General features: G+C 58.8%; 115 protein-coding genes (2 of these 115 cut by a window edge). 63 read left to right on the top strand and 52 right to left on the bottom strand.

The genetic code is table 11. The features are described 5' to 3' along the window. From infC to pheT, 6 genes are all read left to right on the top strand, one after another. Positions 1-525: the 3' portion of a translation initiation factor IF-3 gene (infC, locus tag WA845_RS04055; RefSeq protein ID WP_004439353.1), read on the top strand. Its footprint begins 12 nt before the window's first position; the window shows 525 of its 537 coding nt (coding positions 13-537); the start codon falls outside the window, past its left edge; it ends in the stop codon at positions 523-525. Between the two features lie 184 nt (positions 526-709). Next, entirely contained in the window at positions 710-913 is a 204-nt protein-coding gene (gene rpmI, locus WA845_RS04050; protein WP_003493355.1) for a 50S ribosomal protein L35, read from the top strand. Positions 914-953: 40 nt separating this feature from the next. Then, complete coding sequence (gene rplT, locus WA845_RS04045) at positions 954-1,358, top strand: 50S ribosomal protein L20 (protein ID WP_003493358.1); 405 nt, start codon at positions 954-956, stop codon at positions 1,356-1,358. 162 nt (positions 1,359-1,520) lie between these two features. Next, entirely contained in the window at positions 1,521-2,399 is an 879-nt protein-coding gene (locus WA845_RS04040) for a lipopolysaccharide kinase InaA family protein (RefSeq protein WP_037089609.1), read from the top strand. Next, the gene (gene pheS, locus WA845_RS04035; protein WP_004439367.1) at positions 2,392-3,474 is read left to right on the top strand and encodes a phenylalanine--tRNA ligase subunit alpha; all 1,083 of its coding nucleotides are present in this window, start codon (positions 2,392-2,394) and stop codon (positions 3,472-3,474) included. The genes WA845_RS04040 and pheS overlap by 8 nt, the downstream gene beginning before the upstream one ends. Before the next feature lie 24 nt (positions 3,475-3,498). Beyond that, entirely contained in the window at positions 3,499-5,922 is a 2,424-nt protein-coding gene (gene pheT, locus WA845_RS04030; protein WP_112556015.1) for a phenylalanine--tRNA ligase subunit beta, read from the top strand. A gap of 53 nt (positions 5,923-5,975) precedes the next feature. Here the strand turns inward: pheT and WA845_RS04025 are convergent, their stop codons facing one another. Then, complete coding sequence (locus tag WA845_RS04025) at positions 5,976-6,977, bottom strand: aldo/keto reductase (protein ID WP_044459966.1); 1,002 nt, start codon at positions 6,975-6,977, stop codon at positions 5,976-5,978. 116 nt (positions 6,978-7,093) lie between these two features. Between WA845_RS04025 and WA845_RS04020 the strand changes: the two genes are divergently transcribed. Continuing rightward, complete coding sequence (locus WA845_RS04020) at positions 7,094-7,984, top strand: LysR family transcriptional regulator (RefSeq protein ID WP_004439376.1); 891 nt, start codon at positions 7,094-7,096, stop codon at positions 7,982-7,984. Here WA845_RS04020 and WA845_RS04015 read toward each other — a convergent pair whose 3' ends face one another. The 4 genes from WA845_RS04015 to WA845_RS04000 form a co-directional block, all read right to left on the bottom strand. Then, on the bottom strand, positions 7,985-8,428 hold the full coding sequence (locus WA845_RS04015; RefSeq protein WP_006699727.1) for a GNAT family N-acetyltransferase: 444 nt from the start codon (positions 8,426-8,428) through the stop codon (positions 7,985-7,987). Then, a complete protein-coding gene (locus WA845_RS04010) occupies positions 8,429-9,379 on the bottom strand; it encodes an aldo/keto reductase (RefSeq protein WP_112556013.1) in 951 nt (316 codons plus the stop codon). A 107-nt stretch (positions 9,380-9,486) separates the two neighbouring features. Beyond that, a complete protein-coding gene (locus WA845_RS04005; protein WP_112556011.1) occupies positions 9,487-10,470 on the bottom strand; it encodes a GlxA family transcriptional regulator in 984 nt (327 codons plus the stop codon). After that, positions 10,470-11,030, bottom strand: coding sequence for an isochorismatase family protein (locus WA845_RS04000; protein WP_048902644.1), 561 nt, complete (start codon positions 11,028-11,030; stop codon positions 10,470-10,472). The genes WA845_RS04005 and WA845_RS04000 overlap by 1 nt, the downstream gene beginning before the upstream one ends. A gap of 178 nt (positions 11,031-11,208) precedes the next feature. Here WA845_RS04000 and WA845_RS03995 point away from each other — a divergent pair, with 178 nt between their 5' ends. Beyond that, positions 11,209-12,192 carry a Gfo/Idh/MocA family oxidoreductase gene (locus WA845_RS03995; protein ID WP_112556009.1) on the top strand — a complete coding sequence of 328 codons (984 nt, stop codon included), beginning with the start codon at positions 11,209-11,211 and terminating at the stop codon, positions 12,190-12,192. Here the strand turns inward: WA845_RS03995 and WA845_RS03990 are convergent. Next, positions 12,189-12,560, bottom strand: a complete 372-nt coding sequence (locus WA845_RS03990; RefSeq protein ID WP_112556008.1) for a hypothetical protein — start codon at positions 12,558-12,560, stop codon at positions 12,189-12,191. The genes WA845_RS03995 and WA845_RS03990 overlap by 4 nt on opposite strands. Before the next feature lie 12 nt (positions 12,561-12,572). After that, positions 12,573-12,815 (bottom strand): hypothetical protein, encoded by a 243-nt coding sequence (locus WA845_RS03985; RefSeq protein ID WP_037089439.1) that lies wholly within the window; start codon positions 12,813-12,815, stop codon positions 12,573-12,575. A gap of 188 nt (positions 12,816-13,003) precedes the next feature. Here WA845_RS03985 and xseA point away from each other — a divergent pair, with 188 nt between their 5' ends. Then, entirely contained in the window at positions 13,004-14,602 is a 1,599-nt protein-coding gene (xseA, locus tag WA845_RS03980) for an exodeoxyribonuclease VII large subunit (protein ID WP_112556005.1), read from the top strand. On the opposite strand, the gene WA845_RS03975 is transcribed toward xseA, so the two are convergent. The 3 genes from WA845_RS03975 to WA845_RS03965 all read right to left on the bottom strand — a co-directional run bounded on the left by WA845_RS03975 (position 14,603) and on the right by WA845_RS03965 (position 17,171). Next, positions 14,603-15,805 carry an enolase C-terminal domain-like protein gene (locus tag WA845_RS03975; protein WP_112556003.1) on the bottom strand — a complete coding sequence of 401 codons (1,203 nt, stop codon included), beginning with the start codon at positions 15,803-15,805 and terminating at the stop codon, positions 14,603-14,605. A 53-nt stretch (positions 15,806-15,858) separates the two neighbouring features. Beyond that, positions 15,859-16,566 carry a FadR/GntR family transcriptional regulator gene (locus WA845_RS03970; RefSeq protein ID WP_004439405.1) on the bottom strand — a complete coding sequence of 236 codons (708 nt, stop codon included), beginning with the start codon at positions 16,564-16,566 and terminating at the stop codon, positions 15,859-15,861. Positions 16,567-16,670: 104 nt separating this feature from the next. After that, complete coding sequence (locus WA845_RS03965) at positions 16,671-17,171, bottom strand: MarR family winged helix-turn-helix transcriptional regulator (protein WP_006699719.1); 501 nt, start codon at positions 17,169-17,171, stop codon at positions 16,671-16,673. An 81-nt stretch (positions 17,172-17,252) separates the two neighbouring features. Between WA845_RS03965 and pecM the strand changes: the two genes are divergently transcribed. Then, positions 17,253-18,116, top strand: a complete 864-nt coding sequence (pecM, locus tag WA845_RS03960) for a 4-hydroxybenzaldehyde efflux transporter PecM (protein WP_112556001.1) — start codon at positions 17,253-17,255, stop codon at positions 18,114-18,116. 6 nt (positions 18,117-18,122) lie between these two features. On the opposite strand, the gene WA845_RS03955 is transcribed toward pecM, so the two are convergent. The 3 genes from WA845_RS03955 to WA845_RS03945 form a co-directional block, all read right to left on the bottom strand. Then, the gene (locus tag WA845_RS03955; RefSeq protein ID WP_035206643.1) at positions 18,123-19,361 is read right to left on the bottom strand and encodes an aminopeptidase; all 1,239 of its coding nucleotides are present in this window, start codon (positions 19,359-19,361) and stop codon (positions 18,123-18,125) included. An 87-nt stretch (positions 19,362-19,448) separates the two neighbouring features. Next, positions 19,449-19,925, bottom strand: coding sequence for a Cys-tRNA(Pro) deacylase (ybaK, locus tag WA845_RS03950; RefSeq protein WP_004439416.1), 477 nt, complete (start codon positions 19,923-19,925; stop codon positions 19,449-19,451). A 12-nt stretch (positions 19,926-19,937) separates the two neighbouring features. Continuing rightward, entirely contained in the window at positions 19,938-20,285 is a 348-nt protein-coding gene (locus WA845_RS03945) for an ArsC family reductase (RefSeq protein ID WP_004439419.1), read from the bottom strand. Between the two features lie 234 nt (positions 20,286-20,519). Between WA845_RS03945 and WA845_RS03940 the strand changes: the two genes are divergently transcribed. Beyond that, positions 20,520-20,687, top strand: a complete 168-nt coding sequence (locus WA845_RS03940) for a hypothetical protein (RefSeq protein ID WP_003503889.1) — start codon at positions 20,520-20,522, stop codon at positions 20,685-20,687. 167 nt (positions 20,688-20,854) lie between these two features. Here WA845_RS03940 and WA845_RS03935 read toward each other — a convergent pair whose 3' ends face one another. Next, entirely contained in the window at positions 20,855-21,571 is a 717-nt protein-coding gene (locus WA845_RS03935; protein ID WP_112555999.1) for a 2'-5' RNA ligase family protein, read from the bottom strand. A gap of 400 nt (positions 21,572-21,971) precedes the next feature. Here WA845_RS03935 and WA845_RS03930 point away from each other — a divergent pair, with 400 nt between their 5' ends. Both WA845_RS03930 and WA845_RS03925 read left to right on the top strand, forming a co-directional pair. After that, positions 21,972-22,550 carry a TetR/AcrR family transcriptional regulator gene (locus tag WA845_RS03930; protein WP_022555470.1) on the top strand — a complete coding sequence of 193 codons (579 nt, stop codon included), beginning with the start codon at positions 21,972-21,974 and terminating at the stop codon, positions 22,548-22,550. A gap of 139 nt (positions 22,551-22,689) precedes the next feature. Then, the gene (locus WA845_RS03925) at positions 22,690-23,178 is read left to right on the top strand and encodes a hypothetical protein (RefSeq protein WP_006699713.1); all 489 of its coding nucleotides are present in this window, start codon (positions 22,690-22,692) and stop codon (positions 23,176-23,178) included. 70 nt (positions 23,179-23,248) lie between these two features. On the opposite strand, the gene guaA is transcribed toward WA845_RS03925, so the two are convergent. The 13 genes from guaA to WA845_RS03860 form a co-directional block, all read right to left on the bottom strand. Then, positions 23,249-24,826, bottom strand: coding sequence for a glutamine-hydrolyzing GMP synthase (guaA, locus tag WA845_RS03920; RefSeq protein WP_022555471.1), 1,578 nt, complete (start codon positions 24,824-24,826; stop codon positions 23,249-23,251). An 82-nt stretch (positions 24,827-24,908) separates the two neighbouring features. Further along, the gene (locus tag WA845_RS03915) at positions 24,909-25,547 is read right to left on the bottom strand and encodes a 5'-methylthioadenosine/S-adenosylhomocysteine nucleosidase (RefSeq protein ID WP_004439434.1); all 639 of its coding nucleotides are present in this window, start codon (positions 25,545-25,547) and stop codon (positions 24,909-24,911) included. Continuing rightward, positions 25,544-25,993, bottom strand: coding sequence for a PaaI family thioesterase (locus WA845_RS03910; protein ID WP_003520131.1), 450 nt, complete (start codon positions 25,991-25,993; stop codon positions 25,544-25,546). The genes WA845_RS03915 and WA845_RS03910 overlap by 4 nt, the downstream gene beginning before the upstream one ends. A gap of 133 nt (positions 25,994-26,126) precedes the next feature. After that, positions 26,127-26,579 carry a TspO/MBR family protein gene (locus tag WA845_RS03905; protein ID WP_035206657.1) on the bottom strand — a complete coding sequence of 151 codons (453 nt, stop codon included), beginning with the start codon at positions 26,577-26,579 and terminating at the stop codon, positions 26,127-26,129. A gap of 51 nt (positions 26,580-26,630) precedes the next feature. Beyond that, entirely contained in the window at positions 26,631-27,725 is a 1,095-nt protein-coding gene (locus WA845_RS03900) for a DUF1513 domain-containing protein (protein ID WP_112556166.1), read from the bottom strand. Between the two features lie 4 nt (positions 27,726-27,729). After that, positions 27,730-28,851, bottom strand: a complete 1,122-nt coding sequence (locus WA845_RS03895) for an imelysin family protein (protein WP_112555997.1) — start codon at positions 28,849-28,851, stop codon at positions 27,730-27,732. After that, on the bottom strand, positions 28,851-30,374 hold the full coding sequence (locus WA845_RS03890) for a di-heme oxidoredictase family protein (protein ID WP_112556164.1): 1,524 nt from the start codon (positions 30,372-30,374) through the stop codon (positions 28,851-28,853). Before WA845_RS03890 ends, WA845_RS03895 begins: the two co-directional genes overlap by 1 nt. Before the next feature lie 61 nt (positions 30,375-30,435). Then, positions 30,436-31,713 (bottom strand): imelysin family protein, encoded by a 1,278-nt coding sequence (locus WA845_RS03885; RefSeq protein ID WP_112555995.1) that lies wholly within the window; start codon positions 31,711-31,713, stop codon positions 30,436-30,438. 154 nt (positions 31,714-31,867) lie between these two features. Continuing rightward, the gene (locus WA845_RS03880; RefSeq protein WP_112555993.1) at positions 31,868-33,157 is read right to left on the bottom strand and encodes an RsmB/NOP family class I SAM-dependent RNA methyltransferase; all 1,290 of its coding nucleotides are present in this window, start codon (positions 33,155-33,157) and stop codon (positions 31,868-31,870) included. 61 nt (positions 33,158-33,218) lie between these two features. Beyond that, on the bottom strand, positions 33,219-33,584 hold the full coding sequence (locus WA845_RS03875) for a septal ring lytic transglycosylase RlpA family protein (RefSeq protein ID WP_004439454.1): 366 nt from the start codon (positions 33,582-33,584) through the stop codon (positions 33,219-33,221). A 428-nt stretch (positions 33,585-34,012) separates the two neighbouring features. Beyond that, entirely contained in the window at positions 34,013-34,885 is an 873-nt protein-coding gene (locus WA845_RS03870; protein WP_112555991.1) for an NAD-dependent epimerase/dehydratase family protein, read from the bottom strand. A 3-nt stretch (positions 34,886-34,888) separates the two neighbouring features. Continuing rightward, complete coding sequence (queG, locus tag WA845_RS03865; protein WP_112556162.1) at positions 34,889-36,040, bottom strand: tRNA epoxyqueuosine(34) reductase QueG; 1,152 nt, start codon at positions 36,038-36,040, stop codon at positions 34,889-34,891. A gap of 78 nt (positions 36,041-36,118) precedes the next feature. After that, positions 36,119-36,811, bottom strand: a complete 693-nt coding sequence (locus WA845_RS03860) for a glutathione S-transferase family protein (protein WP_006699702.1) — start codon at positions 36,809-36,811, stop codon at positions 36,119-36,121. 158 nt (positions 36,812-36,969) lie between these two features. Here WA845_RS03860 and WA845_RS03855 point away from each other — a divergent pair, with 158 nt between their 5' ends. Continuing rightward, positions 36,970-37,776 (top strand): undecaprenyl-diphosphate phosphatase, encoded by an 807-nt coding sequence (locus tag WA845_RS03855; protein WP_037089424.1) that lies wholly within the window; start codon positions 36,970-36,972, stop codon positions 37,774-37,776. Between the two features lie 576 nt (positions 37,777-38,352). On the opposite strand, the gene WA845_RS03850 is transcribed toward WA845_RS03855, so the two are convergent. The 6 genes from WA845_RS03850 to dnaN all read right to left on the bottom strand — a co-directional run bounded on the left by WA845_RS03850 (position 38,353) and on the right by dnaN (position 43,071). After that, positions 38,353-39,333, bottom strand: coding sequence for a complex I NDUFA9 subunit family protein (locus tag WA845_RS03850; protein WP_037089422.1), 981 nt, complete (start codon positions 39,331-39,333; stop codon positions 38,353-38,355). A gap of 120 nt (positions 39,334-39,453) precedes the next feature. Then, positions 39,454-39,741 (bottom strand): DUF1330 domain-containing protein, encoded by a 288-nt coding sequence (locus WA845_RS03845; RefSeq protein ID WP_004439466.1) that lies wholly within the window; start codon positions 39,739-39,741, stop codon positions 39,454-39,456. A 20-nt stretch (positions 39,742-39,761) separates the two neighbouring features. After that, complete coding sequence (gene pyrF, locus WA845_RS03840) at positions 39,762-40,469, bottom strand: orotidine-5'-phosphate decarboxylase (RefSeq protein WP_004439469.1); 708 nt, start codon at positions 40,467-40,469, stop codon at positions 39,762-39,764. 4 nt (positions 40,470-40,473) lie between these two features. Continuing rightward, on the bottom strand, positions 40,474-41,070 hold the full coding sequence (locus WA845_RS03835) for a histidine phosphatase family protein (protein ID WP_112556160.1): 597 nt from the start codon (positions 41,068-41,070) through the stop codon (positions 40,474-40,476). A gap of 94 nt (positions 41,071-41,164) precedes the next feature. Further along, positions 41,165-41,758: a phospholipid N-methyltransferase PmtA gene (gene pmtA / locus WA845_RS03830; RefSeq protein WP_112555989.1), complete on the bottom strand. Its 594-nt coding sequence runs from the start codon at positions 41,756-41,758 to the stop codon at positions 41,165-41,167. A 194-nt stretch (positions 41,759-41,952) separates the two neighbouring features. After that, positions 41,953-43,071 carry a DNA polymerase III subunit beta gene (gene dnaN / locus WA845_RS03825; RefSeq protein WP_045532995.1) on the bottom strand — a complete coding sequence of 373 codons (1,119 nt, stop codon included), beginning with the start codon at positions 43,069-43,071 and terminating at the stop codon, positions 41,953-41,955. A gap of 265 nt (positions 43,072-43,336) precedes the next feature. Between dnaN and rsmI the strand changes: the two genes are divergently transcribed. From rsmI to WA845_RS03775, 10 genes are all read left to right on the top strand, one after another. Continuing rightward, positions 43,337-44,278, top strand: coding sequence for a 16S rRNA (cytidine(1402)-2'-O)-methyltransferase (rsmI, locus tag WA845_RS03820; protein WP_035206672.1), 942 nt, complete (start codon positions 43,337-43,339; stop codon positions 44,276-44,278). Continuing rightward, entirely contained in the window at positions 44,268-44,636 is a 369-nt protein-coding gene (locus WA845_RS03815) for a YraN family protein (protein ID WP_004439484.1), read from the top strand. The genes rsmI and WA845_RS03815 overlap by 11 nt, the downstream gene beginning before the upstream one ends. A 10-nt stretch (positions 44,637-44,646) precedes the next feature. After that, positions 44,647-45,207 (top strand): maltose acetyltransferase domain-containing protein, encoded by a 561-nt coding sequence (locus WA845_RS03810; protein ID WP_112555987.1) that lies wholly within the window; start codon positions 44,647-44,649, stop codon positions 45,205-45,207. Positions 45,208-45,314: 107 nt separating this feature from the next. Continuing rightward, positions 45,315-46,613 (top strand): extracellular solute-binding protein, encoded by a 1,299-nt coding sequence (locus WA845_RS03805; RefSeq protein WP_022555483.1) that lies wholly within the window; start codon positions 45,315-45,317, stop codon positions 46,611-46,613. An 82-nt stretch (positions 46,614-46,695) separates the two neighbouring features. Next, complete coding sequence (locus WA845_RS03800; RefSeq protein ID WP_022555484.1) at positions 46,696-47,664, top strand: ABC transporter permease subunit; 969 nt, start codon at positions 46,696-46,698, stop codon at positions 47,662-47,664. Positions 47,665-47,675: 11 nt separating this feature from the next. Beyond that, a complete protein-coding gene (gene ugpE / locus WA845_RS03795) occupies positions 47,676-48,518 on the top strand; it encodes a sn-glycerol-3-phosphate ABC transporter permease UgpE (RefSeq protein ID WP_112555985.1) in 843 nt (280 codons plus the stop codon). A 10-nt stretch (positions 48,519-48,528) separates the two neighbouring features. Next, entirely contained in the window at positions 48,529-49,629 is a 1,101-nt protein-coding gene (locus WA845_RS03790; protein ID WP_060942488.1) for a sn-glycerol-3-phosphate import ATP-binding protein UgpC, read from the top strand. Positions 49,630-49,739: 110 nt separating this feature from the next. Next, positions 49,740-50,252, top strand: coding sequence for a cupin domain-containing protein (locus WA845_RS03785; protein ID WP_037089417.1), 513 nt, complete (start codon positions 49,740-49,742; stop codon positions 50,250-50,252). A gap of 237 nt (positions 50,253-50,489) precedes the next feature. Beyond that, on the top strand, positions 50,490-51,449 hold the full coding sequence (gene gshB / locus WA845_RS03780; protein ID WP_022555488.1) for a glutathione synthase: 960 nt from the start codon (positions 50,490-50,492) through the stop codon (positions 51,447-51,449). A 183-nt stretch (positions 51,450-51,632) separates the two neighbouring features. Next, positions 51,633-53,165 (top strand): YifB family Mg chelatase-like AAA ATPase, encoded by a 1,533-nt coding sequence (locus WA845_RS03775; RefSeq protein WP_112555983.1) that lies wholly within the window; start codon positions 51,633-51,635, stop codon positions 53,163-53,165. A 202-nt stretch (positions 53,166-53,367) separates the two neighbouring features. Here the strand turns inward: WA845_RS03775 and cysK are convergent, their stop codons facing one another. The 3 genes from cysK to dut form a co-directional block, all read right to left on the bottom strand. After that, entirely contained in the window at positions 53,368-54,336 is a 969-nt protein-coding gene (cysK, locus tag WA845_RS03770) for a cysteine synthase A (protein WP_112555981.1), read from the bottom strand. Positions 54,337-54,477: 141 nt separating this feature from the next. After that, positions 54,478-55,095 carry a LysE family translocator gene (locus WA845_RS03765; protein WP_112555979.1) on the bottom strand — a complete coding sequence of 206 codons (618 nt, stop codon included), beginning with the start codon at positions 55,093-55,095 and terminating at the stop codon, positions 54,478-54,480. Between the two features lie 86 nt (positions 55,096-55,181). After that, positions 55,182-55,652, bottom strand: a complete 471-nt coding sequence (dut, locus tag WA845_RS03760; RefSeq protein ID WP_004439510.1) for a dUTP diphosphatase — start codon at positions 55,650-55,652, stop codon at positions 55,182-55,184. A 90-nt stretch (positions 55,653-55,742) separates the two neighbouring features. Between dut and WA845_RS03755 the strand changes: the two genes are divergently transcribed. From WA845_RS03755 to WA845_RS03745, 3 genes are all read left to right on the top strand, one after another. Then, positions 55,743-57,326: a peptide chain release factor 3 gene (locus WA845_RS03755; RefSeq protein ID WP_022555492.1), complete on the top strand. Its 1,584-nt coding sequence runs from the start codon at positions 55,743-55,745 to the stop codon at positions 57,324-57,326. A gap of 170 nt (positions 57,327-57,496) precedes the next feature. Beyond that, positions 57,497-58,702: a bifunctional phosphopantothenoylcysteine decarboxylase/phosphopantothenate--cysteine ligase CoaBC gene (gene coaBC / locus WA845_RS03750; protein WP_107339943.1), complete on the top strand. Its 1,206-nt coding sequence runs from the start codon at positions 57,497-57,499 to the stop codon at positions 58,700-58,702. Next, complete coding sequence (locus WA845_RS03745) at positions 58,699-59,073, top strand: MmcQ/YjbR family DNA-binding protein (RefSeq protein WP_004439515.1); 375 nt, start codon at positions 58,699-58,701, stop codon at positions 59,071-59,073. The genes coaBC and WA845_RS03745 overlap by 4 nt, the downstream gene beginning before the upstream one ends. Positions 59,074-59,081: 8 nt before the next feature. Here the strand turns inward: WA845_RS03745 and WA845_RS03740 are convergent, their stop codons facing one another. From WA845_RS03740 to ubiE, 3 genes are all read right to left on the bottom strand, one after another. After that, positions 59,082-59,996, bottom strand: a complete 915-nt coding sequence (locus WA845_RS03740) for a sterol desaturase family protein (protein WP_112555977.1) — start codon at positions 59,994-59,996, stop codon at positions 59,082-59,084. 161 nt (positions 59,997-60,157) lie between these two features. Continuing rightward, positions 60,158-61,732 carry a 2-polyprenylphenol 6-hydroxylase gene (ubiB, locus tag WA845_RS03735; protein ID WP_004439518.1) on the bottom strand — a complete coding sequence of 525 codons (1,575 nt, stop codon included), beginning with the start codon at positions 61,730-61,732 and terminating at the stop codon, positions 60,158-60,160. A 36-nt stretch (positions 61,733-61,768) separates the two neighbouring features. Beyond that, a complete protein-coding gene (gene ubiE, locus WA845_RS03730; RefSeq protein ID WP_006699685.1) occupies positions 61,769-62,545 on the bottom strand; it encodes a bifunctional demethylmenaquinone methyltransferase/2-methoxy-6-polyprenyl-1,4-benzoquinol methylase UbiE in 777 nt (258 codons plus the stop codon). 143 nt (positions 62,546-62,688) lie between these two features. On the opposite strand from ubiE, the gene mutM reads away from it, so the two are divergent. The 4 genes from mutM to dnaA all read left to right on the top strand — a co-directional run bounded on the left by mutM (position 62,689) and on the right by dnaA (position 67,176). Continuing rightward, positions 62,689-63,585 carry a bifunctional DNA-formamidopyrimidine glycosylase/DNA-(apurinic or apyrimidinic site) lyase gene (gene mutM, locus WA845_RS03725; RefSeq protein ID WP_112555975.1) on the top strand — a complete coding sequence of 299 codons (897 nt, stop codon included), beginning with the start codon at positions 62,689-62,691 and terminating at the stop codon, positions 63,583-63,585. A 27-nt stretch (positions 63,586-63,612) separates the two neighbouring features. Beyond that, the gene (locus tag WA845_RS03720; protein WP_004439522.1) at positions 63,613-64,386 is read left to right on the top strand and encodes an enoyl-CoA hydratase; all 774 of its coding nucleotides are present in this window, start codon (positions 63,613-63,615) and stop codon (positions 64,384-64,386) included. A 195-nt stretch (positions 64,387-64,581) separates the two neighbouring features. After that, on the top strand, positions 64,582-64,848 hold the full coding sequence (rpsT, locus tag WA845_RS03715; RefSeq protein WP_004439523.1) for a 30S ribosomal protein S20: 267 nt from the start codon (positions 64,582-64,584) through the stop codon (positions 64,846-64,848). Positions 64,849-65,712: 864 nt separating this feature from the next. After that, on the top strand, positions 65,713-67,176 hold the full coding sequence (dnaA, locus tag WA845_RS03710) for a chromosomal replication initiator protein DnaA (RefSeq protein WP_006699682.1): 1,464 nt from the start codon (positions 65,713-65,715) through the stop codon (positions 67,174-67,176). Between the two features lie 68 nt (positions 67,177-67,244). On the opposite strand, the gene hemW is transcribed toward dnaA, so the two are convergent. The 3 genes from hemW to rph are packed head-to-tail and all read right to left on the bottom strand — an operon-like array spanning position 67,245 to position 69,828. After that, positions 67,245-68,444, bottom strand: a complete 1,200-nt coding sequence (gene hemW, locus WA845_RS03705) for a radical SAM family heme chaperone HemW (RefSeq protein WP_035206815.1) — start codon at positions 68,442-68,444, stop codon at positions 67,245-67,247. Positions 68,445-68,449: 5 nt separating this feature from the next. Further along, on the bottom strand, positions 68,450-69,094 hold the full coding sequence (gene rdgB, locus WA845_RS03700) for an RdgB/HAM1 family non-canonical purine NTP pyrophosphatase (protein WP_112555973.1): 645 nt from the start codon (positions 69,092-69,094) through the stop codon (positions 68,450-68,452). 17 nt (positions 69,095-69,111) lie between these two features. Next, complete coding sequence (gene rph, locus WA845_RS03695; protein ID WP_003503798.1) at positions 69,112-69,828, bottom strand: ribonuclease PH; 717 nt, start codon at positions 69,826-69,828, stop codon at positions 69,112-69,114. A gap of 136 nt (positions 69,829-69,964) precedes the next feature. Here rph and hrcA point away from each other — a divergent pair, with 136 nt between their 5' ends. Next, the gene (gene hrcA, locus WA845_RS03690) at positions 69,965-71,056 is read left to right on the top strand and encodes a heat-inducible transcriptional repressor HrcA (protein ID WP_022555500.1); all 1,092 of its coding nucleotides are present in this window, start codon (positions 69,965-69,967) and stop codon (positions 71,054-71,056) included. A 112-nt stretch (positions 71,057-71,168) separates the two neighbouring features. After that, positions 71,169-71,804, top strand: coding sequence for a nucleotide exchange factor GrpE (grpE, locus tag WA845_RS03685; RefSeq protein WP_004439535.1), 636 nt, complete (start codon positions 71,169-71,171; stop codon positions 71,802-71,804). Positions 71,805-71,886: 82 nt separating this feature from the next. On the opposite strand, the gene ptsN is transcribed toward grpE, so the two are convergent. The 6 genes from ptsN to lptC form a co-directional block, all read right to left on the bottom strand. Further along, entirely contained in the window at positions 71,887-72,348 is a 462-nt protein-coding gene (gene ptsN, locus WA845_RS03680) for a PTS IIA-like nitrogen regulatory protein PtsN (RefSeq protein ID WP_004439537.1), read from the bottom strand. A gap of 82 nt (positions 72,349-72,430) precedes the next feature. Further along, entirely contained in the window at positions 72,431-73,003 is a 573-nt protein-coding gene (hpf, locus tag WA845_RS03675) for a ribosome hibernation-promoting factor, HPF/YfiA family (protein WP_003520085.1), read from the bottom strand. A gap of 234 nt (positions 73,004-73,237) precedes the next feature. Continuing rightward, entirely contained in the window at positions 73,238-74,788 is a 1,551-nt protein-coding gene (gene rpoN, locus WA845_RS03670) for an RNA polymerase factor sigma-54 (protein ID WP_337322195.1), read from the bottom strand. A 153-nt stretch (positions 74,789-74,941) separates the two neighbouring features. Beyond that, a complete protein-coding gene (gene lptB, locus WA845_RS03665) occupies positions 74,942-75,751 on the bottom strand; it encodes an LPS export ABC transporter ATP-binding protein (RefSeq protein ID WP_004439542.1) in 810 nt (269 codons plus the stop codon). Between the two features lie 9 nt (positions 75,752-75,760). Beyond that, positions 75,761-76,324, bottom strand: coding sequence for an LptA/OstA family protein (locus tag WA845_RS03660; protein WP_004439544.1), 564 nt, complete (start codon positions 76,322-76,324; stop codon positions 75,761-75,763). Positions 76,325-76,337: 13 nt separating this feature from the next. Then, positions 76,338-77,003, bottom strand: coding sequence for an LPS export ABC transporter periplasmic protein LptC (gene lptC / locus WA845_RS03655; RefSeq protein WP_006698894.1), 666 nt, complete (start codon positions 77,001-77,003; stop codon positions 76,338-76,340). Between the two features lie 234 nt (positions 77,004-77,237). Here lptC and sppA point away from each other — a divergent pair, with 234 nt between their 5' ends. The 27 genes from sppA to trmB all read left to right on the top strand — a co-directional run bounded on the left by sppA (position 77,238) and on the right by trmB (position 106,504). Next, positions 77,238-78,191: a signal peptide peptidase SppA gene (sppA, locus tag WA845_RS03650; RefSeq protein WP_112556158.1), complete on the top strand. Its 954-nt coding sequence runs from the start codon at positions 77,238-77,240 to the stop codon at positions 78,189-78,191. A 2-nt stretch (positions 78,192-78,193) separates the two neighbouring features. Next, entirely contained in the window at positions 78,194-78,520 is a 327-nt protein-coding gene (locus tag WA845_RS03645) for an integration host factor subunit beta (RefSeq protein WP_219256707.1), read from the top strand. A gap of 63 nt (positions 78,521-78,583) precedes the next feature. Continuing rightward, on the top strand, positions 78,584-78,925 hold the full coding sequence (locus WA845_RS03640; RefSeq protein ID WP_004439562.1) for a LapA family protein: 342 nt from the start codon (positions 78,584-78,586) through the stop codon (positions 78,923-78,925). Between the two features lie 93 nt (positions 78,926-79,018). Beyond that, the gene (locus WA845_RS03635) at positions 79,019-80,152 is read left to right on the top strand and encodes a class I SAM-dependent methyltransferase (protein ID WP_112555967.1); all 1,134 of its coding nucleotides are present in this window, start codon (positions 79,019-79,021) and stop codon (positions 80,150-80,152) included. After that, positions 80,149-81,006: a TrmH family RNA methyltransferase gene (locus WA845_RS03630; RefSeq protein WP_004439569.1), complete on the top strand. Its 858-nt coding sequence runs from the start codon at positions 80,149-80,151 to the stop codon at positions 81,004-81,006. Before WA845_RS03635 ends, WA845_RS03630 begins: the two co-directional genes overlap by 4 nt. Beyond that, complete coding sequence (gene lspA, locus WA845_RS03625) at positions 81,006-81,494, top strand: signal peptidase II (protein WP_004439571.1); 489 nt, start codon at positions 81,006-81,008, stop codon at positions 81,492-81,494. The genes WA845_RS03630 and lspA overlap by 1 nt, the downstream gene beginning before the upstream one ends. Positions 81,495-81,549: 55 nt before the next feature. Further along, a complete protein-coding gene (locus tag WA845_RS03620; protein WP_112555965.1) occupies positions 81,550-83,796 on the top strand; it encodes an ATP-binding protein in 2,247 nt (748 codons plus the stop codon). A 94-nt stretch (positions 83,797-83,890) separates the two neighbouring features. Then, positions 83,891-84,772: a GNAT family N-acyltransferase gene (locus WA845_RS03615; RefSeq protein ID WP_112555963.1), complete on the top strand. Its 882-nt coding sequence runs from the start codon at positions 83,891-83,893 to the stop codon at positions 84,770-84,772. A 189-nt stretch (positions 84,773-84,961) separates the two neighbouring features. After that, positions 84,962-87,613, top strand: a complete 2,652-nt coding sequence (gene mutS, locus WA845_RS03610; RefSeq protein WP_112555961.1) for a DNA mismatch repair protein MutS — start codon at positions 84,962-84,964, stop codon at positions 87,611-87,613. Between the two features lie 96 nt (positions 87,614-87,709). Further along, positions 87,710-90,538, top strand: a complete 2,829-nt coding sequence (locus WA845_RS03605; protein ID WP_035206692.1) for a [protein-PII] uridylyltransferase — start codon at positions 87,710-87,712, stop codon at positions 90,536-90,538. Positions 90,539-90,545: 7 nt separating this feature from the next. Continuing rightward, on the top strand, positions 90,546-92,135 hold the full coding sequence (gene murJ, locus WA845_RS03600) for a murein biosynthesis integral membrane protein MurJ (protein ID WP_004439581.1): 1,590 nt from the start codon (positions 90,546-90,548) through the stop codon (positions 92,133-92,135). Next, on the top strand, positions 92,135-92,539 hold the full coding sequence (locus WA845_RS03595) for a VOC family protein (RefSeq protein ID WP_112555959.1): 405 nt from the start codon (positions 92,135-92,137) through the stop codon (positions 92,537-92,539). Before murJ ends, WA845_RS03595 begins: the two co-directional genes overlap by 1 nt. Positions 92,540-92,642: 103 nt before the next feature. After that, positions 92,643-93,707, top strand: coding sequence for a tryptophan--tRNA ligase (trpS, locus tag WA845_RS03590; protein ID WP_112555957.1), 1,065 nt, complete (start codon positions 92,643-92,645; stop codon positions 93,705-93,707). A gap of 113 nt (positions 93,708-93,820) precedes the next feature. Then, positions 93,821-94,312, top strand: coding sequence for a universal stress protein (locus WA845_RS03585; protein WP_003503758.1), 492 nt, complete (start codon positions 93,821-93,823; stop codon positions 94,310-94,312). 144 nt (positions 94,313-94,456) lie between these two features. Further along, positions 94,457-95,020: a NifU family protein gene (locus tag WA845_RS03580; protein WP_006698903.1), complete on the top strand. Its 564-nt coding sequence runs from the start codon at positions 94,457-94,459 to the stop codon at positions 95,018-95,020. A gap of 17 nt (positions 95,021-95,037) precedes the next feature. Beyond that, complete coding sequence (tsaB, locus tag WA845_RS03575; protein ID WP_112555955.1) at positions 95,038-95,706, top strand: tRNA (adenosine(37)-N6)-threonylcarbamoyltransferase complex dimerization subunit type 1 TsaB; 669 nt, start codon at positions 95,038-95,040, stop codon at positions 95,704-95,706. 43 nt (positions 95,707-95,749) lie between these two features. Further along, positions 95,750-96,244 (top strand): GNAT family N-acetyltransferase, encoded by a 495-nt coding sequence (locus WA845_RS03570; protein WP_072493877.1) that lies wholly within the window; start codon positions 95,750-95,752, stop codon positions 96,242-96,244. Positions 96,245-96,308: 64 nt separating this feature from the next. Further along, complete coding sequence (locus WA845_RS03565; RefSeq protein WP_004439602.1) at positions 96,309-96,737, top strand: Fur family transcriptional regulator; 429 nt, start codon at positions 96,309-96,311, stop codon at positions 96,735-96,737. A 30-nt stretch (positions 96,738-96,767) separates the two neighbouring features. Beyond that, entirely contained in the window at positions 96,768-97,565 is a 798-nt protein-coding gene (locus tag WA845_RS03560) for a lysophospholipid acyltransferase family protein (RefSeq protein WP_045532949.1), read from the top strand. A gap of 62 nt (positions 97,566-97,627) precedes the next feature. Then, positions 97,628-99,067 carry a tRNA (N6-isopentenyl adenosine(37)-C2)-methylthiotransferase MiaB gene (miaB, locus tag WA845_RS03555; protein ID WP_022555517.1) on the top strand — a complete coding sequence of 480 codons (1,440 nt, stop codon included), beginning with the start codon at positions 97,628-97,630 and terminating at the stop codon, positions 99,065-99,067. A 40-nt stretch (positions 99,068-99,107) separates the two neighbouring features. After that, positions 99,108-100,163: a PhoH family protein gene (locus WA845_RS03550; protein WP_004439610.1), complete on the top strand. Its 1,056-nt coding sequence runs from the start codon at positions 99,108-99,110 to the stop codon at positions 100,161-100,163. Positions 100,164-100,173: 10 nt separating this feature from the next. Then, on the top strand, positions 100,174-100,680 hold the full coding sequence (gene ybeY, locus WA845_RS03545) for an rRNA maturation RNase YbeY (RefSeq protein WP_006698908.1): 507 nt from the start codon (positions 100,174-100,176) through the stop codon (positions 100,678-100,680). A 15-nt stretch (positions 100,681-100,695) separates the two neighbouring features. Then, on the top strand, positions 100,696-101,835 hold the full coding sequence (locus WA845_RS03540) for a hemolysin family protein (protein ID WP_004439615.1): 1,140 nt from the start codon (positions 100,696-100,698) through the stop codon (positions 101,833-101,835). A gap of 204 nt (positions 101,836-102,039) precedes the next feature. Then, positions 102,040-103,629: an apolipoprotein N-acyltransferase gene (gene lnt / locus WA845_RS03535; RefSeq protein ID WP_337322194.1), complete on the top strand. Its 1,590-nt coding sequence runs from the start codon at positions 102,040-102,042 to the stop codon at positions 103,627-103,629. A gap of 132 nt (positions 103,630-103,761) precedes the next feature. After that, positions 103,762-104,181: a helix-turn-helix domain-containing protein gene (locus WA845_RS03530; protein ID WP_004439621.1), complete on the top strand. Its 420-nt coding sequence runs from the start codon at positions 103,762-103,764 to the stop codon at positions 104,179-104,181. A gap of 191 nt (positions 104,182-104,372) precedes the next feature. Next, entirely contained in the window at positions 104,373-105,635 is a 1,263-nt protein-coding gene (metK, locus tag WA845_RS03525) for a methionine adenosyltransferase (RefSeq protein WP_004439623.1), read from the top strand. A gap of 170 nt (positions 105,636-105,805) precedes the next feature. Beyond that, a complete protein-coding gene (gene trmB, locus WA845_RS03520) occupies positions 105,806-106,504 on the top strand; it encodes a tRNA (guanosine(46)-N7)-methyltransferase TrmB (protein WP_006698911.1) in 699 nt (232 codons plus the stop codon). 63 nt (positions 106,505-106,567) lie between these two features. Here trmB and WA845_RS03515 read toward each other — a convergent pair whose 3' ends face one another. Then, positions 106,568-107,467 carry a ribokinase gene (locus WA845_RS03515; RefSeq protein WP_035206699.1) on the bottom strand — a complete coding sequence of 300 codons (900 nt, stop codon included), beginning with the start codon at positions 107,465-107,467 and terminating at the stop codon, positions 106,568-106,570. A 54-nt stretch (positions 107,468-107,521) separates the two neighbouring features. After that, the gene (locus WA845_RS03510) at positions 107,522-108,715 is read right to left on the bottom strand and encodes a DNA recombination protein RmuC (RefSeq protein ID WP_045532944.1); all 1,194 of its coding nucleotides are present in this window, start codon (positions 108,713-108,715) and stop codon (positions 107,522-107,524) included. A 149-nt stretch (positions 108,716-108,864) separates the two neighbouring features. Here WA845_RS03510 and def point away from each other — a divergent pair, with 149 nt between their 5' ends. From def to truA, 3 genes are read left to right on the top strand one after another with little or no spacing between them, the layout of a single operon-like run. Further along, positions 108,865-109,377 carry a peptide deformylase gene (gene def / locus WA845_RS03505; protein WP_004439632.1) on the top strand — a complete coding sequence of 171 codons (513 nt, stop codon included), beginning with the start codon at positions 108,865-108,867 and terminating at the stop codon, positions 109,375-109,377. A 45-nt stretch (positions 109,378-109,422) separates the two neighbouring features. Continuing rightward, entirely contained in the window at positions 109,423-110,358 is a 936-nt protein-coding gene (fmt, locus tag WA845_RS03500) for a methionyl-tRNA formyltransferase (protein ID WP_112555949.1), read from the top strand. After that, positions 110,358-111,158: a tRNA pseudouridine(38-40) synthase TruA gene (gene truA, locus WA845_RS03495; protein WP_112555947.1), complete on the top strand. Its 801-nt coding sequence runs from the start codon at positions 110,358-110,360 to the stop codon at positions 111,156-111,158. The genes fmt and truA overlap by 1 nt, the downstream gene beginning before the upstream one ends. Before the next feature lie 12 nt (positions 111,159-111,170). Here the strand turns inward: truA and WA845_RS03490 are convergent, their stop codons facing one another. Continuing rightward, the gene (locus WA845_RS03490) at positions 111,171-111,767 is read right to left on the bottom strand and encodes a hypothetical protein (protein ID WP_004439642.1); all 597 of its coding nucleotides are present in this window, start codon (positions 111,765-111,767) and stop codon (positions 111,171-111,173) included. Further along, positions 111,751-112,903 carry the 3' portion of a succinyl-diaminopimelate desuccinylase gene (gene dapE, locus WA845_RS03485; RefSeq protein WP_077986597.1) on the bottom strand. Its footprint extends 44 nt past the window's final position, so the window shows 1,153 of its 1,197 coding nt (coding positions 45-1,197); its start codon lies beyond the right edge, outside the window; its stop codon occupies positions 111,751-111,753. Before dapE ends, WA845_RS03490 begins: the two co-directional genes overlap by 17 nt.

The following is a 112,903-nucleotide window of genomic DNA, read 5'->3' as shown; positions in this document are numbered from 1 at the left end:
TTCAAAGCCGATGCCCCCGTCAAGGAGGGGCCGCGCTCCAACCGGGAAATTCGGGTTCCCAGAGTTCAGCTTATTGATGAAGAGGGCCAGAACCTCGGTAGCATGCCGACGGATCAGGCATTGAAACTGGCGGAGGAGGCCGGTCTCGATCTCGTTGAGATTTCGCCGAACGCTGAACCGCCGGTGTGCAAGATCCTCGATCTCGGCAAACTGAAATACGCGACCCAGAAAAAGGCCGCTGAAGCGCGCAAGAAACAGAAGATCGTCGAAGTCAAAGAAATCAAGATGCGCCCTAACATCGACACGCATGATTATGACGTGAAGATGAAGGCGATGGGCCGTTTCTTTGAAGATGGCGACAAGGTGAAGGTGACGCTGAAGTTCCGTGGCCGTGAAATGGCTCACCAGGAACTGGGCATGAAGCTTCTTCTTCAGGTGAAGGAAGACACTCAGGCGATTGCCAAGGTGGAGGCCGAGCCGAAGCTTGAAGGCCGTCAGATGATGATGGTTCTCGCGCCGAAATAACTTATACCGCCACAGAACTGGCGTAATGAGCCGCACGGGGAAGTTCGCTTTCCCCGTTGCGCTTTTAACCGACTGCGGTTATAAGCGCGCGTCCGAACGGTCCGGCAGGGCATGCCGAGGCCGTTCCTGAATAGCTTGAAATAGGCCTCGTCTGCCTGTTTCGATACAAAAACGGAGTAGCAAAATGCCCAAGATGAAGACGAAGTCCGCTGCAAAGAAGCGGTTCAAGATCACTGCAACCGGCAAGGTTGTTGCAGCCGCCGCCGGTAAGCGCCACGGCATGATCAAGCGTACCAACAAGTTCATTCGCGACGCGCGTGGAACCATGGTTCTCGCCGAAGCTGACGGCAAGAAGGTCGTCAAGAACTACCTGCCGAACGGTCTCTGAGACTTTTCCGCATTTTTGGACACTTTAAGGAGATCATGACATGGCACGCGTAAAACGTGGCGTAACTTCCCGCGCCAAGCACACCAAGACACTCAAGGCAGCCAAGGGTTTCTACGGCCGCCGCAAGAACACCATCCGCGCAGCAAAGGCTGCCGTGGATCGTTCCAAGCAGTACGCTTACCGCGACCGCAAGGTCAACAAGCGTAACTTCCGCGCTCTTTGGATCCAGCGTATCAACGCTGCTGTCCGCGAATTCGGCCTCACCTATGGCCGCTTCATCGACGGCCTGAACAAGGCTGGCATCGAAGTGGACCGCAAGGTTCTGTCCGACATGGCTATCCATGAGCCGGCAGCATTCGGCGCGCTCGTCGAAGCAGCGAAGAAGGCGCTTGAGTACCTCAAGGATGCTGGTACGGCCAACGAGTTTGAAACCGCTGTAAAGTAATTACGGCGCGGACAATCTGTTGTTCATTTGAACCCGCGTCGGGCAACCGGCGCGGGTTTTTTCTTTTCAGCTGCCATACATTTCTATCGGCGTTTTTTAATTTAGAAATTTAGAAGAGTTGGAGTATTCACGCCGTTTGAAGCGAAACCTTTGGTGGACGAAATGCAGGTCAATAAAAGTGAGGTTGTGGAAGCGGAAGGTTTTCGCGTTCATCTCGACGACGATGACATCGCAATCGTGATGCGTGTCCTCCTGAAAAGTGACCGTCGCATTCAGAAGGTTGAACTCTCGCAGCTGACGGTGTGGATCAAACGGCAGGGCACGGAGCGTGTGACGTGGTGGATGAAAATTCAGAAGCTGCTGTCAAAACTGCTGCCCTACGCTTTTCTTCGCCCTTCCGAGCCGCTTGATGGCGCGGGCCTCATGCAGCGAGAACTGGAAACCTTGCAGCAGTTCCAGCAGCGCGGCTTCCCGGTTCCGCCGCTGATCTACTCATCCCGCACGGCCGTGGTGCTGGGAGATGTAGGCCCGACGCTCATGGAGCGCATGGATGCCCTGAAGGCCTCCGATCCGATCGAGCATGACGCCCTGCTTGTTAAATCCGCAGAAGCACTTGGCGAGCTGCATGCCGCAGGCCTCTGCCACGGCCGCCCGCATGTACGAGACTTCTTCTTGAAGGATGGCCGTATCGGTTTCATGGATTTCGAGGAGCGCCCTCAGGATGTCATGCCGCTGGAAACGGCGCAGGCTCGTGATATCTGGCTGCTGTTTCTGCAGGTTGCCACGCGCGCCAATGATGCCCCCAAAACCCGCGACGCCGCCTTTTCGCGGTGGCTCGAAAATGCTCCACCCCGCGCACTGGAAGAATTAACCCGCTTGACCCGCATTCTCGGGCGTTTTTTACCGCTTGCCCGGTTGATCGGGCGCGTGCGGATGGGTAGTGATCTGCGACGCTTTATCATGGCGACCGACTATCTGATGAATGCTGTGAACACCGACGCCGCTGTTAAAAAATCCGGCAAGGCAGGAAAAGATGACTGAACTTGATACCTTGAAATCGCAATTGATGTCGGAGATCGCCGCCGCTGCCGATGAACCGGCCATCGAAGCCGTGCGCGTCTCCGCGCTTGGCAAGAAGGGCTCGGTTTCGGAGCTTCTGAAGACGCTTGGCAGCATGAGCCCGGAGGAGCGCCAGACCCGCGGCGCCGCCATTAATCAGCTCAAGACCGAAATTACCGACCTTATCGGCGAGCGCAAGAACGCGCTGAAAGACGCCGCCATCGCCGCGCGTCTCAAGGCCGAAACGGTGGACGTCAGCCTGCCCGTCCGCCAGTCTCCGGCAGAGCGCGGCCGCATTCATCCCATCAGTCAGATCGTCGACGAAATCACTGCCATCTTCGCGGATATGGGTTTCTCCATCGCCGAAGGTCCTGACATCGAGACTGACTATTACAACTTCACGGCACTGAACTTCCCGGAAGGCCACCCGGCCCGCGAGATGCACGATACCTTCTTCTTCCAGCCGGACGAAAAAGGCGAGCGTAAGGTGCTGCGCACCCACACCTCACCGGTGCAGATCCGCACCATGGAGAGCCAGAAGCCGCCGATCCGCATCGTCATCCCCGGCAAGACCTATCGCCAGGATTCCGATGCCACCCATTCGCCGATGTTCCATCAGGTCGAAGGTCTTGTCATCGACAAGAAGGCGCATGTCGGCAATCTGCGCTGGATTCTTGAGGAGTTCTGCAAGGCCTTCTTCGAGGTCGACAGCGTCGTCATGCGCTTCCGCCCGTCCTTCTTCCCCTTCACGGAGCCAAGCTTCGAGGTGGATATCCAGTGCGACCGTTCCGGCCCCATCGTCAAGTTCGGCGAGGGCAAGGACTGGATGGAAATTCTCGGCTGCGGCATGGTGCACCCAAACGTGCTGCGCGCCGGCGGGCTGGATCCGGATGAATATCAGGGCTTTGCCTGGGGCATGGGTCTCGACCGCATCGCCATGCTTAAATACGGCATGCCCGATCTGCGCGATTTCTTCAACGCCGATGTCCGCTGGATGAACCATTACGGGTTCCGTCCGCTCGACATGCCGACGCTGTTCGGCGGTCTGAGCGTTTAATCCGGTTAGCCAAGGAGCAAAGACATGAAATTCACTCTTTCCTGGCTGAAAGAGCATCTCGATACCGATGCGACGCTGGACGAGATCTGCGAGCGGTTGACGGCGATTGGCCTTGAGGTCGAGGATGTTGACGACAAGGCGGCCTACAAGCCCTTCGTCATTGCCAAGGTGGTTTCCGCCGACAAGCACCCGGAGGCCGACCGCCTGAAAGTTCTGATGGTTGATGCGGGTGACGGCAAGCCGGTGCAGATCGTCTGCGGTGCACCGAATGCGCGCGCTGGGCTCGTCGGTGCGCTCGCACGTCCCGGCACCTATGTCCCGGGCATCGATGTCACGCTCGCCATCGGGAAGATTCGCGGTGTGGAAAGCCATGGCATGATGTGCTCCGAAAAGGAGCTCAACATTTCCGACGATCACGACGGCATCATTGACCTGCCGGCGGATGCGCCCGTCGGTACTTCCTTCGCATCATATGCCGGCCTCGATGATCCTGTCATCGAGATCAATCTCACGCCCAATCGTCCGGACTGCACCTCGATCTACGGCATTGCGCGTGATCTCGCGGCCTCCGGTCTCGGCAAGCTCAAGACAAAGCCTGCACCCTCCTTCAAGGTGGAAGGAGCAACGCCCGTCGATGTCAAGCTGGAACTGGACGATCCCGCCCTCTGCCCTGGCTTTTCGCTACGCATCGTGCGCGGTGTGAAGAACGGCCCCAGCCCGAAATGGATGCAGCAGCGTCTTCTGGCGATCGGCCTGCGTCCGATCAATGCGCTTGTTGATATCACCAACTACATGACCTTCGATCAGGGCCGGCCGATGCACGTCTTCGACGCCGCCAAGGTCAAGGGTGATCTGACCGTTCGCCGCGCAAAGGAGGGTGAGACGATCCTCGCGCTCGATCAGCGTGAATATAAGCTCGGCCCGAACAATGTCGTCATCGCCGATGAAAAGGGCCTCGAGTCTATCGGCGGCGTGATGGGTGGCGAACATTCCGGCTGCGACGAAAACACCGTCGACGTGCTGATCGAATCCGCCCTCTGGGACCCGATCAACATTGCCAAGACCGGCCGTTCGCTCGGCATCATCACCGATGCGCGCTACCGTTTCGAGCGCGGTGTCGATCCGGAATACATGGTTCCGGGCCTGGAGCGGACCACCGAACTGGTTCTGGAGCTCTGCGGCGGCGTTGCCGGCGAAGCCAAGGTCGTTGGTTACAAGGGATATCAGCCCAGGGTCGTGGATTTCCCGCTTGCGGAAGTGAAGCGGCTGACGGGGCTCGAAGTCTCGGCTGAAGAGAGCCTGGCCATCCTCAAGGGCCTGGGTTTTGGGGTCGAGGGAACGGGCGAGCGCGTATCCGTCACTGTGCCGTCCTGGCGCCCGGATGTCGACGGCAAGGCTGATCTGGTTGAAGAGGTCATGCGCATTCATGGCGTTGACAATATCAAGCCGGAACCGCTGGAAAGCTTCGGTGCCGTCAACGGTCGCATCCTGACCACGCTGCAGGTCCGCACGCGCACCGCGCGCCGTGCGCTGGCAAGCCGCGGCATGCTGGAGGCCGTCACATGGTCCTTCATTCCGGAAGCGCAGGCGAAGCTATTCGGCGGCGGCTCGCCGGCGCTGAAGCTCGCCAACCCGATTGCGGCCGATATGTCGGATATGCGGCCCTCGCTGCTGCCGGGCCTGCTGACCGCCGCACAGCGCAATGCCGACAAGGGCTATGGTGACGTCGCAATCTTCGAGGTCTCCGGCACCTATGAAGGCGACACGCCTGAGACGCAGCGCCGTGTTGCTGGCGGTGTTCGCCGTGGCACGGCCTCGCTCGCTGGCAGCGGCCGCATGTGGTCCAATGCGTCCAAGGGCGGCGGCAAGCCCGTGGATGTCTACGACGCAAAGGCGGATGCACTGACGGTGCTGGAAGCCTGCGGCCTCCCCATGGCCAATGTCCAGATCGAGGCAGGCGGGCCTGCCTGGTATCATCCCGGCCGCTCCGGCACCATCAAGATGGGCCCGAAGGTCGTGCTTGGTTACTTCGGTGAATTCCATCCGAAAACACTGTCCGATCTGGATGTGTCGGGTGTCTATTGCGGTTTCGAGATTTATCTCGACGCCATGCAGGAGCCGAAGAAGAAAGCCACCCGCACCAAGCCTGCGCTCGAACTTTCCCCCTTCCAGGCGGTCAAGCGCGACTTCGCCTTCGTGGTCGACAAGGCCGTAGAGGCGGGGGCGATCATCAAGGCTGCAACGAGCGCTGATCGCAAACTGATCACAGGCGTCAATGTCTTCGATATTTTCGAAGGCGCATCGCTCGGAGAAAACCGCAAGTCGGTCGCCATCGAAGTGCAGATTCAACCGGTCGACAAGACTCTGACCGATGAGGATTTCGAAGCCTTGACGGCCAAGATCGTCGGCAATGTCGAGAAATCGACAGGCGGCGTTCTGCGCGCCTGACGTCGGATAACAGATTGAAAAAAGCCGCGGCAACCACCGCGGCTTTTTGTTTTTTAACGATTGGCCATCTGTGACATGCGTTCGGGATAACGTTCGCCCGCAACCTTGGACGGAGCCAGCAACGCGCCAAGGCTTTCGACTTCTTCCGGCGTCAGGGACACATCAGCGGCCGCGACGTTTTTCTCCAGATTGGCAATCTTCGTGGTGCCCGGGATCGGTACGATGAAATCCCCCTGCGCCAACACCCAGGCCAATGCCAGTTGCCCGGCAGTCACACCCTTTTCGGCAGCCATGTCTTCCAGAAGTCTGACCAGCGCCAGGTTCGCGTCGAAGTTTTCACCCTGGAAACGCGGCAGGCCACGCCGGAAATCATCAGCTGCAAGTCCGTCCAGCGATTTCAGCGCTCCGGTCAGCGCACCGCGCCCAAGCGGGCTGAATGGTACGAAACCGATGCCAAGCTCACGGCAGGTATCCAGCACGCCATTTTCTTCCGGGTCGCGGGTCCACAGCGAGTACTCGCTCTGAATGGCGGCAATCGGGTGGGTGGCGTGGGCTTTTCGGAGCGTTTCGGCACTGGCTTCGGAAAGGCCGAGATGTTTTACCTTGCCCTGCTTCACCAGTTCCGCCATCGCCCCAACAGTTTCTTCGATTGGCACATCCGGGTCGACACGGTGCTGGTAAAAGAGGTCGATGGCGTCAACGTCGAGGCGCTTGAGGGAGGCTTCGGCGACGGCACGAACATTTTCCGGTCGACCGTCCGTTCCCACCATCATCTGGCCCGCGGGTTTGCTGCCATCAATCTTGAAGCCGAACTTGGTGGCAATCACCACCCTGTCACGGTAAGGCTTCAGGCCCTTGCCGAGGAGAATTTCGTTCGTGTAGGGCCCATAAACTTCCGCCGTATCGAAAAATGTAACGCCGAGGTCAACAGCGCGATGCAGCGTCGCGATCGCACTGCTTTCATCACCGGTCGGGCTATAGGCATGGGTCATTCCCATGCAACCGAGGCCGAGCGCCGATACGGTCAGATTGTCTCCAAGGGTTCTGCTTTTCATCTGTTCGTCCTTCCATAAGGAACCGCCCGTCATCAGGGCGTGATGGGAACATAGCGAATGAGAGCAGGAAAAATAATCACTGCAAATCCGCGTGGGTTGTTCTATAATTTAGAACAATGAACCGTGTGCAACTCTCCCAACTGGCCGTTCTCTCCGCCGTTGCCGAAGGCCGGAGCTTTCGCAAGGCGGCTGCCGAACTCGGTATTGCCCCTTCCGCCGTTAGCCATGCGGTCTCGTCGCTGGAGGCGAGCCTGGGCCTGCGGCTACTTCACCGTACCACCCGCAGCGTTTCTCCGACAGAGGAGGGAAAGCGGCTTCTCGAAACCTTGGGTCCGGCGCTTGCCGATATCGACGCCGTCATCGATACCCTTGCCGAACAGGGCGGTCGCCCCGCAGGTCCTTTGCGCATCACTCTCCCCAGACTTGCCGCTGAAGATCTTATTGTGCCCCGGCTGGGGGAATTCCTGCGGCTCTATCCCGAAATCTCCCTCGAAATTTCGACCGATGATCGCTTTGAAGATATTGTCGCAAAAGGTTTCGATGCCGGGCTTCGTCTCGGGGAACATCTCGATGCAGATATGATCGCCGTGAAAGCGAGCGGGGCCTGGCGTGGCGCGATTGTCGGCGCACCGTCCTATTTTGCGGAAAATCCGCCTCCCCGTGATCCGAGGGACCTCATCCGGCATCGCTGCATCCGCCGGCGTTTTGCGAGTGGATTGATCTATCGCTGGGAGCTGGAGAAAAATGGCAAAGCGCTTGTGGTCGACGTTCAGGGGCCGCTGATCCTGTCGGACCAGAGTCTCATTCGCCGGGCGGCGATAGACGGTGCAGGGCTTGCCTTCGTTTTTGAACAGCGTGTCGAAGACGATATAAGGGAGGGCAGGCTGATCCGCGTTCTCGAGGATTGGTGCGCGCCGTTTGATGGATTTTACATCTATTACCCCTCGCGCCGGCAGATGCGTCCGGCGCTGAGGGCCTTCGTGGATTTCTTCCGCTTCCGGGGGTGATCAGAAGGTGATGCGATAGCGGATATGGCCGTCGCTTTTCACGTAGCTGTCGTAGAGCTTCTGGGCGCGGTGATTGTCCTCACCGGTGTTCCAGTAAAGCCTGGACCAGCCCTTTTCCTTGCAGATAGCGATAAGGTCATCCATCAGCGCCCGGCCCGTCCCCTTACCGCGGATTTCGCCATCGACAAAAAGGTCTTCCAGATAGCAGTCAGGCGTTTTCACCCAAGTGGAATCATGGAAGTGGTGAATGGCGAAACCGGCCATGCGGTCGCCAAGCATTGCCACCCGCATCGAAACGCGGGAGGCGGGGTCGAGAATGCGCTCCCAGGTATGGTCGGTTACCTCGTCGGCAAGATCGACATCGTAAAAGGCGAGATAGTCGTTCCATAGGCGCAGCCATTCCGCCCGGTCAGCCGGCTGCGCATCGCGAATTACAAGCTCCATTTATGCACCCGCCTTGTCGAGAAGCGTTATCATCTCATCCGTCAAGGTCAACTCAACGGCGCGTTTGAAGCTTTCGAGCTGGGACAGGCTGGTGGCGCTGGCGATGGGCGCGGTTATCGCCTTCTTTCTCAACAGCCAGGCCAATGCAATATCTGCAAGCTTGGCCCCCGTTTCGACTGCCACCGCATCCATGGCCCCCAAGACGGCAAGGCCACGGGCATTGACATATTCGCCCACGCGATAGCTGCGGGCGACGCCCTCTGTATCGGCCTTGGCACGATATTTCCCGGTCAGAAAGCCGGCCGCTAGGCTGTAATAATTGATGACGCCAATCTCTTCCTTCTGGCAAAGCTCGGCAAGCGGGCCTTCGAAATCCTTGCGGTTATAGAGGTTGTATTCCGGCTGCAGCACGTCGTAACGCGGAAGATTATTTTTTTCTGCCGTGTCCAGCGCATCCTGAAGCTGGCTCGCGGAATAGTTGGAGCAGCCTATGGCGCGAATTTTTCCCTGTTCCTTCAGTTTTGCGAAGGCGGCAAGTGTTTCTTCCAGCGGCACGTCGGCATCCGGCTTATGCGCGAGGTAAAGGTCGATATAATCAGTCTGAAGCCGCTTCAGCGAAGCTTCGACGGCTTCGGCGATCCACTTGGCACTGAGACCGGTCTTCTGGCCGCGATTGTCGAAACCTACCTTGGTGACGATCACCGCGTCCTCGCGCCTGACGCCGGATTGTTTCAGCCACTTGCCGATGATGGCCTCGGATTCACCGCCCACATGCCCATCCACCCAGGCGGAATAGACATCCGCCGTGTCGATGGCGTTGAACCCCGCATCAAAAAAGGCGTCAAGCAGGGCAAAGGACGTCTTTTCATCCGCTGTCCAGCCAAACACGTTGCCGCCGAAGACGATGGGCGCGATGGAGAGGCCGGTGCGGCCGAGGCTTCGATTTTCCACGGGGAATGCTCCTGTTGCTGTCTTATCGCAAGGTTAGCAACTGCCCGCCGGCATAACCATTCAATTCCTTTGATGGCAATCATCAGGCTGCGGGAGGTCCGAGATTATCAGGCGTGAAAGCCGCGATAGTGGCTGGGCGGATAACGGTTATGCTGCTGCCAGACCCGTCGCAAATGCCGCGCGGAGGCAAAACCCGCCCGTTCGGCAATGGCCTCCATATCAAGGCGGCTGTTTGCGAGAATATCACGGGCGAGGTTGACCCGCATCAGGTTGACATAATCGATGACGCTGATGCCGGCATGCTCGCGAAACAGACGTGAGAGATGCCTTTCGCTGAGCGCGGCGATATCCGCTAGCCGCTCCAGCGACCAGTCCTGCGCCGGTTCGGCCATCACGCGGTCCTGCACCCGGTGAATGGCGGGATGGATGTGGTTGCGGCCTGTGAGCCAGGGGGAGATTTGCGGATCGTTACCGCTACGCCTGAGATAAACCACCATGGTTTTGGCGATGCGTGCCGCAACCGCAGGCGATGTCAGCCGGGAGACCACATGCAGCATCAGGTCGATGCCGGTGGAAATACCGGCGCTGGAGAAACGGTTGCCGTCCTCCACGAAAAGGCGGTTTTCGGCCACCTGTGACAATGGCGCAATGCTGCGTAGCCCCTCTATACAGTCGGCATGGGTCGTGCAGTTGCGTCCATCGAAAAGGCCCGCTTCGCCCGCCAGAAGCGCGCCGGAGCAAATGGAAATCACCGTGGTGTCGGGACGCACTGCACGGCGCAGCCATGTCGCCAGCGCCTGCCGCTCACGCTGCGTTCCCGGATCACTGTCGAAGCGTGATGTGCTCCCGGAGATCAGTAGAAGAGCATTTTCCGGCAACGTCGCCGGTAAGCTCTCAAGCCGGGCAAGCGCAAGGCCAATGGAAGTTTGTTGCTCGTCGCTCGCAGCAATGTACCGGCAGTCAAAATGGATGTCGCGCTGTTCCCCGTTGGCATAACGGATCACCTCAAGCGGGCCGGCTATATCGAGCAACAGCGCATGTGGCGGCACAAGCGTATAAAAGGGAATGACGCGGGTGCCGCCCTCATCCATCAGGCGGCCTCTTTGATGGTTGCAAGCACGTCGCTGACAGTTGCGATGCGCGCGAAGCGGCCAGCCAGCACCAGTTCGGTTCGCTTGCGGATATCTTCCGCACTGAAAACGGTGCCGGAAGCATGTGTCATCGGGAAAGTCAGCGTCGCTTCGCTGACGTAGTCGACTTTGTAACCAAGATCGGAAGCGTGCCGGGTCGTGGTTTCGCAGCATTGCTCGGTACGGATGCCGGAGACGATCAATCGGTTGATGCCCTTCTCAGTCAGCCAGATTTCAAGACCGGTGCCGGCAAAGGCCGAATGGCGGTTCTTGTGAAAGGTGACATCTGGGGTAATTCTTACGCCCTCAAGTGCGCGGATGTAACCGCTGTCTTTTGAGAAGGCCTTGTCACCATCGACATGGAGAATCTGCACAACGGGAATACCAGCAGCTTTGGCGCCATCGATGAGCGCCTGCTGCTTCTCAAGATAAAGCGTGAGGCCGCTCTCATCAAAGTAGGGGGCGTGACGAAAGGATTCCTGAACGTCGATGACAAGCAGCGCGGTGTTGGAAGAGGACATTTCACGGTTCTCCGTTGGGTTCATGTCTAGCATCATTTCCCTTTTGATGTACGTATAAAAGCAGCCAGACCGACAATGACCGGACAAATCCGGCCATTCTTTATCAGTCGCGCTGCCGCGGGTTGCCAGAGTGTGTGGCGGTGCTAAGTTTCCAGGAATGACAGAACGGGAGAACGGAATGCTGCGCTTCGGTATAATCTCAACGGCGAAAATCGCTCAGGACCACATTATTCCGGCAATACAGGATGCACAGAACTGTGTGGTCAGCGCCATCGCCAGCCGCGATCCTGCCAAAGCGCGCGCGGTGGCCGATCGCTTTTCAGTGCCCTACGCTTTTGGCTCCTATGAAGAAATGCTGGCTTCTGATGTCATCGATGCGGTTTATATTCCGCTTCCCACTTCGCAGCATGTGGAATGGACCGTCAGGGCGGCTGATGCCGGCAAGCATGTTCTTTGCGAAAAGCCGATTTCATTAAAGGCCGAGGAGATAGACGCCCTTATCGCCGCGCGCGACCGTAACGGCGTTATCGTATCCGAGGCCTTCATGGTGGCCTACGCTCCGGTCTGGGCGAAAGTGAAAGAACTGCTGGCTTCGGGCGCAATTGGTTCGCTGAAACATGTGCAGGGCGCTTTCACCTACTTCAACCGCGATCCCGGTAATATGCGTAATATTCCCGAACTGGGCGGCGGCGCCCTGCCGGATATCGGCGTCTACCCGACGATCGTGACGCGTTTTGCCACCGGTGCGGAACCAAAACGTGTGCAAGCGACCGTCGAACGCGACAGTGAATTCGGCACGGATATCTACGCTAGCGTCAGGGCCGATTTCGGCGGTTTTGAACTGAGCTTCTATCTGGCGACACAACTCGCCTCCCGCCAGCTCATGGTCTTCCATGGCACGGACGGTTACATCGAGGTAAAGTCGCCCTTCAACGCCAATCGGTGGGGTGCGGAAGAGATCGAGTTAACCAATCAGACGCATAACGTCTCGCAAATCTTCCGGTTTCAGGACAGCCGTCAGTACAAGCTGGAAGCGGAGGCCTTTGCCCGTGCGGCGAAAGGTGAGGGCGAGGTCGTCACGTTGGAAAGCTCAAGGAAGAACCAGCTTTTCATCGACGCCATCTACCGGGCGGCGGAAAAGGACGGCTGGGAAACGGTTTAGTCTCGCTCTTGCCGTTGCCTTTGAAGCCGCCAATAGCCGTAAAGCGCCAGCACCAGTGCCGCGAATGATGAAAAGACAAGTGGCACGAGCGGTTGCACCAGGGGGTTGCGCCATTGCAGCAGCGCAAAAAGCCCGACGCTGACAATACGTGAGGTAAAAGTTACGGCGTTCATCAAAAAACCGTTCGGCCTAACTGATGCCTCAGCATTGACCCGGTTCAGCCGCCAGCTTGTTGCGAGCCCCGTTGCCGCGCCGGGCAGGCGGGCGACGAGCGCATCAACGCCGAGATAGAAAATAAGCAGACAGGTAACGATAATGTCGGCGGCCAGCCCGCAAATCTCGGTAAGGGCAAAGCGCGGAAGCCTCAAGGCCGGGGGCTTTTAGAGGGTTGGCTGAGTGGAACGCGGGCGCTGCAGCACGAGAAGGCTGATAACGACACCGACGACACCGAAATTGTAACCGGCGAGTGCCAGAAGCAGCGACATCAGCGGTACGGCCGTGGGAGAAAGTGCGATCGCCACGCCATAGGCACCGATAATCATCATGCAAATGAAAACGATGCCGAAAACCGAACGTAACGCAACTGCGGTTACGCCAAGCACTGTGGCGGTGAGAAAAATCATGATGCCGCCTCCTCTTTGGTTGCCGGGCCTGGGACAGACGTAACGCCGTCTTCCCTAACGAACCCTTGTTTTCTCCTCCATTCCCCATTTTCCTAACTCTGTAGTTGAGGATATGGTTTCATCGCGGTTAAAAAAGCGCTGGCCGGCGCTGGCATTTCCGAATCGACGGCTTTTGGTTACAAACAGGCATGAGCGATATCTTCTCCCACGCCGCATTGAGCAATCTTGCCGAATTCTCGGTCTCCGAACTGTCGGGCTCCATCAAGCGCACGGTGGAGACGGCGTTCGAACAGGTGCGGGTGCGGGGCGAAATTTCTGGTTATCGTGGGCCGCATTCGTCAGGACACGCCTATTTCTCACTGAAGGATGATCGCGCCCGCATCGATGCGGTGATCTGGAAGGGCACCTTCTCGCGGCTGAAATTCCGCCCGGAAGAGGGCATGGAAGTCATCGCCACCGGCAAGATCACCACCTTTCCCGGTTCCTCGAAATACCAGATCGTCATCGAAAACCTTGAGCCCGCCGGCGCCGGCGCGCTGATGGCGCTTTTGGAGGATCGCCGCCGGCGGCTGGCGGCGGAAGGGCTGTTCGATCCGGCCCGCAAGCGCCGCCTGCCTTTCATGCCGCGCGTCATTGGAGTTGTGACCTCGCCGACGGGCGCGGTCATCCGCGATATTCTCCACCGCATTTCGGATCGTTTCCCGGTCCATGTCGTCGTCTGGCCGGTCAAAGTGCAGGGCGAAGGCTCGGGCGAGGAGGTGGCGAACGCCATTCGCGGCTTCAACGCGCTTCAGCCCGGTGGCGAGATTGCCCGCCCCGATGTAATGATCGTTGCGCGCGGCGGCGGCAGCCTCGAAGACCTCTGGAGCTTCAATGACGAAATCGTCGTGCGCGCCGCTGCCGAGAGCGAAATCCCGCTGATTTCCGCCGTCGGACACGAGACCGATACGACATTGATCGATTATGCCGCGGACGTGCGCGCCCCGACGCCGACGGGAGCCGCCGAAATGGCGGTGCCGGTGCGGGCGGAACTCGAAGCGCAGCTTTCGGGCCTTGCTGCCCGTCTTTCGGGCTCGGTATCACGACAGATGGACAATCGCCGTCAAGGTGTGCGGGCGCTGGTGCGCGCGCTGCCTTCGCTCGATCAGCTTCTTGCTTTGCCGCGCCGCCGGTTCGACGAGGCCGCGAGTGGTCTTGGTCGCGGATTGGAAATAACAGCCCTCAACAAGCGCCGTGCCTTCGAACGTTCTGCCTCGGGTCTCAGGCCGGAAACCCTGTTGAACGGTCTCAAACACCACAGGCAGCGGATCACCGAACGCATGCACCGGGCCGAGACCCTGGTGGAACGCCGCCTGTTGCAGGGGCAGGGCCGCGTTGATGCTTTCGATTCCGCGTTGCGTTCGCTCCCCGCCCGACTTCTCGGCCAACTGGAGCGGCAGAAGGAACGCGTCGTCACCGCGTCTCGTCGCGCCGATACCGCCGTGTTGCATCGCATGGCGCAGAACCGTTCCGGTCTCGCCGCCCATGATCGTATCCTGCAATCGCTGTCCTATAAGAACGTGCTGAATCGCGGTTATGCGGTGATCCGCGATGATGAGAACCGGCCGCTGACTCGCGCGGCGGCTATCGCGTCAGGCGCTGTTGTCTCTATGGAATTTGCCGACGGTCGCGTCTCCGCCATCACAACGGGAGAGGGGACGCCGTCCCCGGATACGCCCGTCGCGTTGAAAAAGAAGCCGGTCAAACCGGCTTCTTCGGACCCTGGCAACCAGGGCAGCCTGTTCTGATCAGATCGATGCCGAATCTGAAGAACGGCGGCTGACGGTGAAGGTCTTTTCGATATCGGGATGCAGCTCCATGCCGAGGCCAGCGCCTGGCGGCACGGTGATCATGCCGTTCTTCACTTCCGGCAATGCGGTCACGAGATCGCGATACCAGGTCTTGTAGAAGGCACGCACGCTTTCCTGCACCAGCGCATTCGGCGCATTGAGCGACAGATGTGTGGAGGCGCAGAGCACCACCGGCCCGGTGCAATCATGCGGGGCGACCGGCAGATGCCAGGCTTCCGCCATCGAGGCAATCTTGCGCGCTTCGGAAATCCCGCCGCACCAGCTGATATCAAGCATCACCACACCGGCAGCACCTGTCTCGAGCAGGTCGCGGAAGGCCCAGCGGGAGCCCAGCGTTTCGGACGCGGAAATCGGTGCGGGCGAAACGGCGGCATACCGCGTCAGGCTGGAAAGGCTGTCCATCTTGATCGGGTCTTCATGCCAGAAGGTCTGGTATGGCGTGAGCGCCTTGGCGATCTGCATGGCGGGCAGAAGCTGCCACATGGAGTGAAACTCCACCATGATATCCATCTTGTCGCCCACCGCTTTGCGGATTTTTTCAAACGGCTCAAGCGCAGTCTTCAGGTCCGGCATCGAGATATATTGCCCGCGCGTCTTCTCCGCCGCTGCATCGAAAGGCCAGATCTTCATGGCCGTGATGCCGTCTTCCAGCAGCGAATGGGCAAGCTCGTCCGCGCGATGCAGGAAGCCGTTCAGATCGTCATAATCCTTGCCACCGGAGAGGCCGTAATTGGCCGTCTGCTGGCCGGTGGCTTTCTTGATATATTCCGTGCCCGCGCAGGTATTGTAGGTACGGATTTCCTTGCGGCTGAAACCACCGAGCAGCTGGGCTATCGGCTGGTTGGTGGCCTTGCCGAAAATATCCCAAAGCGCAATATCGAATGCCGAATTGCCGCGCACTTCCGCACCGGATGAGCGGAAGCCGAGATAACCGACGAGATCCTGCGCCAGAAGGTCGATCTGCAGCGGATCGCGGCCGATGACCCTGGGTGCAATATATTCATGCACATAGGTCTCCACCGTCTCGGCGCCATAAAAGGTTTCGCCAAGCCCGGTAATGCCTTCATCCGTATGGACCAGAACCCAGAGCAGGTTTGCCCGTTCCGCCACGCGGACGGTCTCGAGTTTGGTGATTTTCATGAAGTGTCTCCTCCAGAGGCAGTCAGTTTCCGTCTGGGACTGCGTTGAAAAAATCAGGCGATGCCGGCCGCCAGAAGCGCGTGAACGCTTTCATCGAAATGACGCGCCATCAGCGTTGAAGCGGTTTGCGGGTCACCGGCGGCAATGGCCTGTCCGATGGCGATGTGAAGTTCGCCTGCAGCATGTCGCTGTGCATCGGATGTGCGGCTTTTCCAGCCGATCGGCCACGTCTGGCGCGTCACATTCTGAAAGGCGCCGAGAATGAGTTCGAAAACCGGGTTCTTGGAGGCTCTTGCAACAGCAAGGTGAAACGCCAGATCATGTTCCATGACCTTGTCATTGTCGCCAAAGTCCCGCTCCATGTTGTTGGCATGGTCGAGAATGGTGAGCGCTTCCGCATCCGTTCTTCTGAGCGCCGCGAGCGTCACGGTTCTGACCTCGATCGTGCGGCGCACATCGTAGATCTGCTGGATATTGATCTGTTCGGTGTGAATGCCGTGTTCGAACATCAATGACATCGCACCATGATCCAGCGTCGCTACCGTAGCGCGTTTGCCGGCGCTGACATCGATCAGCCGCATGGCCGATAGGGACCGGAAGGCCTCACGGACGACGGTGCGGGAAACGCCGAGCTGCTGCGAGAGCGAAAGTTCGCTGGGGAGCTTTGCGCCGGGCGCAAGTTCGTTTTCGCGGATATGACGGGTGATCGCGCCGATCGTGCTGCTGACGAGACCGGATTCATGCGAAATGGCACTTAACATTTTTCCTCCAACCTGTAGTACAGGTTTACGGAAAATTGCTTACAGGATTTTTCGGCGCGAAACAAGCGGCATCACGGAGCATTATGTTTGCCAGGCGGAAATGCCTACGCTTCGAAATCCCGCAAGAACCGTTTCAACAGCTGGTTCAGCGTCGTGCGCTCTTCCTCGCTCAGACTGGAGACCAGGCGCTGCTGGTTCTCGACATGTGCACCGACCGCTTCCTCGACAATGGAAAATCCCGGTTGTGTTAGCGATATCAAGACGCTGCGCCGGTCGTCGGGATTATGTATGCGCTTCACAAACCCAGCTTTTTCGAGCTGGTCGATGCGGTTGGTCATGGTGCCGGAGCTTACCATTGTCATCGCCAGCAGATCGCCGGGGGAAAGCCGGTAGGGTGATCCGGAACGCCGTAATGTCGCGAGAACATCGAAAGCGGAGGAGGAAAGTCCGTGCTTCAGCAGCACGGTCTCCACCTCTCGCGCTAGATGGGTGGTGAGACGGTTCAGGCGCCCCAGCAGCGCCATGGGTTCGACATCGAGATCGGGCCGCTCCCTGCGCCATTGCGCCAGAATGTGATCGACGCGGTCAAGTGGTTCTTTGCTCATCATCAAGGCATAACAATTAGTATCTTGACGTCAAGATAAAATCACTTAGGGTGCATTTGTCTTGATATAGAGATTCTTGAAATGAAGAAAAATACAGCCTATGCCGCCGATGTGCTGACGACTTCTCTTGCTCCCGCTATTTGGGGCACGACCTATTTCGTCACCACCGAGCTTTTGCCTCATGGATACCCTCTGCATGTCGCCATGCTGCGCGCATTGCCGGCTGGCGTGTTGCTGCTGCTTTTCGTGAGAAAACTGCCAAACGGTATCTGGTGGCCGCGCAGCCTCATTCTGGGGGCACTGAATTTCTCGTTCTTCTGGGCGATGCTTTTCGTTTCGGCCTATCGGCTGCCCGGCGGCGTGGCGGCAACGGTGGGCGCGGTCCAGCCCCTGATCGTGATTGGCCTTTCCCGGCTGTTTCTCGCGACACCGGTCCGGCCGCTGGCTATCGCGGCCGGTTTTCTGGGTATTGTCGGTGTGGCGCTTCTGGTTCTGGCGCCGGGGGCTGCGATGGATGGTATCGGCGTGGCGGCAGGCCTTGCCGGTGCCGTGTCCATGGCTTTTGGAACAGTGCTGACCCGCAAATGGCGTCCGCCGGTGTCGAACCTGACGTTTACCGCCTGGCAACTGACAGCCGGTGGTATCCTGCTGCTGCCGGTCGCGTATTTTTTTGAACCCGCACTGCCGACGCCGACGGCCGCCAATATTCTCGGCATGGCCTATCTGGGTCTTATCGGCGCTGCCTTGACCTATTTTCTGTGGTTCCGCGGACTTGCCCGCATCGAACCTTCCGCCGCCGCATCGCTTGGTTTTCTAAGCCCGGTCGTTGCAACCCTGCTCGGCTGGCTGACGCTCGGCCAAAGCCTCACGCCAGCGCAGATCGCAGGTTTCGTTGCGGTGCTCTTCAGCATCTGGCTCAGTCAGCGCAGCCAGTTGCCGAGATAGGTGTCGTCAGGCCCATTCGCCCTTGCGCATGACAGGAACCGTGGAGCCATCCGGCCTCACGCCATCGATATCCACCTTGTCGGAACCGATCATCCAGTCGATGTGGATCAGGCTGGAATTGCCGCCCTGCGCCTTGATCTGATCCTGCGACAGCGACGCGCCGTCGAGGAAGCATTTCGAATAGCACTGACCGAGCGCGATGTGGCACGAGGCATTTTCATCGAACAGCGTGTTGTAGAACAGGATGCCGCTTGCCGAAATCGGCGAGGAATGCGGCACCAGCGCCACTTCACCGAGGCGCCGCGCGCCTTCGTCAGTGTCGAGTACCTTGTTCAATACAGCTTCGCCCTTCGAAGCCTTGGCTTCGACGATACGTCCACCCTCGAACTTCACCTGGATATCGTCGATCAACGTTCCCTGATGCGACAGGGGCTTGGTGCTGGAGACGTAACCGTCGACCCGCAACGCGTGCGGTGTCGTGAACACTTCTTCGGTCGGGATATTGGGGTTGCAGGTGACCCCATTCTTGGCGGTGGAGGCGCCGCCATGCCATTCGTGGCCGTCCGCCAAGCCGATCTTCACATCCGTGCCAGGGCCGGTGAAATGCAGTGAAGCGAAACGTTCGCCATTCAGCCACGCCGAGCGCTTGGCAAGGTTGGCATTGTGCTCAGCCCATGCGGCGACCGGATCAGCCAGATCCACCCGCGAAGCAGCGAAGATGGCGTCGGCAAGCCTGCGGACCGCTTCGTCTTCCGTCACGTCGGGAAACACCTGCTTTGCCCAGGAGGGGTTCGGATAGGAGATGATGTTCCAGTTGATGTCGAAGTTGGAAATCTTCTCCAGCGCCGGCTTATAGGCGGTGGAGTTTGCTTTATTGGCGCGGGCAACCTTGGCGGGGTCCTGTTCGGCCAGCAGCATGGGGTTATCGCCGGCAATTGCCAGCCGCGCCGCGCCGTTCGAATAGGCCTTTGCCATGCCATCATAAAGCCAGCCGGAAGCCCGGTCGAAATTGGCGTCGCTCGCATGGCGATAGCGGGCAAGCGTGGTTTCTTCGTCGGAGTAAAAGGTGGTAACCAGTCCGCCGCCCGCCATATAGGCATGTTTTGTCAGCAATCGCACCAGCGGCAGCGCTGCCAGCGGCGCGGTAATCACCAGATCCTGATCCTTCTGCAATTGCAGACCGACCTTGATGGCGACTTCGGCCAGTTTTTCGAGTTTGACGGGATCGATGGGGGAAACAGTCATGATCTGCCTTCGTCTATTTCAATCGGAGGCGCCGACCATAGCCCATTCCTCCTGAAAGCCAAACGCTTTCAGGCGCGCCCCTGCGCCTCAATCGGCGACCAGCGGTGCGGCAATGGCCTTCAGTGCCGTTTGGGCATCTCGGGGAGAAAGCCTCACCTGCAAGCCGCGCTGCCCACCATTCATGTAGACATAATCATGCGTCATCGCTTCGGCCTCGATGGCCGTAGGCACCTGCTTCTTCTGCCCGAAAGGGCTGATGCCGCCGACATGGTAACCGGTGGCACGCTCGGCATCGGCAGGTTTCATCATGCTGGCGGATTTGCCTCCGAAAGCGGCCGCAAGCCTCTTCATGCTGACCTCACGATCCGAAGGGACGACGACACAGACCGGCTTGCCGTCCAGCTCCGCCATCAGCGTTTTCAGCACCAGATGCGGTGGCTCGCCGATCGCCTCGGCCGCCTGCAGGCCAATGCGGTCTGCATTCGGGTCGTAATCATAGGTAACGGTGGTGAAGGCGACGCCCGCCTTGTTCAGCATCTGGGTGGCGCGGGTTGTTTTGGACATGGCAGATTGCAGTCACGCAAAAAGAGTCTGGTAGGTTTCAGGCTTGAAACCGACGGTTATCTTGCCCTTCGCCTCCAGCACCGGACGCTTGATCATAGAGGGCTGCTCCAGCATCAGTGCAATGGCCTTCTCGCGGCTCAGGCCAGCCTTCTGGCCGTCATCGAGTTTTTTGAAGGTCGTACCGGCGCGGTTGAGAACCATTTCCCAGCCCGCGGCATCGCACCATGTCTCCAGATGGGCGCGGTCAATGCCCGAGGCCTTGTAGTCATGGAAAGAATAGTCGACGCCATGGGTTTCCAGCCAGCTTCTGGCCTTCTTCATCGTGTCGCAGTTCTTGATGCCGTAAATGATGATCGTCATGCTGCCAGCCTCTTTGTGTTCAAGCTTTCCGGCATAACAAAATATCCGCCTTATTCAACCCGCCGGCTGAGGCGCCCTGCGTCCTTTTGAAGACGCCAAGCCTGAGCCATGCGAAATCGCAATGGCTGATATCCGAACGAGCGCGAGCAAAGCTGCATGGCTTCCCTGCTACATCATGAGTTGTAGAACGGTGCGGAAATGCCCATTATCTGGGCATCAAAGATGGAGAGAAAAATGCGTCAGGTTGCAAAGACATCGCGTAACTTCTTCGGTGAAACTTTCGCCGTTCTCGGTGCAGCGCTCTCGGTTTCGGCCGCTGTTCGCGCGCATCGCAAGCCCGCCCGTGCCGATCTCGAAGCCCTCGGCATCGATGGCAAGGCTTTCGACAAGGTTCAGCTCTAAGCTGGTTATCGTTCCCGGCGAGGCGGCACCGCCTCGCGCGCCAGATACCGGAACACCCGGTTCTCGGCGGGCGCTACAAACTGCGCTTTTGCTGGCGCATCCTCTGCGTCTAACAGCAGTGGGGCAGCTAATGCTAGGCATGTATGCCGTGCTTTTTCACGCAAGCGTTATCGTGCCGCCATCTTGTGCGCCGACCGCTTCTGCGGCCTGAATATTTTTTCCGGCAGATATAATTGACTTTCCGGCTGCTCATAGCGGTCCGCTTTCGCCGAAAGCGGGAAGCGCCCGAGAGATTCGTGCCGCGTCTGTCCATTATGGCTGAAGATGAGTTCGAAGCTGCCCGCCAGCCAGCTATATGGTTTTTCAACAGGCATGATATCGATTTTCCCGCAGCCATAGACCACGGTGAGATGCGGCGTGAACGACGATGCGGCGACAAAGGGCAGATTGGCCCGCCAAAGGGCGCGCTGCACCATCTTCGCCAATGCTCTGAGCTCCAGCATCTCGCGGCGGCTGCTTAGCGCCAGACAGCTGCGATTGCCGAAAAGCGAGCTGCCATCGAATGTAATCGGAACGGGACGCGCCTTTATTTCCGCCAGTGCCGCCTTCAGCCGGTTCGCAAAACCGCGAGGCACGGTGTCGAAACACCCGACGCAAAGGAGGGTGATATGCAGAAGCTCGGCTGGATGGGCCGCCCGCTTCGTCCGCCCGGCGGCATGGCACGATGCATCGGTGAAAATTCTTTCCGCCAAGGCCACCGGCGGCTTCAGCACGATCAAGACCTTGTTGCTAAATCGCGGATTGACCCGTCGCTGCTTCTCCAGATCGAAGCCTTCGAGGAAAAGCTGCCCTAACCCTCCATTATCCGTCAACTCGAAACTCACGACGATGCTCCACGGCCTTTGCTCAAGGCCGCAATATTATCATCGCCGAGGAAAATTGAAAGAACAAAAAGCGAACAAAACTTCATCTGATACGGACTTTCGCTAACGCAATCCGTATAACCCGGCAACTCGGTCTGGGGCAGACGATCTTCCCAGCTGGTCCGCAGGACCAGCAATCCGCTAGCCAAGGTGGCGGGAAGCAGGGCCAACCAAGAAGCCAATGCGAGTGATATGTCGATGGGGCCAGGCAATGACGGGGCAACGGCTGAGGGCATGCCTTTCTTTTATGGTTCTCCGCCTGTGATCGTCGGGGTCGATCCTCGTCCGGATCCCATCGCCGGGGCTTATTCACTGCGAAGAACGTGTTTGACATTCTACCTACTAGTTGGTAGGTAAAAGCATGAAAAGCTCTAAAACCAAAGCCGATGACATTCTCCAGTGCGCCCGGACCCTGATTGTGAGAGGGGGCTATAATAGTTTTAGCTATGCCGATATTTCCCATGTAGTCGGCATTCGCAACGCGAGTATCCATCACCATTTTCCCAGCAAGGCGGACTTGGTCGCGAAACTGGTGTCACAGTACAGGCACGAGGCCGAAGCCGGTATCGCCGCGCTGGAGCAGCACATTCCAGATCCGCTGGAGCAGCTTCGCGCCTATATCGGCTATTGGGAGCGCTGCATCGCCGATGCAACCCATCCCTTCTGCGTCTGTGCGCTGCTTGCCGGCGAAATACCGATTCTTCCCGAAGCGGTCGTTCTCGAGGTGCGTGCGCATTTTCGGAGTCTCTCGGACTGGCTTACAGCCGTGCTGGAGCGCGGCGCTTCCCAGGGGCGCCTTGCACTAACCGGCACAGCGCGGGTCAATGCTGAGATGTTCATGGCCACCGTGCACGGCGCAATGCTCTCAGCGCGCGCACATGGCGATGCCACAAGCTTTGGCGCCATAACCCGCCCGATGCTGGAGCGCATCACCGCTTGAACTGCATCTTGCGAGGGGCGTCGACGCATGACCCAAACGAGACCGACCGATCAACTAATGACGCTGCTCTGGCAGACATGCCGGCGACAATCTGCGTTCCGGACCACCCCATCTTTCAGGAAGAGAAAGGCAATTTCGCATGTTCGGTATTTCTTCGCTTGGCTGGATCCACACGCTCGGCAGTCTGCCCGCCATTCCCGCGGCCATTTTCATGTTTACCCGTTACGGTCGCATCGTCCCCCGATCCACGCCCGGGGCAATCTACTTTGTGTCCATGCTGATTGGCGCTGCAACTGTCTTTCTTGTGGCGCATCAGCCAATCAGCTACGTCGTTGGCGTCCTGACCATCCTGTTCCTGCTTGCAGGCTACGGTATCGAACGCGTTCTGGGTTCAACGCGTATCGCCAGATATATTGAAACCATCTGTCTCAGCATTACCGCGTTTCTGTTGATGGTCCCGACGGTGAGTGAAATTCTGCGCCGTGTTCCCGACGGTCATCCGATAGTGACAGACCTGAAATCGCCGCTGCTTCTCGGCGCCCAGGCAGGATTGCTGGCGATCCTCGTGGTCGGCCTGACTGCCCAGATGATCTATCTCATCCGACAAAACAAAAACGCCGCGAACTAGTCGCGGCGTCGTCTTTCTTCCTTAGATACGGTGGCGTTGCGGCAGCAACCTCACCGTATCGAGTATGGTCCTATTCCCATTCGATCGTGCCGGGCGGCTTGCTCGTGACATCGTAGACGACACGGTTAATGCCGCGCACTTCGTTGATGATGCGGGTTGCCGCACGGCCGAGGAAGTTCATGTCGTAGGGATAGAAATCCGCAGTCATGCCGTCCACCGAGGTCACCGCGCGCAGCGCACAGACGAAGTCATAGGTTCGGTAGTCGCCCATGACGCCAACAGTCTGGACCGGCAGCAGCACGGCGAAAGCCTGCCAGATGGTGTCGTAAAGACCGGCCTTGCGGATCTCGTCGAGATAGATCGCATCCGCTTTACGCAGAATATCGAGCTTTTCACGGGTAATCGCACCGGGGCATCGGATCGCAAGACCCGGACCGGGGAAGGGATGGCGGCCGATGAAGCTTTCCGGCAGGCCGAGTTCGCGGCCAAGAGCGCGCACTTCATCCTTGAAGAGTTCACGCAGCGGCTCGACGAGCTGCATGTTCATGCGCTCGGGAAGACCGCCGACATTATGGTGGCTCTTGATGGTCACCGAAGGGCCACCGGAGAAGGAGACACTTTCGATGACGTCGGGGTAGAGCGTGCCCTGCGCGAGGAAGTTCGGAGCACCCTTGCCATCGGCGGCAATCTTGGCCGCTTCGGCCTCGAAAACCTCGATGAACAGACGGCCGATGGTCTTGCGCTTCACTTCCGGATCGGAAACGCCGGAGAGTTCGCCGAGGAACAGGTCGGATGCGTCCACATGAACAAGCGGAATATTGTAGTGGTCGCGGAACATGCCGACGACCTGTTCGCTTTCCCCAAGCCGCATCAGCCCATGATCGACGTAAACGCAGGTCAGCTGGTCGCCGATAGCCTCATGAATGAGAATAGCTGCAACCGAAGAATCGACGCCGCCTGAAAGTGCACAGAGCACCCGGCCGGTGCCGACCTGCTCGCGGATCTTGCGGATCATCTCGGCGCGATAGGCCGCCATCGTCCAGTCGGATTTCAGACCAACGATCTTGTGCACGAAGTTTGACAGCAGCTTGCCGCCATCGGGCGTATGCACCACTTCCGGATGGAACATGGTGGAGTAATAGTGGCGCTTCTCGTCCGCTGCGATGGCGAACGGTGCGTTTTCGGAGGTTGCGATGACCTCGAAACCTTCCGGCAGCTTCGTCACGCGGTCGCCATGGCTCATCCACACCGGGTAGCTTTTGCCCTGCTCCCAGAAGCCTTCGAACAGCGGGCTAGCCTTCTTGATGTCGATATCGGCGCGGCCGAATTCCGCCGCATGGCCGCCCTCGACAACGCCGCCGAGCTGTGTGCACAGTGTCTGCTGGCCATAGCAGATGCCGAGGATCGGTACCTTGCTGTCGAACACTGCCTGCGGCGCGCGCGGGCTTCCTTCCGCCGTGACAGATGCGGGGCCGCCGGAGAAGATCACGCCCTTGGGCTGAAGTTTCTCAAACGCCTCTGCGGCATTCTGGAACGGGTGGATTTCGCAATAGACCCCGGCTTCGCGGATGCGGCGCGCAATCAGCTGCGTCACCTGGCTGCCGAAATCGATGATGAGAATGCTGTCGGGATGGGCTATCTGGGTCATGGCGAGCCTTTAAAGAAAATGGCGGCTTTAGGCAACCCGGAAGCGGGTGGCAAACGGTAGAAAATCGCGAAAATCGCAAGGTTCAGAGGGCTATCGCGCCGTCTTCGATAGCGCGACAGAGCCGGTCAACGGCATCCGCCAGTTTTTCGTCGATGATGTGCAGATACTCGGTCCAGTCATTCACGTGTTTCACATCGGCCTTGCCGTCGGAAATACCGCGCAGGCCAATCAGCGGTAAACCGAAACGCTGGCATGCTCTTAAAACTGCATATGTCTCCATTTCCACCATATCGGCGTCGATCAGCCCATAGGCCTCGCCTGAAACGACGTTGGCGCCGGTGGAAAGCCGCGCCCCGGCAACATCGGGTATCCGCAATGGCAAGGCCACCTCCGCCGGCAGGTCGAGAAACGGTGTGCAACCCTTCGCAAAACCGAAGGGAGAGGCATCCATGTCACGATAAGAAACCGACACCGCCTGGTAGATTGCGGTCTGTTCGAGCGTGCGGGAACCGGCGGAGCCGAGCGAAACGACGAGGTCTGGCAGATGGCCCGCCGTATCGAGACCGGCAAGAGCGGTCGTGACCGCAATAGCCGCTTCGACCGGTCCAACACCGGTCATCAGCGGTGTGATGCGTGCCTGCAGGTGGGGACCGTATTCGGCGGAAGCCGCCATGACGAAGAGGATTGATTTATCCGCGACATGCATAGGCCGGTAGCTCATCCGGTAATATCCTCGCGTCCTTTCACCACCATCATCGTGCCCGTCATTGAGGCGATCAGCTTTGCCGGCCCATCGGACAGGGCATAGGCGCGGCCATCGGCGACGATAAGATTATTGCCTGGCTTGATGATCTCGCCGCGAAACAGAAACCGCTCGCCGCGTCCCGGCGACATGAGGTTCACCTTGAACTCGATGGTCAGCAGCGAGGCTTCCGGCTCAATGATCGTATAGGCGGCATAGGTGCAGGCGGTATCCAGACCGGCGGCGATGACACCCGCATGCAGTATGCCGTGCTGCTGCGTCAGCTTTTCATGAAAAGGGAGTTCGATTTCCACCAGCCGGTGTTCGATACGGCTGATTTCGGCGTTAATCGCCTGAACCACGCCCTGCCGCGCAAAGCTTCTTTCTATCCGCTGACGAAAATCGCCGGGATCAGTGATCTCCATGGCCTGCCTGCCTGCTTCTGCCTCATCGCAAACTGACATGGCGCGGGGCGGCAGGCAAGACAAGGGCGATGCGGCAAATTAGAGAAATTAGGAAAAATCCAGCGCGCTTTTCCTTTGGAAATGCGCAAGCACTTTAGTTAAGCATGCCGATGCTTGCGTTGAGCACCGTCGCAAAGGCGACCCACACGGCATAGGGTACGAAAAGCCACATTGATATGCGGTCACGACGATAGGAAAGCGCTATAAAGGCAAGAATGCTGATCAGCATCGGGATGATGACAATCAATGCGCCAGCCGGACTCTGCATGCCGAAAAAGATCGGCGACCACAGAAAGTTCAGTACCATCTGGGTGAACCAGAGCCGCATGCGCGTTCCCATCGGCTTGCGAATCCATGTCCGCGCGCCAGCAACGCCGATCAGCACGTAAAGCGCGGTCCAGACAGGCCCGAAAATCCAGTTGGGCGGATTGAAGAAAGGCTTCTGCAGCGATTGATACCATTCGCCGGGCACATTGTTGACGCCGATCAACGCCCCTACGGCAACAACGACAACCACAAAGACAATATAGATCGCAAGATTTCTCATGATCGGTCCAATGCGCCGGTTGGGCTTTTGTTCCCCTGTTTTTTCAATATTTTAGCCGGATAGCCGCACGATGTGCTGGTCCCATGCCACATCGCTGCGCCGGGTTCCGAAAAACCCCTGATAGGACGAAACCGCGATGCCTCTTAAGGCGGGCGCAACACCTGCCGCGTCCCGCACTGTCGTCTCGGAAACCAGACGCCCGGTTTTTGCATCCAGCGTCACGGCGGCGTTGCCGTTGGGCGAGGTCAGGCCAACCAGCTGATCGCGCCGGTTGACGGCGATGGCACCCACATAATTGGCAAGGCGGACCGTTGTTTCTTCCGGTAGATCCACAAAGGTTACATCCTCACCCCTAGAGAAATGGCCGACAAGTGGCGGAAGATCGTTGCGCGGTCCTTCATACTGGCAGGCGAACCAGATGCGTCCGTCATCCCCGATATCGACATGACGTGTGGATAGCTTCCGCAGTCCGTTCGGCATCGTGTGTTTCTGAATCAAAAGGCCGGTTGCGGCGTCCAGCAGCACGAGAGAAGGTTGCATCCTGTCGACGTTGAGCTTGGTGCGGCCGAAATCCGGATGGGTTTCGATACCACCATTTGCGATGATGATCGTTCGCCCGTCGTCGCTCACCGTCATGTCATGCGTGCCGACGCCATGCGCGTCGTATTCGCCGATGCGTATGAAGCCGTTTCTGGCGTCATAGAGCCCGATAACGCCACGATTGCCGTCGAAGTCGTTTTCGCTGGCATAGAGGATCGACCCATCTGGCGAAAACTGTCCATGACCGTAGAAATGGCGGTTTTCCGGCGTGTGCATCACGATCGGTTCGCGATGCCCCACGGGGTCGAAGGCCATAAAGAATGTCCCCGGCCGGCGGGCAAAGGCCACGGTCATGCCGGTCGCGTGGCTCGTCGCCATTCCATGGGCACGGGCAGGAAGCGTGACGCGGTCGATGATCTCGCCGCGCTCGCTCACCGTCGCAATGCCGTAGGACCCGTCACGGGCGCGGAAGGCAGACGCAAAGACCGCATCTGTCCGCTCAAGCGCATAAAGTGAACGGGGAGCCAAGGCGGTGAGGAAGGAAACTCCCGCCGCTTTGATGAAGCTGCGCCGATCTATCAGTGTCCGCCTGGTGCCGGAGATCATCGGCTCAATCCCCATCGGCGAAAGAGAAGCCGGAACTGAGGCCAATCGCGCCGCCATATTGATCGTTTAACCGGTAGATAAGGTCTTTGCCGTTCAGCAGAAGATAATCCACCTTCGCGCGCTGATCGTCCTGATCCAGCGCCTTTTGCACATCTGCATCGATCGTCCCGGCCACGCGGATCATCGATTTGGCGATGAAGTCGATGGAATTTACGATGGAGCGTTGGTCGGGGGGGACGAGTTCGGCCATATCGGCGGTATGCAGCAGTGTCTGAATGGCCTTGATGTTTGTGGAGATGCTTCTCCATGTAAGGCCAGACCGCCAGTAAATGGCGGTGCGGGGAAACGTCGCCTTGTCCGGCCCCTTGTAAAAGGTCTCGATCCGCTGGTCGCGGATCGCCTCGGCGCCGTGCACCAGAATGCCGAGCAGGGCAACCAGCGCCTCTCGTTCGTCGCGGAAGACGGGGTTATCAGGCCCCGGCTGCGTCCAGTTTTTCTGTGCGCCATCGGCCGCGTTCCAGCTATCGGAAAGCTCTGCCGCGACGTCGGCGATATTGCCGGCAATGGCGGCTCCGAAACGGCAGCGGAAATCGCCCTTCTTATCAAGAAGTTCGTTCGCGCCGGTGCCGTAGAGAATGAATTCCAGGGCGCCCAGCCCCTGTGCGGCAACGCTCTTGCCACTCAGGCCTTCAGCGGTGGTAACGCTTTCATCCTTGTCGGAAAGGTAACGCTGAACCTGTTTCAGCCCGAGCCCCTTCTTGTCGGGATAATAAAGGACGCGCTCGAAACGGTTCTGTTCGATGACAGGGCCGACACGCACGATCTCGATGGTCGACCAGCTTGAGACCGCATCGGCAAAGGCGTCCTTCGCCGTCTTCTCCGTCGTAGCAGAAGGCGCCGCGCAGAAAGCCTTCATGCTGTCCTCCAGCGTCTCTGCCGAGCGTCGGAAGTGGTCGTAGCCGGGTCGGATGAAGCCGTTCACTGCCTTTTCCATGACGCCGCGCACCTGTGCGGGGTCGAGCGGTGGCGGCGGCATCAGTTCCACATCCTGGGCCATGGCCGGATGTGTGGTCAAAAGCATCAGTACGGATATGAGGCCGGAGATTTTTCGCATGGCTTTTTTCATTAAAGAGACTCCAGAAAGGCCAGCAAAGCCTGCCGGTCGGATTTTTTCAAGACGGCAAAGGCGTCGCGCGCTTTCTGACCTTCGCCGCCATGCCATAATATCGCTTCCGTCAGGCTGCGCGCGCGCCCGTCATGCAGGTAAAAACCATTGCCATTCACGCGTTCTGTCAGACCTATGCCCCAGAGAGGCTGGGTCCGCCAGTGTCGTCCGCTTGCTTCGCCCACCTGTTGGCCATCGGCAAGCTCCTCTCCCATGTCATGCAGCAGAAAATCGGAATAGGGCCAGATAAGCTGAAATGCATGCATCGGATCGGCGGCATCGCGTCGGGTGACGAATTTGGGGGTGTGGCAGGCCGTGCAGCCTGATGCGTAAAAGAGTTGCTTGCCCCGCAGCACCATCGGCTCACCGACATCACGCCGTTGCGGCACGGCGAGGTTTTCAGTGTAGAAGGTCACGAGATCGAGAATCTGATCCGGCGCCTCCACTGGCCCGAGCCGCGGTTGCACGCCCGTTGGCATGGCGAGACATTTTTTCTGCCTGTCGGTACAGTCGCCATAGGCATTCGGCGCATCCGGTGTGGAGATGCCGATATCGTGGGAGAAAGCGCTTGCGCTCTGGTCGCGTACGCTCGCGTTCTGAGCTTTCCAACCAAACCTCCCGAGTTTCGTTTCGCCGGTGCGATGATCCTTGACCCAAGCGGGACGCCCTTGAATGCCGTCCCCATTCTTGTCGTCCGGATCGGCGTTGGCCAGAATATCGGTGTCGCTGATAGCTTCTATCAAGCCAAGCCCAAGGGTCGGCATGGCAATGCGTGCTGACAGCGAAGTATCGGCGCTGAGCGGGCCATATTTCAACTCTGCCACGGCATAATCAGGCTGGCGCAACGTCACCATCTCGCCATCCGCCAGGGACACTCGCTTTTCCGTATAGGTGATGACAGCCTTGCCCTCGGCCTCAAGGCCGGGAATGGCAAGATTCTGAAGCTGCCGTCCATAAGTGTCGTCAGGAAAGTTCAACACTTCATGGCGCGCGATCGCCGTCCGTTCCGCCTCGTCTCGAGCCGGCCTTGCCAGCCGTAGAAACAGGGAGACGGCGTCTTCGCCGGCAAGAGGCGGACGGCCCCTGCCATCCTTTACATGGCACGTCTGGCAGGATCGGGCGTTGAAGAGCGGCCCCAAACCGTCTGAAGCCTGCGTGGAAGAAGGAGAAGAGACCCACAATTTCTGAAACAGCGCGTTGCCGAGCTTAAAATCCTGCCTCCGCTTCGGGGGCATGGTGGCTGAAGGATGGGAAAACGCGTTGCTGTCAGTTCTGTTGGTATTGGTCGACGCCCCGCCAGACATGGCCTCGAAAGGCTCCGGGTCGGTAAAATCGATCGCCGGAGCGGTTACGGCAAGAACGCGGTTTCTGTCATTTTCCGTCAGATCGTCACGCAAGGATGCGGCAAGCGTCGCCGTCGCCAAAAGACAGGCTGCCCCGGCGAATAAGAACGGCCTACGGATCGGCGACAGAGACATTTCCATGAAAGTCAAACGCGTGCGGGGAGGAACGGGCCGCAGTCTCCCTGCGGCCCGTTTTTGCCGTTTATTTGAAAACGGCGTTCGGATTATCGAGGCTGTCGGATCCTTCGAGGTCAATCTTGCCGAGATCGAGTGCAGCAATGACGCGTTCGACCGACTTCGTCTGGTCGAGGAGGCCATCGATGGCGGCCTGAACCACGGCGTTGCCTTCCTTGTTGCCCTCGCCGATCATTTGATCGTAGGCCTCGACCGTCTGAGCGCGCTTTTCCATCGCGTGCATGGCATTGAGCGTCTTGTCCAGCTTCGCCAGCATCTCGTCGTTCAACGCCTTGTCTTTGGCGCCGACCAGTTCCGAGAGCGACGCGCCAGTCATCTTCGTTCCGTCCACACGGGTATAGTCGCCGGTATAGGCCGAGGCGATGCCGATCGCGTCGTTGAGATGCGAATTATAGGTATTGTCGGAGAAGCAATCATGCTCCTCTTCCGGATCGTGCAGCAAAAGGCCAAGTTTCATGCGTTCGCCGGCCAATTCACCATAGGAGAGCGAGCCCATGCCGGTGAGAATGGCGGTGAGGCCTGCCTTCGGATCGCCTTCCAGCGTTTTGGTTGCTTCGCCTTCCGGCGCCCAGGCGTCGACCATCTCCTGCAGATCCTTGATCAGCAGGGTGGAGGCGGATTTCAGGTAATCGGCGCGACGGTCGCAATTGCCGTTCGTGCATTTCGCCTTGTCGTAATCGGTGTAAGGGCGGTTGCCTGCGCCCGGCCCGGTGCCGTTCAGATCCTGGCCCCAGAGCAGGAATTCGATGGCGTGGTAACCGGTCGTCACATTGGCTTCGACATCGCCCGCCTCGTGCAGGCTTTCGATGAGTTCCGGGGTGATCTTGGAGGCGTCGACCTCTTCACCACTGATCTTGATCTTCGGGTTGGCGATGATATTCGCAACATAAAGCTCGTTTTCATCGCTTTCCGTACCATAGGCATCGTCGACGTAGTCGATCAGGCCTTCGTCCAGCGGCCAGGCGTTCACCTTGCCTTCCCAATCGTCAACGATCGGGTTGCCGAAACGATAGACTTCCGACTGTTGATAGGGAACACGTGCCTTGATCCAGGCTTCCCGCGCGGCCTTTAACGTTTCTTCGCTCGGTGTGGCGATCAATGCGTCGACGGCCTTATCCAGCGCCTTCGCTGTGATCAGCGAATCCTCGTATTTCACATGTGCGACATCGGCATAGTGCTTGACAACAGCGGCCGCGTCGGTGGCAGCCTTTGCAGGAACCGCGGTGAAAGCCGCCGATGCGGCAAGAAGCGCGAAAGAAGCGCTGAGAATGGTTTTGCGGATCATGATCCCTCTCCTTGAGCAGGCATGAAATAACTTCACGCTGCGGCAAGCGAGTTCTGACCCAATCACAAACTTGTGTCAAACATTCTAGTTTAGAATGCTTTGAAACAAGCCTGTGCTGTATTTCCCAGGTAAAATCCCTGGATGCAAAATGCTTTTATGCTCTGCGTTTCATCAGGCAGAAGAAGAAACCGTCCGTATCTGTGGTTGCAGGCGTGAGCGTCACTGTCTTGCCGTCGGAAGAATGCGGTTTGTTGGCATTGCTGCCGAAAGTCGTTTGCCACCGCTCCAACGCCGAACCAATGGCAAAATCTGGATTTTGCTCGCAGAAACGACGGACCTGCTGTTCGTTTTCTTCGGGAAGCACCGAACAGGTTACATAGAGCAGCTCTCCGCCCGGGCGCACGAATCCCTTGGCCTGCGAAAGTGCCTCGCCCTGCTGTTGCACGCGCTCTTCCAGATTGCGCGCGGTCAGCCGCCATTTGGTGTCGGGGCGCCGCCGCCATGTTCCGGTTCCGGTGCAGGGGGCATCGACGAGAACGCGGTCGAATTTTTCCTGAAACGGCGTGAGGCCCGATGGACGGTCATGAACCTGCACATTACGCGTGCCAGCCCGCTTCAGCCGTTCGATGATCGGCGCGAGGCGCTTGCGGTCGGCGTCGAAGGCGTGGACCTGACCCTTGTTGTTCATGCTGGCAGCCATGGCCAGCGTCTTGCCGCCGCCGCCTGCGCAATAATCGAGGATCTGATCACCCTCATGCGCGCCGGCGAGATCGGCGACGATCTGCGACCCCTCGTCCTGCACTTCGAACCAGCCCTTCTGAAAGGAGAGTTCGGCGGTGACGTTCGGCAGGCGGGATGGGCCTTCGCCTGCGGCAATGCGAACACCCTGACGGGCGATGTGCGTGGCCTCCGCGCCGCTTTCCTCAAGAACCTTCAAAACCTTTTCACGGGTCGCCTTCAAGGTGTTGGCACGCAGATCGAGAGTAGGGCGCTCATTGAGCGCCTGAGCCTCAGTCAGCCAGCGCTCCCCGAATGCGGTCTCGAAGGAAGACTGCACCCAATCGGGAATGTCGCCCTGAACATGGGCCGGCGCCTCGGCAAGGGAACGGGAGAGAAATGCCTGCTGTCTTTCAGCGTCCGGTGCGGCAGGCGCGAATTTGTCACCATCGAATTCCGCTGCCAGTTCCGTGAAGCTCTTGCCCCATTGACGCAACAGAACAGCGTAGCCGAGTGAGGTGGCGCTGTCGTCATCCATCAGCCAGGCGTGCGACAGTTTCATGCGCAACGCATCATAGACGATGTTGCCGATCGCGGCCCTGTCGCCCGACCCGGCGAAACGATGGGCAAGGCCCCAGTCCTTCAGAGCATCGGCGACGGGACGCCTGCGTCCCTCAATATCCGCCAATACTTCGATTGCTCCGGCCAAACGCCCGCCTAATCGCATTGTCTACCTCGTTTTCCTGATAAGTCCGGTTGGTAGACGCGAATGGCGGCGAGGGCAAGGCTCAATCGGCTTTGACGACCTCGTAGCAGACCTTGGCAGTGCCGGAGTTGATCATGCCGATGTTTTTGGCCGCAGCCTTGGAAAGATCGAGAACGCGACCCTTGATAAATGGCCCGCGGTCATTGATGCGAACGACAACGGCCTTGCCGTTGCGCGCGTTGGTAACCTTGACCTTGGTGCCGAACCGCAGGGAGCGGTGGGCGGCGGTCAGGTTGGCGGCGTTCATACGCTCGCCAGAAGCAGTCTTGGAGGTCAACGCATACCACGATGCGCCTCCACAACCATTTGCCGCATTCGCCTGAAGAGGCGCGATGATAGAACAGGCGGCGATAGTTGCAGCGGTGAAAGTTATACGACGGATATTCAAAACAGTGCTTCCCTGAAAATCGGCCCCGCGCCGATTGATTGTGCCCTTGCTAAACGGCCATGAACTGGCCTGAACGCCTTTTGATGCGAGATTGTAGGGCGAGGGAAAAATGGCGAAAAAAAGCTGATCTCAAATCACGAACTGTTACAGACTGTAACATTCGTGATCATAGGCCGGAAGCTGCCATTGCCGCGCCCGTTTGAAGAAGCGGAAAAAATAACGCAGAATCAATGCTCAATGGGAATGCTGTTGCAAGTCACGGCTTCGTGAATCCACTTCACGAAATGTGAGTGAAATATTTTTCTAATGACTACGATTTTAGTCATTTCGGCTTGGTTAATAAAATCCTAATTGGCTGAAATAAGACGAAAACCATCCGCAAAAGCGGGATTGGAAGGATTTTTCATCGCTTTTGGAGATGGCATTTTTCAGCCTCGCCAGAGGCCGTTTTCCCATAATTGTCGAAGCGAGACCCTGTACTCCGGGAAGCGAAAATCGAAGCCCAGATCGCGAATTCTGGCGTTGGAAACGCGCTTGTTCTCGCCATAAAAAGAGCGCGCCATCGGTGTTAGATCGGCAGTTTCAAAGGCCTGTTCGGGTGGTGGTTCCACTCCCATCAGCGCTGCGGCGAAGCTTACCACATCCTGCGGGGGGCAGGGTTCATCATCGGTCACGTTGAAGATGCCGCCTTCGTGTTTCTGTGCCAGGAAGGCAACCGCCGCGCCGATATCCTCCACGCGGATGCGATTGAATACCTGGTCCTTCTTCACCAGCCGCCGCGCCGTTCCCTTCTCGAAATTCATGAAGGCATTGCGCCCCGGGCCATAAATTCCGGATAGACGCAGGATGGAAAGCGTCGCGTCGGCGTCGCGGGCCGCTTCAGTCCATGCGGCCTCAGCCGCTACCCGCTCCACAGAACGTGGGGAAACGGGGCGGCAGGGTGTTGTCTCGTCCACCCAAGCGCCGCCGTGGTCGCCATAAACACCCACGGTAGAAAGATAAGCGATCCATGCCAGATTGGGCAGGAGCTTTTTCAAGTCGCCGCCCAGAAGCGGAAGGAGAGGATCGCCATCCTTGCCCGGCGCGACGGATTGTATGAGATGCGTGACATTGTCCATTGCAGCGACGAGCTCATCATTGAGCTGGACGCCGTCAAAGAGCAAGGGCGTCATGTGTGCGCTGGCGAGGCCAGAGAGTTTGTCCTGACTGCGCGTGGTGCCGGAGATCCCTGCTGCTTGGGATTTCAGCGCGTTGGCAATGGCTTTCCCCGAATAACCCGCGCCAAAAATCATCACATGCATGGTTCACGCCTCTGCCAATTGCCATTCCATTTCTGCCTCCGGATCAGTCTCCGGTGCGCGCGTGGCAGAGTATGTACGGAATTCCTGTCTGTCCATAAGCTGCGATAAAGCCCATGCGGCCATGCCGCGTACCTCCGGCGAAGGGTCCGTTTCGGCAAGAGCCTTGCATCGTTCCACGAACTGCCGGTTTCCGGAGTTGCCGGCCGCAATCAGCACATTGCGGATAAATCGGCTACGGCCGATGCGTTTGACGGGAGAGCCACTGAAAAAGCTGCGGAAGGCAGCATCATCCAATGTCAGGAGGAAATCGATAGACGGATCTTTCAGATCATCGCGCGCCTGCAATTTCATTTCCGAGGCGCTGGCCGCGAACTTGTTCCATGGGCAGGCCGCGAGGCAATCGTCACAGCCGTAGATGCGATTGCCCATCATCGGCCGGAACTCATGCGGAATTGGCCCCTTGTGCTCGATGGTGAGATAGGAGATGCAGCGACGGGCGTCGAGTTGATAGGGGGCGGGAAAGGCCGCCGTTGGACAGGCATCAAGACAGGCCCGGCAGGAGCCGCAATGATCCTTCTCGGCCTCATCGAGACAGAGATCAGCGGTGGTGAACATGCTGCCGAGGAACAGCCAGGAACCATGGCTGCGGCTGACGAGGTTCGTGTGTTTGCCCTGCCAGCCAAGACCGGCGGCGGCGGCGAGCGGTTTTTCCATCACCGGGGCGGTGTCGACGAAGACCTTCACATCCTCGCCGGCGCGTGCGGCGAAGCGCGTGGCGATTTCCTTCAGCCGCCCCTTGATGACGTCGTGGTAATCGCGATTGCGGGCATAGACCGAAATGGCTGCCTTGTCCGGTTTCGAGAGCAGATTGCGCGGGTCTTCGTCGGGACCATAATTGAGGCCGAACATGACGATGGAGCGTACATCGCTCCACAGCGTTTTCGGCTCCGCCCGCCGGGCCTCGGTTTCTTCCATCCACGCCATCGTGCCGTGATAACCTTTGCCGAGAAATTCTCTCAGCCGTTCCGGTGCGAGCGGAATGCTGTCCGGCGCTGTGACGCGACATAGATCGAAGCCAAGCGAAAGGGCTTCGTGACGAATGAAATCCGTCAGTTTGCGCGCGCGTATCCGCTGCTTCTCGTCGGCAACGTCGATGGTAGTCTCTCCTGCGGGTTGTTGCGCGTCATATATAGGCGCAGTCCCGGGCCGCAGCAAACAACCGAAAGGCTGAACTTAAAAGTCCAGATCGGCATAATGGGAGGAGGGGGCGAGGCGTGGAATACGCTCGCTCAGGAACGGCCGGAAGGACGGACGGGATTTCACCCGCTGGTACCATTCCTTGGCGATGGGTGCCTCGAGCCAGTTGATCTCGCCGAGATAATCCAGAACCGAAACCGCGGCTGCGGCGGCAAGATCGGCATAGCTCAGCCGATCACCCGCCAGCCATGTGCGCGAACCGGCCAGCCATTCCAGATACTTTATGTGCTGGCGGATATTGTTGCGGGCTGTGCGCAGCAATTTGGAATCCGGCGGGCCGCCGCCTTGCGCGGTCGTCATCTGCAATTTGTAAACACGCTCCCGTACCAGCGGCCGGGTCACGTCATTTTCCATCTTCTGCAGAAACCATTCCGTCAGGCGGCGAATTTCCGCCCGCTGAAACGGGTCTTCCGCCAGAAGACGCCTGTCACGCTTCAAAACCCCATGGGTTTCATCGAGAAATTCCGCAAGCACGTAAGGCCCGCTGAGGGAGCGCATATTGTCGTCGAGATAGACCGGCAGGGTGCCGGCCGGATTGAGCGCCAGAAACTCCCGCCGTCTTTCCCACGGTTGCTCCTCCACGAGATCGGTCTGGAACCCGTATTCCGCAAGGATCAGACGAACGAACCGGGATGCGGTCGACATCGGAGAGTGATAGAGAGTTGGCATCGGTACTCAATTTTTACGATTGGTTGTCATGATCGGCATCTGCCGGAAAACTTTTCAGTTTCGCTTCATCAAGACGCTATAAGAGCTTGGCTACTTTAAAACAAGTTTAACGCAATTGCCTTCCATTGCCACTTCCCCCCTGAAAAGAAGGATTCCCCATGGGTGACCAATCGATCATCAGCGCGCTTCTGCTGGGTATCATCGAGGGTCTGACGGAGTTCATTCCCGTTTCCTCAACGGCGCATGTGCTGCTGGCCGGGCACTTCCTCGGCTTCAAATCACCCGGCAACACCTTTGCGGTTCTCATCCAGCTCGGTGCGATTCTTGCGATACTTCTTGTTTATTTCCAAAAGCTTGTATCGATTGCGCTCGCTCTGCCGACAAGCGCGAAAGCGCGCCGCTTCGTGCTGGCCGTCGCTCTCGCCTTCCTGCCGGCGGCCATCATCGGCGCCTTGGCGCATGACTTCATCAAGACTGTGCTGTTTGAAACGCCCATGCTCATCTGCGTGGTGCTGATCATCGGCGGGGTCATTTTGCTTGCCGTCGACCGCATGCCGCTGAATCCGAAATATACCGACATCATGGATTATCCGCCGTCGCTTGCATTCAAGATCGGCCTCTTCCAGTGCCTCGCGATGATTCCCGGCACATCGCGTTCCGGTGCCACGATCGTCGGCTCGTTGCTGATGGGCACGGACAAGCGCTCCGCCGCCGAATTTTCGTTCTTCCTGGCGATGCCGACCATGCTCGGCGCGTTCACGCTCGATCTTTACAAGAACCGCGATGCCCTGAGTTTCGATGACGGCGCTCTGATCGCCGTCGGCTTCATCGCCGCTTTCGTCTCGGGCCTTTTTGTCGTTCGCTCGCTCCTGGATTTCGTCTCGCGACGGGGCTTCGCGCCCTTCGCCTGGTGGCGCATCGCCATCGGGTCGCTGGGACTTATCGCGCTTCTGGTCCTGGGCTGAGGCTTTAATTTATATGGTCTGAAAAAGAAAAAGCGCCCCGGAAAACCGGCGGCGCTTTTTTTAAACTTCTAAAGGCTGGTCAGTTGGTGCTGATCGAAGCCGTCGCGCAGGGGTCCACGCCATAAGCCGGAGCACAACCGCTCTTACCCGCTGCAACCGTGCCCGGTGCCATGAATGAACCCGCCAGAACCACCAAAGCCGCACACGCAAAAAAGAGTGCGATAGATCTGCCCATTTTATGATTGCCTTTCAGACGTTCGTTCGCGCGGATCGTGCCGCCGTGTGTGAATTGAGGGTTCGGGATATGTTTGGAATGTGGCGAATATCAATAAAGCAGCTTGTTGAATACCGGGTTAATGCGAAGTCTTTTCCACAGTTGCGCTTGTGCCACGCTTGCCTGCGGAGACCTTTCCGCCGTTAACCTTTTCCAGCGGCTCGCCAGCTCCGATATTGATGTCGTCTCCTTCCCGTTATCGAAGGAGAAATGCACCGAAAGCGGTTTGGTTGCGATGAAGAATGCACAAAAAAGCGGGAACAAGTCCCGCCTTTCAAGTAGGTGCTGCATGGCGGCAGAACTCAGGCCGCCTTGCCCGCATTCGAGAACTGGCCGTGCGGGCGATATTGCACCATGTAGGACGGCAGAACAGACGCAACACGAACGGGCGTAATGCCGATGCCTTCCAGCGTCAGGCCGTTTTTTTCCGCCTCGGCGGAAACGACGTTGTCCTTTTTCAGCATGGTTACCTGATCGGATGTCAGCGGTGGCGTGATCAGCGGCACCATTGAAGCAACCTTGCCGATCATCGAGGCAACGCCGAAAGGCAGATTGACGAACGGACGTTCGCGATAGGTGGCGGCAAGAACGGCCTCAAGACAGTCGCGGAACGTCATCACATCCTGGCCGCCGAGCTCATAGATGGCGCCGGGTTTCAGCTTGCCGTCAACGCTACGGGCGACGGCCTCCGCGACATCCTCGACATAAACCGGCTGGAACCTGGTTTTTCCGCCACCGATCAACGGCAGGAAGGGCATGCCGCGGGCCATCTTCGCGAACTTGTTGAAGAAATCATCTTCCGGTCCGAAGATGATCGAAGGACGCAGGATAACGGCGGCGGGCAGAACAGAATGGATAGCAGCTTCGGCGCGGCCCTTGGTGCGGCCGTAACCCGTGGACGAACCGGCTTCCGCGCCGATGGCGGAAATATGCGTCAGCGTGGCGCCGGCATCGCGGGCGGCCTCGGCGATGGCTTTCGCGCCGAATTCCTGCACGGCGTCAAAGGTGTTGCGGCCACTTTCGGTCAGGATGCCGACGCAATTGACCACATGATCCGCATCTTCCACGGCTTTGACGACGGAATCGCGGTAACGCAGGTTGGCCTGCGCAAAGGAAATCTGGCCGACATTGCCAAGCGGCTGCAAAAAGCCGGCGAGATCGGGTCGGCGCACGGCGACACGAATGCGATAACCGCGCTTGGCGAGCAGTCTCACCACATGCCGCCCGACAAAACCCGAACCGCCGAATACGGTGACGAGGGGTGGAAGGTTGGCCAAGGTCATGGGAGGCTCCTCAGAAGCTGTCGATAAAGCGTTTTTCAGTCTCTTAGCCCAAAGCCGCGCGCACGGGAAGAGATGTTCTCGCCGGGGAGAGGCGGGTTTGGGACATAGGGTTGACGACCGTCAAATTCCCTCGACGATCACCATTTCCGCATCCGCGACTTCCTGGCGGATTTTGGCGGCTGCCTGGTATTCGGGGGAATTATAGCAATCGATGGCGTGTTGCACCGAAGGAAACTCGATGACGACGTTGCGCGCCCGTGCCTTGCCCTCAAGCTCGGTCAAAGCACCGCCACGAGCGAGGAAATTCGCACCGAACCGCTCGAAGGCGGGTTTTGCCGTTGAGACGTAGTCCTTGTAACGCTCGCTGTCGCGAACATCGACGCGGGCGATCCAATATCCCTTCGCCATTTCATCTCCTCCTGTCGTCATTATTGATTGGCTGGAAAGCTGGCGCGCAGCATGTCATCGAGAATGGCGCGGGCCGCCGCTTTCGGATCTTCCGCCCTGACGATCGGTCGGGCGACAACCAGATGGCTCGAACCCGCCTTGATGGCGTCGTAAGGCGTCATCACCCGTTTCTGATCGCCGAGATCGGCGCCCGCGGGGCGAATGCCGGGGGTAACGACCGCAAGATCGGGGCCGAGGATTTCGCGCACGGCGGTCGATTCTTCCGCCGAGCAGACGATGCCGCCCATGCCCGCCTCGCGCGCCTGTTCCGCGCGGCGCAGCACCAGCGAACGGGCATCCGCGGCGTAACCGGCTTCGGCCAGATCGCTGTCATCCATCGACGTCAGCACCGTGACACCGAGCAGGCAGAGGCCGGAACCTTCCGCCGCCTTGACGGCAGCACGCATGGCTTTGGGATATGCATGCAGCGTCAGCATCGACATGCCCATCCGGGCGATGTTTTCGACACCGGAGGCGACGGTGTTGTCGATATCGAGCAGCTTCATGTCGAGGAAGACCTTCTTGCCGCTTTGGACAAGGTCGCGCGCGAATTCCAGACCGCCGGCGAAGACGAGCTGATAACCGATCTTGTAGAAAAGAACCTCGTCGCCGATTTTTGAAACGATGTCTTCGGCCTGCTGCACAGTCGGAACATCGAGCCCGACGATGAGTTTTTCGCGCGCGGTCATTGTCTTATCCCTGCCATGTTTCCATTGCCGTCCAGTCGCATGCGGGGGAGGCGGCTGCAAGTGAAAAGTCGGCGATGGAGAAGCGAAAGAGATTGCCGCCGCCGGGTGGCTGGTCCTCGCTGCGGCTGATGCGGCGGCCTTCTATATGGCATTTCAGAAGTGTGCCCACACCGCCATGGCCGACAAAGGCGATAGGCCGATGTGTATCGTGCCGGTCAAGAATAGCTCTGACGGCATTGACAATCCGCGCCTGCGCATCGATTGCCCGCTCCCAGCCGCGAAAACTTTCCTGCGGGTGAGCGAAGAACCAGTCCGCCGCCTTCTCGAATTCCGGTGGCGTCAGGAAACCGATGGAGGACCGGTCGTTTTCATGCATCTCCTCGACGATTTCTATCTCCGCTCCGGATGTCTCGGCAAGGATACGGGCGGTTTCAACCGCCTTCGTCTCGGCGCTGCAAACGATATGGCGCAATGCCAGCGCCCAAGGCAGGCGGCCTGCCTCTCGCGCCCGCTCGGCACCTCTTTCCGAAAGCCCCCATTGAGGAACGGGAACAGCCGGATCTATACTGACCTGGGGGTGGGTAATGTAGAGAGCATGCACGGCAATCGGTCCCCAAAAGGCCATGGAAAGGGCATCGACACCCTAACCATGCGCTACGACCGGGAAATGACGGATTTTCTCGATCTGCCGGACGTCAGGCCCGAGTATAGGTCCACAGTTGCGCCGGCGGAATATTGCGCACGATGAAATCGAAATGACGAATGTGGTAAAGATGCGGCTGTGCGACGATCGGCGAGATCGGGCCATAGGATATCTGCACCACGGGGCGGCCATGCGGCACGCGCTTCAGCAATTCGTCGAGAAGCTTGATGCGGGCGGCCATCGGAAAATTCAGCATGGGCACGGCTGAAATGACACTGTCGAACATCTGATGCCCGTGTTCGCCGAGCGTCGCATCGAGATCGAAGGCATCCCCATTGACGAAGTTGACGCCGGGGTAGCTTTTGAGCAGCTGATTATAGAAATCGGTCGAATATTCGATGGCGGTCAAATTCTCCGGCTTGATGCCGCGCGCCAGGATGGCCTTGGTGATGACACCCGTGCCTGGGCCGAGTTCAAGAACCGGCAGGCGGGAATGGGGATTGATGACACTCGCCATCTTTTTCGCTGTGATGGCCGATGTCGGTACGATGGCGCCGACTTTTTTCGGCTGGCTGACCATGCCCTTGAAAAAGCGGATTTCTTCCTCGAATTTCTGTTCAAGGCGTTGCTTCAGGTTAAGTGCCATAATTCCCCTCAGATGCATTTGGTCATTGTCAAAAAACAGTTACGCAATGTTGATCCCATTTGGCGCAAAAACAAGGCAAAATGTCGCAACTGGGAAAATTCGCCTCCGGGTCCAAGGTGACGATAATCGAATAAAAAAACGCCGGCGGAGCGATCCACCGGCGTTTTGGCTAAAATGGAAAGAAATCAGCGTACTCACACGCGCATCGGCATCAAAACATACAGGGCATCGTCGCCGGCGGTGTCACGAACCAGCGTCGGCGACCCTGCATCTGCCAGAAGGAAAATCGCGTCGTCACCGGAAAGCTGTGAGGTGATGTCGAGCAGATATTTCGCGTTGAAGCCGATTTCCATCGAATCATTGTCATAGCCGACGGCAACTTCTTCCGTCGCGCTGCCCGAATCGGGATTGTTGACGGTAAGAGTGAGCTGTCCATTGGTGAGGGCGAGTTTCACGGCGCGGCCACGTTCGGACGAAATGGTCGAAACGCGATCGACAGCCTGGGCGAAAGACTGGCAGTCGACCCGCATTTCCTTGTCGTTGCCGGTGGGGATCACGCGCTGGTAATCCGGGAAAGTCCCATCGATCAGCTTCGAGGTCAGAACGACCGAGCCGATGGTCAGGCGGATTTTCGCATCCGAGACTTCGACGGTGACTTCAAGCTCGGGGTTGTCCATCAGCTTCTGCAATTCACCGACAGTCTTGCGCGGAATGATGATGCCAGGCATGCCTTCGGAACCGGACGGCGCATCCACATCGGCGCGTGCCAGACGGTGGCCATCGGTTGCGACAGCGCGCAGCTTCAGATCGCCATTGCTTTCGATGGTGTGGAAGAAAATGCCGTTCAGGTAATAACGTGTCTCTTCAGTCGAAATCGCGAATTGCGTGCGGTCGATCAACATCTTCAGATCGGTCGCCTTCAGCTTGAAGGTGTGGCTGAAGGTGCCGGCGGTCAGGTCAGGGAAATCCGCCTCGGGCAGGCATTGCAGCGAGAACTTCGAGCGGCCGGACGCAACGGTCATGGAGGAACCGTCCGGATTGGTCGCCAAAAGCACCTCGGAACCATCCGGCAGCTTGCGCACGATTTCATAAAGCAGGTGTGCCGGCACGGTGGTGGCGCCCGCCTGCTCCACCATGGCCGGGGTCGCTTCGGTGATTTCGAGATCGAGGTCGGTCGCCTTCATGTCAAGATTGGCGCCGGAGGCGCGCAGCAGAACGTTCGACAGGATCGGGATCGTGTTGCGACGCTCGACGACCCGGTGGACGTGGTTCAGCGATTTCAGAAGGTTCGACCGCTCAAGAGTAATACGCATGGACACTACCGCTTTCAACCGTTGCGAACCGGCCACCGCCGGATCGGCAAGAAGAGTCTTCACCGGCAAATGCCGGATAATGTGGACGGGCAAAATGGCAGAGTTATTGCGGAGAATGCAAGAGCCGAGTTCGTCTGCCGCGGGTCATTTTGCTGCTATACAACATGATCCACAGGCTGGCGCCGCCCGTTGCCCTTGTTTGCCGGTTTTCAATTGCCCATAAAGAGGAATAACTGGAGCGACCGGCCGGAAATGATCGGCAAGAATGATTGGAAGCCGTGTGACGGAAGAAACATCGAAGATTGACGCCAGGCAGGCGGTGAAGGAATTCAGGATCGGGGCTGCCACAATTCCCGCGCGTCCGCTGGAGTGCGCGCTTTATCTCGTCGCCACCCCCATCGGCAATCTGGGCGACATCACCATTCGCGCGCTGGAGACGCTGGCTTCTGCTGATGTTCTCGCCTGCGAGGATACCCGCGTCACGCGCATCCTGCTCGAGCGTTACGGTATCCGCACCCGTCCGTTTGCGTATCACGAGCACAATTCGAACGAAGTGGGGCCAAAGCTCATCGCGGCGCTGGAAGCAGGAAAATCCGTGGCGCTGGTGTCGGATGCGGGAACGCCGCTTGTTTCCGATCCCGGTTACCGGCTCGGCCAGCTTGCACTCGAGGCCGGGCATCGCGTCGTGCCGGTGCCGGGCGCCTCGGCGCCGTTAGCCGCGCTGGTCGGTTCGGGCATGCCAAGTGACGCCTTCCTGTTTGCGGGTTTCCTGCCGGTAAAGGACCGCGGCAAGCGCGACCGTTTTGCCGAACTGGCGAAAATCCCCGCGACCCTCATTTTTTTTGAATCACCGCATCGCATCAGCGCTTCCATCAAGGTCGCATCGGAAGTGCTTGGCCGTGAGCGCCGTGCCGTGGTCTGCCGCGAGCTGACCAAGACGTTCGAGGAATTCCGCCGCGGCACGCTCGGTGAGCTTGCGGATTACTATGACGGTGACCGTGTGGTGAAGGGCGAGATCGTGCTTCTGGTGGAGCCGCCTTCCTATGACGAGATTCCCGATATCGAGGATGTCGAGAAGCTGCTGAAGGAACTGGTCGCCACCATGCCCGCTGCAAGGGCTGCAGGCGAAGCGGCGAAGCTGACGGGCCTGCCGCGCAAGGAGCTTTATCAAAGGCTGCTGGACATGAAGGAAGCGGATGGCCGCTAACTGGCGAAACGACAAAAGGCGAAAAGCCGAGCGGCGTGGTCATGCTGCGGAATATTGGGCGGCACTTTTTCTGCTGCTGAAGGGATATCGCATTCTCGCCATTCGTTATCGCACCCGGCTGGGGGAGATCGACCTTGTCGCCCGCAAGGCGGACGTCGTCGCGTTTGTGGAGGTCAAGGCCCGGCCGTCCGGTATCAGCGCGATCGATGCCGTCGGCTTTCATTCGCAGCAACGCATCCGGGCGGCTGCGGACCTGTGGCTGGCCCGCCATGGCGATGCCGGGCGGCTTTCACTGCGCTTCGATATCGTCGCCATTCTGCCGCGAGGTCTGCCGCAGCATTTTATCGATGCCTTTTGAAGGGGAGACGATGTCCACCGAGCGTGAAAAAATGGCCGCGGGAGAATGGTACAGCTGCATGGATGGCGAGCTGGATATATTGCGCCGGCGCGCACGAGGGGCCGTCCACCAGCACAATACGATGCCGCCGGATGAGCGCGGGGCAATTGCACCGCTGCTGCGCGCGCTGTTTAATTCCGTCGGGGAAGGCGCGTTTCTCGAAGCGCCGTTTCATTGCGCTTACGGCTTCAACATCACGCTCGGAAAAAATGTATATCTCAACGCGGGCTGCACCATTCTCGATTCCGCTAAGGTAACGATAGGCGACGGCGCGATGCTGGGGCCTGCGGTGCAGATTTACTGTGCGGAACACCATCTCGACCCGGTGCCGCGTGCCCAAGGCATTGAAATCGCAAAACCCGTGGCCATCGGTCGCGACGTCTGGATCGGCGGCGGAGCGGTTCTGCTTGCGGGCGTGACAGTGGGTGACGGTGCGATTGTCGGTGCCGGTTCGGTCGTCACACGCGACGTCGCTGCTGGCGTGACGATGGTCGGGAACCCGGCGCGGCCCCTGAAACGCATATCCGACTGAGATTTTCATCCGCCGCTGTAATAAATCTGACATGGAACTGTCAAAGAGGCGTCATTGAACCTCTCTATTCGCATCCTCACCCCAATAAATGGTGGAGAGGATTTGATATGTTCAAGAAGATTTCCATGGCCGCTGTGGCTGTCAGCATCTCCGCGACCTCTTCCATGGCTGCGACCAACATCACCTGGTGGCATGGCATGGGCGGCCGTAACGGCGAAGTCATCAACGAAGTCGCCCAGAAATTCAACGAAGCCCAGAAAGAATGCGCGCTGACGCCGGTTTCCAAGGGCTCCTATGAAGAAGCTCTCGCCAGTGGCATCGCAGCTTTCCGTTCGGGCGAACAGCCGAACATTCTTCAGGTTTTCGATGCAGGTGCTGCCACCATCATCAACGCCAAGGGCGCGGTCATTCCTGCCGAAGACCTGATCACCAAGGCCGGTTACAAGTTCGATCGCGACGCCTTTATCAACGGCGTGCGCTACTTCTACGCTGCCGCTGACGGCAAGTTCGTCGGCATGCCGTTCAATTCCTCCGCTCCCATCATGTACATCAACGACGAGGCCCTGAAGAAGGCCGGCGTCGAAGCTCCCAAGACCTGGGAAGACTTTGAAAAGGTCGCGCCGAAGCTGAAGGAAGCCGGCTATATTCCGCTCGTCCAGTCGCAGCTGACCTGGCAGTTCACGGAGAACTTCTTCTCGCGTAACAACATCCAGTTCGCCACGAACAACAATGGTTACGACAGCGTCACCGACACCAAGCTCAAGGTCACCGACCCGAACCTCGTCATGATGTTCGAGAAGCTGAAGGACTGGAAGGACAAGGGCCTGTTTGCCTATTACGGCGCGGGCTGGAACGACAACCAGAAGCCCTTCGAAGAAGGTAAGGTAGCACTCTGGATCGGTTCGTCGGGTTCCTTCGGCGGGCTTCAGAAGACGGCCACAATGCCATTCTCGGCAACTTTCCTCCCTTACTGGGGCTCCATCAAGGGCGCGGGTACCAACTCCTTCATCGGCGGCGCTGCCCTCTTTGCAATGTCGGGCAAGTCCGAAGCCGAAAACAAATGTGTGGCCGACTTTTTCCAGTTCCTGACCTCGCCGGAAATCCAGGTCTTCTATCACAAGGCAACCGGTTACGTCGCCATCACCAAGGCCGCTTATGAAAAGGCCAAGGCTGAAGGCTACTACAAGGAAAAGCCGGTCGCCGAAGTCGGCATCCAGCAGCTGTCACTGCAGGGTGGCGACTGGTCCAAGGGTTATCGCCTCGGTTTCTACCCGCAGATCCGCGCCGTGATGGAACGCGAATATAACCGCATCTTCTCCGGCGAAGTCACGCCGAAGGCTGCTTTCGAAATCATCGAGAAGGAAGGCAACGACCTTCTGGCCCGCTTCGCCAAGACGGCCGGCTGATCGATCTCTTCGAAACCGTTGATCTTGTCGAGCCTCCTTTCTGACGGAAGTGAGGCTCACTTCTGGATAAGGAGGCGCAAGCGTGGCCTATACATCGTCTCAACCGCGCCGGTTTTTCTCCGGTCGGTCCGCAAAGGCTGGAAAACCCGCCAAGCCCGCAGAAGCCGGCATGAAGCGCGTGCAGTTCTCTTCGTCCTTTGTGCCCTATCTGTTTCTGGCACCGCAACTTGCGGTGATTTTCATTTTCTTCTATTGGCCATCCGTTCAGGCCATCCATTCGTCTTTCTATATCGAAGACCCGTTCGGGTTCGGCGCTTCCTTCGTTGGACTCGCCAATTATTCGGATGCGATCTTCAGCCCCGAATATCTCAGCATCGCGAAATTCACGGTAGTCTTCACCGTGCTCGTCACCTTCTTTTCGCTGGCGCTCGGCCTGCTGCTCGCCGTCAAGGCGGATGCGGTCATTCGCGGCAGTTCGACATACAAGACGCTGCTGATTTCCGTTTACGCCATTGCGCCGCCAGTCGCCGGCCTTATCGGCATGATGTTTTTCGACCAGCATATCGGCCCCTTCGTGAAGATGGCCGCGTTTCTCGGTTGGGACATGAAGGTCGGCCTCAATTATTTCGATACGGCCTTTGCCATGATCGTTGTCGCGGTCTGGAAGCAGATTCCTTACAACTTCATCTTCTTCCTCTCCGGTCTCCAGGGCGTTCCGGTCTCCGTGCGGGAAGCCGCGTCCATCGATTGCCGTTCGGGCTTCCGCCGGTTCTGGACCGTCATCATGCCGCTCCTGGCGCCCACGGCCTTCTTCCTGCTCATCATCAACATCACCTATTCATTGTTCGATACGTTCGGTGTCATCGACGTGATGGTGAAGGATAAGGCCGCGAACAACCCGATCACGCTGGTCTACAAGGTGTTCCTCGACGGTTTCCGCGGCAATGACATCGGCGGTTCCTCGGCCCAGTCCGTCATCCTCATGCTGGTCGTTTTCGTCCTCACCGTTATCCAGTTCCGCTTCATCGAGAAGCGCATCCATTACAATTGAGGGAAAAGACGATGTACAAGACCAAACCCCTCGATCATCTGGTGCTGATCATTGGCGCATTGTTTCTGATCCTGCCTGTTGTCGTGGCCTTCATGACGTCCACCCACACGGCGGCTGAAATTCACCGCAGCGGCCTTGCGATCATTCCCGGCGACAATTTCATCGAAACCTATGAGAAGGTCCTTACCCAGAAGGGTGGTTTCACCGGACAGGTTACAGGCCTGAACATGGTGTTGAATTCGCTGATCCTCGGCATCGGCTTTGCCGTCGGCAAAATCGTCCTGTCGATGACGGCGGCCTATGCGATCGTCTATTTCCGCTTCCGTTTTGCGACGCTCGCCTTCTGGATCATTTTCACCACGCTGCTTCTGCCGCTCGAAGTGCGCATCATGCCGTCCTACGAGGTAATGAGCAAACTCGGACTGTTGAACTCCTATACCGGTCTGATCGTGCCGCTTCTCGCTTCGGCGACGGGCACCTTCTATTTCCGGCAGTTCTTCAAATCCGTGCCTGAAGAGCTGCTGGAGGCTTCCCGTATCGATGGTGCGGGGCCAGTGAAATTTTTCATCGACGTTCTCATTCCGCTGTCGCGCACGATGATGGCGGCAATCTTCATCATCATGTTCGTCTATGGCTGGAATCAGTATCTCTGGCCCATGCTGATGACGACGGATGAGAGTTTCTTCACCCTGATGCGTGGCATCAAGTCGATCCTGCAGGTCTGGGTCGGTTCGCAAATCCCCGATTACAACGAAGCTTTCGCGCTCGCCGTGCTGGCCATGCTGCCACCCGTGCTGATCGTCGTTATTTTCCAGCGCTGGTTCATCAAGGGCCTGACCGAGAGCGATAAATAAGGAGACCGAAATGGCCGCGATAGAAATCAGTCAGGTCTGCAAGGATTATCATGGCGGCGTGCGCGCCGTGCATCACGTCGATATCGACATCAAGGACGGCGAGTTCATCGTTCTCGTCGGTCCCTCCGGCTGCGGCAAGTCCACGCTTTTGCGTATGGTCGCCGGGCTTGAGGATATTTCAGAAGGCACGGTGAAGATCGGCGACCGGGTGGTCAACCAGACCGATCCGGCCGACCGCGATATCGCCATGGTCTTCCAGAACTACGCGCTTTACCCGCACATGTCGGTACGCGAGAACCTGGAGTACGGGCTGAAGAACCGCAGGACACCCAAGGCGGAAATTGACGCCCGTGTGGCTGAAGCGGCGCGTATGCTGCAACTCGAACCCTATCTGGACCGCAAGCCACGCGCCCTTTCCGGTGGTCAGCGTCAGCGCGTCGCCATGGGGCGTGCGATCGTTCGCAAGCCTGCTGCCTTTCTGTTCGACGAACCCCTGTCCAATCTCGATGCCAAGTTGCGTGTTTCCATGCGCGGCGAAATCAAGCGGCTGCAAAAACGTCTCGGCACGACATCGATCTACGTTACCCATGACCAGTTGGAAGCCATGACGCTGGCCGACCGTCTCGTCGTGCTGAATGGCGGCCGTATCGAGCAGATCGGTGCGCCGCTGGATGTCTATCACACGCCTGCCTCAACCTTCGTCGCGAGTTTCATCGGCTCTCCGGCCATGAATCTTCTCAGCGCCGAATTGCACGGCGATAGCCTTGCCATCGGGCCGTCGCTGTTTGCGCTCAATGGCTTCGCCCCCACGTCCGGCCCGGTGACTGTTGGAATGCGGGCGGAAGATTTTCGTCTCGCTGCTGCTGACGCCCAGAGTTTCGCACTTCGCGTGGATTATATTGAGGAGCTGGGTTCGCAACGTCTTATACACGGCATGATCGGCGATCAGAGCCTGACCGTGGCCTTTCCGCCTGACGTCGAGGTTCCGTCCGCGCTTTCGGTGACGATTGCTCCGGAAAAACTGCACTTCTTCTCCAGCGAAACTGGCAAGCGTATCGCCAGCAGAGCGGAACAAACGATGGCGCAGGACGCTCAACTGGCGACGGCCTGAGTTCGTCACCTGAAATCGGCGCGATGGCTAAAATTGCGCCGATTGTCAAAACTGGTTTGTTACGATCCCGATGATAAAAGGCCTCCAATATTTCACGGGGGTTTTCTCATATGTCGTTCAAAATGATGTTCGCGGCGGCCGCAACCATGGCTATCCGTACGGTGCCGATATTGCCGGCCTATCTACGTCGGAAAAAAGACGATGCCGTGGTCAGCGCATCCTGCACCGATCTGCGGCTTCAGCCGGCGCCTATCAATCCTGAATGGATCATTACCGGCAACCCGCAGGCACGTGCTGCGGATCATTCCCGAAGCGGCGACCGTGCCTCAAGCACTGCCATGTGGGATTGCACTGCAGGCGAATTCCGCTGGTTCTTCGGCTGGGATGAGACCGTCTATATTCTGGAAGGCGAGGTGCATGTGACGGCCGAGGACGGCTCGGTCAGCATCCTGCGGGTCGGTGACGTCGCTTATTTCAGGGCCGGAACATGGGCCACCTGGCGTGTTGATCATTATGTGCGCAAGGTTGCCTTCATGCGTCGTCCGTTCCCCACGGCGCTGGCATTTGCCTATCGCGTCAAGAACAAGCTGTTCGCCGGTCGCTCCTACAAGCTGGCAGCCTGAGCCGTCGCCCATGCCGTTGGCGGGCGCGGGTGTGCCTTCGCCGTGGGAATTATGAAGGTTCAATAAAACTCACAGAAACCACGGCTCGCAGCAGTTGCGTTTGAATGGTCGCTGCCCTACATCTTTCGAGTTTTCTGAAGCATTTCCGGGTCTCTTCCGGTCCTGCCGGAACGCTTGAAAGATGAGACACGGCATAGCGGATCGCAGGCGTCCGTATGCTGCGAGAGGAACATGCGCATGGCGAAGATCAAGAACGTCGCGATCCAGATGGATCATGTCTCCGGCATCAACATCGGCGGTGATTCCACCTTCGCCATGAGCCTTGAAGCGCAGGCGCGTGGATATCGGCTGTTCCATTACACGCCCGACCGCCTTTCCATGCGCGATGGCAAGATTTACGCGACCGTCGAGCAGATGGAGCTGCGCGACATCAAGGGTGACCATTTCTCGCTTTCCGAACCGGAGCGCGTTGATCTGTCCACGATGGATGTCATCCATCTGCGTCAGGATCCACCATTCGACATGGCCTATATCACCTCCACCCATCTGCTGGAGCGCATTCATCCGAGGACCCTGGTGGTCAATGATCCCGCCTGGGTGCGCAATTCGCCGGAGAAGATCTTCGTCACCGAATTCGCGGATCTCATGCCGAAGACGCTGATCACGAAGGATGTCGCGGAAATCGCGCGCTTCCGCAACGAAATGGGCGATATCATTCTCAAGCCGCTTTATGGCAACGGCGGTGCGGGCGTCTTCCATTCAGCGCGGGACGACCGCAATTTCTCCTCGCTGCTGGAAATGTTCGGTCAGATGTTCCGCGAACCTTACATTGCTCAGGAATATCTGCCCGACGTCCGCAAGGGCGATAAACGCATCCTGCTGGTGGATGGAGAGCCGGTGGGTGCGATCAACCGCGTTCCAGCGGAAAACGACGCCCGTTCCAACATGCACGCTGGCGGCCGGCCTGAGCCTACGGAACTGACCGCGCGCGAAAAGGAAATCTGCCGCCGTATCGGCCCCGCCCTGCGCGAGCGTGGTTTCCTGTTCGTTGGAATTGATGTCATTGGCGATTACCTCACCGAAATCAACGTCACCTCGCCGACCGGCATTCGAGAGGTGCGGAAATTCGGCGGCGCCGATGTGGCGAGCCTGCTGTGGGACGCCATCGAGAAAAAGCGCGAAGCTCAGGATTTTTGATAAGACATAAATCGCTCTCGGTTTGTTCCGGATATACAACTCGATACAACTAAAATACAGCGGATGCGATAAATTGTTCGCTGGATGTTCTTGTTTTATTCTTTGACCTGTGGCACGTTGCTTGGCAAGGGTCGTGGATGGGGCATAAGGCTCTGAAAGCGCGACGGTTTGCGGGGGCAGGCCATGGTGGCACGGGTCAATACGGTGGCATTTCAGGGCATAGAGGGTGTGCCTGTCGAGGTGCAGGTCATGGTCGCACCGGGAAGGGTCGGCATCCAGATTGTCGGTCTGCCGGATAAAGCCGTCGCCGAAAGCCGGGAGCGCGTGCAGGCGGCATTACATGCCTCAGGCTTGGCGCTGCCGGCAAAGAAGGTCACGGTCAATCTTGCCCCTGCCGATCTGCCAAAGGAAGGATCGCATTTCGATCTTCCCATTGCCCTTGGCCTCATGGCCGCCCTGGGAGCCATACCGGCCGAAGCGCTGGGGCGTTACGTGGTCCTTGGCGAACTCAATCTCGATGGTACTATCGGCTTGGTTGCGGGCGCGCTTCCGGCCGCGATCGGGGCCAATGCGCTTGGCAAGGGACTGATTTGCCCGGCTGATAGCGGCCCGGAGGCGGCATGGGCCGGAGCCGGGATCGATATTCTCGCCCCGCGCAGCCTGATTGCGCTCGCTAATCACTTTCGTGGCACGCAGATCCTCTCGCGCCCGACGCCCGCCATTCGCGCCAATCCGGTCAATCTGCCTGATTTAGCTGACATAAAGGGGCAGGAGAGCGCCCGGCGGGCGCTGGAGGTGGCAGCCGCCGGCGGCCATAATCTGCTGATGGTCGGCCCGCCCGGCTCGGGAAAATCCATGCTCGCCGCCCGCTTGCCTTCGATCCTGCCGCCGCTGGAGGCGGCAGAACTGCTGGAAGTGTCCATGGTCCATTCCATTGCCGGCCAATTGTCGGGTGGCAAGCTTTCGGATCGCAGGCCCTTCCGCACGCCGCATCATTCCGCCACCATGGCGGCCCTGATCGGCGGCGGGCTGCGGGCCAAACCGGGCGAGGCTTCGCTTGCTCACCATGGCGTTCTTTTTCTGGATGAATTCCCGGAATTTTCGCCGCAGGTGCTGGATGCCCTGCGTCAGCCGCTCGAAACCGGCGAATGCATTATTGCGCGTGCCAATCACCGTGTCAGCTATCCCGCGCAAATCCAGCTTGTCGCGGCAATGAATCCCTGCCGTTGCGGTATGGCGGGAGAGCCGGGTTTTACCTGTGCCAGAGGCCCACGTTGTGTGGCAGACTATCAGGCTCGCATTTCCGGCCCGCTGCTCGATCGCATCGACATTCGTATCGACGTTCCCGCCGTTTCCGCCGCCGATCTCATTCGGCCCGTGACGGCCGAACCGAGCGCCGTGGTTGCGGCGCGCGTCGCCGAAGCGCGCCTTGCCCAGCAGGAACGTTATGCGGCAGCGGGCTTCCCTGCCATCCGCACCAACGCCCGCTGCACGACAGCAATGATCGAAAAATACGCCGAACCGGACCAGTCCGGGCTGCAATTGCTCCGTGATGCGGCGGAGCGCATGAAGTTTTCCGCGCGCGGTTACCATCGCATTCTCAAGGTGGCCCGCACCCTGGCGGATCTGGATGGCAGACAAACGGTTGGGCGTATCCATATTGCCGAAGCAGTGTCCTATCGTATCGCCGGCGAAAGGCTAACCGCCGCGGCGTAAAACCAGCTACGGGCACTTTGTCTGGGAAGGACGCTTATGCCTGCCGGTCAATCAGGTGGTTCCGGGAATGACGGGTAAAAATGCTGTTTGGACAGCTCGGTAGGTGATGGGCCGAATGAGGGGGCCTTGAAACAGAAGTGCCGCCGGCAAACCGGCGGCACGTCAAATATTCGCTCTTCCGCAACTGGGTGCCGAGAACGGGCTAGAGCCCAAGCCCTTCGAAAAGTGCTGTCGAAAGATAACGTTCCGCGAAGGAGGGAATGATGATGACAATGTTCTTGCCGGCATTTTCCTCACGCGCACCGACCTTGATTGCCGCCGCCAGCGCCGCACCCGAGGAGATGCCAACGGGCACGCCTTCCAGCCTCGCCGCCAGACGTGCGGTTTCGAAAGCCTCATCATTGGTGACGGTGACGATCTCGTCATAAATGCCGGTGTCGAGAATGGCGGGGGCAAAACCGGCGCCGATGCCCTGAATTTTGTGGGGGCCGGGGTTGCCACCGGAAAGAACGGGGCTGTCGGCGGGCTCCACCGCAATCACCTTCACCTCGGGCTTGTGGGATTTCAGAACCTGACCCGTGCCGGTGATCGTGCCGCCGGTGCCGATACCCGAGACCAGAATATCAACCGTGCCTTCGGTGTCGTTCCAGATTTCTTCAGCCGTCGTCTTGCGGTGGATCTCCGGATTGGCGGGGTTTTCAAACTGCTGCGGAATGATGGCGTCAGGCAGGGTTTCTGCCAGTTCCTGCGCTTTGGCGATGGCGCCCTTCATGCCCTTCGGGCCTTCGGTCAGCACCAGTTCCGCGCCCAGGAGAGCCAGCATTTTCCGACGCTCGACCGACATGGTTTCAGGCATGGTCAGGATCAGCTTGTAGCCTTTCGCGGCGGCAGCGAAGGCGAGCGCAATCCCCGTATTACCGGAGGTCGGTTCCACCAGCGTCGTCTTTCCGGGCGTAATCTTGCCCTGGGCTTCCAGAGCTTCAATCATGGCAACGCCGATGCGGTCCTTCACCGAAGCGATGGGATTGAAAAATTCGAGCTTGGCAAGAAGATTGGCCTTCACGCCTTTTTCCTTCGCCAGCTTGTCGAGCCGCACGATCGGTGTATCGCCGATTGTTTCCGTAATCGAGGAATAGACGCGTCCGCGTCCGGGCTTTCTGGCTTCCGGCATGATGCTCTCCTGTGTAAAGACCGCAAGATTTGAGCGGCAGAATAGGAGCAATTATCTCCGCAAGCTAGCGAACGTTCGTCCTAATATCCGTGAATTGCGGGAATAATTTCACGCCAGATCGCGGAAATGCACGAATTTGTTTTACGTGCTGCGGATGGCGATCATCGTCGCTGTTCCAGCCAGAATACCCGCCGCGGTGCGGTTGAGAATTGTCAGGGCGCTCGGTCTTTTCAGGAGGTTGCGCGCTTTGGCCGCAAGCAGGATGTAAGGCAGGAGAACCGCCATCAGCACGACAAAGGTGATGGCAAGAAGCGTCGCATATTCCGAAGGGCCGATCACGCGGATGTCGATCAGCGTCGGCACCAGCGCCACATAAAAAAGCATGGTTTTTGGATTGCCGAGGGTGATCAGCAGGCCGGACAGGAAGGACATGGACATGCTCGTGCTCTTCTTCGCCTTCAGGTCCTGCGGCAAGAGACCGGCGGTCCAGAGCTTCCAGGCGATATAGAGAAGATAGGCCGCACCTGCAAATTTCAGGACCATGAAGGCCTCCTGAAAGGTCTGCGCGACGAAGGCCAGCCCCAGGATCACAGCGGTCAGATAGATCATGTCGCCAAGCACCAGCCCGAGACCCATAAAAAAGGTTTCCCGAAAGCCCGAACCCAGCGCCCGCGCCACGATTGCCGTCATGCCGGGGCCGGGAATGGCGGCAGCGATGAAGAGGGCGGTGGCATAAGCGAATAGGGTGGTCAGCGTCATGATCGTGTTCCCTGAAAATCCGCCAGATCCATAGCGAAAATGCCGGGCAAAGACAATCAGTCCGCTCCTCTGCACCAGGGGTGTCGCTAAACGCCGGTAGAGCCGAAACCGCCGACGCCACGCGCCGTCTGCGAAGTTTCCATCACTTCGACAACAGTCACCTGCGTCACGGGCGCGATGACCATCTGCGCAATGCGCATGCCGCGCTCGACGACGAAATCGTCCTGACCGAGATTGGCGAGGATGACTTTCACCTCGCCGCGATAATCGCTGTCCACCGTGCCCGGGGAATTAAGGCAGGTGATGCCGTTCTTGATGGCAAGGCCGGAGCGGGGGCGGATTTGCGCCTCATATCCGGCGGGAACTTCGAACACGAAGCCGGTCGGCACCAGCGCCCGTTCACCGGGTTTCAGGGTCAACGGCTCACCCACGGACACAGCTGCACGCAGGTCCATGCCGGCGGCGCCACCGGTCTCGTAAGAGGGGAGTTCAAGGCCCGCGCCGTGGGCGAGGCGGGCAAGACGAAGAGGAGGCAGATTGTTGTTTTGAACGGTCATGCGGCATTAGTTTGCCGAGATCGCGGCAAGGTCAATTGCAAAACCGGGCCTGAAACGCTAGATACCCCGCAATTCCACAGGATTTGTCAGATGGCCGAAACACTTGCCGAGGCGGTCTCCCGCCGCCGCACCTTTGCTATTATCGCGCACCCGGACGCGGGTAAAACCACGCTCACCGAAAAGCTGCTGCTGTTCGGCGGAGCGATCCAGCTTGCCGGTGAGGTGAAGGCGAAAAAGGACCGCATCCAGACCCGTTCGGACTGGATGAAGATCGAGCGCGAGCGCGGCATTTCGGTCGTCACCTCGGTCATGACTTTCGAATATAACGACCGCGTCTTCAACATCCTCGATACGCCCGGCCACGAAGATTTCGCTGACGATACCTATCGTACGCTGACGGCCGTGGATGCGGCGATCATGGTCATCGACGCCGCCAAGGGTATCGAGCCGCGCACGCTGAAGCTGTTCGAAGTCTGCCGCATGCGCGATATTCCGATCATCACCTTCATCAACAAGATGGACCGCGAAAGCCGCGACCCCTTCGAGATACTGGACGAGGTGGAGGAGAAGCTGGCGCTCGATACGGCGCCGATCACATGGCCGGTGGGCCGCGCCAAAACCTTCTGCGGCGCCTATCATCTTGCCGACAGCACGTTCCGCGGCGTCGACACGCAGGTGGAGGCCATGAAGGTTAACGGTCCGCAGGCGGTGGCGGATCGACTGCCGGAAAATGAGCGCGATGCTTTCATCGAAGAAACGGAACTGGCGATGGAAGCCTGCCGTCCCTTCGATCGGCAGGCTTTCCTCGAAGGCCATATGACGCCGGTCTTCTTCGGTTCGGCGCTGCGCAATTTCGGTGTGCGTGACCTTATCAATGCGCTCGGCGATTTCGCACCGCCGCCGCGCGATCAGGTGGCGGATACCCGCACCGTGCATGCGGCCGAAGACAAAATGACTGCCTTCGTCTTCAAGATTCAGGCCAATATGGACCCGAACCACCGCGACCGTATCGCCTTTGCCCGCATCTGCTCCGGCAAGCTGGAGCGCGGCATGAAGGCGCGCCTGTCACGCACCGGCAAGCAGATGGGACTCACCGCGCCGCAATTCTTCTTCGCCTCGCAACGCCAGCTGGCCGACACAGCCTTTGCAGGTGATGTGGTCGGCATTCCGAACCACGGCACGCTCCGCATCGGCGATACGCTGACCGAGGGTGAAAACCTCGTGTTCCAGGGTGTGCCAAACTTCTCGCCGGAAATCCTGCGCCGTGTGCGTCTGGAAGATGCGATGAAGGCGAAGAAGCTGAAGGAAGCCTTGCAGCAAATGGCGGAAGAGGGCGTCGTGCAGCTCTTTTCGCCGGAAGACGGCTCGCCAGCCATCGTCGGCGTCGTCGGTGCGCTGCAGCTTGACGTGTTGAAGGAACGGCTGATGGGCGAATATGGCCTGCCGGTTTCCTTCGAAATGTCGCGCTTCTCGGTCTGCCGCTGGATTTCGTCCGATCAGCCGGCAGAAATGGACAAGTTCCTCAACGTCAAGCGTGGCGATATCGCCCGCGACCTGGATGGCGATCCGGTATTTCTGGCGCAGGATGCCTTTTCGCTGCGTTATGAATCCGAGCGTTTCCCCGCTATCAAGATGGTTGCGATCAAGGAATATCACGTCGCCAAGGCGGCGTGATATCGGCCGGGTTGCACTTTGTATGCGAAGGGCCGAGCATTTCAGGAAAAATGCGCAAGCGTCTTTCCGTCCAGAAATGTGGAAAAACAAAGAGCTAGAGCATTGAAGGTGATTACGTTTTCACTGAAAATGCTCTAGTTTCCCGGTGAACGGGAAACTGGTCCGGCAGTATGGCGCTTTCAGACAAACATATTCTCCTCATCATATCAGGCGGCATCGCGGCCTATAAGAGCCTCGACCTCATCCGCCGTCTGAAAGAGCGCGGCGCAAAGGTTACGCCTGTCATGACGAAAGGCGCGCAGGAATTTATCACCCCGCTCGCCGTTGGTGCATTGTCTGCCACCCATGTTTTCACGGAGCTTTTTTCACGGCAGGACGAGCAGGATGTTGGCCATATCAGGCTGGCGCGCGATTGCGATCTCGTGCTGGTGGCGCCCGCCACCGCCGATCTCATGGCGAAGATGGCACATGGTTTGGCCGATGATCTAGCTTCGGCGGTCCTTCTTGCGACCGACCGCAAGGTGCTGGTTGCGCCGGCGATGAACCCAAAAATGTGGTCGGCAAAGCCAACAATACGCAATGTCGATACGCTGAAGAAAGACGGTGTGTTTTTCGTCGGACCAATGGCCGGCGAGATGGCTGAGAAGGGGGAGGCTGGTCTCGGCCGAATGGCGGAGCCTTTACAGATCGTCCAAGCCGTTGAAGCGCTGCTGGATGGGGGGACGAAGCCCCTGAAGGGCAAGACGGCGATCGTGACCTCCGGCCCTACGCATGAGCCGATCGATCCCGTGCGCTACATCGCCAACCGTTCATCGGGCAAGCAGGGCCATGCGATTGCAGCGGCTCTCGCGGAACTCGGTGCAGACGTAACGCTGGTTTCCGGGCCGGTGACCATTGCTGATCCCGCCGGTGTGACGGTAATCCATGTCGAGCGCGCCGAAGAAATGCGGGACGCGGTGATCTCAAGGCTGCCGTCGGATATCGCCGTCATGGTTGCCGCCGTCGCCGACTGGCGGGTGGCGGGTTCATCAGAACAAAAGATCAAGAAACAGCCGGGTGATGCGCCGCCGGCGCTCCAGCTGACAGAAAATCCCGATATTCTCAAAACCGTCGGCCACCATGAAAACCGTCCAAAGCTTGTGGTGGGCTTCGCTGCCGAAACGCAGGACGTGGAAAAAAACGGTCGCGCCAAGCTGGAACGCAAGGGCGCGGATTACATCGTCGCCAACGACGTCTCGGCGCAAACCGGAATCATGGGTGGAGACCGCAACAGCGTGAAAATCATTTCGGCTGAGGGTGTTGAGGCATGGCCGGATCTCGATAAGGCCGAAGTGGCAAAACGTCTGGCAGCCTTTGTCGCGGAGAAACTCACATGACCATCTTTGATCGCAAGACATTCGACAGGATGCTTGGCGAATGGCCGGGCGTGCGTTTCGTCGATCAATGGGATTCGCATGTTGCCAAGGTGGGCGACAAGGTCTTTGCCGTGCTGGGCGAACGGGAAGACTGGCGGCTGGTGGTGAAATGCTCGGAGGAGAGCTTTGAAATCCTCACTGCGCTCGAAGGGATCGCCCAGGCGCCGTATTTTGCCAAACGCAAATGGATATCGATTGCCGATCATTCTCCGCTCGAACGGGAAGAAGTGGAGCACTATGTGCGCCGCTCCTATGAGCTTGTGGCAGCCGGCCTGACAAAAAAACTGCGGGGCGAGCTGGGCATCGTGATCGATCCCGCACCCGCCCTATAATTTCCGCTTCAATTGACCTTTTTGTCCTTGCCGATGATCTGGCGGACGCCTTCTTTGGTGAAGGGCTGCACGAGCTGTGGCAAAAAGCCCTTGGCGATCTCACCCTTGATGCCGATATCAGTTGATGAGGGTCGGTCAGGGTTATGGTAGGAGCCAAAGAGAATATCGAAGATGACGAGGTTTTCGCCGTAATTGGTATTGCCTTCCGGAAGCTGTTTTGAATGGTGCCAACGATGTAGGCGCGGCGTGCTGAAGACATAGTCGAGCACACCCGTTTTCATGTCGACATTGCAATGGGTCAAGATACCGATGAATGCGGTCACAGCACCCAGCCACCAGAACACCTGCAGCGGCGCACCCATGAAATAAAGCGGAATCTGGCTGAGCGCGATCTTGAACAGGGAATCGGCCGCATGGAACCGCCCGGTATTGACGACCCATAGCCGTACGACGCTGTGATGCAGGGCATGGAACCGCCAGAAAAAAACGGTTTCATGCGCGATGCGATGGGCCCAGTAGAGACCGAATTCGGCAATCGTTACCGCAAGCGAGACCTGCACCACCAGTGGCAGATGCGATGGCCACAGGTCAAAGCGCATTGCCGCGAGCGGCTGGAGCACGTTCGCGGCCAGCATCGGGAAGATGGCCGATGCTGCGGCGGCAAGTTGCACCAGCCCCTTGGTCAAAAGCGTGTGGCCGATGCTCGTCATTGTCTCGCCATCCCCTTCGAGCCATTCGACTTCATAGGGAATATAGCGTTCGAGAAGAAAGAGAGTGATAACCGCGCAGGCATAGACACTGAGAAACGCCGCGATCGGATGGCTGCTCGAGAAGGCGAAATATGACCCCACGAGGCCGCCAACAAAGACGAGTGGCCAGGAGGAATAGGAGAGGGTCTGTTTCAGTATCTGCGCTTTAGCCATCACAATCAAATCCCGTCCGGCATCATCCGTCCCTAACACCCGCGCACTATCGCAGCTTCAAAGCAGCCCTTTACCCGCACAACTGCCTGACCCGAGGAAAGGCCAGGTCTTTATTACCTCGAGACGTTACACAAACATGGCACGAAAACGTGCCGAGATGTTCAGCTTACCTTGATGGCAATAAAGACAAGCGTCAGCGCAATAACCCACAGCGCTATCCGCCCCCATCTGGTATGGCGCGCTTCTGCCCTGCCGATGGCTTCTGCGGTCTGCGCGTCGAAGCGCAAGCCATGCTCGCTCATATACATCAGTTCCGAATGCAGCTTCTCCGTCTTGGCGGCGATCTCCGGCGCTGCCTCGGCGAGCTTCAGGGCGGCCTTCACGCCGTCTTTCAGATCGGTCACGATACGTTTCGGGCCGAGATTGTCCCTTATCCAGCCACTGACAACAGGGTCAGCCGCCTTCCACATGTTGAAGCGCGGATTGAGCATACGCGACACGCCTTCCACCACCACCATGGTCTTTTGCAGCATCACGAGTTCCGGCCGGGTTTCCATGTCGAAAAGCTCAGTGACTTCAAAGAGAAGGGTCAGGAGCTTGCCCATGGAGATCGTCTCGGCCGGCTGGCCGTGAATTGGCTCGCCGATGGCGCGGATCGCCTGCGCGAAACTCGCTATGTCGTGATGGCCCGGCACGTAACCGGCCTCGAAATGTACTTCCGCCACCCGCATGTAATCGCGCGTGATGAAGCCGTAGAGGATTTCAGCGAGAAACCGCCGCTCCTTTTTCCCGAGCCGTCCGGCGATGCCCATATCGACCGCGACTATCATGCCCTGCGGATCGACGAAAAGATTGCCGGGATGCATGTCGGCATGGAAAAAACCGTCGCGCAGGGTGTGCCGCAGGAAGGACTGAATTAGTGTGTCGGCGAGCTTGTTCAGGTCGTGACCGGCGGCCTTCAGGCCTTCAATGTCCGACATCTTGACGCCGTCGATCCACTCCATGGTGACGACGTCACGACCGGTGCGTTCCCAGTCGACTTCGGGAACACGAAAACCGGGATCTTGCCTGGTGTTTTCCGCAAGCTCGGAAAGGGCGGCGGCCTCAAGCCGCAGATCCATCTCGATCTTGGTGGTCTGCTCCAGCGTGCGCGTCACTTCGACTGGGCGCAGACGACGGGCCGAGCGGACAAAGCGCTGTTGCAGGTCGGCGATCAGATACATCGCCTCGAGATCGTTCTGGAAGCGTTGTCGCACGCCGGGACGGATCACCTTCACGGCAACCTTGCGTGGCCCCTTTGGCGTATCCACAATCGCCGGATGGACCTGGGCGATGGAGGCGGCGGCGATCGGGTCGCCAAATTCCCTGTAGAGTTCCGAAACCGGCCGTCCGAGCGATCCCTCGATATTCGCTTTGGCGGCCGCGGCTGGGAAAAAGGCCATGCGGTCCTGAAGGCTTGCGAGATCGTCTGCGAACTCCGCGCCCACCACATCCGGACGGGTGGCCAGAAACTGACCCATCTTCACATAGGACGGTCCAAGCCGCTCGACAGCCACCGCCAGCCGATCGCTACGCTGCGCTCTTTTCGCCTTGCTACGGGCGAATGGCTTCAGCAGGGCTTTTAACACCTGCGCGGGCGCAGGAAGATCATCGGACGGCAGGGCCAGTACGACGCCTTCGCGCACGAGAACCCAGCCAACCCTTGCGAGGCGGAAATATGCGCCCAAAGTGCTCATGCTTATGCTTGTCTCCTGCCTATGCCGGCCATGGTCTTAGAGCTTCCAGCCGGAATGCAGGGCGGCGATGCCGCCGGTGTAATTGGTATAGGTCACGCGGGAGAAGCCGGCGGTGCGGATCATCGTCGCAAAATCCTCCTGATTGGGGAATTTACGGATCGATTCGACCAGATACTGATAGGGTTCGGCGTCGCCGGTGATCATCTTGCCGAATTGCGGAATGGCATTGAACGACCACGCGTCGTAGACGCGATCAAGCAGCGGCATCTCAACTTCGGAAAACTCCAGCACCAGAAGCCGCCCGCCGCGCTTCAGCACACGGTGCGCTTCCTTCAGCGCAACGTCGATGCGCGGAACATTGCGAATGCCAAAGGCGATCGTATAGGCGTCGAAGCTGTTCGCCTCAAAAGGTAGTTCCTCGGCATTGGCCTCCACGAAGGTCAAATTGTCCGAAAGCTTCTTTTTCGCCGCGCGCTCTTCGCCGACGGCAAGCATCGAGCCGTTGATATCGAGAACGGTGGCATGCGCCAGACGGTTGGAAGCTTCGATGATCCGGAAGGCAATATCCCCGGTACCACCAGCCACGTCCAGAACCTTGTAGGAGGGATCCTTGCGCGGCGAAAGCGAGGACACCATGGCGTCCTTCCACAGCCGGTGCAGGCCGGCCGACATCACGTCGTTCATGATATCGTAGCGCTTGGCCACCTTGTGGAAGACCTCGTTGACCATCCCCTGCTTCTGGCCTTCGTCCACTTTGTGGAAGCCATAGGACGTTTCCATGCCGCCTTGGGCGGTGGTACGGGCGTCGGTCATCGTCTGTCTCCATATTTATTGCGTGGCGGACCATAGCGGAAACGCCATGGCGACGCTATCTGTTGCCGCATCGCCTGGGCGCGACATTTCGCGTGCACTTTATAGACCACATGGTCCTAACGAAAAACTGCCGGATAAGCCAGATGCCAGAATTGCCAGAAGTCGAAACCGTCAGACGCGGCCTTGCTCCCGCCATGGAAGGGGCAAGGGTTCGCAAGCTCCATCTCGGCCGCCCCGACCTGCGGTTTCCGTTTCCAGAGGATTTCGCGGAGCTTATCGAGGGGAAGACAATCATCTCGCTCGGAAGGCGGGCAAAATATCTTCTGATCGAGCTGGAGGACGGGCTGACAATCGTGTCCCATCTCGGCATGTCCGGCTCTTTCCGCGTGGAAGCGGAAGCCGATGCAGAAGGCAGCATACCCGGCGTGTTCCACCATCCCCGCTCGAAGGACGGCAAGCACGACCACGTTGTCTTTCATCTGGATAAAGGCGAAGAGCGCGTCTGCGTTATCTATAATGATCCGCGCCGCTTCGGCTTCATGCATCTGGTGGAGCGCAGCAAGCTCGATCTTTATCCCGCCTTTGCGGAACTTGGCCCGGAGCCAACAGGCAATACGCTGAGCGCGGATTATCTCGCGAGCCGGTTCGACGGTAAAAGCCAACCGCTGAAAAGCACGCTGCTGGACCAGAAGGTTATTGCCGGCCTCGGCAATATCTATGTCTGCGAGGCGCTGTGGCGCGCCCATCTTTCCCCCCTGCGTGCCGCCGGAACGCTGGTAACGAAAGGTGGCAAGCCCACAGCGAAGCTTGTCGATCTCACGGAGAAAATCCGCGATGTCATCGCCGATGCCATCGCCGCCGGGGGCTCATCATTGCGCGACCACATACAGACGGACGGAACGCTTGGTTATTTCCAGCATTCCTTTTCGGTCTACGATCAGGAGGGGCAGCCTTGCCGTACCCCCGGCTGCAGGGGTACGGTTGAAAGGGTGGTGCAGGCTGGCCGCTCCACCTTTTATTGCGCCGCCTGCCAGAAATGAACGAACGACGGAGAAGGGGAGACTGCCGTGGATTATGAAACGATATTGGTCGAAAAGCGCGACGAGGTAGGGGTCATCACGCTCAATCGTCCAAAGGCGCTAAACGCACTCAATTCCGTGCTTCTGAAAGAGCTGCGACACATCCTGTCTTCATTTTCCGTGGACGATTCCATCGGTGCGGTCGTTATCACCGGCTCTGAGAAGGCATTTGCGGCTGGTGCCGATATCAAGGAAATGCAGGGGCTGGATTTCGTCGATGCCTATGTCGGCGATTTTCTTGGCGGCTGGGACGAGGTTGCGGCCACCCGCAAACCCGTCATCGCCGCCGTTTCCGGTTTTGCCCTCGGGGGCGGGTGCGAACTCGCCATGATGTGCGACTTCATAATAGCATCCGATACGGCAAAGTTCGGCCAGCCGGAGATCACGCTGGGTGTCATTCCAGGCATGGGCGGCTCCCAGCGGCTGACGCGTGCGGTGGGTAAGGCAAAGGCGATGGACCTCGTTCTGACTGGCCGCATGATGGATGCGGCGGAAGCCGAGCGCGCCGGTCTCGTATCGAGAATCGTACCGGCCGCGAACCTGATGGACGAGGCGGTGGAGGCCGCCACCCGCATCGCGTCGCTGTCGCGTGCCTCCGTGCTCATGGCCAAGGAAAGTGTCAATCGTTCCTTCGAAGTGCCGCTTTCGGAAGGTCTGAGATATGAAAGACGGTCCTTTCAGTCGCTTTTTGCCACGGCAGATCAGAAGGAGGGCATGGCGGCCTTCGTCGAAAAGCGCAAACCTGCTTTCCGGAATCGCTAAGGATTCGGAATATCGGCGCTTTTAAGCGTTTTGCGCGTTGACGGGCGTAAGCTTTAGCGGTATATGCCCGCCCACGGTTAAGGAAAGCCATCCGGCTTGTCCGAAATTACTCCCGCATTCTTGGGTTACGTGAGGTCTTCGAAAGACCCGATCCTCTGGTTGCGGAATTTGGTTTGAATTCGAAGAGAGGCATACATGGCCAATACAACTTCGGCGAAAAAGGCGACCCGCAAGATCGCTCGCCGTACCGCAGTCAACAAGGCTCGCCGTTCGCGCGTTCGCGGCTTCATCCGCAAGGTAGAGGAAGCTATCGCTACCGGTGATCTCGCTGTCGCTACCGAAGCTCTGAAGGCAGCTCAGCCCGAGATCCAGCGCGCCGCTACGAAGGGCGTTCTGCATGGCAACACGGCATCCCGTAAGGTGTCGCGTCTTGCGCAGCGCGTGAAGGCTCTTTCCGCCTAATCCGGCTAATTACAAATAATTATTCAAAAAGCCTGGTCTTTGACCGGGCTTTTTCTGATTCTAACCGCCTGTTAATCATTCCTCCCGTAACGTGACAAATGCGTGTCAACTGAACGACAGGAAAAACTAAGCAAAAACAATTACTTGCTGGAGGTCTTCTCCAAAATGGGAAGCTTGCTCTACGGAAGTCGGGGCAAGTTTTGAGTCAAGAAGATTTTTATTTTTTTGCCAAAACAGGCTCTCAAAAAACGCCAAAATTGAATCTCATTGATTCATAAGCGATTCTGCTTTGAACCTTGACGGTGATGCAAAACGGCCTTTGCGAGTCAATGGCCGATCTACGTTTTTGCAGAAAAAACGCCATTGATCTCTCCCCACGATCCTGCCTAAATGCATTCCAACAAGGGGTGCGGATCTCAGTCCACAGATTATCTCGATGTTCGTATCGACGATATTCACCTTCTTGCTGACGGGTCTTTCGAGGTCCGTTTTTTCAGGTCATGGAGCTTTTTGTACCGTTTCGGTCTCGGAACGGGCGGGAGCTTTTTGTCCTCAAAAATGCGCCTTAAGGTTGTGGCGAAAGGAGCGTTTTGAGCGTGTCGCAGGCCTCTCCATGAGGGAGAGGGAAATGGGAAACCGGCTCGCAACGAGAATAGTCTTTGACGTTCTTTCGAGGGGAACGCTGAGGGCGGGAATAAACGAGGGGGATCTCTGGCGATCTATTTTGGTCGTCAGGCTATGATTGGCAATTTGAAAGGCGGCAATATGCAATTGAATTTGGCGATGGGTGCGGTGGCTGATGGGGACCGCGCACCAAAGGCATGTGATGCAGCTTGCTCAGAGGCGGCAGGGGACAAATCGGCAATGAAGCATGATGCGCTGTTTGAACGTTTTAGCGCGCGGCTCAAGGCACAGGTTGGTCCGGAAGTCTATGCGAGCTGGTTTGCACGGCTGAAACTCCATTCCGTTTCAAAAAGCGTCGTTCGTTTTACCGTTCCGACGACCTTTCTGAAGTCCTGGATCAATAACCGTTATATGGACCTGATCACCAGCCTCGTGCAGAGCGAGGATCCGGATGTGCTGAAGGTGGAGATTCTGGTCCGCTCGGCCAGCCGTCCGGTGCGCCCGGCCCAGGCTGAGGAGCGGACACAGCCCGCTCAGGAAATCGGGGCGGTTCAGCGCAACAAGCCTTTTGTCCCGCAGCAGCCCGCGGCGGCGCCTTCTGCGCAGCCCGTGGCCGCGCAGGCAACGCTGCGTCAGGGCGGCTCCGGTCCGCTGTTCGGGTCACCGCTGGATACGCGTTTCACCTTCGAGACGTTTGTGGAAGGTTCGTCCAACCGTGTTGCGCTTGCAGCCGCAAAGACGATCGCAGAAGCCGGCGCTGGTGCCGTGCGTTTTAATCCGCTGTTCATCCATGCGGGTGTGGGCCTCGGCAAGACACATCTTCTGCAGGCCATCGCGAATGCGGCCATCGACAGCCCGCGCAATCCGCGCGTGGTTTATCTGACGGCCGAATATTTCATGTGGCGTTTCGCAACCGCGATCCGTGACAATGACGCTCTGACGCTGAAGGATACGCTGCGCAATATCGATCTGCTCGTCATCGATGACATGCAGTTTCTGCAGGGCAAGATGATCCAGCACGAATTCTGCCACCTGCTGAACATGCTGCTCGACAGCGCCAAGCAGGTCGTGGTTGCGGCTGACCGCGCTCCATGGGAACTGGAATCGCTCGATCCGCGCGTGCGCTCCCGCCTTCAGGGCGGCATGGCCATCGAGATCGAAGGGCCCGATTACGACATGCGTTATGAGATGCTCAACCGCCGCCTCGGTTCGGCCCGTCAGGAAGATCCTTCCTTTGATATTTCGGACGAAATCCTGACCCATGTCGCCAAAAGCGTTACGGCGAGCGGTCGCGAACTTGAGGGTGCGTTCAACCAGCTGATGTTCCGGCGCTCTTTCGAACCGAATCTGTCGGTCGATCGGGTCGATGAACTACTGTCGCATCTCGTCGGCACGGGCGAGGCCAAGCGCGTGCGTATTGAGGATATTCAGCGGATCGTCGCCAAGCATTACAACGTGTCGCGGCAGGAACTGGTGTCCAACCGCCGCACCCGAGTCATCGTCAAGCCACGCCAGATCGCCATGTATCTGGCGAAGATGCTGACGCCGCGGTCTTTCCCGGAGATCGGCCGCCGTTTTGGCGGACGTGACCATACCACGGTTCTGCATGCGGTGCGCAAGATCGAGGAGCTGATCTCCGGCGATACCAAGCTCGGTCATGAGGTCGAGCTGCTGAAGCGCCTGATCAACGAAAACAACGCATGAAAAAAGCGGCCTCCGGGCCGCTTTTTTATTCTCTTCTTGTTTGAGGACTAAAGCCGGATGCGCGGGTGTCAGCAGGCGAGGTCGGCGACGACGGCGTCCAGAATGAGCATGCCCGATGGGGTGCAGCGCAGCCGGGAGTTTCCGAGCCGCTCCACAAAGCCGTGCTGGAGAAGAAACTCCTCCTTTTCCGGGTCGAGGTCGCGTCCGGAAAGATCGCTCCAGCGGGCGAGATCGATGCCTTCCCGCAGGCGAAGGCCCATCAGCAGCAATTCGTCGGCCTGTTCATCGACGCCGAGGAGTTCCTGATCGATCATGCCGTGGCCTTCCCGCTCAACGGTTTCCAGCCAGGTCTCAGGGTGGCGTTCGGTCGCCGTTGCGAGCTTGGAGGAGCCGCGCGTCAGACGCCCATGCGCGCCAGGACCGATGCCCGCGTAATCGCCATAACGCCAGTAGGTGAGGTTGTGGCGACTTTCAGCACCGGGCCGGGCATGGTTGGAAACCTCGTAGGCCGGCATGCCGTAACGCTCGGTGATTTCCTGAGTGGCTTCATAAAGCACGGCCGAATGCTCGCCATCTGGCACGATGAGTTTGCCGGCCTTGTGCAGACCGTAGAAGGGCGTGCCTTCTTCTATCGTCAGCTGATAGAGCGACAGATGGTCAACGGCATAGGAGACTGCTTCCTTCAGCTCGGCGTCCCATTCGGCCACCGTCTGGTTCGGGCGGGCATAGATGAGGTCGAAGGACATACGCGGGAAAATCTCACGCGCCAGCCTGATGGCTTTCAGGGCGTCAGCGACATCATGCAGCCGTCCGAGGAATTTCAGGTCGCGGTCATTCAGCGCCTGCACACCGAGAGAGACGCGGTTGACGCCCGCCGCCCGGTAACCGCGGAACCGCTCTGCCTCGACGCTCGAAGGATTGGCTTCCATGGTGATCTCGATACCATCCGGCACATGCCAGAAGCGCGAGACGCCATCAAGAAGTGCTGCGACTGTCTGCGGGTCCATCAGCGATGGCGTGCCGCCGCCCATGAAGATGCTGGTGACGACGCGCGGGCCGCTCAGCGACCGCATATGTTCCATTTCACGCAGGAAGGCAGCCGTAAACCGCTCCTGATCTACCGGCCGGTGGCGGACATGGCTGTTGAAATCGCAATAGGGGCATTTGGCCGCGCAGAAGGGCCAATGCAGATAAATCCCGAAACCGGGATCGCCCGTATCCGGCAGAAGCGATGCGCCGGGGGCAGAAAGTTGATGCTCCCCGACCATCGGGTTCATGCCTCCAGGCAGGTTTCTACGAATTTTTTAAACGCACGGGCACGGTGCGATAGCGCAAAGCTGTCGCCATGTTTCCAGCCGTGTTTTTCGTCCGCGGTCATCTCACCGAATGTGGTGTCGTAACCCTCGGGTTTGAAGATCGGATCATAGCCAAATCCGCTCGTTCCGCGCGGTGGCCAGACGACAGTGCCTTCCACCTCGCCACGGAAATACTCGACATGACCATCGGGCCAGGCCAGGCACAGCACGCTGACAAAGCGGGCCTTGCGATCTTCCGGTTTCGATGCGCCGTGCTCGGCCAGCGCATCTTCAACTTTCCGCATCGCCATGACGAAGTCGCGTGTGCCGTCCGCCGTCTCCGCCCAATTGGCGGTGTAGACACCGGGCGCACCGTCAAGCGCGTCGATAACCAGACCGGAATCGTCGGACAAAGCCGGAAGACCGGATGCCTTCGCAGAGGCAAGCGCCTTGATGGCGGCATTTTCTTCGAAGGTCGTACCTGTCTCGTCCGGCTCTTCGAAGTTGAGCTCAGCCGCTGACTTGGCGGAAAAGCCGAAAGGGCCGATCAGATCGGCTATTTCGGCAATCTTGCCTTTGTTGTGGCTGGCGACGACGATGGTTCTGGTATCGAGCTTGCGCATCACGCTTTCCTGTCGGCTCAGGCGATGGCCTGTTTCTGAAGGGCGACCAATTCGCTGCAGCCGGCTTTGGCCAGGCCGAGCAGCGTCAGGAATTCTTCTTCGGAGAAGGGCGCGCCTTCAGCAGTACCCTGAACCTCGACGATGCCGCCCGAGCCGGTGATGACGAAATTCGCGTCGGTCTCGGCGGAGGAATCTTCGAGATAGTCGAGATCGATAACCGGCTGGTTGGCGAAGATACCGCAGGAGATCGCCGCGATATGATCCTTCAGGACTTTCTCGACCTTGATCATGTTGCGGGTTTCCATCCACTTCAGGCAATCGTGCAGCGCGATCCACGCGCCGGTAATGGAGGCGGTGCGGGTACCGCCATCGGCCTGGATGACGTCGCAATCGATACTGATCTGGCGTTCGCCGAGCGCCTGCAGGTCAACGACGGCGCGCAACGAGCGGCCGATGAGGCGCTGGATTTCCTGCGTACGGCCGCCCTGCTTGCCGGAAGCAGCTTCGCGCTTCATGCGTTCATGGGTGGAGCGCGGCAGCATGCCATATTCTGCGGTAACCCAGCCCTTGCCGCTGTTGCGCAGCCACGGCGGCGTCTTTTCTTCGAGGCTTGCGGTGACGAGCACATGCGTGTCGCCGAATTTCACGAGACAGGAGCCTTCGGCATGTTTCGAGAAATTGCGCTCGAAGGAAACCTTGCGCATCTGGTCGGTTTTTCTGCCTGAAGGCCGCATATGATCCACTCTCCATGTTGGTCCCTGCCTTCTAAGGCGAGGTCCTGGCTTTTGCAAAGCCAATTTCCATTTTGCCGCGGCCGCGCGACGCATTATATTGATGGCAGACAGGATATGGACGACAAAGAACGGACGAATGGGCTTTTCTGCACCGCTTTCAAAAGATCAGGCATCGCTTCTCGATGAACGGTCGCGGGAAATTTTCCGGCGCATCGTAGAAGGTTATCTCGATACCGGCGAACCGTTGGGCTCACGCAGCCTGTCGCGGCTGCTGCCGATGTCGCTTTCACCGGCCTCCGTACGGAACGTCATGAGCGATCTGGAGGAACTGGGCCTCATCTATTCCCCTCACATCAGCGCTGGGCGCCTTCCCACCCAGACCGGGTTGCGCTTTTTCGTTGATGCCTTCATGCAGGTAGGCGATCTGCCCGCGGAGGAACGCGCAAGCATCGATCGCCAGATCGGGCCGGTCGCCGGTCACGAGCAATCGCTGGAAGGGCTGCTGACGGAAGCGAGCCGCATGTTGTCCGGGATGTCGCGGGGCGCAGGCCTGGTGCTGACGGCCAAGAACGATGTGGTGCTCAAGCATGTCGAATTCATCAGGCTCGAACCGACCAAGGCGCTCGCCGTGCTGGTGGGTGATCATAATCAGGTCGAAAATCGCATCATAGAGTTACCGACTGGCATTTCTTCGTCACAGTTGACCGAGGCTGCGAATTTCATCAATGCCCATCTGTCCGGCCAGACGCTGCAGGAATTGCGCGGCCAGTTCCAGAAGCAGCAGGCGGAGCTGCAATCCGAACTCGGCACGCTGGCACAGGATCTCATCGAACGCGGTCTGGCTGTCTGGGCGGGCGATAGCGAGGACGGCAAGCTTGGTCGTCTCATCGTTCGCGGACGGTCCAACCTGCTGGAGGGACTGGCCGGCGAGGAAGACATCGATCGTGTTCGCCTGCTCTTTGACGATCTGGAGCGTAAGGAAAACCTCATTGAAATCCTCAACCTCGCGGAAAGTGGGTCGGGAGTGAGGATTTTTATCGGTTCGGAAAACAAGCTCTTTTCGCTTTCGGGTTCCTCGCTCATCGTCGCGCCGTATCGTGACGAGGACAATCGTGTCGTTGGTGCGGTCGGCGTCATCGGGCCCACCAGGCTGAATTATGCCCGTATCGTGCCCATGGTGGATTACACCGCGCAGATCATGGCCCGCCTTTCCCGCAAACAGAGATAGACAAGCCGGCAAGGAAGGAGAATGCGGCAAGCTTTTCGCCGCAAGCCTTGATTTTTGCCCGCCAAAGCTCGATATCGGGCGCAACCAACAATATTCAAATCTGGAGAACGTCATGACCGACGATACAAAAAAGCCCGGACCTGACGCGGACGTCGCGGAAGAGTTTGTCGATCCTGCTCAGGCAGGTGAAGAACAGGCTGAAACGGCGGAGCCTGATCCGGTCGAAGTGCTCAAGGCGGAAAATGCCGACCTGCGCGACAAGTTCCTGCGCCTTGCCGCGGAAATGGACAATCTTCGTCGTCGCACAGAACGCGACGTAAAAGATGCCAAGACCTATTCCATGGCCGCTTTTGCCCGCGACATGCTGGCGGTTTCAGACAATCTTCGCCGCGCTCTCGAGGCCATTCCCGCTGAGCTCAAGACCAATGGCGAAGCCGGTCTGAATGGCTTGATTGAAGGTGTCGAAATGACCGAGCGCTCGATGCTGTCGACGCTGGAACGCCATGGCGTGAAGAAGATCGATGCCGAAGGCCAGAAGTTCGACCCGAATTTCCATCAGGCCATGTTTGAAATTCCCAACACGACGGTTCCCAACAATACCGTATTGCAGGTAATTCAGGCCGGTTTCACCATTGGCGACCGCGTTCTGCGCCCCGCCATGGTCGGTGTCTCCAAGGGCGGCCCGAAGGCGGAAACCGCTGCCTCGGCTGAACCGGGCACTGCGTCGGTCAATGAAAAAGACGCTTGAGGCCATCTGTGCCGATTTAACGAAAAACGCGCCTTCAGGGCGCGTTTTTTATTGCCATTAACTGGGAAAGGAAGGCCTGCCGTCAGGCAGCCGTTGCCTGTTCCTGATTAAGGAAGGCGTAGATCGCCGTATCGGAATCTGTAGCACGCAGCTTGGCCACCAGTTCAGGGTCGCGCAGGGCACGCGCAATGCGTGAAAGTGCCTTCAGATGGTCGGCGCCGGCACCTTCTGGCGCCAGCAGCAGGAAAACCAGATCAACAGGCTGATCGTCCAGCGCTTCGAAATCGACCGGCGTTTCAAGACGTGCGAAAACACCGGTGATCTGCTGGATGCTGTTGAGCTTGCCATGGGGAATGGCAATGCCGTGCCCCACACCGGTGGAACCGAGCTTTTCACGCTGGAGGATGACGTCGAACACTTCCCGTTCCGAGACTCCGGTAATTCTGGCTGCCTTTGCGGCCAGCTCCTGAAGCAGCTGCTTTTTGGAATTCACCTTGAGGGCGGGAATAATCGCATCTTGTTGCAGCAAATCTGCCAACGCCATTCTCTTTTTCCTTCATGCCATCGAGACGAGGCGGAAGGCAGATGCACTTTCGCGTCCTGCCTTCCACGTCTTGTCAGACTGTTCAGCTCTTGATCGTTTCCGCGTCGATCCAGCCGATATTGCCGTCGTGACGCCGGTAGACGATGTTGAGATATTCCTTGCCCGGGCTGCGGAACAGCAGAACCGGTTCGTCGGTCATGTCGAGCGCCATTACGGCACTGGCAACAGACATGGTCTTAATCTGTTTCGAACTCTCGGCCACAATGGTGGGTGCGTAATCTTCGGGGACCTCGTGGTCCTCATCGGGAATAGCATCCATCACCGTATAGGCGATTTCCTGCGACACGCCGTTCGCACCATTGTGATGGTCCTTGAGCTTGCGTTTGTAGCGACGCAGGCGCTTTTCGATCCGCTCGGCGGCGGCATCGAAGCTCGCTTGCGGATCATTCGCCTGACCCGCCGCATGCAATACAACGCCCGTATCGAGATGCAGCTTGCAATCGGCCGCAAAACGCGATCCGGACTTCTCTACGGTCACTTGGCCTGAATACCCCCCATCGAAGTATTTGGTAACCGCCAGACCTATATTGTCCTCAATCCGCTGACGGAAAGATTCACCGATCTCCATATGTTTACCAGATACACGCACACTCATGGAAATTTTCCTTTTTGTAGTGATTTGCGAGTACCAGCTTACGTCAAGCCGCGCGCGCATCCAAGCGTTTCGAAGACCTTAAAAAGCCCTCATTCGAATTTTACGCCCATGGACGGTGGAGATGAATCCGTTACAAATGACCTTGCTTACGTGTGCGGCGGGCTTCTAGCCCTTGCCGCGACAAGAGTCAATGGTGCGGCAAAAAACCGCCATAAACGTGATCGGGTTCATCGCTCAGAAGGCGGACAACCTGGCAAGAGCCTTCTTTTCCCGGCGTCTCTGCACGGAGGAGGGGATGTTCATCGCCTCCCGATATTTGGCGACGGTGCGGCGGGCGAGATCGATACCGTTCTTCTTTAGATTGTCCACGATATCGTCGTCGGAAAGCACCGCATCAGCCGCTTCCTGCGCAATCATGGCCTTGATACGGTGGCGGACTGCTTCCGCTGAATGGCTGTCACCGCCTTCCACAGCGCTGATCGATACGCTGAAGAAATATTTGAGCTCGAACAGCCCGCGTGGCGTCAGCATGTATTTCTTTGATGTCACGCGGCTGACGGTGGATTCGTGCATCTTGATGGCGTCCGCAACCGTCTTCAGGTTCAGCGGCCGCAGGTGATCCACGCCATTGAGGAGAAAGGCATCCTGCTGACGCACGATCTCCGTCGCAACCTTCATGATCGTCCGGGCGCGCTGGTCGAGGCTGCGGGTCAGCCAATGGGCGGTCTGCATGCATTCAGCCAGAAAGTCCTGGTCCTCTCCTGCGCGAGCCTTGTGTTTCGAGACTTCGGCGAAATAGCTCTGGTTGATGAGCACGCGTGGCAGGGTCTCGGGATTGATTTCCACCAGCCAGCCGCCGGAAGAGGAGGGACGAACGATGATGTCGGGAACGATGGTCTCCGAAACCGCTGAATCGTAGCCTGCACCGGGGCGTGGATTGAGCGTGCGGATTTCCGCCAGCATGTCGAGCAGGTCTTCCTCATCGACCCCGCAGAGTTTCTTTAAGGAGGCGAAATCCCGCTTCGCCAGAAGCTCGAGATTGTCGATGAAAGCCCGCATGGCCGGGTCGAGCCGGTCCTTCTGCGCGAGCTGGATCGCCAGACACTCGCTCAGTGAACGTGAAAATACGCCGGGAGGATCGAAGCCCTGGAGTGTCTTCAAGACCCGCTCGACAGTCGAGGGAGCCGCTCCCAGCCGCTCGGCGACGTCGTCGACAGCGTCTGCGGCGATATAGCCGGTCTCATCGAGTTGGCCGATAAGCACATCGGCGATCATCCTGTCTTCGGGGGAAGAGATGGAGAGCGGCAATTGCTGACTGAGATGGTCGCCCAGGCTCTGTTTTGCAGCGACGAAATCATCGAGATCGTAACTTTCGCCGGATTCCTGGCCCGGCATCGATTTCCACTGGCTCGCCAGTTCGGGCGCATCGGCCTTTCTCGGCTCGCCATCGTCGGGAAAGACGTTTTCGAAGCTCATGTCGAGTTGCTCGCCAAGATTGGCGGCGCGATCCCCGTACCAGTCTTCACTATCCGCGGTCACGCTGGGGGATTTTCCCGCGCCGTCACCATCGCTGTCGCCGAAATTGTCGGCTTCCGCCGGCATGTCATTGCTCAAATCGCCATCGTTTGCCGCAATTTCCAGCAGCGGATTACGTTCCACCTCCTGCGCGATAAACTGCGTCAACTCGAAATGCGTCATCTGAAGCAGCTGGATGGACTGCATCAGTTGCGGTGTCATCACGAGAGACTGGTTTTGACGCAGCAAAAGGCTGGCAGACAATGCCATGGCGAACGCGAAACTCCCTTTACAGCTTCTCCGTCGCCAGATTTTCCAGAAATTTTACCGAGACGACAGAACTTGGCCCAAAAATTGCTTTTTTATTTTGTTTGGTCAAGCGTCAGGGCAGGGCGCGATGAAGAATCTTTCGCGCCCTACAGCTTAAAGGCTGAAATTATTGCCGAGATAGAGGCGACGCACATCCGGATTGTTGACGATATCGTCGGGACGTCCATGCGTCAGCACCTCGCCTGCATGGATGATGTAAGCGCGGTCGATGAGGCCAAGCGTTTCTCGGACATTATGATCAGTGACGAGAACGCCGATGCCGCGCGCTGTCAGATGCCTTACCAGATTCTGGATGTCGCTGACCGAAATCGGATCGACGCCCGCGAAAGGCTCGTCGAGCAGCATGAAGGTCGGATCTGTCGCAAGCGCGCGTGCGATTTCCAGACGGCGGCGCTCACCACCCGAAAGCGCCACGGCGGGCGACTTGCGCAGCTGCGCGATATGGAATTCTTCCAGCAGCTCATCGAGCTTGCGGTTGCGCTTGGCTGCGTCCGGCTCGTGCACTTCCAGCACGGCGCGGATGTTCTCCTCCACGGTCAACCCGCGGAAGATCGAGGCTTCCTGCGGCAGATAACCGACACCGAGACGCGCGCGCCGATACATCGGCATGGTGGTGACATCGTTTCCGTTGATGGCGATCTTGCCGGTATCGACCGGAACCAGACCCGTGATCATATAAAAACAGGTGGTTTTGCCGGCGCCGTTCGGCCCGAGCAGGCCCACGGCCTCGCCGCGACGAACGACCAGCGAAACACCGTTGACCACGCGACGCGTATTATAGGTCTTGGTCAAACCATGCGCGATCAGCGTGCCCTGATAGGGGGTCTTGTCCGCCGGTGAGGCGGCGTCCGCGGATCGGTGGCGCCCGCCGCCGAATATTTTTGAGATCGAGGGTATCTTCACGAGGAAAGACTACTGTTTCTTCTGCGATTTCGGATCGAGCATGATCCGGACAGGACCGCCGCAGCTTTCGAGCTTGGCCTGTCCCGTATTCATCAGAACAGTGAGCTTGCAGCCTGTGAAGACATTGGTGCCTTCGGACAGCACGACCTGCTTGCCCGTCAGAATGAAGGTCTGCGCCGCCATGTCGAATTCGCCGTGATCGGCCGTCGCCTTCTGGGTCTCGGACGTCAGATAGACATTATTGTCCACGAAGATTTTTTCGATGTTGGCGTCGCCACTGGTGAGCGAGGAACCCTCGCCCTTGTAATTCACCGTCATCTTGCCGGCCTGCAGGGTGGTCGTTCCCTGCACAACCTTCACGTTGCCGGTAAAATATGCCTTACGCTCCTGATCGCGAATCTCGAGCTGGTCACTTTCAATCGCAATCGGCTGATCGCCGGAAAGCTTGACACCCTGCATGTTGCTGGTGGTGTTCTGGGCGAAAGCCACAGTTGCAAGACACGAAAAAACAAGACCTGCGGCTGTTAAGCCTGCGGATTTGCCAAGGAAAACGGGACGGGAAATTTGCATCATCTGGACCGGGCTCTCACTTGCCTTCATTTTTGATATTGGATGCAGCGATACGTGCCCGTACCTGCCCCGAAAATGTAATTGTCTTGCCATTATCGGCGATGTCAATCGATTGCGCAACAATCGAGCCGTCGTTTGTTTTGATTGAAACCGGCTGCTGGCTGCTCATTTTCCCAGCCTTCAGATCGACTTCCGCAGACTGGAATTTCGCTTGTATGCCATTGCTGAGATTGATGTCAAAAGGGGCGGTCATCTTTAGTTTGTTCGTGGCGCGGTCGAAAATGCCTTCCTGGGCGATCACCTGCGCGACACTGTCGTTTACCGGAACCGCCGCCAGAACCTTTTCGAGCGTCATCAGATTGGGGTTGGCGATGTCCTGCAACGCGCGGTCGGCGTTCATGGAGTAATCGATTCCCTTCTCGTTGCGGCCCGCAACGGCAGGTTTTTCCATCACGATCTTGCCGTCTTCTATCCTCGCGCTTTCGAGGGAGACCTCTTCAGGCGCCCAGGTTCGGATAACCGAGACAGCGATGAAGGCAAGCGAAACGATTGCCGCCCCGAGCGGCAGAATGATTTTCAGCCGTTTCACACGCGCTGAATGCCGGAGCGCACGCCCGTAAGCGCCGTTCTGGTCATTGGGCAGCGGAAATGCTGGCGCGGGTTCGCGGAGTCTTTCGAGCATAAGAGCGGGTCCGGAATGCTTCTCCGGCGCCTTTCAGGCGCACAATTGAAGCTTGTGTCTCTATCTAAATGTCTTTGGCACGAGTGCTTTGTCCTGCCAATATGGTTTTTGTCTGGAAAGGTGCAAGGGAAATGCGAATTTTATCGTAATTCTGGTTTCCTTATTGTTTCCTTGCGGCTTCGCGTTAGAAGAACCATATGGCCTGAAGCGCAAGAGCGGATGACAGAGGTTTTTATGGACAATATGGCGATAGCGGATCGCAGGCGGTTGCGCCGCAAGCTGACTTTCTGGCGGATTGCCGCCGTTCTTCTGCTCGTTGCCGGTTTCTTCGGCCTCTACCGTCTTTTCTGGGATGGACCGCAGCAGAGTGCGAAGCCCCATATTGCCCGCGTCGAGGTCTCTGGCCTGATCACCGACAATACCGAACTTCTCGAGCGGCTCGACAGGATCGCCAAGAGCGACAATGTCAAAGGACTGATCGTGTCGATTTCTTCGCCAGGCGGCACCACCTATGGCGGTGAGCGCATCTTTAAGGCCATTCGAGGGGTCGCAGAAAAGAAGCCGGTCGTTTCGGATGTGCGCACGCTCGCTGCCTCCGCAGGTTACATGATCGCATCGGCGGGCGATGTCATCGTTGCCGGTGAAACCTCGATCACCGGTTCGATCGGCGTGATCTTCCAATATCCCCAACTTGGCCAGTTGATGGACAAGCTCGGCGTCTCGTTGCAGGAAATCAAGTCGTCGCCGATGAAGGCGGAGCCTTCACCGTTCCACGAGGCGCCGGAAGAAGCAAAGTCGATGATCCGCGCCATGGTGATGGACAGCTATGGCTGGTTTGTGGACCTTGTGGCAGATCGCCGCAAACTGCCACGCGAGGATGTGTTGAAACTGGCTGATGGATCGATCTATACCGGCCGTCAGGCTCTTGCCAACAGGCTGGTCGACACGCTCGGCGGCGAAAAGGAAATTCGCACCTATTTCGAAACCCGCGGTGTGGCAAAGGATTTGCCGATTGTCGAATGGCGTGCGCCATCCTCCAATTCGCCTTTCGCGCTTTTCAGTGTTGCGCAAATAGCGAAGTTTCTGGGATATGACGATTTAATTCCCTTCGCAGGGCCTGGCCAGCTCGGTACGGACAAGTTGTTTCTTGACGGTCTTGTTTCCGTTTGGCAGGTTGAGCCGCGTTAAAAATCCAATTCTTTCAGGGGGCAACCGTGATCAAATCTGAACTGGTGCAGATCGTTGCTGCGCGTAACCCGCACCTTTATCACCGTGACGTGGAAAACATCGTCAATGCGGTGCTGGATGAAATCACCGACGCTCTGGCGGCAGGAAATCGTGTTGAGCTCCGCGGTTTTGGCGCGTTTTCGGTGAAAAACCGTCCGTCGCGCTCGGGCCGGAACCCGCGCACGGGTGAATCGGTTTTCGTCGAGGAAAAATGGGTGCCCTTCTTCAAGACGGGTAAGGAACTGCGTGAACGCCTGAACCCCGGAATGGGTGACGAAGAGGACGATTGATCGTTCTTGACGCCGGCGACTGAAACGGAGCCGGCCTTCCTCGCGGCGATGGAGTATTTTCGGATGTCAAAAAAAATCATCAACCTCATCATCCTGCTTCCGCTGGCGATCATCCTCGTCATCCTGTGTGTCGCCAATCGTCAGTCCGTGACGTTGGCGCTCAACCCCTTCCGACCGGAAGACGGCGTTCTGTCCTTCACCGCGCCATTTTTTGTTTTCCTGTTTCTGGCGGTCATTTTTGGTGTACTGCTGGGGTCTGCGGCCACCTGGTTCGCTCAGGGCAAACATCGCAAACGCGCCCGTATCGAGGCGAAGGAAGCCGTTCGCTGGCACGACGAGGCCAACCGTCAAAAGGCTGCCGCGGCCGGCCAGCTTCCACAGGCGGGACAACTCCCGGCAAAGTGATGGCGCCAGCATTGGTCCCGGCTCTAGTCGAGCGGCCTACGGAATGTTATTTGCTGGCGCGATAAGACGCGGGCAAAAGCGGAAAGATTTCCATTGAAGAAAAAAGACAGCCGGCCGGGCAATCGCGCGCGAGCCGGAAATGAGAAAAAACAGGCTCATGCCGCAAAGCCGGCGCGCCGCGCGGATCCCGCGCCGAAAAAGCGCGAGCCGGATGCGGTGCGCGGCGTGCAGAAGGCCGCACCGAAGGAAAAAACCGTTGTAGCCGCCGCCATCGAACAGGTTCCTGCGCGCGCACTGATGCAGCGCACCGGCGCACTGCCTGCGGAACAGGTTCCCGTCATTCTGGAATCGAGCGGCGCCGGTGATTTTCACCTCATCGATAGCGGCAACGGCCTGAAGCTCGAGCAATATGGCGATTATCGCATCGTCCGTCCCGAGGCGCAGGCGCTCTGGAGACCGTCGATCCCCGACCGCGTATGGCAGAATGCCGATGCCGTCTTTACCGGCGATACGGACGAGGACGGCATGGGCCGCTGGCGGTTTCCCAAGGAAGCGCTCGGAGAAACCTGGCCCCTGTCGCTCTTGGGCGTCGATTTTCTCGGCCGCTTCACGGCTTTCCGGCATGTTGGCGTCTTTCCCGAGCAGATCGTTCATTGGGAGTGGCTGAAACATTCCATCGAGACGGCTGACCGGCCGCTGAAGGTGCTCAATCTGTTCGGTTATACAGGCGTCGCCTCGCTGGTTGCGGCGGCTGCGGGCGCTGAAGTCACCCACGTCGATGCCTCCAAGAAGGCGATCGGGTGGGCCAAGGAAAATCAGGCCCTTGCCCGGCTCGAGCACGCGCCGATCCGCTGGATCTGCGAAGACGCCATGAAGTTCATCCAGCGTGAGGAACGCCGCGGCAACAGCTACGATATCATCCTCACCGACCCGCCGAAGTTCGGCCGCGGGACCCACGGCGAGGTCTGGCAATTGTTCGACCATCTGCCTCTGATGCTGGACATCTGCCGGGAAATCCTGTCGCCCAAAGCGCTCGGCCTGGTGCTGACAGCCTATTCGATCAGGGCGAGCTTCTATTCAATGCATGAGCTGATGCGTGAAACCATGCGCGGCGCCGGTGGCGTCGTCACGTCCGGCGAACTTGTCATCCGTGAAGCCGGGCTGGACGGCAAGACGCCGGGCCGCGTGCTTTCCACATCGCTGTTCAGCCGCTGGGAGCCGAAATGAAGGATATGCGCGAAAATACAACGCGCCGGGTTGGTCAGGTCAAGGAAGTGACCAGCCTCGCCAATCCCATCATCAAGGACATTAAGGCGCTCACCCAGAAAAAGGGCAGGGAGGAGACCGGCACTTTCATGGCGGAAGGCCTGAAGCTGGTCATCGATGCCCTCGAACTCGGCTGGACGATAAAGACGCTGGTTTACGCCAAGGCCGCCAAGGGCAAGCCGCTGGTGGAGCAGGCGGCGGTGAAGACGGTCGCATCCGGCGGGCTGGTGCTCGAAGTCAGCGAAAAGGTCATCGCCTCGATCACCCGCCGCGACAATCCGCAAATGGTCGTCGGCATTTTCGAGCAGAAATGGAAGCCGCTGAAGGATATCCGGCCGGAAAAGGGCGAGACCTATATCGCACTCGACCGGGTTCGTGATCCCGGCAATCTCGGCACCATCATCCGCACAGCGGACGCGGCTGGTGCCTCGGGGGTCATTCTGGTCGGGGATTGCACGGACCCATTTTCGCTGGAAACGGTACGCGCCACCATGGGTTCGGTCTTCGCCACGCCCGTTGCGCGCGCCTCGGTCGAGGAATTCCTGTCCTGGAAAAAATCGGCACATGTCAGCGTCGTCGCCACCCATCTTGCCGGTTCTGTGGATTATCGAAAGATCGATTATGCCGGCAAGCCGGTCGTGATCCTGATGGGCAATGAACAATCCGGCCTTCCGCCGGAGCTTGCCGGCAAGGCCGACCAGCTGGCGCGCATTCCCCAGCAGGGTCGCGCAGACAGCCTTAATCTCGCCATCGCAACCGCCGTCATGCTGTTCGAAGCACGGCGACATCTCCTCGAACTCGCACCGGTGACGTAATGGCCAAGGCGGCATTGTTCTCGAAATTCGGCCCGGCCTTTGCCCTGATCGTCGCCGCGCTGGTGCTGGATCAAATCGTCAAGCAGCTGGTCGAAGCCTATCTGCCGCTGCAGGAGATGGTGCCTGTCGCGCCGTTTCTGGCGCTTTACCGCACCTACAATCTTGGTGTCGCCTTTTCCATGCTCGAAGACATGCACGGGTGGTTCATCGTCAGCATGCGGCTCGTCATCGTTGTCTTCGTTCTGTGGCTATGGCGCAAGACGGCTGCCGATCGCACCTTCGCCCATCTCGGTTTTGCCTTCATCATCGCCGGAGCAGCGGGTAATCTTCTAGACCGCTTCTTTTACGGGCACGTCATCGACTATATCCTGTTCCACACACAGACATGGTCCTTCGCTGTTTTCAACCTTGCTGACAGTTTCATAACCATCGGTGCAGGCTGCGTCATTCTCGACGAGTTTTTGCACGCCCGGGCGGCTAAAAAGTAAAATTTTACCGTTTCGGCCAAACATATCAAAACCGCTGCCGTGGTAGCGGTTGCCTATGAGCGAACTGGCAAAACTTCGGCAAAAAGTCTCGGATGGCCTTGGCCTGGCTGCCACGGCGGTGCAGCCTGCGGATCGTCTCGATACGACGGCACGCCCTGCAGATGAAGGACATGCGACCGGTACCGGGTCGATTGCGCTCTATGTCGCCGTGTCGTTATCGGTCGGGGCTTTTTCCGCTGCCCTTATCGCGCTTGCAGTGCCTTATGCTGTCACTGTTGCGATGGCGATCTTCTTCGGCGCAGTGCTCGTCGGTGTCCTTTTCCATGCGCTCTTTGATGAGTCTTTGCATCGGCCCGATGCCCTGGCTGCAGAAGCAGATCTCCGGCTGCGCCAGACGCAAAACCGGTCTCTGATTGCCGAAATGCAGGAGTTCATGGGCGATATAGTCGTGATCCGCGACATGAACCGGCGTATTGTCGAGGCGAATAGAGTGTTTCGCGAAATGACCGGCTGCACGGCCCCGGAAGGGTTGAGCTGCGAGGAAATCGGCATCGCTTTCCGCCCGGGCGAAAAGGTCCACGCTTATGATGTGGAGATCGCGACCCCGTTCGGCCAGCGCATCTTCTCCTGGCATGATGTCGTGACCCGCGATCTGGCAAGCAGCCGTCTTCACATCAGCAGCATCGCCAGAGATGTGACTGAGGAGCGGCTTGCACTTGCCGAAAGGGAAGATGCCCGCCTGCGCGCCGAAAAGGCCGAGGCGGAAAAGGCGAGGCTGCTTGCCACGGTAAGTCATGAAATCCGCCTGCCGCTTTCCGGCATGCTCGGCATGAACCATCTTCTGTCGCAGACGAAACTCAGCGACGAGCAGCGCAACTATCTCGATGGCATGCGACAATCCGGCCAGTCGCTGGTGCAGCTGGTCGAGGATCTGCTGGATTATTCGACCATGGAGGCTGGCCGCTTCAGGCTCAATCCGCGCGCGGAGAACCTGCGGCGGCTGATTGAGAGCATCGTTGAGATGCTCGCCCATCGCGCCCATGAAAAAGGTATAGAGATTACATCCTTCGTTGCGCCTGAAGTACCCGATCATCTCGATTTCGATCCGGCGAGGCTTCGTCAGGTCCTCTTCAATCTCCTCGGCAATGCCGTCAAATTCACGCGGGAAGGCGGCGTCGTCATCCGGGCGCGCATGATCGGTGACGAATTGCACATCGCCGTCGAAGACACCGGCCCGGGCATGAGCCGGGCGGAACAGGCCCGTATTTTTGGGGAATTCGAACAGGCTGGCCCGTTGTCGCAGCGAAGCGCAGGCACGGGCCTTGGACTTGCGATCTCCGCCCGTATCGTGCGGGAATTCGGCGGCCGTCTCACGGTTTCCAGCCGCAAGGGCAAGGGTAGCACTTTCAAGCTGGCGTTTCGCCCGGGAGGCGCGCCTGCCGAAATGGCGGATCCGGCGCGGCGCCATTGCCTGCGACATACAAATGTCCTGCTCGTCGCACCAAGGGGTGTGGCGGCAGCGGTCACGATGGAGGCGATCGAGGCCTTCGGCGGGCAATGCACACTTATCCATCAGCCTGAAGATCTGGAAAAGCTGAGGAAGAGTTCCGCCATCGGGACAGCCCCACTTACCGATGTCATCGTCGACCGGCGCATTTCGCCGTTGTTCAAAGATGCACTGAAGGATTGGCCGGACGGCAATGTCCGCCGCACGCTGCTCGTCAGCCCCGAAGAGCGGCCGTCGACAATGCATGTGGCCTTCGACGCGTGGTTGATCCGGCCGCTGCGGGAAAAATCCCTGATCGACGTGTTGTGCGGTCGTCTGCGCGGCATAGAGCGACGGGACGCCATCAACGACAACCACCCGGATGTGGGATTTTCCTCGCGGGTGGTGGAGGGGGCCAGCGGTATCGAGATACTCGTGGCGGAAGACGATGCTGTTAATCAGCGCATCATCCGCGCCGTTCTGGAAAAAAGCGGCTATATCGTCCGCGCCGTCGGGGATTTTGCGGCGTTGCGGCAATCTCTGGAGCATGGCGTATCCCGTTTGCCTGATCTCATAGTCTCCGACCTCAACATGCCGGGCGGCGACGGGCTCCAAGCGCTCCCTGACCTCCTCCATATGCTGCAGGGCGAAAGAAATATTCCTGTCATCGTGCTCAGCGGCGATACCAGTGACGCGACCGCCGAAATCCTGCTGAAGGCTGGTGTTGGCGCGATTTTGACGAAACCTGCCGACCCGCGACGGCTGGTTGAGGAAATCCGTCGTCTGCTGGAGGCGAAACGCCTGTCGCTATCGTAAATTGACAGACTCGCTCTGGCTGCATTTTGTCACTATTCTGTCGTTAAATAGTGATTTATGACAGGAAAATTCTTTGGTGGCGGAGCGATTCCCCATGGTTGCCGAAATCCTCAATCACGACATTTGTGAAAACAATGTTGTCATTACTCCTCGTCCGGAGACAGCTCAGGACAATGAGGGCCTTTTCGGTCGCATCGGCACGCTGGAAACCCGGCTTGCCAGCAATGAACGCGAGATTGATGCTGCGCAGTCCGTACGGTACCGGGTCTTCGTCGAGGAGATGAAGGCAAGGCTTCCGGCAGAAGCGATGCGGCGCCAGCGCGACTTCGACGCCTGGGACAGTGTGTGTGACCATCTGCTCGTGCTCGATAAGTCGATCGAGGGTGACAGCGAAGATCAGATCGTCGGCACCTATCGCCTGCTGCGTCAGGAAGTCGCGCTCGCCAATAATGGCTTTTATTCCGCCAGCGAATTCGACATCGCCGGTCTCGTTGCGCGCCACCCAGGCAAGCGCTTCATGGAGCTTGGCCGCTCCTGCGTGCTGCCGGAATATCGCACCAAGCGCACCGTCGAGCTTCTGTGGCAGGGCAACTGGTCCTACGCCGTTAAACACCGGATGGACGCCATGATCGGCTGCGCCTCCTTCCCGGGTGTGCAGCCGGAAGCACATGCGCTCGCCTTGTCTTTCCTGCACCATAACTGCCTTGCGAAGGGGGAGTGGGAGGCGGTTGCTCTTCCAGAGCTCTACCATGAAATGGACCTCGTTCCGGCAGAAGCCCTGAACGCCCGCAAGGCGCTGAACGCCATGCCGCCGCTGATCAAGGGTTATATGCGCCTCGGCGCCATGTTCGGCTCCGGCGCGGTGGTAGACCACGCCTTCAACACGACCGACGTGCTGGTGGTCCTGCCGGTTTCGTCGATCGCCGGCCGATACATCAGCTATTATGGCGGCGAGACCGAACGTATCAACGGCTGAGCGGGTTCTGCGTAGCCGGAGGGGATGTTCCTGTGGGCAGCGGTGCCGTGCGTGTTGTCTTGGAGTAGCCATTCCCGTTAGTGTCAGCGCTCCTTTTCCGCAACACGATATGACATCGGCAGGCCATTGACGGACGTTCTGACAACCGCTTCCCTGATCTCGGAAGAGAGCCGTGCGACGGCCACTCCGATGATGGAGCAATATATCGAAATCAAGGCGAACAATCCCGGTTCGCTGCTGTTCTACCGCATGGGCGATTTTTACGAATTGTTCTTTGACGATGCGGTGGAAGCTTCCCGCGCTCTCGGTATCACGCTGACGAAACGTGGCCAACACATGGGTCACGATATTCCCATGTGCGGCGTTCCCGTCCATGCTGCGGATGATTATCTCCAGAAGCTCATCATGCGCGGCTATCGCGTTGCCGTCTGCGAGCAGGTCGAAGACCCGGCCGAGGCGAAGAAGCGCGGATCGAAATCCGTGGTAAAACGCGATGTGGTGCGGCTTGTCACGCCTGGCACGCTCACCGAAGAAAAGCTGCTTTCGCCAACGGAATCCAACTATCTGATGGCGCTTGCTCGTATTCGCGGCAGTGCGGAGGCACAGTTCGCGCTTGCCTGGATTGATATTTCCACCGGCGTCTTCCGTCTGGCGGAAACGACGCTGACGCGGCTTCTTGCCGATATCTGGCGTATCGACCCGCGCGAGCTGATCGTTGCCGACAGCCTGTTCCACGACGAGGAATTGCGGCCGGTGTTCGATATGCTGGGCCGCGTGGCGGTGCCGCAGCCGGCCATTCTGTTCGACAGCGCTACGGCTGAAGGGCGGATCGCGCGTTACTTCAACGTCTCGACGCTCGATGGTTTCGGCACATTTTCGCGCGTGGAAATGGCCGCTGCCGCTGCCGCCGTTGCCTATGTCGAAAAAACGCAGATCGCCGAGCGCCCGCCGCTCGGCGCGCCGGAACGCGAAAGTGCTGCCTCCACGCTCTTCATCGATCCCGCGACCCGTGCCAATCTGGAGCTGGTGAAGACGCTCTCGGGTGAGAGGGACGGCTCGTTGCTGCATGCGCTGAACCGCACGGTCACTGGCGGCGGTGCGCGGCTTCTCGCCGAGCGGCTGATGTCACCCTTGACCGATCCGGAGAGGATCAATGCCCGTCTCGACGCGGTTGCTTATTTGATTGACGATGTCTCCCTCTGCGACGGTCTGCGCGATGCGCTGAAGCAGGTGGCCGATATGCCGCGCGCGCTTTCCCGCCTTGCGCTGGAGCGCGGCGGCCCGCGCGATCTCGGCGCGATCCGGCAGGGCTTGGCGTCGGCCGAGAGAATTGCCGCCATTCTCGATCAGGGGCTGTTGCCGGAGGAGCTTGCCTCAGCCCTTGCGGATCTGAAAGCCTTGCCGAGCGGGCTAGAAGCGATGCTCGGCTCGATGCTGGCCGACGATCTGCCGCTTGTGAAGCGCGATGGCGGCTTCCTGCGTGAGGGCGCCAATCCCGAACTCGATGAGGTGCGGGCGCTGCGCGATCAGTCGCGTCGGGTGATCGCCGGGCTGCAGCTGCAATATGCCGAGGAGACCGGCATCAAGTCGCTCAAGATCAAGCATAACAATGTGCTTGGCTATTTCATCGAGGTGACGGCGGGCAATGCCGATGTGATGACGGCGACCGACGAGGCGAAGGCCCGCTTCATCCACCGCCAGACGATGGCCGGTGCCATGCGTTTCACCACCACCGAGCTTGCCGATCTCGAAAGCCGCATCGCCAATGCTGCTGCCGAAGCCCTGACCATGGAGCTGGAAGCCTTCGAACGGATGGTCAAGGCGGTGGTGCAGCAGGCCGACGCGATCAAGGCCGGCGCGCTGGCGCTAGCGGTCATCGATGTCGCCTCGAGCCTGGCCTATCTCGCAACCGAACAGGCCTATTGCCGGCCGATCGTCGACGCCTCCATGACCTTTTCGATCAAGGGTGGGCGACACCCGGTTGTAGAACAGGCGCTCAGGCGGCAGTCAGCTGGGCCCTTCATCGCCAACAATTGCGACCTGTCGGCGGTCAATGGCGGCAAGAACGGCGCGATCTGGCTGCTCACCGGTCCCAACATGGGCGGTAAATCGACCTTCCTGCGCCAGAATGCGCTGATCGCCATCCTTGCGCAGATCGGTTCCTTCGTGCCGGCGGAAGCTGCCCATATCGGCGTTGTGGACCGGTTGTTTTCGCGTGTCGGCGCGTCTGACGATCTGGCGCGTGGCCGCTCGACATTCATGGTGGAGATGGTGGAAACCGCCGCCATCCTCAATCAGGCGACGGACCGCTCGCTGGTCATTCTGGACGAGATCGGCCGGGGTACGGCGACCTTCGACGGACTTTCCATCGCCTGGGCGTCGGTGGAGCACCTGCATGAGGTCAATCGCTGCCGTGGCCTCTTCGCGACGCATTTTCATGAGCTGACGGTGTTGTCGGAAAAACTTGGCCGCCTTTCCAATGCCACGATGCGGGTGAAGGAGTGGGAAGGTGACGTCATCTTCCTGCACGAAGTCGGACCGGGCGCTGCGGATCGTTCCTACGGCATTCAGGTCGCACGGCTTGCGGGCTTGCCGGCTTCGGTGGTGGAACGCGCCCGCGAGGTGCTGACGAAGCTCGAAGATGCCGACCGCAAGAACCCGGCAAGCCAGCTGATTGATGATCTCCCGCTGTTCCAGATCGCGGTTCGCCGCGAGGAAACGCGCAAGGCAGGACCATCAAAGGTGGAGGAAGCCCTGAAAAGCTTCAATCCGGACGAAATGACACCGCGTGAGGCATTGGACGCGCTCTATGCGTTGAAGAAAGAACTTGGCAAGGCTTGAAGGCATAGAGTGCCTGTCCATAGCCTCTGAAACTCTTTATAGGACACTCCCATCGCAAGCGGTGGGGTTTCCCACAGGACATGGATAACGGCATAGATGGCCATCAAGGACCTGGATTTTTCCGACATTCTCGATGTATCGGCGCTGAAGCGAGACTGCGACGTCATCTTCAGGGAAGACGGCAAACGCATCGCCGATATCAAGTCCGATTTACTGCCGATCTTCCGCAAGGCCAGTACGGAAGGCCGGGAAAAGGCCAGGGAACTGCTCAAAGCCGATGGCAGCGGTATTGATTGCGCCCGTCGCATCTCCTGGCTGCAGGATCGGCTGATCGAAACGCTCTATGATCTCTCCTGCCAATACGTCTATCCGAAAGATGCGCCACAGATCGCTGTCGCCGCGGTTGGCGGTTATGGACGCGGCACGCTGGCGCCGGGATCGGATATCGACCTCCTGTTCCTGCTTCCCACCAAGAACACGCCTGACATGCACAAGGCCGTGGAGTTCGTGCTCTATCTCCTCTGGGATCTCGGCTTCAAGGTCGGCCACGCAACCCGCACGGTGGATGAGTGCATTCGCCTCTCCAAATCCGACATGACGATCCGCACCGCTATTTTGGAAGTGCGGGCGATCTGCGGCAAGAAGTCCCTGACCGACGATCTCGAAAAACGCTTCGAGTCAGAAGTCGTCACCGGCACAGGCCCGGAATTCATTGCCGCCAAGCTCGCCGAGCGTGACCAGCGCCACCGCAAGGCCGGCGATACGCGTTATCTGGTGGAGCCGAACGTCAAGGAAGGCAAGGGCGGCTTGCGTGACCTGCACACGCTGTTCTGGATTGCCAAATATTATTACCACGTCCGTGATACGGCCGATCTCGTCAAACTCGGCGTTTTGTCGCGGTCAGAACTGAAACTGTTCGAAAAGGCCGATGATTTTCTCTGGGCCGTCCGTTGCCAGATGCATTTCATCACCGGCAAGGCGGAAGAACGCCTTTCCTTCGATATTCAGCGCGAAATTGCCGATGCGCTGAACTATCAGCCGCGCCCCGGCCTTTCCGCCGTCGAGCGCTTCATGAAGCACTATTTCCTCGTGGCGAAGGATGTCGGCGATCTGACCCGCATCGTCTGCGCCGGGCTGGAAGACAGGCAGGCGAAGGACGTGCCGGGCCTTTCCGGTGTGCTCAGCCGCTTCGCCCACCGCGTTCGCAAGATTCCGGGTTCCGTGGAATTCGTCGAGGACCGGGGGCGCATCGCGCTCGCGAAACCCGACGTCTTCAAGAACGACCCGGTCAACCTCATCCGGCTCTTCCATATCGCCGATATCAACAATCTCGAACTGCACCCCGATGCCTTGCGCGTGGTCACCCGTTCGCTTTCGCTCATCAATGACGAGCTGCGGGAAAACGAGGAAGCAAACCGGCTTTTCCTGTCGATCCTGACATCGCGCCGTGATCCGGCGCTGACGCTGCGCCGTATGAACGAGGCAGGCGTGCTCGGCAAATTCATCCCCGAATTCGGCAAGATCGTCGCGATGATGCAGTTCAACATGTATCATCATTACACGGTAGACGAGCATCTCATTCGTTCTGTCGGCGTGCTGTCGGAAGTGGATAAGGGAACGGCTGTCGATGCCCATCCGCTCGCCAATCAGTTGATGCCCGGCGTCGAGGAACGCGAGGCGCTTTATGTGGCGGTGCTGCTGCACGATGTCGCCAAGGGCCGGCAGGAAGATCATTCGATCGCCGGTGCCCGCGTCGCCCGCAAGCTCTGCCAGCGCTTCCGTCTCACCGGCAAGCAGACCGAAACCGTCGTTTGGCTTATCGAGCAGCATCTTCTGATGTCCATGGTTGCCCAGACGCGCGACCTGCACGACCGCAAGACCATCACCGATTTTGCTGACAAGGTGCAATCCATGGAGCGGCTGAAGATGCTGCTCATCCTGACCGTCTGCGATATCAGGGCTGTCGGTCCGGGTGTGTGGAATGGCTGGAAGGGACAGCTGCTACGTTCGCTCTATTATGAGACGGAACTGCTTCTCTCCGGCGGTTTCTCGGAAGTTTCGCGCAAGGAGCGCGCACAGATTGCCCGGCAGGCGCTCTACGACGCCCTTGATGACTGGGGCCAGAAGGCGCGGCGCAAATACACCAAGCTGCATTACGAGCCTTATCTCCTGACGGTGGCGCTGGAAGATCAGGTGCGACACACCCGCTTCATCCGCGAGGCGGACAAGCAGGAAAAGGCGCTCTCGACCATGGTGCGCACCCATTCCTTCCACGCCATCACGGAAATCACCGTTCTGGCGCCCGACCATCCGCGCCTGCTTTCGATCATAACCGGCGCCTGCGCCGCGGCCGGCGCCAACATTGCCGATGCGCAGATTTTCACCACCTCAGACGGGCGGGCGCTCGATACGATCCTCATCAACCGCGAATTTCCGATCGACGAGGACGAGACGCGGCGTGGCAACAATGTCGGCAAACTGATCGAGGAAGTTCTCTCCGGCAAGCAGCGCCTGCCGGAAATGATCGCCACGCGCACCAAGAGCCGGAAGAAAAAGAGCGCCTTCACCATTCCACCTTCGGTGACGATCTCGAATGGCTTGTCCAACAAGTTCACCGTCATCGAGGTCGAGTGCCTCGACCGGCCGGGGCTTCTGGCCGACATGACGGCTGTCATCGCCGACCTGTCACTCGACATTCACTCCGCCCGCATCACGACATTTGGTGAAAAAGTCATCGATACCTTCTACGTCACTGATCTCTTCGGTCAGAAGGTGACGAACGACAACCGGCAGGCCAGCATCGCGCAACGTTTGAAGGCGGTCATGAGCGAGCAGGAAGACGAATTGCGCGACCGCATGCCAAACGGCATCATCGCCCATCCAGACGTGGCGGCGCTGCCGGCCGCGCGCACGGCAAAGGCTTGAAAGTCCCATGAGTCTCATCGGCAAGTTCGCCACAGTCGGCACAGCCACGCTCGGCAGCCGCATCTTCGGCTTCCTGCGCGAAACGCTGATGGCAGCCGCCGTCGGCACCGGGCCGGTGGCGGATGCTTTCAACGCCGCTTTCCGCTTTCCCAATACCTTCCGGCGGCTTTTCGCCGAGGGTGCATTCAACTCTGCCTTCGTGCCGCTTTTCGCCAAGGAAATCGAAGCGAATGGCATGGAAGGCGCAAGGCGCTTTTCGGAAGAGGTCTTCGGCGTCCTGTTCACGGTGCTGCTGGCCTTGACGATCCTGATGGAACTGTCGATGCCTTTCATCGTGCGCACGGTGATTGCTCCCGGTTTCGTCGATGACCCGGTGAAGTTCGAAAACACCATCCACCTTGCCACCATCATGTTCCCCTATCTCGCCTGCATGTCGCTGGCGGCGATGATGGGCGGCATGCTGAACTCTCTGCACCGTTATTTCGCGGCTGCGATTGCTCCCGTTTTCCTCAACATCATTCTCATCGGCGTGCTCGCGCTGGCATGGTGGAAAAATTACGATCCGCTCCAGGTCGGTTACGCGCTCTCATGGGGCGTTATGGTGGCAGGTCTTGTGCAGCTCGCCATCGTCTGGATTGCGGTGCGCAATGCCGGCATGCGCATTGGTTTCCGCAGACCACGGCTGACCAAGAACGTGCAGCGTCTTCTGGTCCTTGCCCTGCCGGCAGCCATCACCGGCGGCATTACCCAGATCAATCTGCTCATCAACACCAACATCGCTTCCGGCGGCGAGGGCGTCATATCCTCGCTTGCCTATGCGGACCGAATCTATCAACTGCCGCTCGGCGTCGTCGGCATTGCTGTTGCCACGGTGCTCCTGCCGGAACTGGCGCGGGCGCTGCGCGGCGGCCATATGGTGGAGGCCGGAAGCCTGCAGAACCGCTCGGTCGAGTTCGTGCTGTTCCTGACCCTGCCCGCTGCGGCCGCTCTTCTCGTCATGGCCGAACCCATCGTTCGTTTCCTTTACGAGCGCGGCAATTTCTCGCCCTCGGCCACCTTCACCGTTGCGCAAATTCTTGGCATCTACGGTCTGGGCCTGCCGGCTTTCGTGCTCATCAAGGCCTTTATTCCGGGCTTTTTCGCGCGCGAGGATACCCGCACGCCAATGATTTTCGCGGCGATTTCGGTTGTCGTGAACGTCTCGCTGGCACTGACGCTTTTCCCGCGTCTTGGCGGCCCGGGCATTGCCATTGCCGAAATCACCGCCGGCTGGGTGAATGCCGCCCTGCTGTTCGGCATGCTTTTATGGCGCGGTCACTGGCACCTGGATATTCCGCTACTCACCCGTATCCCGCGCCTGCTCCTGGCCGCGGCACTGATGGCCGTATTTGTGCATTATGCGCTGACGTGGCTGACCTTCGAGCTGTCTTCCGCCTCGTCCATTTTCGTGCGGGCCGGCACGATCATGGGCCTCGTCTTTGCCGCCATGCTGGTTTATTTCGTCCTGGCTTTCGTGTCTGGAGGTGCCGACATCGGCATGGTGAAGCGGGCCGTCCGCAAGCGCGGAAAAAAGAACGTCGAGACGGAGGCTGGCTGATGTCATTTGCTGAAAACCGCCGCATCGCCCTCGTTACCCTCATGGTTGATGATTACGATCGGGCGAAGGCGTTTTATTGCGATGTTCTCGGCTTCGAGTGCCTCTCCGATCAGCCACTGGACGACGGCAAGAGGTGGCTGGTGGTCACGCCGCGGGGCGCTGACGGTGGCGCCCTTCTGCTCGCCGAGGCCGATGGTGAAGAGCAGCGCCTTGCCATCGGCAACCAGACCGGCGGCCGTGTCGGATTTTTCCTGCATACCGACAATTTCCATCGCGATTATGAGACGATGCTTGCCCGCGGCGTGCGCTTTGTGGAACAGCCTCGCCATGAGGTTTACGGTTCCGTTGCGGTCTTTGTCGATCCCTATGGGAATCGTTGGGATCTTCTGGAGCCGCGCGGCTGACAGGCCCTGAAAGCGCTTGATTGCGAGGGGCTGCGGGTGCATAAGCGCGCGTGCAATTCCAATCACGGGGCGGGGCCCTCCACAAGCCTTTTCGAGGACGACAATGAACGCATTCAAGCCGCTGGTTTTCTCGGGCGTCCAGCCGACCGGCAATCTGCATCTCGGCAATTATCTCGGCGCGATCCGCAAATTCGTGGCGCTGCAGGAAGATAATGATTGCATCTATTGCGTCGTCGACATGCACGCCATCACCGCCCAGCTCGTTCACTCGGACCTGAAGGCGCAGACCCGCTCTATCGCGGCCGCCTTCATCGCCTCGGGCATCGATCCGGTGAAGCATATCGTCTTCAACCAGTCGACCGTGCCGCAGCATGCGGAACTGGCCTGGGTGTTCAACTGCGTGGCGCGCATCGGCTGGATGGAGCGCATGACGCAGTTCAAGGACAAGTCCGGCAAGAATGCCGAACAGGTGTCGCTCGGCCTCCTTGCGTATCCGAGCCTGATGGCTGCCGACATTCTCGTTTATCGTGCCACCCATGTTCCTGTTGGTGACGACCAGAAACAGCATCTGGAACTCGCCCGCGACATCGCCCAGAAATTCAACATCGATTTCAGCGACCATATCCGCAAGGCGGGCCTCGGGCTCGATATAACGGTCGGCGATGAGCCGGTACACGCCTATTTCCCGATGGTGGAGCCGTTGATCGGCGGTCCGGCCCCGCGCGTGATGTCGTTGAAGGACGGCACCAAGAAGATGTCGAAGTCCGACCCGTCCGATCTGTCGCGCATCAACCTGATGGATGATGTCGATGCCATCTCGAAGAAGATCAAGAAGGCAAAGACCGATCCTGATGCGCTGCCGAGCGAAGTGGAAGGCCTCAAAGGTCGCCCCGAGGCCGACAACCTCGTTGGCATCTATGCCGCGCTTTCCGACAAGACGAAGGCCGACGTTCTTTCCGAGTTTGGCGGACAACAGTTCTCGGCTTTCAAGCCGGCCCTGGTCGAGCTCGCGGTGAATGTGCTGGCTCCCGTCAACAATGAGATGCGCCGCCTTCTCGATGATCCGACCCATATCGACGCCATCCTCAAGCAGGGCGGCGAACGGGCGGGCGCCATTGCCGAAAAGACCATGAACGAGGTGCGCGACATCATCGGCTTCCTGCGCTGACAGGTCGCTGCTGCTCGAATGCGTCGGGCGGTTTGCGCCTGTCGTGATTTGATATAATCTCCGCCCGAACCGTCGGGCGGTTTACGGATCACGGCGGACCTAGGGAGTGCAGAATGGTTTCAAAACGGCTGTCGCGTCTGGAAGGGCATCGTCGCAAGTTTCTTGCAGTTATCGATGACACGCCGGAATGCGAGAGGGCCGTGCACTATGCCGGTCGTCGCGCCAAGAACTCCAATGGCGGACTGGTGCTGCTTTACATGATCCCGGAAGGCGATTTCCAGCAATGGCTTGGCGTCGAGCAGATCATGCGGGCCGAGGCGCGCGAGGAGGCGGAAGCCACGCTTGCCAAGATCGCTCAGAAGGTGCGCGAGACGATCGGCATCGAGCCGGAAGCGGTGATCCGCGAAGGCAGCGCCACCGAGCAGATCCACGGGCTGATCGAGGAAGACCGCGATATCGCCATTCTCGTTCTGGCGGCGGGATCGACGAAGGAAGGTCCGGGACCGCTCGTTTCCTCCATCGCCGGGCGAGGGGCAGCCTTCCCGATCCCCGTCACCGTGTTGCCGGATACTTTGTCCGATGAGGAAATCGACGCTCTCTGCTGATCCGGTTTCGGGCGAGATTCAGGGCCTGACGATTTCTTGAATGTAATTATCATGTCAGGGCTTGAAGTGTAGCTTCGCCGGGCGTATTTTTTGGAAGAATTCTAAATTGCGGGGCGTGAACGGCGACCTCGAAGGAGACAGACGATGTTCATTCAGACGGAAGCCACGCCGAACCCGACAACGCTGAAGTTCCTGCCGGGCAAGGTGGTGCTCGAAAGCGGAACGGTGGAGTTCCTCAACCCGTCGCAGGCCCAGGCTTCGCCGCTGGCAGAGCGCCTCTTCATGATACCGGGTGTGACCGGCGTTTATTTCGGTTTCGATTTCATCACCGTCACCAAGGACGGCGCGGAATGGCAGCACCTGAAGCCCGCCATTCTGGGCGCGATCATGGAACACTTCATGTCCGGCCGCCCGATCATGGGCACTGCCATTGCGGCCGAAGTATCGGATGAGGAAGGCGAGTTCTTCGAAGAGGGTGATGAAACCATCGTCGCCACCATCAAGGAACTGCTGGAAACTCGCGTCCGTCCCGCCGTGGCGCAGGACGGCGGCGACATCACCTTCCGCGGCTTCCGCGACGGCACTGTGTTCCTGAACATGAAGGGCGCGTGCTCGGGCTGCCCATCCTCCACCGCCACGCTGAAGCATGGTGTTCAGAATCTGCTTCGTCATTTCGTGCCGGAAGTGCGCGAAGTCGAAGCGGTATAATGCTGTAAAGCCAGATCATGATTGTTCTCGCACTCGACACCGCAGGTGTGGACTGTTCCGCCTGTATCTATGACAGCACATCAGACAGGGTGCTTGGAGAAGTCTGCGAAACAATTGGCAAGGGCCATGCCGAAAGGCTGATGGCCGTGATCGATGGAGCCTTGGAGCAGGCGCAACTGTCGCTGCGGAATGTCGGGCGTATTGCCGTGACCATCGGCCCCGGGTCCTTCACGGGCATCCGGGTCGGTGTTGCCGCGGCGCGCGGTTTTGCCCTGTCGCTCGGCGTCGAGGCCGTCGGCGTCACCACGCTAGAAACGCTTGCCCTGCATCATCTGCTGCAAAACCCCGACCGGCCAGTGGCGGTCGGTCTGGATGCCAAACGTGGCGAAACCTATCTCCAGACATTCGGCATGGACGGATTACCGCTCAACGAGGCGGCGCTTCTGTCTCTGGATGACGCCAAGAGTGTTCTTTCCGGTTTTAATGGTTCCATCATCGGCTCCGCCGCGCCGCTGTTTGCAGGAGAGGAAAGCGGGTCCGGGCCGGACCACTTTCCGATTGCCTCGGTTGCCCGTGCTGGCGCGCGCAAGCCGGAAGGGCAGCCGAAACCGGCACCGCTTTATCTGCGTGGGCCGGATGCCCGGCCACAAACCGGTTTTGCGCTGGCACGTCAGGACGTTGCCTGATACGGCATGCATGAGTGCATGTTTCTGATTCCCGATTCCTGATATGTTTGACGAATATCTAAGCTGGAAGCCCTATTTCGAGATCGTGCCGATGCAGCATGAGGATTGCGCCGCGGTTGCGGAACTGCATTCACTGCGCTTTCCGCGCCCGTGGAACGACGGGGAGTTTTCGGGACTGCTGACGCAGGGATCGGTTTTCGGTGCCGTTGCCCGGCAGACAAACGCCTTTTTCAGCAAGCCGCTCGGTGGATTCGTGCTGGCGAGGGAAGTGGCGGGCGAGGCGGAAATCCTGACCGTGGCCGTTGCCGACAAGTTCGCACGTGCGGGTCTCGGCTGGCGTTTGATGCAGTCGGCCATCCGCGAGGCGATGATGCGCGGCGCAGAAACCATGTTCCTTGAAGTTGATAATAACAACGCGTCCGCTCTGGGTCTTTACAGGAAGCTCGGGTTCAAAACCGTCGCGGAACGCAAAGCCTATTACACGGCCAAAGATGGAACGAAGTCGACGGCGCTTGTCATGCGCCGCGATCTTCGCTAGTTCCCTGCGACAGGCATTTTTTCGGCGAAAGCCGCAAACCGGAATTCTCAAAAGGCCATAAGACGTGACAGACCTTTCGAAAACGCTGGAGGAGCTTTGTGCCGAACGCGGTATGCGGATGACCGACCAACGCCGTGTCATCGCCCGCGTCCTTCAGGAATCGGCCGACCATCCAGATGTCGAGGAGCTTTACCGCCGTTCCTCCGCCGTGGACCCGCGCATCTCGATTTCCACCGTCTATAGAACGGTGAAGCTGTTCGAGGATGCCGGCATCATCGAGCGTCACGATTTTCGCGACGGCCGTTCACGCTACGAGACCGTGCCTGAAGAGCATCACGATCACCTGATCGACCTGAAGAATGGCGTCGTCATTGAATTTCACTCGGCCGAGATCGAAGCTCTGCAGGAGAAGATCGCCCGCGAACACGGCTTCAGGCTCGTGGATCACCGGCTGGAACTTTACGGCGTGCCATTGAAGCCTGGCGAACACTGAGACGCCGGTGAACAAGCGGGCGTTCCCATCATGATGTGGCTGCGGACAGCCTATATTGCGGTCGTACTCCTGATCGTCACGCTTGTTTTGCTGCCGCTTCAACTGCTGGGCCTTGCCTTCGACTGGCGGCTCCGCCGCCGCATTCCCCGCGTCTGGCATCGTATCGCCTGCCATGTTCTCGGCATACGCGTGCATGTCCACGGGGAAGTGGAGCGGGCAAAGCCGTTAATGCTCGCGGTCAATCACGCCTCATGGAAAGACATCCTCGTTTTGGGCAGCATTGCCGACGTGGTGTTCATCGCCAAGACCGAGGTGCGCGACTGGCCGGTTTTCGGCTGGCTCGCGCGGCTGCAGAAAAGCATCTTCGTTCAACGCGAGCAGAAACGCAGCACCGGCATGCAGGTGAGCGAGATCGCCAGCCGCATGGCCGATGGCGAGATCGTTGTCCTCTTTCCCGAAGGAACTACCTCGGACGGAAACCGCATGCTGGCCGTCAAATCCTCGCTCTTCGGTGCGGCGTCCACCGCCGCAGAACAGGTACCGGGCAAGCTTGTTTATGTCCAGCCGGTAGCCATCGCCTATACGCGGCTGCATGGCATGGCGATGGGGCGCTATCATCGCGTCATCGCCGCCTGGCCGGGCAGCATCACGCTCGTGCCGCATCTGCTCGGCATCATCAAAGCGGGCGCCATCGATGTCGACGTGACATTTGGTGACAGCGTTCCGTTCCACAGCACCGACAACCGCAAGCGACTGGCGACCGATATCGCCGCCTCCATCCGCTCAATGCTGGCCTTCAGCCTGCGCGGCGGCTGGCGGAATTCGTGAGATCGTAGCTTTTCCGGCATTTTTCTGTTTAATCTGGCCGTGAAAAACACTAGATAGCCGCCATGACCCAGGAAACGCTTGGCCTTGACGCCCCACCCATGATCGCCCGCGAGGGTTCGAACAGCCAGCCCGCATCCATCGCGCGCGATGGGGCAAACAGCAGAAAGGTCTTCATCAAGACTTATGGCTGTCAGATGAACGTCTACGATTCCGTCCGCATGAGCGATGCGCTGGCGAAGGACGGTTATGTTCAGACGGAGGATATGGGCGAGGCGGATCTGGTTCTGCTGAATACCTGTCACATTCGCGAAAAGGCGGCGGAAAAGGTCTACTCCGCGCTTGGCCGCCTGCGGGACATGAAAAAGTCGCGCGAAGAGCAGGGTCGGGAATTCATGATCGGCGTTGCCGGCTGCGTGGCGCAGGCGGAAGGCGAGGAAATCCTTCGCCGGGCGCCCGCCGTGGATGTCGTCATCGGCCCGCAGACCTATCACCGCCTGCCGGAAGCACTGAAACGGGTACGTGGAGGGGAGCGCGTCATCGAGACCGAATACGCGGTTGAGGACAAGTTCGAACACCTGCCGGTTGCCGAGAAATCCACGCTGCGAACGCGCGGTGTTACGGCTTTTTTGACCGTGCAGGAAGGTTGCGACAAGTTCTGTACCTTCTGTGTCGTGCCCTATACGCGCGGTTCGGAGGTTTCCCGTCCCGTGCGCCAGATTGTTGATGAGGCGATGAAGCTTGTCGATGCCGGCGTGCGTGAGATCACGCTGCTCGGCCAGAACGTCAACGCCTGGCAGGGCGAAGGCCCGAAGGGCGAAAAATGGGGCCTTGCCGAACTGCTTTACCGGCTGGCGGAAATTCCTGGCCTTGCGAGGCTTCGCTACACCACCAGCCATCCGCGCGACATGGACGATCGCCTGATCGGCGCCCATCGCGACCTGCGCATCCTGATGCCCTATCTGCATCTGCCGGTTCAGTCCGGTTCGGACCGAATTCTGAAAGCGATGAACCGTCGCCATACGGGCGAGGAATATATCCAGCTTATTGAAAAAATCCGCGCCGCCCGCCCTGATATTGCCATGTCTGGAGACTTTATTGTCGGTTTTCCCGGCGAGACGGATCGCGATTTCGAAGATACGATGGCGATGGTCGAAACGGTGAAGTACGCGCAGGCCTTCTCGTTCAAATACTCCACCCGTCCCGGCACGCCGGGGGCCGACCTCACGGACCAGGTTGCGGAAGACGTGAAGGCCGAGCGGCTGGAAAGATTGCAGGCTCTCTTGCTGCGGCAACAGAAGGAATTTGCCGAATCGCTGGTCGGAAAGACCATGGATGTGCTGCTGGAAAAGCCCGGCCGCATGACTGAGCAGTTGATAGGTCGTTCTCCGTGGCTGCAATCCGTGAATCTTGATGCAAAGACTTTGAAAATCGGTGACATTGTTAATGTACGAATCACCGCAACGGGTCCAAACAGCTTGTTTGCCGAGGTGGCAGAGAGTTAGAGTGGGGAGCCGACACTGATTGGGACAGGAGCCTGACCGCTTGAACGCACACGAATTGGTATCAAATTCATCGCGCCAGCCACGCCAAGCCGCGACCGACGCCAATCACTTCGTCCTCACGTTCGAGAATAACAGGATAGCAGGAGAGCTATTCGGTCAGTTCGATCAGAACCTGAAGCTTCTGGAGCAGCGCCTCAATATCGACGCTCGTCCGCGTGGAAATTCAGTCGCCATCACCGGCGATGTGGTCTCCACCAATCAGGCCCGCCGCGCGCTTGATTTCCTTTACGAGCGTTTGCTGAAGGGTGGCGCCGTCGAGCTTTCTGACGTCGAGGGGGCGATCCGCATGGCCGTCGCAGCGGACGACCAGCTGACGCTGCCGACCATGGAGCGCAAGGCGAAGATTTCCATGGCGCAGATTTCAACGCGCAAGAAAACCATTTCGGCGCGGACGCCCACGCAGGACGTCTATATGCGCGCCTTGGAACAATCCGAACTCGTATTCGGTGTTGGCCCCGCCGGCACGGGCAAGACCTATCTGGCCGTGGCGCATGCCGCGCAGCTTCTGGAGCGTGGCGCGGTCGATCGCATCATCCTTTCGCGTCCCGCCGTTGAAGCGGGTGAGCGTCTGGGCTTCCTGCCTGGTGACATGAAGGAAAAGGTCGATCCCTATCTCCGCCCGCTTTATGACGCGCTGTATGACATGATGCCCGGTGACAAGGTGGAGCGCGCCATTCAGGCAGGCGTCATCGAAATTGCACCTCTGGCTTTCATGCGCGGCCGCACGCTTGCCAATGCCGCCGTCATTCTGGACGAAGCCCAGAATACGACGACGATGCAGATGAAAATGTTCCTGACGCGCCTCGGCGAAAACGGTCGCATGATTGTGACCGGCGACCCGAGCCAGGTGGACTTGCCGCGCGGCGTGAAGTCCGGCCTCGTGGAAGCCCTGCAGATCCTCACGGATGTGGAAGGCGTGTCCGTTGTGCGGTTCAAGGATGTGGACGTTGTCCGTCACCCGATGGTGGCGCGCATTGTTCGGGCCTATGAATCCCATACGGCTGTGCCGGATGAGAGCCTGCTGAAGGGCGACTGACGAAAAGACAATGACAGCTTTGGATATTCAAATCAGCGTCGAGGCCGAAGGCTGGTCCTCGGAAGAGGACCTGTCTGCCTTTGCGTCAAAGACGCTGGATGCGGCGGTCGATTTTCTGAAGCGGGAAGAGGATCAACCCTTCCCGAAAATGCCGGTCGAGCTCTCGCTGGTCTTCACCGACGATGAAAATATCCGGGAAATCAACGCCGAGTGGCGTGACAAGGACAAGGCGACCAACGTCTTGTCTTTCCCTGCTTTTCCGCTGGAACCGGGCGGAATGCCCGGCCCTATGCTGGGCGATATCGTCGTCGCGAGAGAAACGGTAGAGCGAGAGGCCCTTGAACTTGAGAAGAGTTTCGAGGATCATCTGACCCATCTTCTCGTTCATGGGTTCCTGCATTTGTTTGGTTATGACCACATGGACGAGGAAGAAGCGGAAGAAATGGAGTCGCTTGAGACTCGCATTTTGGCGGTGCTTGGCCTATCTGATCCCTATGCGGGTCAAGAACCGCTTTAAATATTGTCTGGAGCCATGAACGAACATTCTGCACGACCTGCCAATGAGGGCAGAGAAAACGGCGAGCAGTCCTCTTCGGAGGAGGGCAGTAGTCACTTACGTCAGGACTACAATGCCAAACCGAGATCGACCATCTGGTCGCGCATCGCGCGGTTGCTGAAACCGTCTCAGGGTGAGCGCCTGCGCGAGGATCTGACCGATGCGCTGATGGACGACACTGAAATAGGCGCCGCCTTTACGCCCGAAGAACGGGCGATGCTACACAACATCCTCCGTTTCCGTGAGATCAGGGTCGAAGATATCATGATCCCGCGGGTGGATATTGACGGTCTCGATCAGAATATGACGATCGGTGACGCGCTGATCCTGTTTGAGGAAACCGGACGTTCCCGTATGCCGGTTTATGAAGAGACGCTGGACGACCCCAAGGGGATGATCCATATCCGCGATCTGCTTGCTTATGTTGCCAAACAGGCTCGCAACAAGCGCCGGGTGGGATCGCGTGGCGTCGCTTACGGTGAAGTGAAGGCGCCGCGGTCGCCGCGGCCGAATTTCGATCTGGCGCGGGTCGATCTGGAAAAGACGGTTGCCGATGCCGGGCTGGTGCGCAAGATTCTTTTCGCGCCGCCGTCCATGTTGGCCTCCGATCTTCTGAAGACCATGCAGGCCCAGAGAACCCAGCTCGCCGTGGTGATCGATGAATATGGCGGTACCGACGGTCTTGTCAGCCATGAAGACATCGTCGAGATGGTGGTTGGGGACATCGACGACGAGCACGACAAGGACGAGGCGATGTTCTCGCGTCTTTCTGCCGATGTGCTCGTGGCGGATGCCCGCGCGGAACTCACCGAACTTGCCGAGGCTATCGGTCCGGAATTCGACGTGCGCGAACATCTGGAAGAAATCGATACGCTCGGTGGACTCATCTTCTTCGCGCTGGGCCGTATTCCCGCCAAGGGCGAGGTCGTTCGCGCCGTGCCCGGTTTCGAGTTTCAGATCCTCGATGCGGATACGAGGCGTATCAAGGGTGTCCGTATCGTACGCGATCACGGCTCCGAAGGGGAAGACGACCGCGCCCCCGGCGATGCCGGTGAGGTGATTGCATTGCCGCCGCCGGAGACGCGGTTGATCGCCCATCAGCAGAACGTGGACTGAAAGGATAGACGGGTAGCCCCCGTCGATCCCGCCGTTTGATCTTCCGGGTTCTGCGGGTTCGACTACCCGGGCATGAGATCCCGCTCCATCTGCCCTGCCTGATGTGGACGGCGAATCTTTTTTCCTTTACGTCGAAACAAAGGGAAATTTCGCGGAATGGCTTGCCTGGAGCGGGTTTCCGGATGCGCATGATACGGAGATGGCATGGAGCGTCTTGCAGGCAGGGTGATGCTGGCCGGCGGCATGAGCCGCGCAGTGATGGCGATTGCTGCAGGCGCGGTCGGAGCGCTCGCCCTGCCTCCATTCGGTTTCTTCGCAGCGCTTTTCCTGTCTTTCACCCTGTTGGTCTGGCTGGTGGATGGCTGCACCGGCAAGCCGGGCGGCGGCCTCTTCAGCCGCATCCTTCCCGCTTTTGGTATAGGCTGGTGTTTCGGTCTCGGTTATTTCGTGGCTGGCCTGTGGTGGCTGGGCAACGCGCTTCTGCTTGAAGCGGATGAATTTGCCTGGGCGCTGCCGCTTGCCATCCTTGGGCTTCCGGCCTTTCTGGCGCTGTTTTACGGTTTCGCGGTTGCTGCGGCCAATCTTGTGTGGTCGAACGGTCTAGGCCGGATCGCCGCCCTTGCCGCCGCATTCGGATTTACGGAATGGCTGCGCAGTTTCCTGGCGACGGGCTTTCCGTGGAACGCCATAGGTTACGGCATCATGCCGATCCCGGTCATGATGCAGTCGGCGCATCTGATCGGTCTTTTTGGTGTGACCACGCTTGCCGTTTTCATCTTCGCCTCCCCCGCGCTCATCGCCACGAGAAAAGGCATGTGGCCCGGCCTTTCCCTGGCGGCGCTGCTGTTGGCCAGCCATGTGGGTTATGGCTTCTACCGCCTCCAGACACCCGCGGAGACACCGGCAGATGCGGTGACGGTCAGAATCGTCCAACCGTCCATCGATCAGTCTCGCAAGATGCTTAATGATGACCGCGCCGAGATTTTCGACGAGCATCTGCGGCTGACAGCCCTGCCTCCTGGCGAAGGCAAAAAGCGCCCCGACATCATTGTCTGGCCCGAAACCTCGGTGCCGTTCATCCTGACGCAAAATCCTGACGCGCTGGCCGAGATCGCAAAGACGCTGCAAGACGGGCAGGTGCTCTTCACCGGAGCCGTCAGGATGGAAGATGCGGGTGCTGGCAGGCCGCCGCGTTATTATAACTCGGTCTACGCCATCGACAGTCAGGGAGAAATCATCGGCGCGACGGACAAGGTCCATCTGACCCCCTTTGGAGAATATGTTCCCTTCGAGGGTATCCTGCGGGAGTTTGGCATTGATAATGTCATCGCCCTGCCCGGGGGCTTTTCAGCAGCCTCTTCGCGCACGCCCCTGACGCTTCCATCCGGAAAGACCTTTTATCCGCTGATCTGTTACGAGATCATTTTTCCCGGTGAGATGACTCCGGCTCTCGCTGGCTCGGCGGCGATCCTCAACGTGACGAATGACGGCTGGTTTGGTGATACGCCTGGGCCGTATCAGCACTTTCTTCAGGCCAGGGTGCGGGCGGTTGAGACGGGTGTGCCGGTGATTCGCGGTGCCAATACGGGTATCTCGGCGGTTATAGACCCTTATGGCCGCATTATTGCCGGATTGGATTACGGTCGGGTGGGCATTGTTGACGCCACTTTGAGTGGTGGGTCAAACGACGCATTTACTTACGACACACATCGGACGTATTTCTGGTTGATTTTTTCCGTGATGATGATCGCTGCGGTATTTCCTGCCTGGAGTTTTGCCCGGCGCCATAATTGACCGGGAACTCCTGCAATTGCATAGTGAATACGTCAGTCGTAAAACAAGTTTAGCTGCTGTCGAAATACCGGCTCATTTCTTCGAATAGTAATGAAGCGATATATCAACCCATCCGAGTGTCAGGACCGCATGATGACCGAAAATAAGAAAAAGCCTAACCCCATCGACATTCATGTCGGAAGCCGAATTCGTCTTCGCAGAACCATGCTCGGCATGAGCCAGGAAAAACTGGGTGAAAGTCTCGGAATTACCTTTCAGCAAATTCAGAAGTACGAAAAGGGCACGAACCGTGTTGGCGCCAGCCGCCTGCAGAATATATCGGCGATCCTCAATGTACCGGTTTCCTTTTTTTTCGAAGATGCACCCGGCGATCAGGCTGGCGGCACATCCGGCATGGCGGAAGCCTCAAGCTCCAATTACGTCGTCGACTTCCTGTCTTCGGCTGAAGGTTTGCAGTTGAACCGCGCCTTCGTGAAGATCGCCGACCCGAAGGTCCGTCGCCGTCTGGTCGATCTCGTCAAGGCGCTCGCCGCCGAGGGCGATGCCGAGTAGGGCCTGGCCCCTGCAGCGCAGAAAATTTCCGGCATGGTATGCCGGGCACTCAACGGTCCGCAGGGACCGTTTTTTTGTGCCAGATTAGAAAGGAATTCTCACATAAAGATATATTTATGTGGTTGTGTCCTTGTTTTTCGCGGCCGAAATGACTAACAAACTCGGAGACCGTTCTTTGAGGGGAATCCCGCATGCGTGCCAATTATCTGTTCACCAGCGAGTCCGTGGCCGAGGGTCATCCGGACAAGGTTTGTGATCGTATTTCCGATGAAATCGTGGATCTCATTTACCGTGAAGCGGCCAAGACGGGCGTGGACCCGTGGACCGTGCGCATCGCCTGCGAAACGCTTGCAACGACCAACCGCGTCGTGATTGCGGGTGAAGTTCGGGTTCCCGATACGCTGCTGAAGAAGGACAAGGACGGCAAGGTCCTCAAGGACGCAGCCGGCCATCCGGTTATCAATCCCTCGAAGTTCAAATCCGCCGCCCGCAAGGCTATCCGCGATATTGGCTACGAGCAGGATGGTTTCCACTGGAAGACCGCCAAGATCGACGTTCTCCTGCATCCGCAGTCGGCTGATATCGCGCAGGGTGTGGACAACGCTTCCGACAAGCAGGGCGACGAGGGTGCCGGCGACCAGGGCATCATGTTCGGTTACGCCTGCAAGGAAACGCCTGACCTCATGCCGGCGCCGATCTATTATTCCCACCGTATCCTGCAGCTGCTGGCCACCGCCCGTAAAAGCGGCGAAGGCGAGGCGGCCAAGCTCGGCCCCGACGCCAAGAGCCAGGTGACGGTTCGTTACGTCGACGGCAAGGCTTCCGAAGCCGTCTCCATCGTGCTGTCCACGCAGCATCTCGATGCAAGCTGGGATTCGAAGAAGGTTCGTGCCGTTGTCGAACCCTATATCCGCGAAGCGCTTGGCGACCTGAAGATCGCCGACGATTGCCAGTGGTATATCAACCCGACCGGCAAGTTCGTCATCGGCGGTCCCGATGGTGATGCCGGCCTGACCGGCCGCAAGATCATCGTTGACACCTATGGCGGTGCTGCCCCGCACGGTGGTGGCGCATTCTCGGGCAAGGACACGACCAAGGTCGACCGTTCCGCCGCCTATGCCGCCCGCTACCTCGCCAAGAACGTCGTGGCTGCCGGCCTCGCCGAGCGCTGCACCATTCAGATTTCCTATGCAATCGGCATTGCCCAGCCGCTGTCGATCTATGTCGATCTGCATGGCACGGGCAAGGTCAGCGAAGATCAGGTCGAGGCTGCGATCCGCAAGGTCATGGACCTTTCGCCATCGGGCATTCGCCGTCATCTCGATCTCAACAAGCCGATCTACGCCAAGACGTCTTCCTATGGCCATTTCGGCCGCAAGGCTGGCCGTGACGGCTCCTTCTCCTGGGAGAAGCTCGATCTGGTGAAGCCGCTCAAGGAAGCTTTGAGCGCTTAAGCATTTCCAGTAAAAGTGCGTAGCGGTTTTACGTCCGGAAAATGCGTCAACTAGATATCGCGCTTGTTATTTGGCGGCGATTGAGAGATACCGTCACCGAGTTTTGTAACCCGCACAGTGCCTCACGGGGTGCTGTGCGGGTTAAGTCTATTTGGTCTTGAGAGTATGAGATGACGGAAGAACGGCGTTCGCGCGCGACGGAAGCGTTTTTTGGCAGGCGCAAGGGCAAGCCCCTGCGCAATCAGCAGGTCGATACGATCGAAAATCTGCTGCCTTTGCTGAAAATCGATCTGGAAAGCGTGCCCCCGCAAAATCTCGCCGCGCTCTTTCCGGCAGATGTGCGATCGATCCGTCTTGAGATCGGTTTCGGCGGTGGCGAACATCTCGCCCACCGCGCGGTCGAAAATCCCGAGACGGGTTTCATCGGTGTCGAACCCTTCGTCAATTCCATGGCCAAGCTGCTCGCCACGGTTCGCGAACGTGAACTGATGAATATCCGCCTTTACGACGATGATGCGACACAGTTGCTCGACTGGCTGCCTGAGGGATCGATCGATCACATCGATCTGCTTTATCCCGATCCATGGCCGAAAAAGAAGCACTGGAAGCGGCGTTTCGTGTCAGACGTCAATCTCGCCCGTTTCCATCGTGTGTTGAAACCCGGCGGCAGGTTCTGCTTTGCGTCTGACATCGACACTTACGTCAACTGGACGCTGCAGCATTGCGCCCGGCATGGCGGCTTTGAATGGACGGCGACAAGCGCTGATGACTGGCGCACGCCCTATGCCAACTGGCCGGGCACGCGTTACGAGAACAAGGCGAAAAGAGAAGGCCGCAGCTCGGCCTATCTCACCTTCATCCGTCGCTAAAGCATTTCCAGTAAAAGTGCGCAGCGGTTTCACGTCTGGAAAATGCGCTAACGGCAAGACCCCTTAAAGGGCCGCGTCAACTTCCGCTGCCTGCGGAATGGAAGGCTGCGCGCCGGCACGCGTGCAGGCGAGCGAGCCCGCAACCGCGGCGCGCTTCAGAGCCCTTTCGAAATCCATTCCCTGATCGAGGCTCGCGGCGAGATATCCGCAGAAGGTATCGCCCGCACCAACCGTATCGACCGGCTCGATCTTCAGGCCGGAAGCCCTGTAGAGCTTGCCATTACGAATGGCGATCACGCCATCCGCACCAAGCGTGACGATCAAAGTCTGGCCGGTCCTCTCGTGAAGGGCCTTGAGTTCGTTTTCCCGCTCGTCGCTGGAGAGGCCATTCTTGCCGATCAGCAGCTCGAACTCGGTTTCATTGGCGATGACGATATCGGCAAGGCCGGCGAGACGCGGTCCGTCCGCGGTCAGCGGTGCTGTGTTGATGACGGTGGTGACGCGTTTCGCCTTTGCGGCCGTCAGTGCAGCTTCGATGGCGGGTGCCGGTATCTCGAACTGCAGCATGAGAATATCGCTTGCAGCCATTTCGGATATGGTCTTTGCCGCGTCGGATGCCGAGACCTCACCATTCGCAGCGGGAATGACCGAGATCATGTTCTCTCCGCCTTCGCCGATCAGGATAACCGCCGTTCCAGTCGGGCCGGGCGCGGTTTTGACCAATGACAGATCGGTTCCCGCGTCGCGTAGCAAGGTCAGCGCTGGTGCGGCAAAGGTGTCATCACCCGCAGCGCCCGCCATCTTGACCGTGGCGCCCGCACGCCGTGCGGCCAGCGCCTGATTGGCGCCCTTGCCGCCGGCGGCCGTGGAGAATGTCTCTCCCGTTACGGTTTCACCGGGCTTGGGCAGACGTTTGGCGGTGGCGACGAGGTCCATGTTGATGGAGCCGAAAACAGTAATCATGGGGCGCTGGGTCCGTATGAAATTTAAGCAAGGCGGCGACTTTGCCCGAGACGATCACTCGTCGTCAACCACCCGCAATTTGGCCGCACCGGCTCGGTTTTCGGCAAAGCGCCGGGCCTGCTCGATTTCTCCGTGCGGCGCGTCTTTTTCCGTTGGTGAGAAATCGAGCCCCTCGATTTTCTGTCCGCGCGCCAGTACCTTGTCGGAGGAGATAAGCATCATGTCGACGTCCTTCTGCGCCAGCCCGAAATGGGCCTGTAGCTTCCGCGTCCGATCGTCCAGCCGCCGCACATCGTCCATGAGCAGCGCCACTTCACCCTGAATGAGATGCGCCTGTTCGCGCATGCGCTGGTCTTTGAGCACGGACTGGATGACCTGCACAGAGAGCATCAGCAGCGATGGCGAAACGATGACCACCCGGGCGCGATGGGCGCGCTGCACCAGATATTCGAAATGCTGGTGGATATCGGCGAAAATCGATTCCGACGGCACGAAGATGAAGGCTGTATCCTGTGTCTCGCCACGAATGAGGTATTTCTCGGCGACATCGCGAATATGCACCTCCATATCGCGGCGGAACTGCTGCACGGCGGCACGTTTGGTTTCCGGCGTCTCGTCCGCCTTGATGGCGTTCCAGGCTTCCAGCGGAAACTTGGCATCGATGACGAGCGGCGGCGCATTGTTCGGCATCTTGATGGTGCAGTCCGGCCGGTAACCGTTGGAAAGTGTCGGCTGCAGCTGGAAGGAACCCGGCGGCAGGGCGTCGGCGATCAGCGTCTCCATGCGCGCCTGTCCGAAGGCTCCGCGTGTCTGCTTGTTGGAAAGTATCGCCTGAAGCCCGACCACGTCCTTGGCCAGATCCTGAATATTGCCCTGTGCGGCATCGATGACCGCCAGGCGCTCCTGAAGGCGGCTCAGATTTTCATGGGTAGACCGGGTCTGCTCCGTCAGCGTTTCGCCCAGCCGCTGCGACATGCCATCAAGACGCTGATTCAGCGTCTGGCTCATCTCCGTCTGACGCGTGCCAAGCGTTTCCGCCATGGCCGCGATCCGGCCATGCAGTTCAGACTGGGTTTTGAGCAGGTCGGAGATCTCGCCATCGGCCCCAGCTTTCTTCGACCGGTTTGCCGTCACAAGCCATGTAACGACAAGGCCGAAAATCGCGGCAGCGAGAAGCGCGCCGAAGCTGATATCGACTGAGCCGGCCCGCAGCGCGGGTTGAAGGAGAACGGAGAAGTCTGTGTTCATGACTAAATCTAGCAGATTTCGATCGATTCGGAAGATCAAAACAAGAACATTCCTGCGGCGGAAATGAGTCCGGCAGAACGGATGCCGCGAGCCGTTTTCATCGTCGTGTTTTTTATTTCCTCCGCGCGAGAGATACGTTATGGGAAGCCATGACCATCAAACCGCTTATCATTTTGCCCGATCCCGTGCTGCGCCAGCAATCGAAGCCCATCGAAAAGGTGGATGCCGAGGTGCTGCGTTTGGCGGACGACATGCTGGAAACGATGTATGATGCCCCCGGCATCGGCCTTGCCGCCATCCAGATAGGTGTGCCGCGCCGGTTGCTGGTGATCGATGTTGCGCGTGAAGGCGAAGAAAAGACCCCGATCGTCTTCATCAATCCGGAAATCCTCAAGGTTTCGGATGATATTTCCACCTATGAGGAAGGCTGTCTCTCGATTCCCGATTATTATGCCGAGGTGGAGCGCCCTGCGTCGCTCACGGTGCAATATGTCGGTCGTGACGGCAAGCAGCAGACGGTCGAGGCGGATGGTCTGCTGGCAACCTGCCTGCAGCATGAGATCGATCACCTGAATGGTGTTCTGTTCATCGACCATATCTCGCGGTTGAAGCGGGACATGGTCATCAAGAAATTTACGAAAGCAGCCCGCGCAAAAGTCTGATCCGTCGCACAGCTGACGGAGCGGAAGACAGGGCAGGGGGCAATCATGGCTCTTCGCATCATATTCATGGGCACGCCGGATTTTTCCGTTCCGACGTTGCGTGCACTGGTGGAAGCGGGCCACGAGATTGCTGCCGTCTATACCCAGCCACCGCGTCCAGGCGGCCGTCGCGGCCTTGATCTGCAGAAATCGCCGGTGCATCAGGCTGCGGAACTGCTGGGCTTACCGGTACTGACACCCTCGAATTTCAAGGCGGAGGAAGATCGCCAGCAGTTTCGGGATTTCAATGCCGATGTCGCGGTCGTCGTGGCTTACGGGCTGCTGCTGCCTGAAGCGGTCCTCTCCGGCACGCGGCTTGGCTGTTACAATGGTCACGCTTCGCTGCTGCCGCGCTGGCGCGGCGCGGCTCCCATCCAGCGGGCGATCATGGCGGGTGACACCGAAACCGGCATGATGGTCATGAAAATGGAAAAGGGTCTGGATACCGGCCCTGTTGCACTTACGGCAAAGGTCACGATCGGCGAGAACATGACGGCCGGCGAGCTGCATGACAGCCTGATGCTGACAGGCGCTCGGTTGATGCGTCAGGCGATGGACAAGCTGGAAGCAGATGACCTGCCCCTCGTCCCGCAAGCGGAAGAGGGCGTTCTATACGCGGCAAAAATCGACAAGAGCGAGACCCGTATCGATTTTTCAAGGCCGGCGCAGGATGTGCACAATCATATTCGCGGCCTTTCGCCATTTCCCGGCGCATGGCTGGAGATGGAGATCGGCGGCAAGCCCGAGCGCGTCAAGGTACTGGCGTCCGAGCTCGCCAGCGGAATGGGCGAGGCAGGCAGCGCACTGGATGATGTTCTCACCATTGCCTGCGGCAGCGGCGCCGTACGGCTCACCCGTTTGCAGAAGGCGGGCGGCAAGCCGATGTCGGCGGCCGATTTCGTGCGCGGTACCCCGGTTCCGGCCACTACGAGGCTCGGCTGATGCCACGCTTCCGCATGACCGTCGAATATGACGGTACGCCCTATTATGGCTGGCAGAGACAGGAAAACGGCCCCTCGGTTCAGGGTGCGCTGGAGGCTGCGGTTCGGTCGCTGACCGGCGAGAGCGTTTCCATTCGCGGCGCTGGCCGCACCGATTCCGGCGTGCATGCCGTTGGGCAGGTTGTCCATGTCGATCTCTCGCGAGACTGGGAGCCCTACAAGCTTCGCAATGCCCTCAATGCGCATCTCGCCATGGCGGGTGAAGCGGTGGCCGTGCTCGATGCCGCTTCCGTGACTGAGGATTTCGACGCCCGTTTTTCCGCCCTTCGTCGGCACTATCTCTACCGCATCATCTGCCGCAAAGCCCGGCTGGCGCTGGAGCACAAGCGGGCGTGGTGGGTGTCGAAGGACCTCGATCACGAGTGCATGCATGAAGCCGCCCAGATGCTCGTCGGCCGGCATGATTTCACCACCTTCCGCTCCGTGCACTGCCAGGCGAACAGTCCCGTGCGCACGCTCGACCGGCTGGATGTGACGCGCAATGGCGATCTCATCGAGATACGCGCGACGGCGCAGAGCTTCCTTCATAACCAGATTCGCTCTTTCGCCGGCACGCTGAAACTGGCAGGCGAGGGCACGATGACGCCAGAGGACGTGCGTGCCGCACTGGAGGCACGCGATCGAAAAGCCTGTGGCCCGGTCGCACCGCCGGACGGTCTTTATTTCATGCAGGTCGATTATCCCGACGTCATTCCGCCGCGCCGCCACCCCGAAGCCGAGGTGATGCAGGATACGGATTGACGTCTAATTCTCTCAGGCCGGATAGACACCGAGAAAGCGCTGCAACGCTTCCGACAGAAGCATGCCGGGCACCAGTAGCGTCATGACGATGGCGGAGACGAGCAGCGACTGGTCGCGGATAAAAAACCGCACGATCCGTGAAAAGGCAAAGACCAGCGACAGAAGCAGCGCCAGCCACAAAATCGCGATCAGCCCCTGCAACGGTGGCAGGAAGAACGCAATCAGGATCAGAACGGCGTAGGCGTATGAGAAGGGCAGCGACAGCCAGTTCATGGTGGTAACGAGAGGCGTGAATTTTTCACGTGCGCCAAAGGCAAAGAGCAACATGCCGATCAAAAGCAGCGGCACGATCCAGCAAATGGCCTCCACCATCGCCAGGCGAAAGAAGAAGATGAACCCCGTTCCTGTTCCCGGCGGATAGCTGGCGAGAAACGCTGCCCGCAGCCACAGCCAGGAAACCAGCATGGCGGGCAGGCACCAAAGGACGGAATAGAAGGACCGCCACATGCCGCGTTCGGTCAGGTCCAAGTAACGTGCGCCATTATGGTCGCCGAGCAGCAACAGCCACAGGCCCGTCAGATAGAGCCTGACTTCACTTGCCGTCGGCATGGGCGAACCAGCGCTCGATAAAGGTTTCGTAAATGCGCGTCAGCGTCTCAAGATCGGCAATGGCTACCCGCTCATCGACCATGTGCATGGTCTGCCCGACAAGGCCGAACTCCACGACAGGGCAATAGTCCTTGATGAAGCGCGCATCCGACGTGCCGCCGGTGGTTGAAAGCTTCGGCTCCTTGCCGGTCACGGCCTCCACCGCGCCTGACAGCGACGAAATGAGGGCATTGTTCCGGGTCAAAAAGACATGGGCCGGTCGGTCCGCCCAGACGATCTCGTACTTTACCGGTGTGCGGTCGGGGCGAAGCTCGCCGTCTGCCGCAGCGGCATCCAGGCGGCGGATGATTTCCGCCCGAAGGCTCTCCGCGGTCCAGGTGTCGTTGAAACGGATGTTGAAGGCGGCTGTCGCCCGCGCCGGGATCACATTGGTGGCGGCATTGCCGGTATCGACGGTCGTCACTTCCAGATTCGATGGCTGGAAATCATCTGTGCCGTGATCGAAGGCCGGATGCATCAGCGCATGCGTCAACTGCAGCAGACCGCGAATTGGGTTGTCGGCGAGATGCGGATAGGCGGCGTGGCCTTGCACGCCATGGACCGTGATGCGACCGGAGAGCGATCCACGGCGGCCGATCTTGATCATGTCGCCCAGCTGGTCGGGATTGGTCGGTTCCCCGACGACACAGGCGTCCCACGTCTCGCCCTTTGCAGCAGCCCATTCCAGCAGCTTGGAAGTGCCGTTGATTGATGGGCCTTCCTCGTCACCGGTGATAAGGAAAGAGACGGAGCCCTGCGGCTTGCCGTGTTTTTCAATATGGCGGGCAATGGCGGCAACAAAACAGGCAATACCGCCCTTCATGTCCACCGCACCGCGACCGAACATTTCGCCACCGGCAATCTCTGCGGCAAAAGGCGGGTGACTCCACGCGGCCTCATCCCCAACGGGAACCACATCCGTATGGCCCGCAAACATCAGATGTGGCCCCTCGTTGCCGAGACGGGCATAGAGGTTCTCTACATCGGGTGTTCCCGCCTCGCTCGCCACCATTTTTTCCCCCACGAAACCGAGCGGCGAAAGCAGGTTGTCGAGCAGAGTAAGCGCGCCGCCTTCCGCAGGCGTCACCGAAGGGCAA

This window comes from Agrobacterium sp. CMT1 (assembly GCF_037203725.1).
Lineage (GTDB): Bacteria > Pseudomonadota > Alphaproteobacteria > Rhizobiales > Rhizobiaceae > Agrobacterium > Agrobacterium pusense.
This window is presented reverse-complemented; position numbering and strand designations above follow the sequence as displayed.

Excerpts from the sequence above, each read along its gene's own strand:
- dnaA (WP_006699682.1), top strand. The coding sequence starts at position 65,713 with ATGAAGCATGATGCGCTGTTTGAACGTTTTAGCGCGCGGCTCAAGGCA.
- WA845_RS04000 (WP_048902644.1), bottom strand. The coding sequence starts at position 11,030 with ATGTCCTCTTCCAACACCGCGCTGCTTGTCATCGACGTTCAGGAATCC.
- rph (WP_003503798.1), bottom strand. The coding sequence starts at position 69,828 with ATGCGGCCTTCAGGCAGAAAAACCGACCAGATGCGCAAGGTTTCCTTC.
- WA845_RS03740 (WP_112555977.1), bottom strand. The coding sequence starts at position 59,996 with ATGGCTAAAGCGCAGATACTGAAACAGACCCTCTCCTATTCCTCCTGG.
- WA845_RS03540 (WP_004439615.1), top strand. The coding sequence starts at position 100,696 with ATGAACGAACATTCTGCACGACCTGCCAATGAGGGCAGAGAAAACGGC.
- rsmI (WP_035206672.1), top strand. The coding sequence starts at position 43,337 with ATGATTGGAAGCCGTGTGACGGAAGAAACATCGAAGATTGACGCCAGG.
- WA845_RS03510 (WP_045532944.1), bottom strand. The coding sequence starts at position 108,715 with ATGAACACAGACTTCTCCGTTCTCCTTCAACCCGCGCTGCGGGCCGGC.
- lnt (WP_337322194.1), top strand. The coding sequence starts at position 102,040 with ATGGAGCGTCTTGCAGGCAGGGTGATGCTGGCCGGCGGCATGAGCCGC.
- trpS (WP_112555957.1), top strand. The coding sequence starts at position 92,643 with ATGAACGCATTCAAGCCGCTGGTTTTCTCGGGCGTCCAGCCGACCGGC.
- cysK (WP_112555981.1), bottom strand. The coding sequence starts at position 54,336 with ATGCCGGAAGCCAGAAAGCCCGGACGCGGACGCGTCTATTCCTCGATT.
- fmt (WP_112555949.1), top strand. The coding sequence starts at position 109,423 with ATGGCTCTTCGCATCATATTCATGGGCACGCCGGATTTTTCCGTTCCG.
- tsaB (WP_112555955.1), top strand. The coding sequence starts at position 95,038 with ATGATTGTTCTCGCACTCGACACCGCAGGTGTGGACTGTTCCGCCTGT.
- sppA (WP_112556158.1), top strand. The coding sequence starts at position 77,238 with ATGGACAATATGGCGATAGCGGATCGCAGGCGGTTGCGCCGCAAGCTG.
- WA845_RS03955 (WP_035206643.1), bottom strand. The coding sequence starts at position 19,361 with ATGACTGTTTCCCCCATCGATCCCGTCAAACTCGAAAAACTGGCCGAA.
- mutS (WP_112555961.1), top strand. The coding sequence starts at position 84,962 with ATGATGGAGCAATATATCGAAATCAAGGCGAACAATCCCGGTTCGCTG.
- WA845_RS03580 (WP_006698903.1), top strand. The coding sequence starts at position 94,457 with ATGTTCATTCAGACGGAAGCCACGCCGAACCCGACAACGCTGAAGTTC.
- hrcA (WP_022555500.1), top strand. The coding sequence starts at position 69,965 with ATGGGCTTTTCTGCACCGCTTTCAAAAGATCAGGCATCGCTTCTCGAT.
- WA845_RS04025 (WP_044459966.1), bottom strand. The coding sequence starts at position 6,977 with ATGAAAAGCAGAACCCTTGGAGACAATCTGACCGTATCGGCGCTCGGC.
- rpsT (WP_004439523.1), top strand. The coding sequence starts at position 64,582 with ATGGCCAATACAACTTCGGCGAAAAAGGCGACCCGCAAGATCGCTCGC.
- WA845_RS03850 (WP_037089422.1), bottom strand. The coding sequence starts at position 39,333 with ATGACCTTGGCCAACCTTCCACCCCTCGTCACCGTATTCGGCGGTTCG.
- WA845_RS03985 (WP_037089439.1), bottom strand. The coding sequence starts at position 12,815 with ATGATTTTTCTCACCGCCACAGTGCTTGGCGTAACCGCAGTTGCGTTA.
- WA845_RS03810 (WP_112555987.1), top strand. The coding sequence starts at position 44,647 with ATGTCCACCGAGCGTGAAAAAATGGCCGCGGGAGAATGGTACAGCTGC.
- WA845_RS03775 (WP_112555983.1), top strand. The coding sequence starts at position 51,633 with ATGGTGGCACGGGTCAATACGGTGGCATTTCAGGGCATAGAGGGTGTG.
- ybeY (WP_006698908.1), top strand. The coding sequence starts at position 100,174 with ATGACAGCTTTGGATATTCAAATCAGCGTCGAGGCCGAAGGCTGGTCC.
- pheT (WP_112556015.1), top strand. The coding sequence starts at position 3,499 with ATGAAATTCACTCTTTCCTGGCTGAAAGAGCATCTCGATACCGATGCG.
- pyrF (WP_004439469.1), bottom strand. The coding sequence starts at position 40,469 with ATGACCGCGCGCGAAAAACTCATCGTCGGGCTCGATGTTCCGACTGTG.
- hpf (WP_003520085.1), bottom strand. The coding sequence starts at position 73,003 with ATGAGTGTGCGTGTATCTGGTAAACATATGGAGATCGGTGAATCTTTC.
- WA845_RS04005 (WP_112556011.1), bottom strand. The coding sequence starts at position 10,470 with ATGGATGAGGGCGGCACCCGCGTCATTCCCTTTTATACGCTTGTGCCG.
- WA845_RS03900 (WP_112556166.1), bottom strand. The coding sequence starts at position 27,725 with ATGATCTCCGGCACCAGGCGGACACTGATAGATCGGCGCAGCTTCATC.
- rplT (WP_003493358.1), top strand. The coding sequence starts at position 954 with ATGGCACGCGTAAAACGTGGCGTAACTTCCCGCGCCAAGCACACCAAG.
- WA845_RS03640 (WP_004439562.1), top strand. The coding sequence starts at position 78,584 with ATGTCAAAAAAAATCATCAACCTCATCATCCTGCTTCCGCTGGCGATC.
- WA845_RS03915 (WP_004439434.1), bottom strand. The coding sequence starts at position 25,547 with ATGAGCTACCGGCCTATGCATGTCGCGGATAAATCAATCCTCTTCGTC.
- WA845_RS03785 (WP_037089417.1), top strand. The coding sequence starts at position 49,740 with ATGTCGTTCAAAATGATGTTCGCGGCGGCCGCAACCATGGCTATCCGT.
- WA845_RS03570 (WP_072493877.1), top strand. The coding sequence starts at position 95,750 with ATGTTTGACGAATATCTAAGCTGGAAGCCCTATTTCGAGATCGTGCCG.
- mutM (WP_112555975.1), top strand. The coding sequence starts at position 62,689 with ATGCCAGAATTGCCAGAAGTCGAAACCGTCAGACGCGGCCTTGCTCCC.
- WA845_RS03815 (WP_004439484.1), top strand. The coding sequence starts at position 44,268 with ATGGCCGCTAACTGGCGAAACGACAAAAGGCGAAAAGCCGAGCGGCGT.
- metK (WP_004439623.1), top strand. The coding sequence starts at position 104,373 with ATGCGTGCCAATTATCTGTTCACCAGCGAGTCCGTGGCCGAGGGTCAT.
- WA845_RS03790 (WP_060942488.1), top strand. The coding sequence starts at position 48,529 with ATGGCCGCGATAGAAATCAGTCAGGTCTGCAAGGATTATCATGGCGGC.
- WA845_RS03940 (WP_003503889.1), top strand. The coding sequence starts at position 20,520 with ATGCGTCAGGTTGCAAAGACATCGCGTAACTTCTTCGGTGAAACTTTC.
- WA845_RS03845 (WP_004439466.1), bottom strand. The coding sequence starts at position 39,741 with ATGGCGAAGGGATATTGGATCGCCCGCGTCGATGTTCGCGACAGCGAG.
- hemW (WP_035206815.1), bottom strand. The coding sequence starts at position 68,444 with ATGGTCGGGGAGCATCAACTTTCTGCCCCCGGCGCATCGCTTCTGCCG.
- WA845_RS03745 (WP_004439515.1), top strand. The coding sequence starts at position 58,699 with ATGACCATCTTTGATCGCAAGACATTCGACAGGATGCTTGGCGAATGG.
- WA845_RS03925 (WP_006699713.1), top strand. The coding sequence starts at position 22,690 with ATGTTCGGTATTTCTTCGCTTGGCTGGATCCACACGCTCGGCAGTCTG.
- ybaK (WP_004439416.1), bottom strand. The coding sequence starts at position 19,925 with ATGTCCAAAACAACCCGCGCCACCCAGATGCTGAACAAGGCGGGCGTC.
- WA845_RS03595 (WP_112555959.1), top strand. The coding sequence starts at position 92,135 with ATGTCATTTGCTGAAAACCGCCGCATCGCCCTCGTTACCCTCATGGTT.
- rpoN (WP_337322195.1), bottom strand. The coding sequence starts at position 74,788 with ATGGCATTGTCTGCCAGCCTTTTGCTGCGTCAAAACCAGTCTCTCGTG.
- xseA (WP_112556005.1), top strand. The coding sequence starts at position 13,004 with ATGAGCGATATCTTCTCCCACGCCGCATTGAGCAATCTTGCCGAATTC.
- WA845_RS03885 (WP_112555995.1), bottom strand. The coding sequence starts at position 31,713 with ATGATCCGCAAAACCATTCTCAGCGCTTCTTTCGCGCTTCTTGCCGCA.
- WA845_RS04020 (WP_004439376.1), top strand. The coding sequence starts at position 7,094 with ATGAACCGTGTGCAACTCTCCCAACTGGCCGTTCTCTCCGCCGTTGCC.
- WA845_RS03585 (WP_003503758.1), top strand. The coding sequence starts at position 93,821 with ATGGTTTCAAAACGGCTGTCGCGTCTGGAAGGGCATCGTCGCAAGTTT.
- WA845_RS03945 (WP_004439419.1), bottom strand. The coding sequence starts at position 20,285 with ATGACGATCATCATTTACGGCATCAAGAACTGCGACACGATGAAGAAG.
- pecM (WP_112556001.1), top strand. The coding sequence starts at position 17,253 with ATGAAGAAAAATACAGCCTATGCCGCCGATGTGCTGACGACTTCTCTT.
- WA845_RS03620 (WP_112555965.1), top strand. The coding sequence starts at position 81,550 with ATGAGCGAACTGGCAAAACTTCGGCAAAAAGTCTCGGATGGCCTTGGC.
- pmtA (WP_112555989.1), bottom strand. The coding sequence starts at position 41,758 with ATGGCACTTAACCTGAAGCAACGCCTTGAACAGAAATTCGAGGAAGAA.
- WA845_RS03765 (WP_112555979.1), bottom strand. The coding sequence starts at position 55,095 with ATGACGCTGACCACCCTATTCGCTTATGCCACCGCCCTCTTCATCGCT.
- WA845_RS03910 (WP_003520131.1), bottom strand. The coding sequence starts at position 25,993 with ATGGAGATCACTGATCCCGGCGATTTTCGTCAGCGGATAGAAAGAAGC.
- grpE (WP_004439535.1), top strand. The coding sequence starts at position 71,169 with ATGACCGACGATACAAAAAAGCCCGGACCTGACGCGGACGTCGCGGAA.
- WA845_RS03905 (WP_035206657.1), bottom strand. The coding sequence starts at position 26,579 with ATGAGAAATCTTGCGATCTATATTGTCTTTGTGGTTGTCGTTGTTGCC.
- WA845_RS04015 (WP_006699727.1), bottom strand. The coding sequence starts at position 8,428 with ATGGAGCTTGTAATTCGCGATGCGCAGCCGGCTGACCGGGCGGAATGG.
- WA845_RS03605 (WP_035206692.1), top strand. The coding sequence starts at position 87,710 with ATGGCCATCAAGGACCTGGATTTTTCCGACATTCTCGATGTATCGGCG.
- murJ (WP_004439581.1), top strand. The coding sequence starts at position 90,546 with ATGAGTCTCATCGGCAAGTTCGCCACAGTCGGCACAGCCACGCTCGGC.
- WA845_RS03560 (WP_045532949.1), top strand. The coding sequence starts at position 96,768 with ATGATGTGGCTGCGGACAGCCTATATTGCGGTCGTACTCCTGATCGTC.
- WA845_RS03995 (WP_112556009.1), top strand. The coding sequence starts at position 11,209 with ATGCTGCGCTTCGGTATAATCTCAACGGCGAAAATCGCTCAGGACCAC.
- lptC (WP_006698894.1), bottom strand. The coding sequence starts at position 77,003 with ATGCTCGAAAGACTCCGCGAACCCGCGCCAGCATTTCCGCTGCCCAAT.
- WA845_RS03930 (WP_022555470.1), top strand. The coding sequence starts at position 21,972 with ATGAAAAGCTCTAAAACCAAAGCCGATGACATTCTCCAGTGCGCCCGG.
- WA845_RS03660 (WP_004439544.1), bottom strand. The coding sequence starts at position 76,324 with ATGATGCAAATTTCCCGTCCCGTTTTCCTTGGCAAATCCGCAGGCTTA.
- WA845_RS03805 (WP_022555483.1), top strand. The coding sequence starts at position 45,315 with ATGTTCAAGAAGATTTCCATGGCCGCTGTGGCTGTCAGCATCTCCGCG.
- WA845_RS03890 (WP_112556164.1), bottom strand. The coding sequence starts at position 30,374 with ATGGAAATGTCTCTGTCGCCGATCCGTAGGCCGTTCTTATTCGCCGGG.
- dnaN (WP_045532995.1), bottom strand. The coding sequence starts at position 43,071 with ATGCGTATTACTCTTGAGCGGTCGAACCTTCTGAAATCGCTGAACCAC.
- WA845_RS03615 (WP_112555963.1), top strand. The coding sequence starts at position 83,891 with ATGGTTGCCGAAATCCTCAATCACGACATTTGTGAAAACAATGTTGTC.
- WA845_RS03490 (WP_004439642.1), bottom strand. The coding sequence starts at position 111,767 with ATGCCGACGGCAAGTGAAGTCAGGCTCTATCTGACGGGCCTGTGGCTG.
- WA845_RS03870 (WP_112555991.1), bottom strand. The coding sequence starts at position 34,885 with ATGCATGTGATGATTTTTGGCGCGGGTTATTCGGGGAAAGCCATTGCC.
- ptsN (WP_004439537.1), bottom strand. The coding sequence starts at position 72,348 with ATGGCGTTGGCAGATTTGCTGCAACAAGATGCGATTATTCCCGCCCTC.
- coaBC (WP_107339943.1), top strand. The coding sequence starts at position 57,497 with ATGGCGCTTTCAGACAAACATATTCTCCTCATCATATCAGGCGGCATC.
- WA845_RS03965 (WP_006699719.1), bottom strand. The coding sequence starts at position 17,171 with ATGAGCAAAGAACCACTTGACCGCGTCGATCACATTCTGGCGCAATGG.
- WA845_RS03860 (WP_006699702.1), bottom strand. The coding sequence starts at position 36,811 with ATGCCAACTCTCTATCACTCTCCGATGTCGACCGCATCCCGGTTCGTT.
- WA845_RS03530 (WP_004439621.1), top strand. The coding sequence starts at position 103,762 with ATGACCGAAAATAAGAAAAAGCCTAACCCCATCGACATTCATGTCGGA.
- WA845_RS03515 (WP_035206699.1), bottom strand. The coding sequence starts at position 107,467 with ATGATTACTGTTTTCGGCTCCATCAACATGGACCTCGTCGCCACCGCC.
- ugpE (WP_112555985.1), top strand. The coding sequence starts at position 47,676 with ATGTACAAGACCAAACCCCTCGATCATCTGGTGCTGATCATTGGCGCA.
- truA (WP_112555947.1), top strand. The coding sequence starts at position 110,358 with ATGCCACGCTTCCGCATGACCGTCGAATATGACGGTACGCCCTATTAT.
- ubiB (WP_004439518.1), bottom strand. The coding sequence starts at position 61,732 with ATGAGCACTTTGGGCGCATATTTCCGCCTCGCAAGGGTTGGCTGGGTT.
- WA845_RS04040 (WP_037089609.1), top strand. The coding sequence starts at position 1,521 with ATGCAGGTCAATAAAAGTGAGGTTGTGGAAGCGGAAGGTTTTCGCGTT.
- WA845_RS03880 (WP_112555993.1), bottom strand. The coding sequence starts at position 33,157 with ATGCGATTAGGCGGGCGTTTGGCCGGAGCAATCGAAGTATTGGCGGAT.
- WA845_RS03970 (WP_004439405.1), bottom strand. The coding sequence starts at position 16,566 with ATGTTAAGTGCCATTTCGCATGAATCCGGTCTCGTCAGCAGCACGATC.
- dut (WP_004439510.1), bottom strand. The coding sequence starts at position 55,652 with ATGACCGTTCAAAACAACAATCTGCCTCCTCTTCGTCTTGCCCGCCTC.
- rdgB (WP_112555973.1), bottom strand. The coding sequence starts at position 69,094 with ATGCGCAAGCTCGATACCAGAACCATCGTCGTCGCCAGCCACAACAAA.
- gshB (WP_022555488.1), top strand. The coding sequence starts at position 50,490 with ATGGCGAAGATCAAGAACGTCGCGATCCAGATGGATCATGTCTCCGGC.
- trmB (WP_006698911.1), top strand. The coding sequence starts at position 105,806 with ATGACGGAAGAACGGCGTTCGCGCGCGACGGAAGCGTTTTTTGGCAGG.
- def (WP_004439632.1), top strand. The coding sequence starts at position 108,865 with ATGACCATCAAACCGCTTATCATTTTGCCCGATCCCGTGCTGCGCCAG.
- WA845_RS03630 (WP_004439569.1), top strand. The coding sequence starts at position 80,149 with ATGAAGGATATGCGCGAAAATACAACGCGCCGGGTTGGTCAGGTCAAG.
- lspA (WP_004439571.1), top strand. The coding sequence starts at position 81,006 with ATGGCCAAGGCGGCATTGTTCTCGAAATTCGGCCCGGCCTTTGCCCTG.
- WA845_RS03855 (WP_037089424.1), top strand. The coding sequence starts at position 36,970 with ATGGGTGACCAATCGATCATCAGCGCGCTTCTGCTGGGTATCATCGAG.
- rpmI (WP_003493355.1), top strand. The coding sequence starts at position 710 with ATGCCCAAGATGAAGACGAAGTCCGCTGCAAAGAAGCGGTTCAAGATC.
- WA845_RS03975 (WP_112556003.1), bottom strand. The coding sequence starts at position 15,805 with ATGAAAATCACCAAACTCGAGACCGTCCGCGTGGCGGAACGGGCAAAC.
- WA845_RS03895 (WP_112555997.1), bottom strand. The coding sequence starts at position 28,851 with ATGAAAAAAGCCATGCGAAAAATCTCCGGCCTCATATCCGTACTGATG.
- WA845_RS03755 (WP_022555492.1), top strand. The coding sequence starts at position 55,743 with ATGGCCGAAACACTTGCCGAGGCGGTCTCCCGCCGCCGCACCTTTGCT.
- miaB (WP_022555517.1), top strand. The coding sequence starts at position 97,628 with ATGACCCAGGAAACGCTTGGCCTTGACGCCCCACCCATGATCGCCCGC.
- guaA (WP_022555471.1), bottom strand. The coding sequence starts at position 24,826 with ATGACCCAGATAGCCCATCCCGACAGCATTCTCATCATCGATTTCGGC.
- pheS (WP_004439367.1), top strand. The coding sequence starts at position 2,392 with ATGACTGAACTTGATACCTTGAAATCGCAATTGATGTCGGAGATCGCC.
- ubiE (WP_006699685.1), bottom strand. The coding sequence starts at position 62,545 with ATGACCGACGCCCGTACCACCGCCCAAGGCGGCATGGAAACGTCCTAT.